111 protein-coding genes and 2 tRNA genes (1 of these 113 running past the window's edge) are annotated in these 103,645 nt (G+C 64.5%); 48 read left to right on the top strand and 65 right to left on the bottom strand.

Features of this window, described 5'->3' with window-relative positions; all coding sequences use genetic code 11:
* The 3 genes from leuD to DM806_RS16095 form a co-directional block, all read right to left on the bottom strand.
* Positions 1 to 357: 3-isopropylmalate dehydratase small subunit (gene leuD, locus DM806_RS16105; RefSeq protein ID WP_179044180.1), on the bottom strand; the 357-nt coding region annotated here is incomplete at its 3' end.
* Between the two features lie 109 nt (positions 358 to 466).
* Positions 467 to 1,918, bottom strand: coding sequence for a 3-isopropylmalate dehydratase large subunit (gene leuC / locus DM806_RS16100; protein WP_179044179.1), 1,452 nt, complete (start codon positions 1,916 to 1,918; stop codon positions 467 to 469).
* A 102-nt stretch (positions 1,919 to 2,020) separates the two neighbouring features.
* On the bottom strand, positions 2,021 to 2,707 hold the full coding sequence (locus DM806_RS16095) for a glutathione S-transferase family protein (RefSeq protein ID WP_179044178.1): 687 nt from the start codon (positions 2,705 to 2,707) through the stop codon (positions 2,021 to 2,023).
* A gap of 213 nt (positions 2,708 to 2,920) precedes the next feature.
* On the opposite strand from DM806_RS16095, the gene DM806_RS16090 reads away from it, so the two are divergent.
* The gene (locus DM806_RS16090) at positions 2,921 to 4,729 is read left to right on the top strand and encodes a DUF885 domain-containing protein (protein ID WP_179044177.1); all 1,809 of its coding nucleotides are present in this window, start codon (positions 2,921 to 2,923) and stop codon (positions 4,727 to 4,729) included.
* A gap of 210 nt (positions 4,730 to 4,939) precedes the next feature.
* Here DM806_RS16090 and DM806_RS16085 read toward each other — a convergent pair whose 3' ends face one another.
* A complete protein-coding gene (locus tag DM806_RS16085) occupies positions 4,940 to 6,532 on the bottom strand; it encodes an isocitrate lyase (protein WP_179044176.1) in 1,593 nt (530 codons plus the stop codon).
* Between the two features lie 140 nt (positions 6,533 to 6,672).
* Here DM806_RS16085 and DM806_RS16080 point away from each other — a divergent pair, with 140 nt between their 5' ends.
* From DM806_RS16080 to DM806_RS16070, 3 genes are all read left to right on the top strand, one after another.
* A complete protein-coding gene (locus DM806_RS16080) occupies positions 6,673 to 8,070 on the top strand; it encodes a helix-turn-helix domain-containing protein (RefSeq protein WP_179044175.1) in 1,398 nt (465 codons plus the stop codon).
* An 18-nt stretch (positions 8,071 to 8,088) separates the two neighbouring features.
* Positions 8,089 to 8,373, top strand: a complete 285-nt coding sequence (locus tag DM806_RS16075; RefSeq protein ID WP_179044174.1) for a hypothetical protein — start codon at positions 8,089 to 8,091, stop codon at positions 8,371 to 8,373.
* A gap of 104 nt (positions 8,374 to 8,477) precedes the next feature.
* On the top strand, positions 8,478 to 10,364 hold the full coding sequence (locus tag DM806_RS16070) for an acyltransferase family protein (RefSeq protein ID WP_179044173.1): 1,887 nt from the start codon (positions 8,478 to 8,480) through the stop codon (positions 10,362 to 10,364).
* A gap of 3 nt (positions 10,365 to 10,367) precedes the next feature.
* On the opposite strand, the gene DM806_RS16065 is transcribed toward DM806_RS16070, so the two are convergent.
* Positions 10,368 to 11,261, bottom strand: a complete 894-nt coding sequence (locus DM806_RS16065) for an N-formylglutamate amidohydrolase (protein WP_179044172.1) — start codon at positions 11,259 to 11,261, stop codon at positions 10,368 to 10,370.
* Positions 11,262 to 11,390: 129 nt separating this feature from the next.
* Here DM806_RS16065 and cpdR point away from each other — a divergent pair, with 129 nt between their 5' ends.
* The gene (cpdR, locus tag DM806_RS16060; RefSeq protein ID WP_179044171.1) at positions 11,391 to 11,771 is read left to right on the top strand and encodes a cell cycle two-component system response regulator CpdR; all 381 of its coding nucleotides are present in this window, start codon (positions 11,391 to 11,393) and stop codon (positions 11,769 to 11,771) included.
* A 6-nt stretch (positions 11,772 to 11,777) separates the two neighbouring features.
* Here cpdR and DM806_RS16055 read toward each other — a convergent pair whose 3' ends face one another.
* Positions 11,778 to 13,109, bottom strand: a complete 1,332-nt coding sequence (locus DM806_RS16055) for a dicarboxylate/amino acid:cation symporter (RefSeq protein WP_179044170.1) — start codon at positions 13,107 to 13,109, stop codon at positions 11,778 to 11,780.
* Between the two features lie 129 nt (positions 13,110 to 13,238).
* Here DM806_RS16055 and DM806_RS16050 point away from each other — a divergent pair.
* Positions 13,239 to 13,313: transfer RNA gene (locus DM806_RS16050), tRNA-Val, on the top strand.
* Between the two features lie 67 nt (positions 13,314 to 13,380).
* Here the strand turns inward: DM806_RS16050 and DM806_RS16045 are convergent.
* Entirely contained in the window at positions 13,381 to 13,539 is a 159-nt protein-coding gene (locus tag DM806_RS16045; protein ID WP_179044169.1) for a hypothetical protein, read from the bottom strand.
* A 101-nt stretch (positions 13,540 to 13,640) separates the two neighbouring features.
* On the opposite strand from DM806_RS16045, the gene DM806_RS16040 reads away from it, so the two are divergent.
* The gene (locus DM806_RS16040; protein WP_179044168.1) at positions 13,641 to 14,270 is read left to right on the top strand and encodes a 5'-methylthioadenosine/S-adenosylhomocysteine nucleosidase; all 630 of its coding nucleotides are present in this window, start codon (positions 13,641 to 13,643) and stop codon (positions 14,268 to 14,270) included.
* Between the two features lie 2 nt (positions 14,271 to 14,272).
* Here DM806_RS16040 and DM806_RS16035 read toward each other — a convergent pair whose 3' ends face one another.
* The 5 genes from DM806_RS16035 to petA form a co-directional block, all read right to left on the bottom strand.
* Positions 14,273 to 15,325, bottom strand: coding sequence for an endonuclease/exonuclease/phosphatase family protein (locus tag DM806_RS16035; RefSeq protein ID WP_179044167.1), 1,053 nt, complete (start codon positions 15,323 to 15,325; stop codon positions 14,273 to 14,275).
* Between the two features lie 57 nt (positions 15,326 to 15,382).
* Positions 15,383 to 15,919 carry an adenine phosphoribosyltransferase gene (locus tag DM806_RS16030; protein WP_179044166.1) on the bottom strand — a complete coding sequence of 179 codons (537 nt, stop codon included), beginning with the start codon at positions 15,917 to 15,919 and terminating at the stop codon, positions 15,383 to 15,385.
* A 77-nt stretch (positions 15,920 to 15,996) separates the two neighbouring features.
* Positions 15,997 to 16,848 carry a cytochrome c1 gene (locus tag DM806_RS16025; RefSeq protein WP_179044165.1) on the bottom strand — a complete coding sequence of 284 codons (852 nt, stop codon included), beginning with the start codon at positions 16,846 to 16,848 and terminating at the stop codon, positions 15,997 to 15,999.
* A gap of 15 nt (positions 16,849 to 16,863) precedes the next feature.
* Complete coding sequence (locus tag DM806_RS16020) at positions 16,864 to 18,156, bottom strand: cytochrome b (RefSeq protein WP_179044164.1); 1,293 nt, start codon at positions 18,154 to 18,156, stop codon at positions 16,864 to 16,866.
* Positions 18,157 to 18,169: 13 nt separating this feature from the next.
* Entirely contained in the window at positions 18,170 to 18,736 is a 567-nt protein-coding gene (gene petA / locus DM806_RS16015; protein ID WP_179044163.1) for a ubiquinol-cytochrome c reductase iron-sulfur subunit, read from the bottom strand.
* A 208-nt stretch (positions 18,737 to 18,944) separates the two neighbouring features.
* On the opposite strand from petA, the gene DM806_RS16010 reads away from it, so the two are divergent.
* From DM806_RS16010 to DM806_RS16000, 3 genes are read left to right on the top strand one after another with little or no spacing between them, the layout of a single operon-like run.
* Positions 18,945 to 19,403 carry a tRNA (cytidine(34)-2'-O)-methyltransferase gene (locus tag DM806_RS16010; RefSeq protein WP_179044162.1) on the top strand — a complete coding sequence of 153 codons (459 nt, stop codon included), beginning with the start codon at positions 18,945 to 18,947 and terminating at the stop codon, positions 19,401 to 19,403.
* Complete coding sequence (hemF, locus tag DM806_RS16005; protein ID WP_179044161.1) at positions 19,400 to 20,284, top strand: oxygen-dependent coproporphyrinogen oxidase; 885 nt, start codon at positions 19,400 to 19,402, stop codon at positions 20,282 to 20,284. The genes DM806_RS16010 and hemF overlap by 4 nt, the downstream gene beginning before the upstream one ends.
* Positions 20,285 to 20,289: 5 nt before the next feature.
* On the top strand, positions 20,290 to 20,889 hold the full coding sequence (locus DM806_RS16000) for a GNAT family N-acetyltransferase (RefSeq protein ID WP_179044160.1): 600 nt from the start codon (positions 20,290 to 20,292) through the stop codon (positions 20,887 to 20,889).
* On the opposite strand, the gene DM806_RS15995 is transcribed toward DM806_RS16000, so the two are convergent.
* On the bottom strand, positions 20,871 to 21,665 hold the full coding sequence (locus DM806_RS15995; protein WP_179044159.1) for a glycerophosphoryl diester phosphodiesterase membrane domain-containing protein: 795 nt from the start codon (positions 21,663 to 21,665) through the stop codon (positions 20,871 to 20,873). The two genes, DM806_RS16000 and DM806_RS15995, sit on opposite strands and share 19 nt — an antisense overlap.
* A 79-nt stretch (positions 21,666 to 21,744) precedes the next feature.
* Here DM806_RS15995 and lipB point away from each other — a divergent pair, with 79 nt between their 5' ends.
* The 3 genes from lipB (at position 21,745) to DM806_RS15980 (ending at position 23,701) form a co-directional block, all read left to right on the top strand.
* Positions 21,745 to 22,464 (top strand): lipoyl(octanoyl) transferase LipB, encoded by a 720-nt coding sequence (gene lipB, locus DM806_RS15990; RefSeq protein WP_179044158.1) that lies wholly within the window; start codon positions 21,745 to 21,747, stop codon positions 22,462 to 22,464.
* Between the two features lie 63 nt (positions 22,465 to 22,527).
* Entirely contained in the window at positions 22,528 to 22,809 is a 282-nt protein-coding gene (locus DM806_RS15985; RefSeq protein ID WP_179044157.1) for a hypothetical protein, read from the top strand.
* Positions 22,810 to 23,005: 196 nt separating this feature from the next.
* Positions 23,006 to 23,701: a hypothetical protein gene (locus DM806_RS15980; protein ID WP_179044156.1), complete on the top strand. Its 696-nt coding sequence runs from the start codon at positions 23,006 to 23,008 to the stop codon at positions 23,699 to 23,701.
* A 238-nt stretch (positions 23,702 to 23,939) separates the two neighbouring features.
* Here DM806_RS15980 and queE read toward each other — a convergent pair whose 3' ends face one another.
* From queE to DM806_RS15855, 25 genes are all read right to left on the bottom strand, one after another.
* Positions 23,940 to 24,587, bottom strand: a complete 648-nt coding sequence (gene queE, locus DM806_RS15975) for a 7-carboxy-7-deazaguanine synthase (RefSeq protein ID WP_179044155.1) — start codon at positions 24,585 to 24,587, stop codon at positions 23,940 to 23,942.
* A 3-nt stretch (positions 24,588 to 24,590) separates the two neighbouring features.
* Positions 24,591 to 25,292 carry a 7-cyano-7-deazaguanine synthase QueC gene (gene queC, locus DM806_RS15970; protein ID WP_179044154.1) on the bottom strand — a complete coding sequence of 234 codons (702 nt, stop codon included), beginning with the start codon at positions 25,290 to 25,292 and terminating at the stop codon, positions 24,591 to 24,593.
* A gap of 68 nt (positions 25,293 to 25,360) precedes the next feature.
* Positions 25,361 to 25,765 carry a DUF3617 domain-containing protein gene (locus DM806_RS15965; protein WP_179044153.1) on the bottom strand — a complete coding sequence of 135 codons (405 nt, stop codon included), beginning with the start codon at positions 25,763 to 25,765 and terminating at the stop codon, positions 25,361 to 25,363.
* A 151-nt stretch (positions 25,766 to 25,916) separates the two neighbouring features.
* Positions 25,917 to 26,789, bottom strand: coding sequence for an Hsp33 family molecular chaperone HslO (gene hslO / locus DM806_RS15960; RefSeq protein WP_179044211.1), 873 nt, complete (start codon positions 26,787 to 26,789; stop codon positions 25,917 to 25,919).
* Between the two features lie 220 nt (positions 26,790 to 27,009).
* Complete coding sequence (argF, locus tag DM806_RS15955; RefSeq protein WP_179044152.1) at positions 27,010 to 27,939, bottom strand: ornithine carbamoyltransferase; 930 nt, start codon at positions 27,937 to 27,939, stop codon at positions 27,010 to 27,012.
* Between the two features lie 143 nt (positions 27,940 to 28,082).
* On the bottom strand, positions 28,083 to 29,279 hold the full coding sequence (locus DM806_RS15950; RefSeq protein ID WP_179044151.1) for an aspartate aminotransferase family protein: 1,197 nt from the start codon (positions 29,277 to 29,279) through the stop codon (positions 28,083 to 28,085).
* 157 nt (positions 29,280 to 29,436) lie between these two features.
* The gene (locus tag DM806_RS15945) at positions 29,437 to 29,835 is read right to left on the bottom strand and encodes a flagellar export chaperone FliS (protein WP_179044150.1); all 399 of its coding nucleotides are present in this window, start codon (positions 29,833 to 29,835) and stop codon (positions 29,437 to 29,439) included.
* Between the two features lie 18 nt (positions 29,836 to 29,853).
* Positions 29,854 to 31,269: a flagellar filament capping protein FliD gene (fliD, locus tag DM806_RS15940; protein WP_179044149.1), complete on the bottom strand. Its 1,416-nt coding sequence runs from the start codon at positions 31,267 to 31,269 to the stop codon at positions 29,854 to 29,856.
* A gap of 81 nt (positions 31,270 to 31,350) precedes the next feature.
* Positions 31,351 to 31,806, bottom strand: a complete 456-nt coding sequence (locus DM806_RS15935) for a hypothetical protein (protein ID WP_179044148.1) — start codon at positions 31,804 to 31,806, stop codon at positions 31,351 to 31,353.
* Between the two features lie 253 nt (positions 31,807 to 32,059).
* On the bottom strand, positions 32,060 to 33,196 hold the full coding sequence (gene flhB / locus DM806_RS15930) for a flagellar type III secretion system protein FlhB (RefSeq protein WP_179044147.1): 1,137 nt from the start codon (positions 33,194 to 33,196) through the stop codon (positions 32,060 to 32,062).
* 1 nt (position 33,197) lies between these two features.
* Positions 33,198 to 33,980 carry a flagellar biosynthetic protein FliR gene (fliR, locus tag DM806_RS15925; RefSeq protein WP_179044146.1) on the bottom strand — a complete coding sequence of 261 codons (783 nt, stop codon included), beginning with the start codon at positions 33,978 to 33,980 and terminating at the stop codon, positions 33,198 to 33,200.
* Between the two features lie 13 nt (positions 33,981 to 33,993).
* Positions 33,994 to 34,266 (bottom strand): flagellar biosynthesis protein FliQ, encoded by a 273-nt coding sequence (fliQ, locus tag DM806_RS15920; protein WP_179044145.1) that lies wholly within the window; start codon positions 34,264 to 34,266, stop codon positions 33,994 to 33,996.
* Positions 34,267 to 34,370: 104 nt separating this feature from the next.
* Entirely contained in the window at positions 34,371 to 35,141 is a 771-nt protein-coding gene (gene fliP, locus DM806_RS15915; protein ID WP_372859580.1) for a flagellar type III secretion system pore protein FliP, read from the bottom strand.
* Position 35,142: 1 nt separating this feature from the next.
* Positions 35,143 to 35,406 (bottom strand): FliO/MopB family protein, encoded by a 264-nt coding sequence (locus DM806_RS15910; RefSeq protein ID WP_179044144.1) that lies wholly within the window; start codon positions 35,404 to 35,406, stop codon positions 35,143 to 35,145.
* A gap of 85 nt (positions 35,407 to 35,491) precedes the next feature.
* Positions 35,492 to 35,827, bottom strand: a complete 336-nt coding sequence (fliN, locus tag DM806_RS15905; RefSeq protein ID WP_179044143.1) for a flagellar motor switch protein FliN — start codon at positions 35,825 to 35,827, stop codon at positions 35,492 to 35,494.
* Positions 35,824 to 36,708 (bottom strand): flagellar motor switch protein FliM, encoded by an 885-nt coding sequence (locus DM806_RS15900; RefSeq protein WP_179044142.1) that lies wholly within the window; start codon positions 36,706 to 36,708, stop codon positions 35,824 to 35,826. Before DM806_RS15900 ends, fliN begins: the two co-directional genes overlap by 4 nt.
* 53 nt (positions 36,709 to 36,761) lie before the next feature.
* Positions 36,762 to 37,436, bottom strand: a complete 675-nt coding sequence (locus tag DM806_RS15895) for a flagellar basal body-associated FliL family protein (RefSeq protein ID WP_179044141.1) — start codon at positions 37,434 to 37,436, stop codon at positions 36,762 to 36,764.
* 28 nt (positions 37,437 to 37,464) lie between these two features.
* Complete coding sequence (locus DM806_RS15890) at positions 37,465 to 39,036, bottom strand: hypothetical protein (protein ID WP_179044140.1); 1,572 nt, start codon at positions 39,034 to 39,036, stop codon at positions 37,465 to 37,467.
* A 2-nt stretch (positions 39,037 to 39,038) separates the two neighbouring features.
* Complete coding sequence (locus tag DM806_RS15885) at positions 39,039 to 39,464, bottom strand: hypothetical protein (RefSeq protein ID WP_179044139.1); 426 nt, start codon at positions 39,462 to 39,464, stop codon at positions 39,039 to 39,041.
* Complete coding sequence (locus DM806_RS15880; protein WP_179044138.1) at positions 39,461 to 40,789, bottom strand: FliI/YscN family ATPase; 1,329 nt, start codon at positions 40,787 to 40,789, stop codon at positions 39,461 to 39,463. Before DM806_RS15880 ends, DM806_RS15885 begins: the two co-directional genes overlap by 4 nt.
* On the bottom strand, positions 40,786 to 41,424 hold the full coding sequence (locus DM806_RS15875; RefSeq protein WP_256869336.1) for a FliH/SctL family protein: 639 nt from the start codon (positions 41,422 to 41,424) through the stop codon (positions 40,786 to 40,788). The genes DM806_RS15880 and DM806_RS15875 overlap by 4 nt, the downstream gene beginning before the upstream one ends.
* The gene (fliG, locus tag DM806_RS15870; protein ID WP_179044137.1) at positions 41,417 to 42,433 is read right to left on the bottom strand and encodes a flagellar motor switch protein FliG; all 1,017 of its coding nucleotides are present in this window, start codon (positions 42,431 to 42,433) and stop codon (positions 41,417 to 41,419) included. Before fliG ends, DM806_RS15875 begins: the two co-directional genes overlap by 8 nt.
* Positions 42,426 to 44,195 carry a flagellar basal-body MS-ring/collar protein FliF gene (gene fliF / locus DM806_RS15865; RefSeq protein ID WP_179044136.1) on the bottom strand — a complete coding sequence of 590 codons (1,770 nt, stop codon included), beginning with the start codon at positions 44,193 to 44,195 and terminating at the stop codon, positions 42,426 to 42,428. The genes fliG and fliF overlap by 8 nt, the downstream gene beginning before the upstream one ends.
* 3 nt (positions 44,196 to 44,198) lie before the next feature.
* Positions 44,199 to 44,558: a flagellar hook-basal body complex protein FliE gene (fliE, locus tag DM806_RS15860; RefSeq protein ID WP_179044135.1), complete on the bottom strand. Its 360-nt coding sequence runs from the start codon at positions 44,556 to 44,558 to the stop codon at positions 44,199 to 44,201.
* 13 nt (positions 44,559 to 44,571) lie between these two features.
* The gene (locus DM806_RS15855) at positions 44,572 to 45,825 is read right to left on the bottom strand and encodes a sigma-54 interaction domain-containing protein (RefSeq protein WP_179044134.1); all 1,254 of its coding nucleotides are present in this window, start codon (positions 45,823 to 45,825) and stop codon (positions 44,572 to 44,574) included.
* A gap of 341 nt (positions 45,826 to 46,166) precedes the next feature.
* Here DM806_RS15855 and DM806_RS15850 point away from each other — a divergent pair, with 341 nt between their 5' ends.
* The 3 genes from DM806_RS15850 to mdoH all read left to right on the top strand — a co-directional run bounded on the left by DM806_RS15850 (position 46,167) and on the right by mdoH (position 50,674).
* Positions 46,167 to 47,015: a flagellin N-terminal helical domain-containing protein gene (locus DM806_RS15850; RefSeq protein WP_179044133.1), complete on the top strand. Its 849-nt coding sequence runs from the start codon at positions 46,167 to 46,169 to the stop codon at positions 47,013 to 47,015.
* A gap of 223 nt (positions 47,016 to 47,238) precedes the next feature.
* The gene (locus DM806_RS15845; protein ID WP_179044132.1) at positions 47,239 to 48,723 is read left to right on the top strand and encodes a glucan biosynthesis protein; all 1,485 of its coding nucleotides are present in this window, start codon (positions 47,239 to 47,241) and stop codon (positions 48,721 to 48,723) included.
* Between the two features lie 64 nt (positions 48,724 to 48,787).
* Complete coding sequence (gene mdoH / locus DM806_RS15840; protein WP_179044131.1) at positions 48,788 to 50,674, top strand: glucans biosynthesis glucosyltransferase MdoH; 1,887 nt, start codon at positions 48,788 to 48,790, stop codon at positions 50,672 to 50,674.
* Between the two features lie 49 nt (positions 50,675 to 50,723).
* Here the strand turns inward: mdoH and DM806_RS15835 are convergent, their stop codons facing one another.
* The 8 genes from DM806_RS15835 to DM806_RS15800 all read right to left on the bottom strand — a co-directional run bounded on the left by DM806_RS15835 (position 50,724) and on the right by DM806_RS15800 (position 57,022).
* Positions 50,724 to 51,455, bottom strand: coding sequence for a sigma-70 family RNA polymerase sigma factor (locus tag DM806_RS15835; RefSeq protein ID WP_179044130.1), 732 nt, complete (start codon positions 51,453 to 51,455; stop codon positions 50,724 to 50,726).
* A gap of 14 nt (positions 51,456 to 51,469) precedes the next feature.
* Positions 51,470 to 53,590 carry a flagellar biosynthesis protein FlhA gene (flhA, locus tag DM806_RS15830; protein WP_179044129.1) on the bottom strand — a complete coding sequence of 707 codons (2,121 nt, stop codon included), beginning with the start codon at positions 53,588 to 53,590 and terminating at the stop codon, positions 51,470 to 51,472.
* Between the two features lie 9 nt (positions 53,591 to 53,599).
* Complete coding sequence (locus tag DM806_RS15825; protein WP_179044128.1) at positions 53,600 to 54,418, bottom strand: lytic transglycosylase domain-containing protein; 819 nt, start codon at positions 54,416 to 54,418, stop codon at positions 53,600 to 53,602.
* Positions 54,419 to 54,562: 144 nt separating this feature from the next.
* Positions 54,563 to 54,871: a hypothetical protein gene (locus DM806_RS15820; protein WP_179044127.1), complete on the bottom strand. Its 309-nt coding sequence runs from the start codon at positions 54,869 to 54,871 to the stop codon at positions 54,563 to 54,565.
* A gap of 11 nt (positions 54,872 to 54,882) precedes the next feature.
* Positions 54,883 to 55,161: a flagellar biosynthesis anti-sigma factor FlgM gene (flgM, locus tag DM806_RS15815; protein WP_179044126.1), complete on the bottom strand. Its 279-nt coding sequence runs from the start codon at positions 55,159 to 55,161 to the stop codon at positions 54,883 to 54,885.
* Positions 55,162 to 55,207: 46 nt separating this feature from the next.
* Positions 55,208 to 55,777, bottom strand: a complete 570-nt coding sequence (locus DM806_RS15810) for a flagella basal body P-ring formation protein FlgA (protein WP_372859563.1) — start codon at positions 55,775 to 55,777, stop codon at positions 55,208 to 55,210.
* Positions 55,778 to 55,853: 76 nt separating this feature from the next.
* Positions 55,854 to 56,357 (bottom strand): flagellar motor protein MotB, encoded by a 504-nt coding sequence (locus DM806_RS15805; RefSeq protein ID WP_179044124.1) that lies wholly within the window; start codon positions 56,355 to 56,357, stop codon positions 55,854 to 55,856.
* The gene (locus DM806_RS15800; RefSeq protein WP_179044123.1) at positions 56,354 to 57,022 is read right to left on the bottom strand and encodes a MotA/TolQ/ExbB proton channel family protein; all 669 of its coding nucleotides are present in this window, start codon (positions 57,020 to 57,022) and stop codon (positions 56,354 to 56,356) included. The genes DM806_RS15805 and DM806_RS15800 overlap by 4 nt, the downstream gene beginning before the upstream one ends.
* Positions 57,023 to 57,273: 251 nt before the next feature.
* Between DM806_RS15800 and flgB the strand changes: the two genes are divergently transcribed.
* The 13 genes from flgB to DM806_RS15735 all read left to right on the top strand — a co-directional run bounded on the left by flgB (position 57,274) and on the right by DM806_RS15735 (position 67,634).
* Positions 57,274 to 57,642, top strand: coding sequence for a flagellar basal body rod protein FlgB (gene flgB, locus DM806_RS15795; protein ID WP_179044122.1), 369 nt, complete (start codon positions 57,274 to 57,276; stop codon positions 57,640 to 57,642).
* Between the two features lie 2 nt (positions 57,643 to 57,644).
* On the top strand, positions 57,645 to 58,055 hold the full coding sequence (gene flgC, locus DM806_RS15790; protein WP_179044121.1) for a flagellar basal body rod protein FlgC: 411 nt from the start codon (positions 57,645 to 57,647) through the stop codon (positions 58,053 to 58,055).
* Positions 58,052 to 58,711 (top strand): flagellar hook assembly protein FlgD, encoded by a 660-nt coding sequence (locus DM806_RS15785; protein WP_179044120.1) that lies wholly within the window; start codon positions 58,052 to 58,054, stop codon positions 58,709 to 58,711. Before flgC ends, DM806_RS15785 begins: the two co-directional genes overlap by 4 nt.
* A 42-nt stretch (positions 58,712 to 58,753) precedes the next feature.
* A complete protein-coding gene (locus DM806_RS15780; RefSeq protein WP_179044119.1) occupies positions 58,754 to 59,596 on the top strand; it encodes a flagellar hook-basal body complex protein in 843 nt (280 codons plus the stop codon).
* A 28-nt stretch (positions 59,597 to 59,624) separates the two neighbouring features.
* Positions 59,625 to 60,368 (top strand): flagellar basal body rod protein FlgF, encoded by a 744-nt coding sequence (locus DM806_RS15775; protein WP_179044118.1) that lies wholly within the window; start codon positions 59,625 to 59,627, stop codon positions 60,366 to 60,368.
* A gap of 93 nt (positions 60,369 to 60,461) precedes the next feature.
* Positions 60,462 to 61,250: a flagellar basal-body rod protein FlgG gene (flgG, locus tag DM806_RS15770; RefSeq protein WP_179044117.1), complete on the top strand. Its 789-nt coding sequence runs from the start codon at positions 60,462 to 60,464 to the stop codon at positions 61,248 to 61,250.
* Positions 61,251 to 61,258: 8 nt separating this feature from the next.
* A complete protein-coding gene (locus tag DM806_RS15765; protein ID WP_179044116.1) occupies positions 61,259 to 61,939 on the top strand; it encodes a flagellar basal body L-ring protein FlgH in 681 nt (226 codons plus the stop codon).
* Between the two features lie 26 nt (positions 61,940 to 61,965).
* A complete protein-coding gene (locus DM806_RS15760) occupies positions 61,966 to 63,069 on the top strand; it encodes a flagellar basal body P-ring protein FlgI (RefSeq protein ID WP_372859579.1) in 1,104 nt (367 codons plus the stop codon).
* Positions 63,069 to 63,395, top strand: coding sequence for a rod-binding protein (locus DM806_RS15755; protein ID WP_179044208.1), 327 nt, complete (start codon positions 63,069 to 63,071; stop codon positions 63,393 to 63,395). Before DM806_RS15760 ends, DM806_RS15755 begins: the two co-directional genes overlap by 1 nt.
* Positions 63,392 to 64,729, top strand: coding sequence for a flagellar hook-associated protein FlgK (flgK, locus tag DM806_RS15750; RefSeq protein ID WP_179044114.1), 1,338 nt, complete (start codon positions 63,392 to 63,394; stop codon positions 64,727 to 64,729). Before DM806_RS15755 ends, flgK begins: the two co-directional genes overlap by 4 nt.
* A 17-nt stretch (positions 64,730 to 64,746) precedes the next feature.
* On the top strand, positions 64,747 to 65,592 hold the full coding sequence (locus DM806_RS15745) for a flagellin (RefSeq protein WP_179044113.1): 846 nt from the start codon (positions 64,747 to 64,749) through the stop codon (positions 65,590 to 65,592).
* A gap of 119 nt (positions 65,593 to 65,711) precedes the next feature.
* Positions 65,712 to 66,575, top strand: a complete 864-nt coding sequence (gene motA / locus DM806_RS15740) for a flagellar motor stator protein MotA (RefSeq protein WP_179044112.1) — start codon at positions 65,712 to 65,714, stop codon at positions 66,573 to 66,575.
* Between the two features lie 3 nt (positions 66,576 to 66,578).
* Complete coding sequence (locus DM806_RS15735) at positions 66,579 to 67,634, top strand: flagellar motor protein MotB (RefSeq protein ID WP_179044111.1); 1,056 nt, start codon at positions 66,579 to 66,581, stop codon at positions 67,632 to 67,634.
* A 43-nt stretch (positions 67,635 to 67,677) separates the two neighbouring features.
* Here the strand turns inward: DM806_RS15735 and dapE are convergent, their stop codons facing one another.
* Positions 67,678 to 68,823, bottom strand: coding sequence for a succinyl-diaminopimelate desuccinylase (gene dapE, locus DM806_RS15730; RefSeq protein WP_179044110.1), 1,146 nt, complete (start codon positions 68,821 to 68,823; stop codon positions 67,678 to 67,680).
* Positions 68,824 to 68,875: 52 nt separating this feature from the next.
* On the opposite strand from dapE, the gene DM806_RS15725 reads away from it, so the two are divergent.
* Together DM806_RS15725 and DM806_RS15720 are read left to right on the top strand one after the other, a co-directional pair.
* Positions 68,876 to 69,319 (top strand): cupin domain-containing protein, encoded by a 444-nt coding sequence (locus DM806_RS15725; protein WP_179044109.1) that lies wholly within the window; start codon positions 68,876 to 68,878, stop codon positions 69,317 to 69,319.
* 35 nt (positions 69,320 to 69,354) lie between these two features.
* Positions 69,355 to 70,356 (top strand): S66 peptidase family protein, encoded by a 1,002-nt coding sequence (locus DM806_RS15720; protein WP_372859578.1) that lies wholly within the window; start codon positions 69,355 to 69,357, stop codon positions 70,354 to 70,356.
* Between the two features lie 3 nt (positions 70,357 to 70,359).
* On the opposite strand, the gene DM806_RS15715 is transcribed toward DM806_RS15720, so the two are convergent.
* From DM806_RS15715 to DM806_RS15700, 4 genes are all read right to left on the bottom strand, one after another.
* Entirely contained in the window at positions 70,360 to 70,944 is a 585-nt protein-coding gene (locus DM806_RS15715; RefSeq protein WP_179044108.1) for a histidine phosphatase family protein, read from the bottom strand.
* Between the two features lie 5 nt (positions 70,945 to 70,949).
* The gene (locus DM806_RS15710; protein ID WP_179044206.1) at positions 70,950 to 71,759 is read right to left on the bottom strand and encodes a 3-deoxy-manno-octulosonate cytidylyltransferase; all 810 of its coding nucleotides are present in this window, start codon (positions 71,757 to 71,759) and stop codon (positions 70,950 to 70,952) included.
* Entirely contained in the window at positions 71,756 to 72,760 is a 1,005-nt protein-coding gene (locus DM806_RS15705; RefSeq protein WP_372859577.1) for a KpsF/GutQ family sugar-phosphate isomerase, read from the bottom strand. The genes DM806_RS15710 and DM806_RS15705 overlap by 4 nt, the downstream gene beginning before the upstream one ends.
* A gap of 297 nt (positions 72,761 to 73,057) precedes the next feature.
* A complete protein-coding gene (locus DM806_RS15700) occupies positions 73,058 to 74,059 on the bottom strand; it encodes an NAD-dependent epimerase/dehydratase family protein (RefSeq protein ID WP_179044107.1) in 1,002 nt (333 codons plus the stop codon).
* A gap of 146 nt (positions 74,060 to 74,205) precedes the next feature.
* Here DM806_RS15700 and DM806_RS15695 point away from each other — a divergent pair, with 146 nt between their 5' ends.
* Positions 74,206 to 75,336, top strand: coding sequence for a GNAT family N-acetyltransferase (locus tag DM806_RS15695; RefSeq protein ID WP_179044106.1), 1,131 nt, complete (start codon positions 74,206 to 74,208; stop codon positions 75,334 to 75,336).
* Positions 75,333 to 76,202 carry a cupin-like domain-containing protein gene (locus tag DM806_RS15690; protein WP_179044105.1) on the top strand — a complete coding sequence of 290 codons (870 nt, stop codon included), beginning with the start codon at positions 75,333 to 75,335 and terminating at the stop codon, positions 76,200 to 76,202. The genes DM806_RS15695 and DM806_RS15690 overlap by 4 nt, the downstream gene beginning before the upstream one ends.
* On the opposite strand, the gene DM806_RS15685 is transcribed toward DM806_RS15690, so the two are convergent.
* Genes DM806_RS15685 through DM806_RS15675 form a run of 3 tightly spaced genes read right to left on the bottom strand, consistent with a single transcriptional unit; the run spans position 76,180 to position 78,771 of the window.
* Positions 76,180 to 77,259, bottom strand: a complete 1,080-nt coding sequence (locus tag DM806_RS15685) for a GNAT family N-acetyltransferase (RefSeq protein ID WP_179044104.1) — start codon at positions 77,257 to 77,259, stop codon at positions 76,180 to 76,182. The genes DM806_RS15690 and DM806_RS15685 overlap by 23 nt on opposite strands.
* Before the next feature lie 43 nt (positions 77,260 to 77,302).
* Positions 77,303 to 77,659, bottom strand: a complete 357-nt coding sequence (locus DM806_RS15680; protein ID WP_179044204.1) for a DUF962 domain-containing protein — start codon at positions 77,657 to 77,659, stop codon at positions 77,303 to 77,305.
* A gap of 53 nt (positions 77,660 to 77,712) precedes the next feature.
* The gene (locus DM806_RS15675; RefSeq protein ID WP_179044103.1) at positions 77,713 to 78,771 is read right to left on the bottom strand and encodes a serine hydrolase; all 1,059 of its coding nucleotides are present in this window, start codon (positions 78,769 to 78,771) and stop codon (positions 77,713 to 77,715) included.
* 122 nt (positions 78,772 to 78,893) lie between these two features.
* On the opposite strand from DM806_RS15675, the gene ung reads away from it, so the two are divergent.
* Both ung and DM806_RS15665 read left to right on the top strand, forming a co-directional pair.
* Positions 78,894 to 79,604, top strand: a complete 711-nt coding sequence (gene ung, locus DM806_RS15670) for a uracil-DNA glycosylase (RefSeq protein WP_179044102.1) — start codon at positions 78,894 to 78,896, stop codon at positions 79,602 to 79,604.
* 393 nt (positions 79,605 to 79,997) lie between these two features.
* The gene (locus DM806_RS15665) at positions 79,998 to 80,351 is read left to right on the top strand and encodes a glycine zipper 2TM domain-containing protein (RefSeq protein ID WP_179044101.1); all 354 of its coding nucleotides are present in this window, start codon (positions 79,998 to 80,000) and stop codon (positions 80,349 to 80,351) included.
* A 279-nt stretch (positions 80,352 to 80,630) separates the two neighbouring features.
* Here DM806_RS15665 and rpoZ read toward each other — a convergent pair whose 3' ends face one another.
* Positions 80,631 to 80,975 carry a DNA-directed RNA polymerase subunit omega gene (gene rpoZ / locus DM806_RS15660; protein WP_179044100.1) on the bottom strand — a complete coding sequence of 115 codons (345 nt, stop codon included), beginning with the start codon at positions 80,973 to 80,975 and terminating at the stop codon, positions 80,631 to 80,633.
* Between the two features lie 124 nt (positions 80,976 to 81,099).
* Between rpoZ and DM806_RS15655 the strand changes: the two genes are divergently transcribed.
* Positions 81,100 to 82,302 carry a phospholipase D-like domain-containing protein gene (locus tag DM806_RS15655; protein ID WP_218647503.1) on the top strand — a complete coding sequence of 401 codons (1,203 nt, stop codon included), beginning with the start codon at positions 81,100 to 81,102 and terminating at the stop codon, positions 82,300 to 82,302.
* Positions 82,303 to 82,345: 43 nt separating this feature from the next.
* Here DM806_RS15655 and DM806_RS15650 read toward each other — a convergent pair whose 3' ends face one another.
* The 6 genes from DM806_RS15650 to ald form a co-directional block, all read right to left on the bottom strand.
* Positions 82,346 to 82,714 carry a hypothetical protein gene (locus tag DM806_RS15650; protein WP_179044098.1) on the bottom strand — a complete coding sequence of 123 codons (369 nt, stop codon included), beginning with the start codon at positions 82,712 to 82,714 and terminating at the stop codon, positions 82,346 to 82,348.
* A gap of 172 nt (positions 82,715 to 82,886) precedes the next feature.
* Positions 82,887 to 83,447, bottom strand: a complete 561-nt coding sequence (locus tag DM806_RS15645; RefSeq protein WP_179044097.1) for a hypothetical protein — start codon at positions 83,445 to 83,447, stop codon at positions 82,887 to 82,889.
* Positions 83,444 to 84,793 (bottom strand): sensor histidine kinase, encoded by a 1,350-nt coding sequence (locus tag DM806_RS15640; protein ID WP_179044096.1) that lies wholly within the window; start codon positions 84,791 to 84,793, stop codon positions 83,444 to 83,446. Before DM806_RS15640 ends, DM806_RS15645 begins: the two co-directional genes overlap by 4 nt.
* Entirely contained in the window at positions 84,786 to 85,499 is a 714-nt protein-coding gene (locus DM806_RS15635; RefSeq protein WP_179044095.1) for a response regulator transcription factor, read from the bottom strand. The genes DM806_RS15640 and DM806_RS15635 overlap by 8 nt, the downstream gene beginning before the upstream one ends.
* 103 nt (positions 85,500 to 85,602) lie before the next feature.
* Entirely contained in the window at positions 85,603 to 86,433 is an 831-nt protein-coding gene (locus tag DM806_RS15630; RefSeq protein ID WP_179044094.1) for a sulfite exporter TauE/SafE family protein, read from the bottom strand.
* 366 nt (positions 86,434 to 86,799) lie between these two features.
* Positions 86,800 to 87,915, bottom strand: coding sequence for an alanine dehydrogenase (gene ald, locus DM806_RS15625; protein WP_179044093.1), 1,116 nt, complete (start codon positions 87,913 to 87,915; stop codon positions 86,800 to 86,802).
* Positions 87,916 to 88,080: 165 nt separating this feature from the next.
* On the opposite strand from ald, the gene DM806_RS15620 reads away from it, so the two are divergent.
* A complete protein-coding gene (locus DM806_RS15620) occupies positions 88,081 to 88,554 on the top strand; it encodes an Lrp/AsnC family transcriptional regulator (RefSeq protein WP_179044092.1) in 474 nt (157 codons plus the stop codon).
* Here DM806_RS15620 and DM806_RS15615 read toward each other — a convergent pair.
* Complete coding sequence (locus DM806_RS15615; RefSeq protein WP_179044091.1) at positions 88,538 to 89,467, bottom strand: peptidylprolyl isomerase; 930 nt, start codon at positions 89,465 to 89,467, stop codon at positions 88,538 to 88,540. The two genes, DM806_RS15620 and DM806_RS15615, sit on opposite strands and share 17 nt — an antisense overlap.
* Before the next feature lie 101 nt (positions 89,468 to 89,568).
* Here DM806_RS15615 and DM806_RS15610 point away from each other — a divergent pair.
* Positions 89,569 to 89,659 (top strand) — tRNA-Ser (locus DM806_RS15610).
* A gap of 144 nt (positions 89,660 to 89,803) precedes the next feature.
* Positions 89,804 to 90,583 (top strand): tyrosine-type recombinase/integrase, encoded by a 780-nt coding sequence (locus DM806_RS15605; protein ID WP_256869335.1) that lies wholly within the window; start codon positions 89,804 to 89,806, stop codon positions 90,581 to 90,583.
* A gap of 207 nt (positions 90,584 to 90,790) precedes the next feature.
* Here the strand turns inward: DM806_RS15605 and DM806_RS15600 are convergent, their stop codons facing one another.
* Together DM806_RS15600 and DM806_RS15595 are read right to left on the bottom strand one after the other, a co-directional pair.
* A complete protein-coding gene (locus DM806_RS15600; RefSeq protein WP_179044090.1) occupies positions 90,791 to 91,195 on the bottom strand; it encodes a DUF2513 domain-containing protein in 405 nt (134 codons plus the stop codon).
* A 450-nt stretch (positions 91,196 to 91,645) separates the two neighbouring features.
* Positions 91,646 to 91,855, bottom strand: coding sequence for a hypothetical protein (locus DM806_RS15595; protein ID WP_179044089.1), 210 nt, complete (start codon positions 91,853 to 91,855; stop codon positions 91,646 to 91,648).
* A gap of 57 nt (positions 91,856 to 91,912) precedes the next feature.
* Between DM806_RS15595 and DM806_RS15590 the strand changes: the two genes are divergently transcribed.
* From DM806_RS15590 to DM806_RS15560, 7 genes are all read left to right on the top strand, one after another.
* Complete coding sequence (locus tag DM806_RS15590; protein WP_256869334.1) at positions 91,913 to 92,161, top strand: helix-turn-helix domain-containing protein; 249 nt, start codon at positions 91,913 to 91,915, stop codon at positions 92,159 to 92,161.
* A gap of 436 nt (positions 92,162 to 92,597) precedes the next feature.
* A complete protein-coding gene (rlxS, locus tag DM806_RS15585) occupies positions 92,598 to 94,532 on the top strand; it encodes a relaxase/mobilization nuclease RlxS (protein ID WP_179044088.1) in 1,935 nt (644 codons plus the stop codon).
* Between the two features lie 79 nt (positions 94,533 to 94,611).
* Positions 94,612 to 95,028 carry a CopG family transcriptional regulator gene (locus DM806_RS15580; protein ID WP_179044087.1) on the top strand — a complete coding sequence of 139 codons (417 nt, stop codon included), beginning with the start codon at positions 94,612 to 94,614 and terminating at the stop codon, positions 95,026 to 95,028.
* Positions 95,025 to 95,219 (top strand): helix-turn-helix domain-containing protein, encoded by a 195-nt coding sequence (locus DM806_RS15575; RefSeq protein WP_179044086.1) that lies wholly within the window; start codon positions 95,025 to 95,027, stop codon positions 95,217 to 95,219. The genes DM806_RS15580 and DM806_RS15575 overlap by 4 nt, the downstream gene beginning before the upstream one ends.
* A gap of 235 nt (positions 95,220 to 95,454) precedes the next feature.
* The gene (locus tag DM806_RS15570) at positions 95,455 to 96,312 is read left to right on the top strand and encodes a sce7726 family protein (protein ID WP_179044085.1); all 858 of its coding nucleotides are present in this window, start codon (positions 95,455 to 95,457) and stop codon (positions 96,310 to 96,312) included.
* Between the two features lie 7 nt (positions 96,313 to 96,319).
* A complete protein-coding gene (locus DM806_RS15565) occupies positions 96,320 to 97,258 on the top strand; it encodes a sce7725 family protein (RefSeq protein WP_179044084.1) in 939 nt (312 codons plus the stop codon).
* A 4-nt stretch (positions 97,259 to 97,262) separates the two neighbouring features.
* A complete protein-coding gene (locus tag DM806_RS15560) occupies positions 97,263 to 98,285 on the top strand; it encodes an RES family NAD+ phosphorylase (protein ID WP_179044083.1) in 1,023 nt (340 codons plus the stop codon).
* A gap of 833 nt (positions 98,286 to 99,118) precedes the next feature.
* On the opposite strand, the gene DM806_RS15555 is transcribed toward DM806_RS15560, so the two are convergent.
* Positions 99,119 to 99,304, bottom strand: coding sequence for a hypothetical protein (locus tag DM806_RS15555; RefSeq protein WP_179044082.1), 186 nt, complete (start codon positions 99,302 to 99,304; stop codon positions 99,119 to 99,121).
* A gap of 375 nt (positions 99,305 to 99,679) precedes the next feature.
* Between DM806_RS15555 and DM806_RS15550 the strand changes: the two genes are divergently transcribed.
* Positions 99,680 to 102,259 (top strand): TonB-dependent receptor plug domain-containing protein, encoded by a 2,580-nt coding sequence (locus DM806_RS15550; RefSeq protein WP_179044081.1) that lies wholly within the window; start codon positions 99,680 to 99,682, stop codon positions 102,257 to 102,259.
* Positions 102,260 to 102,299: 40 nt separating this feature from the next.
* Positions 102,300 to 103,645, top strand: the 5' portion of a protein-coding gene (locus DM806_RS15545) for a flavin monoamine oxidase family protein (protein WP_179044080.1). It continues 121 nt past the right edge of the window; only the first 1,346 of its 1,467 coding nucleotides appear in the window; the start codon lies at positions 102,300 to 102,302; its stop codon lies off the right edge, out of view.

The raw sequence follows: 103,645 nt of genomic DNA, 5'->3' as shown, positions 1-103,645 counted from the left end.
CGCGTCCTGCGGCAGGACCACGGTCAGGATGCCGTTCTTGAACGCGTTGCCGGAAAAGATGTCGGAGAAGCTGGGCGCGATCACCACCTTGATGCCGAGGTCGCCAAGCGCCCAGGCGGCATGTTCGCGGCTGGAGCCGCAGCCGAAATTGTCACCCGCGATCAGGATCGGGCTGCCGGCATAGGCGGGATCGTCGAAGACGTTGCCCGGTTCCTTGCGCAGCACCTCGAACGCGCCCTTGCCAAGGCCGGAGCGCGAGATGGTCTTGAGCCAATGCGCCGGGATAACGATGTCCGTGTCGACATTCTTCATGCCGAACGGATAGGCCCGGCCGTCGACGACGTTCAGCTTTTCCATCAATGAACCTTCTTCGTCTCAGCCGCCGGCGTGTCTTCGGCGCGGCCCAGCGTCGCGGCCATCGCCGCGCTGGCGAGCGCACCCAGCGTCAGCAGCCAGAAAATCTTCTTCATGCGACCATCCCCTCTTTATCGTTCAACATCGCGCGAACGTCGGTCAGGCGGCCGGTGATGGCCGCCGCCGCCGCCATTTCGGGCGACACCAGATGGGTGCGCGATCCCGGTCCCTGACGGCCCATGAAATTGCGGTTGCTGGTCGAGGCGCAGCGTTCGCCCGCGGGCACCTTGTCCGGGTTCATGCCGAGGCAGGCCGAGCAGCCCGGCTCGCGCCATTCGAAACCGGCGTCGAGGAAGATGCGGTCGAGGCCTTCCTCCTCCGCCTGCCGCTTGACCAGACCGGAGCCGGGGACGACCATCGCATGCTTGATGCCCGAGGCGATATGGCGCCCCTTGAGCAGCGACGCGGCGGCGCGCAGATCCTCGATCCGGCTGTTGGTGCAGCTGCCGATGAAGACATGCTCGATCGCGACATCCTCCATCCGCTGCCCGGCGACGAGGCCCATATAGTCGAGCGACTTCTGGGCGGCGGCCTGCTTGGACGGGTCGGCGAAGCTCTGCGGATCGGGGACCACGCCGGTCACGGGCACGACATCCTCCGGGCTGGTGCCCCAGGTGACGTTGGGCACGATGTCGGCGGCGTCGATGACCACGGTCTTGTCGAAGACCGCGCCCTCGTCAGTGACGAGCGTCTTCCACCAGGCGACGGCTGCGTCGAAATCCGCCCCCTTGGGCGCCATAGGGCGGTCGCGCAGATAGGCGAACGTCTTTTCGTCGGGCGCGAACAGGCCCGAGCGCGCGCCCGCCTCGATCGACATATTGGCGACGGTCAGGCGCCCTTCGATCGACATGTCGCGGAAGACGGAGCCGCGATATTCCATGACATAGCCGGTGCCGCCCGCCGTGCCGATCGTGCCGCAGATCGCCAGCGCCACATCCTTGGGCGTGACGCCGGGCGCAAGTTCGCCATCGACGACGACCGCCATCGTCTTCGACTGTTTCAGCAGCAGCGTCTGGGTGGCGAGCACATGCTCGACCTCCGACGTGCCGATGCCGAAGGCCAGCGCGCCCAGCGCACCATGAGAGCTGGTGTGGCTGTCGCCGCAGACCAAAGTCGTGCCCGGCAGCGTGAAGCCCTGTTCCGGGCCGACGACATGGACGATGCCCTGTTCCGCATCAGCGTCGCCGATCAGGCGGACCCCGAATTCGGGCGCATTGCGTTCCAGCGCGGCCAGCTGCTGCGCGCTTTCGGGATCGGCGATGGGAATGCGATTGCCCTGCGCGTCGCGGCGCGGGGTCGTGGGCAGGTTATGATCGGGCACCGCGAGCGTAAGATCGGGCCGGCGCACCTTACGGCCGGCGAGGCGAAGCCCCTCGAACGCCTGCGGGCTCGTCACTTCATGGACGAGGTGACGATCGATATAGATAAGGCAGGTGCCATCGGGACGCCGTTCGACAACGTGCGCGTCCCAGATCTTCTCATAGAGGGTGCGAGGCTTAACCATAGTCCCCTCCCCCTAGACCCGTCAGGGCCATGGGGAAAGGGGGTGAACGACCGAAATCGGCAGTTTTTCCTATCAACCGGGCAAGAATGTTACACTGTCGAACTATGATGCCCGATAGTCTTCGATGATGCGCCCGGCTGCACCGATCTCCGCTTCATGGCTCTCCTCGCGCCAGGTTTCGGCCAGCGCCTCCTCCTCCCATTGCTGCATGGCGGGATGGGCGAGCATATGGTCGACCCAGACTTGCGCGATCGGCCCAACGTCGAGACTATAGGTGCGGACGCGGAAGGCGACGGGCGCGTAGAAGGCGTCGATCGCGGTGAAGACCTTGCCGGCGAGGAAAGGGCCGCCGAAATGATCCAGTCCCTGCTCCCACAATTCGCGAAGACGGGCGATATCCTTGTTGAGGGCGGGCGAATGCATGTGCGGCTCGACCCGGACGCCGACATTCATGGTGCAGTCGTTGCGCAAGGTGGTGAAGCCGCTGTGCATTTCGGCGGCGGCGCATTGGGCGAAGGCGCGCGCGGTTTCGTCCGCCGGCCAGACGCCGGGATGACGGTCGGCGAGATAGAGGGTGATGCCGAGCGAATCCCAGACAGTGCGCTCGCCGTCGATAAGCGCGGGCACCTGCCCCGTTGGCGAAAAGCTGCGGAAGGCGGCATAGTTGGCGGCGGCGGCGAAGGGTTCGATCCGGTCCTCGAACGGGATGTGCAGCGCCTTCATCAGCAGCCACGGACGCAGCGACCAGCTGCTGTAATTACGGTTGGCAGTGATGAGCGTGTAGGACATGCGTTCCCTCCCTGTGCAAGGTGCGCGCGAAATAGCCGATCGGGTAACGGCGTAACAGCGGCAACGATCCATGCGGCTGACAAGCTGAGCTTATGTGAATGCCGTGCTCCTGCACTCTAGCCAAGCTGTTTAACGCACGTCAAAAGAGCGCATCGCGGGCGGCGCCCCCATGCCGCCTTCCGCCGCCCGTCCCATAAATGGAGTTCCTTTCCCGTGAACCGACGCCAGTTTCTCGCCACCAGCGGCGCAACCGCCATCGCCGCCGCTACGCCCAGCGCCTTTGCCCAGCCGGGCGCTGCCGATGCGCGATTGCGGGCCATGCTGGATGGCTTCTTCTACGAACGGCTGGAGGATTCGCCGGAAAACGCGACACGGCTTGGCCTGGATACCGGCGCGCGCGCGGCGCTGCGCGGCAAGCTGACCGACACCAGCGCGGCCGGGGCGGCGCGCGATCTGGCGCGGACCAAGGCGCAGGTGAAGCAGTTGGCGAGCGTCGATCGCGCAAAGCTGAACGCGGCGAGCCAGCTCGACTATGATGTCGTCGCCTATCAGCTTGATCGTGCCGTCGGCGGCGAGCGGTTCGGCTATGGCGAAACGGCGGGCCGCTATGCGCCCTATATTCTCAGCCAGCTGACCGGCAGCTATCGTGAAGTCCCCGATTTCCTGGACTCGCAGCATCGGGTGAAAGATGCGGCGGATGCCGACGCCTATCTGGCGCGCCGCGAAGCCTTCCCGGCCGCGATGGACGGCGAACTCGACCGCCAGAAGGCGGATGCAGCCAAAGGCGTGTTCGCGCCCGACTATATTCTCGACACGACGATGAAGATGCAGGCAGCGCTGCGCGACCAGCCGGCAGCGCAGACGGTATTGGTGGCGTCGTTCGTGAAGAAGCTGGCGGCCGCCGGCCTGCCGCCAGAACGCGCCGCGCAGGCCGAAAAGATCGTTGCGGAAAAGATATTCCCGGCCGTCGATCGCCAGCGCGCGCTGGTGCAGCAATTGCGGGCGAAGGCGGTGCATGATGCGGGCTGCTGGCGCCTGCCCGATGGCGAGGCCTTCTACGCCGCCGCCGCCGAAGCGGCGACCACGACGAAGCTGACTGGGGACGAGATCCATCAGTTGGGCCTGGATCAGGTCGCCAATATCTCCAGCCGCATCGACGCGATCCTCAAGGGCGAGGGGATGAGCCAGGGCACGGTCGGCGACCGGCTGGTCGAGCTGAACAAGCGGCCCGACCAGCTGTATCCCAACACCGATCCGGGCCGCGAGGCGTTGCTGGCGCAGCTCAACAGCCAGATCGTCGCAATGCAGAAGCGGCTCGGCGAAGCGTTCAACACCGTGCCCAAGGCGCCGGTTGAAGTGCGCCGCGTGCCGGTGACGATCCAGGCAGGCGCGCCGGGCGGCTATTATCAGAATGCCTCGCTCGACGGATCGCGGCCCGCCATCTACTTCATCAATCTGCGCGACACGTTCGACCGGCCCAAGTTCGGCCTTGCGACGCTGACCCATCATGAGGCGGTGCCGGGGCACCATCTTCAGGTCACGGTGGCGCTGGAATCGGATTCCATCCCGATGATCCGCCGGCGCGGCTTTTACAGCGGCTATTCCGAAGGTTGGGCGCTCTATTCCGAGCAGCTGGCCGACGAGATGGGCATGTATGAAGGCGATCCGCTGGGACAGGTCGGCTATCTCCAGTCACTGCTGTTCCGCGCTACCCGGCTGGTGGTCGACAGCGGCATGCACGCCAAGCGATGGAGCCGCGAGAAGGCGACCGATTATCTGATCGCCACCACCGGCATCGCGCGCGGCCGCAGCCAGGGCGAGATCGACCGCTATACCGTTTGGCCGGGTCAGGCATGCAGCTACAAGATCGGCCATACGGTATGGAACGACCTGCGCGAGGAAGTGAAGAAGAAGCAGGGCGCGGCGTTCGACCTTAAGCAGTTCCACGAGGTGCTGACGCTGGGCGCGATGCCGCTGGATATTTTGAAGCAGACGGTGCGCCAGCGGGCGGGGATTGCCTGATCCCATTGCGGACAAAAAGAACGGCCCGGCGTGCGCCGCCGGGCCGTCCAGTTCCTTCCACCCAAGTCGCGGAAGAGCGTCGATGCCCCCGCGAGCTGGTTGTCTTCACGGCCCCGGCCGCGAAACTTCTGGAAAAGCCACCTCCCCGGCCAGCATCGGGTTCCCCGCCGGGGAGATGGAGTAGCTGCGGCCTGCACGCCGCAAAGCTGTTTAGGCCGCGAACTGGTTCATCGTATTGTGCGAGCCGCCCGCCTTCAGCGCGGCTTCGCCAGCGAAATATTCCTTATGGTCGTCACCGATGTCGGAGCCGGCCATGTTCTGGTGCTTGACGCAGGCGATGCCCTGACGGATTTCCTGCCGCTGCACGCCCTTGACGTAGCCCAGCATCCCCGCCTCGCCGAAATATTCGCGCGCGAGATTGTCGGTGCTGAGCGCCGCCGTGTGATAGGTCGGCAGGGTGATGAGGTGGTGGAAGATGCCCGCCTCACGCGCCGCGTCCCGCTGGAAGGTGCGGATACGCTCGTCCGCCTCGATGCCGAGGGCGGTGTCGTCATAGTCCGCGCTCATCAGCTTTGCGCGGTCATAGGCAGCGAGGTCGCGGCTTTCCTTCTCCCAGGCGTCGAACACCTGCTGGCGGAAGTTCAGCGTCCAGTTGAAGCTGGGCGAATTATTGTAGACCAGCTTGGCGTTGGGGATCACCTCGCGGATGCGGCTGACCATGCCGCCGATCTGGCCGATATGCGGCTTTTCCGTCTCGATCCACAGCAGGTCGGCGCCATTCTGGAGCGCGGTGATGCAATCAAGGACGCAGCGATCCTCGCCGGTGCCGGCGCGGAACTGGTAGAGATTGCTGGCCAGACGCTTGGGCTTCATCAACTGCCCGTCGCGGCTGATGAGAACGTCGCCATGGCCGATCGCACCCGCATCGACCGGATCGCAGTCGAGGAAGCCGTTATAGAGGTCGCCGATGTCGCCCGCTTCACGCGTATAGGCGATCTGCTTGGTCAGGCCCGCGCCCAGCGAGTCGGTGCGCGCGACGATCACGCCGTCATCGACGCCGAGTTCGAGGAAGGCGTAGCGGACCGCACGGATCTTCGCGAGGAAGTCCTCATGCGGGACCGTGACCTTGCCGTCTTGGTGGCCACACTGCTTTTCGTCCGAGACCTGGTTTTCGATCTGGATGCAGCAGGCGCCGGCCTCGATGAACTTCTTGGCGAGCAGATAGGTCGCCTCGGCATTGCCGAAACCCGCGTCGATGTCGGCGACGATCGGGACGATGTGCGTCTCATGATTGTCGATCTGCTGCTGGAGCTTGGCCGCCTTGACCTCGTCACCCTCTTCGCGCGCCTTGTCGAGGTCGCGGAACAGGCCGCCCAGTTCGCGGGCGTCGGCTTGGCGCAGGAAGGTGTAGAGTTCCTCGATCAGCGCGGGAACGCTGGTCTTTTCATGCATCGACTGGTCGGGTAGCGGACCGAATTCGCTGCGCAGCGCGGCGACCATCCAGCCCGACAGATAGAGATAGCGGCCCTTGGTGGTGCCGAAATGCTTCTTGATGCTGATCAGCTTCTGTTGGCCGATGAAGCCGTGCCAGCAGCCCAGCGACTGGGTGTAATTGCCCGGATCGACGTCATAGGCGGCCATGTCGGCGCGCATGATCTTCGCGGTGTAGCGCGCAATGTCGAGACCGGTATGGAAACGGTTCTGCACCCGCATCCGGGCGACGGATTCAGGCGCGATGCCGTCCCAGTGGGACTGGCCACCGATCAGGTCGCCGGCCTTCGCGATTTCACTTTGATAGGTCATCTGTCCATCCTTGGGTGAGCGGGAATAGACAGCGAACTAGACAGTCTCGAACGGCTTGCGCACCCATGCCAAAGTCCAGTTGTCGATCTTTACAAAAATCTGGTGTAAAGTTGTAAAGCTTGCACAGGAGGGATATTGTCATGGCCAAGGATCGGCCGGTTTATATGGGGCCGCGCCTGCGTCGGCTGCGGCGCGAACTGGGGCTGACGCAGGCGGACATGGCGGCGGACTTGGAGATTTCCCCCAGCTATGTCGCGCTGCTGGAGCGCAACCAGCGGCCTTTGACCGCCGACATGCTGCTGCGGCTTGCGCGCACCTACAAGCTGGACATGGCCGAGGTAGCGGGCGATGGCGGCGCGGAGCAGACGGCGCGGTTGCAGGCGGTGCTGAAGGATCCGATGTTCGCCGACATCGACTTGCCGCAACTCGCGACCGGCGACGTGGCGGTCAATTATCCCGGCATCACCGAAGCGCTGCTGCGGCTCTACACCAGCTATCGCGAGGAGCATCTGGCGCTTGCGGATCGCGGCGCGGAGCCGGCGCCGCAGGAGGATGTGACCGATCCGGTGGCGGAATCGCGCCGCTTCCTCGCCGCGCGGCGCAACAGCTTCCCCTTGCTGGACGATGCGGCGGAGAAGCTGGCGACAGAGGCGGAGGCCGAGGGCGGCCTGCCCGGCTGGCTGAAGGCGCGGCACAATCTGCGCGTGCGGCGGCTGCCGTCGGACGTGATGGCCGGGTCGATGCGGCGGCTGGACCGGCATCGCGACGCGGTGCTGTTGGACGATGCGCTGGACGGGGCGAGTTCATCCTTCCAACTGGCGCTCCAGATTGCCTATCTCGAAATGCGCAAGAATTTCGACGCGCTGCTGAAGGACGGACAGTTCAGTGGGGAAAGCGGACGACGACTGGCCCGTCGTGCGTTGGCCAGTTACGGCGCGGCGGCGATCCTGATGCCTTATACCGCCTTCGCGAAGGCGGTGGAGGCCAAACGCTATGATGTGGAGGCGCTGGCGCGCCAGTTCGGCGCGAGTTTCGAGCAGACAGCGCATCGCCTGACGACGCTCCAGAAACCGGGTCAGGAGCGTGTGCCCTTCTTCTTCCTACGGGTCGATCCGGCGGGCAATGTGTCGAAGCGGCTCGACGGCGCAGGCTTTCCCTTTGCGCGTCATGGCGGCTCCTGCCCGCTCTGGTCGGTGCATCGCGTGTTCGAGACGCCGCGCGAGGCGGTGACGCAATGGCTGGAACTGCCGGACGGCCAGCGCTTCTTCTCGATCGCGCGGACGGTGACGGCGGGCGGCGGCGGCTGGGGGGCGCCCAAAGTGGAACGCGCGATCGCGCTCGCCTGCGCGGCTGAACATGCGCAGCGGCTGATCTACACGCAGGATGCGCCGCCCGTGGAGCCGACGCCGATCGGCGTCACCTGCCGCCTGTGCCACCGCGCCCAGTGCATGGCGCGATCCGCGCCACCGATCGGACGCGAGATGTTGCCCGACGATTATCGCCGGACGCGCGCGCCCTTCGGCTTTGCCGATGGATGAGGCTGGACGGAAAAGAAAATGGGGGAGATCCCGAAGGCCGCGCTCATCCCCCAGCCATGTCGCGCCCTGCCGGTTTTGCCGGCAGCATCCTCTCCAAGAAACTATTATGAGCGCGGCATCAGCGCGCCTCTTGTAGCGCGGCGTCGAGACAAAAAAAAGGCCGGTCCGAAGACCAGCCTGAAAGTTTTTAGGAGAGGATGCCTGAAAGGCACACCCCCTTTGCCAATCAGCCGCAAGCTGCGCAAATGCGAAGAAAAAAAGAGCAGTTGCATGAAATGCAATCATGTGCGGAACGATCAATGATGACGTTACGGAAAGCAGGGCCATCCCGCAGCAGCGAGTTGCGGCAACAAAGCGATGCGAATCCTATAAAGAGATTGTCAGGGCTTTAGCGCTAACGCCGACTTATGCATGGCCCGGTATCGAATCAGGCAGGAAGCGGCGCAGCGATTCGCTATCGCCGTGACATCGATGGATTGCGCGCGCTCGCCATCCTGCCGGTGCTGCTGTTCCATGCCCATGTGCCGGGTTTTTCCGGCGGCTATGTCGGCGTCGACATATTCTTCGTCATTTCGGGCTTCCTGATTACCGGTATCATCGCGCGCGAAGTCGACGAAGGGCGTTTTTCGCTGATACGTTTCTATGAACGTCGCTTCCGGCGCATCCTGCCCGCGCTGACACTGATGATGGTCGCGGTGCTGGGGGCCGCGGCCTGGCTCTATCTGCCGGGCGATCTGGAGGGCGTGCCGAAATCGGCGCTGGCGGCGACCGTCTTCGCCTCCAACCTCTGGTTCTTTGCCGACACCGGCTATTTCGCGGGCGGCGCGGATGTGAAGCCCCTGCTCCACACATGGTCGCTGGCGGTCGAGGAGCAATATTATATCGGCTTTCCGGTCCTGCTGATGCTGCTGGCGCGCTTTGCCCCGCGCTGGCGGACGGCAGTAGTGGCGGTGGTCGCAGCGGGATCGCTGGCGCTGTGCGTTGCGATGCAGCGCGATACGACCGGTTTCGCCTTCTACCTGCTTCCCGCCCGCGCATGGGAATTGTTCGCCGGCGCGCTGCTGGCGCTGGGCGCCGTGCCGACGATGCGGATGCGCTGGCTGCGCGAGGCGATCGCCTGGACGGGGTTCGGCGCGATCGCGCTGGCGGTCGCCTGCTATGATCGCAACACGCTCTTCCCCGGCATAGCGGCGCTACTGCCGGTGGCGGGTGCGGCAGCCCTGCTCCATGGCGCGCCGGGGACCAGCATGGGGCGGTTGCTCGCCCTGCCGCCGCTGGTGGGCGTGGGCCTCCTCTCCTATTCGCTATATCTCTGGCACTGGCCGCTGATCGTCTTCACCGAATATGCGACCGACCTGCCGCTGGAGGGCTGGACACGCGTTGCGGTGATCGGCGCCGCCTTTGTGGCGGCCTTCCTGTCCTGGCGCTTCGTCGAGCGCCCCTTTCGCGACTCACGGCGCGTGCCGGCGCGCAGCATCTTCGCTTTCACCGGCGGAGCCATGGTCTTGCTCGGCACCCTGTCGCTGGCGCTGCTGGCCGCTGCCCCCTGGCCATCACGCTTCGTCCCGGCGGCGCTGGCGCAAATTGCCGGGCGCGGCGATGTCAGTCCGGCACGCGGACGCTGCCATGACAGTTTCGTCCGCGGGGTGCGGCCCTGCGTCCTGGGCGCGTCGACACCGCCGGATGCGCTGCTCTGGGGCGACAGCCACGGCGTGGAACTGGCCTATGCACTGGGCGAGCAGGCGCGCGCGGAGCGCCGGTCGCTGATCGAGCGCACCGCGTCCAGTTGCCCCCCGGTGCTGGACTATGCCGCCAAGGACACGCGCTGCGCCGCCGCCAACCGCGCGACCTTCGGAGCGATCCGCGCCGATCCGCGGATCCGCCACGTCTATCTGGCCGCCTTCTGGGGCAATGGCGATTTCGACGATCCGACCTTCGTCGCCAAGCTGGACCGCACCATCGCAGCGCTGCGGGCGGAAGGGCGACAGGTGACGATCATCGGGCCGGTGCCGCCCCAGCCCTTCGACGTGCCGCGTCGCCTCGCCCACCTTGCCCGCGCGGGAGAACCGGCCGGCGCGGCCGGGGTCGACCGCGCGACGATCGAAGCACATACGCGCCACCTGCGCGCACTGTTCGCGGCGTGGCGCGCGCGCGGGGTCGGCTATATCGATCCGATCGCGGCGCTATGTGGACCCGTTCATTGCGCGATCGAGCGAGATGGCAAGCCGCTCTATTTCGACACGCATCATCTGAGCGTCGCGGGCGCCCGGCTGGTGATCCGCGACGGGCGTTAACCGCTACTCGGCCGCCAGAGCATAATCCTCGCGCGGCAGTTCGCGGGCGAGCGCCTCGACCATGTCAGTCACCAGCGCGCGCATCCGTTCCACCCCCGGCCCCAGACGGTCGAGCGTCGCGTCGAGATAGAGGGCGCGGTCGATTTCCACCTGGACGGCGTGGTATCCCTGCCCCGGACGGCCGTGCCGCTCCAGCAGATGATCGCCGGCATAGGGATGGTTCTGCGCCGTCGCCACGCCATGCGCGTCGGCAATGTCGGCAATCAGGGCGATCAGGCGGCTCGACGCGCTGCGGCCGAAGCGGTCGCCCAGCACCATGCCCGGCGCACGCTGGCCGGCGGCCGGCGGCGGCAAGGGCGGCATGCTGTGCAGGTCGATCAGGATGGCATGGCCATGCGCCGCCTGCGCCGCCTGCATCAGCCGGGTGATCGTGGCATGATAGGGGCGATGCACCTGCTCGATCCGCTGCTGCACCTCCGCCCAGGCGAGCGGCCCGCGCCACAATTCATGGGCGCCCGGCATGCGCCGCGGCAGGAGGCCGAGGCCGCCGCGCAGCTTGGCGCTGCTCTGGAGCGCGACGCCATGCGGCAGGTCACGCAGCATGACGGGGTCGATTTCCCGTTCGTTGCGGTTGAGGTCGATCATCGCCCGCGGCGCCCGCGCCACCAGCACGGTGAAGCCGCGCGCGATCACTGTTTCAGCAAGCAAGTCGACCCAGCGATCCTCCAGCCGCCGCAACATTTCCGGCCGGACCCGCGCCTGCGCCAGCAGACCGGGCGGATAGTCGCGTCCGGCATGAGGCACCGACAGGATGACCGGCCGGTCGGGTGTCGCCGGGCCGTACAGGTCGAAGGGAGCATGTGTCGGAACAAGGGGTTGCGGCGCGCTGCTATCCAATAGGGTTCCTTTCGCCGGCGCGCCAAATTTGGTTATCCGGGTGGATAATATTTACACCTTATCGCATATAAGCGGGCCTCGCGCCATAGGGGTGGCTCGCGCGACCATGCGACAGGACGAAACGGGGCGATGATTCGCATATTGTTGGCTGAAGATGACGAAAGCATGCGGACCTATCTGGCCCGCGCGCTGGAAAAGTCCGGTTATGACGTGGTTCCGGTCGCCACCGGGCTGGAGGCGTTGCCCCATATCAACAGCGACCGGTTCGACCTGCTGCTGACCGACATCGTGATGCCGGAAATGGACGGGATCGAACTCGCTCAGCATGCCGCGCAGGTCGCGCCCGACATGCGGATCATGTTCATCACCGGCTTTGCCGCCGTGACGCTGAAAGCCGGCAAGGCGGTGCCGCAGGCGAAAGTGCTGTCCAAGCCCTTCCACCTGCGCGACCTGGTGCTTGAGGTCGAGCGGATGTTCGGCAGCGAAACGGTGTCGCCCGCCTCGAACTGAGGCTTCTCAGTCCGCCACCACTTCCTGCATGTCCGGCGTGGGGTCGAGCGGAAGGCCGGCCATGGCGGCGTTGAAGCGCTCGCGGTCCAGACCCTTTTCCCACGCCGACACCACCACCGTCGCCACGGCATTGCCGATGAAGTTGGTGAGGCTGCGGCACTCGCTCATGAAGCGATCGACGCCCAGGATCAGCGTCATGCCCGCCACCGGCACCGTCGGCACGATCGACAGCGTCGCCGCCAGCGTGATGAAACCCGCGCCGGTGACGCCCGCCGCGCCCTTGGACGAGATCATCGCGACCAGCAGCAGCAGAATTTGCTGCTCCAGGCTGATATGGACGTTGCAGGCCTGCGCGATGAACAGCGCCGCCAGCGTCATGTAGATATTGGTGCCGTCGAGGTTGAAGCTGTAGCCGGTCGGCACGACCAGCCCGACCACCGACTTGCGGCAACCGGCGCGCTCCATCTTCTCGATCAGGCTGGGCAGCGCCGCCTCCGAGGAGGAGGTGCCGAGCACCAGCAGCAACTCCGCCTTCAGATAGCGGATGAGGTGGAGGATGTTGAAGCCCACCAGCCAGCCGACCGCACCCAGCACCACCAGCACGAACAACAGGGACGTCAGGTAGAAGGTCGCGACCAGCCCGGCGAGATTGGCAAGCGTACCGACGCCATATTCGCCGATGGTGAAGGCCATGGCGCCGAACGCGCCGATCGGCGCGGCCTTCATCAGGATCGACACCAGCTTGAATACGGCATGGCTGGCCGATTCGAGCACGGTTATCAGCGGCTGGGCCTTCTCCCCGATCAGGGTGAGCGCGATGCCGAACAGGATCGCCACGAACAGCACCTGCAATATGTTACCGTCCGCCACCGCCGACACCATGGTCGAGGGGATGATGCTCATCAGGAAGCCGGTGAGCGTGCGCTCATGCGCCTGATTCGCATAGTCGGCGACCCTGCCCGCGTCGAGCGTGGCGGGATCGATGTTGAGGCCCGCACCCGGCTGCACGACATTGGCGACGATCAGACCGACAATGAGCGCCAGGGTCGAGAAGGTGAGGAAATAGGCGAAGGCCTTGGCCGCGACCCGGCCGATCGCGCCCAGTTCCTTCATCCCCGCAATCCCGGTGACGATGGTCAGGAAGATGACCGGCGCGATAACCATCTTCACCAGCTTGATGAAGGCTTCGCCAAGCGGCTTCAGCTGCTTCCCCGCGTCGGGCCAGACATGGCCGATCAACACGCCGAGCGCGATCGCGGCCAGCACCTGGACATAAAGCTGGCGGTAGAAAGGCAGGCGCGGCGCCGTCTGCAACGGCGAGGATGACGATGGCAGCATGGATGTTGGCGTCCCCCGATTTGCGTCGCAGCATATGTGGCACCCCACCCCTGTCCAGAAGAATGTTCAGAATATGCAATTTCCCGCTTGCGCGAGTCACCGACCCCCGTTATTGGCCCCCTCCACGGCGGGCGTGTAGCTCAGTGGTAGAGCACTGTGTTGACATCGCAGGGGTCGCAAGTTCAATCCTTGCCACGCCCACCATGACAAAGCCCGTCGCTTCTTTCGAAGCGGCGGGCTTTCTCTTTTTCATCCTTTGATCGATCCGCCCCTAGCGCAGCGCGCCATGGCGTGCACCCTGAGGGCGGCAGGCGTCGCGCCTGGACGACAGGGCGCGCTCGACCCTGGCCCAGGCCATTATGTCGGCGACGGTAATCCTCTCGTCATCATCGGCAGGAACAGGGAAGGGAAGCGGGACAGGCGTGCGCATGGTCGACTCACGGGACAAAGATGCTCTCGACTATAGCGCGCGCGGCTGTCACGGGGATGTCCTGACCATTACAGACAGGCAATGAGGGCGCACGGCCGGCCATGACGATAGCATGCGAAATGATCGGAGGACGGCGCCTGCTGTTCGTGATGGCGGTGGAAGCCGAATATGGTCCGCATCTGCGCGCACGGTTCAGCCCGCTGCTGACCGGCGTGGGACCGGTCGAGGCGGCGCTGGCGACGGGCATGGCGTTGCAGCAACTGGACCGGGTCCAGGCGCTGCCCGATCTGGTCGTCTGCCTCGGCTCGGCGGGATCGCGGCTTTGCCCGCTGGGCGAGATTTTCCAGATCGCCAGCGTATCGTGGCGCGACATGGATGCATCGCGGCTGGGCTTCACCAAGGGCGTGACGCCGTTGACCGATCATCCGGTCGACGTACCGCTCGTGACGCCCCTCGCCCTTCCCTCGGTTCGCCTGTCGACCGGGGCCAATGTGGTGGGCGGTGACGAATATGCCGGCATCGACGCCGACATGGTCGATATGGAGACGTTCGCGGTGGCGCGGGCCTGCGATCGGTTCGGCGTGCCGCTGATGGGGCTGCGCGGCGTGTCGGACGGACCGGGCGAATTGGACCATATCAATGGCTGGATGGAATTGCTGGGCCTGCTCGACGAGCGGCTGGCGCAGGCCGTGGACCTGCTGCCCGACGCCTTGGGCCGTGCGGCCGGCTGAGGTCAGCAACCGTCCGGCGCGGTGGCCGTAGGGCGCCAGGACAGCTGGTACGTCACCAGGAAGCCGTCATGGTCGGATAGTTCGGGGCCGGTCGGGCCGCCGTCGAACATTGCCTCGACCCGGATAGGGCGAACCGACACATGGTCGCCGGGCCAGAAGAATTGCAGATCCTGCGTGTCCATCCAGGGCTCATCGCCATCCCAGGACATGCGCACGTCGCAGCCGGACAGAGGATCGGCGCAAACGCGATGCACCAGATTGAGCGACTGGTAGCGGGAGAAATTTTCCCAGCGCAGGTCGGAATGGCGCATGTTGAAATCGCCGCCGAAGATCAACGGATAGGCATCGTCATGGCTGCGGTCGATAAAGGCCGAGGCTTCGAGCGACTGGCGTTCATGCGCGGCGAGATTGCGCAGGCCCGGCGCGCGCGAGGCCCCACGGCTGTTCATATGGGTGTCATATATGTCGATCGGCGTCGGCACGCCGGGAATGGCGATGCGCGCCAGCATGATCCCCTTGTTGGCGAGGCAGTCGATCCCCGCGCAGGAGCGGCGGCCATAGGCATGCATGGCGACATGGACGACCGGATAGCGGGAGGCGATGGCGAGGCCGCTGCCGGTGAGGTGCAGGCCGACTTCGCCCCGCTTGATATGGGAACGGCCAGGGAGCGATTCCTTCGTCACGCCGCGCGCACGCGTGGTGCGGCGGGGGCCAGTGACGATGGCCGGATAGCCGGTGGCCGCAACCGCCTGCTTGGCGGGACCGCTGAACATTTCCTGGAAGAGGATGATGTCGGGCGCCTTGCCCGCCGCGCGCAGGGTAGCAAGCCGCTCCCCGATGGCGCGCAGGGAGGGCGCACGGCCCGAGCGGGCGGGCCAGCCCAGTCCCTCGATATTATAGGTCAGTACCGACAGGGTGGTGACGTTTCGCCCATCCGGCGTCGGAGCGACCACCGGCGGCATAGCAGTTTCGCACGCCATGGAGCGCAACGGCAGGGGCGTCGCGCAGCCCGATGCCGTCAGGGCGAGTGCGAGGGCGGCAAAGCGGGCACGCATGATGCTTCCTTTCGCTGGTCGTTCATGCCCTGCCCCTCGGCAGCGCGCGGTGCCGTCTTATTCGCCCACGAACTTGATCAGGGCCTGCGCAGCGATGCCATCCGCCTCCAGCGCCGCCTTGCCGCCCAGATCGGGCAGGTCAACCGCGAACAGGGCCATCAGCACGCTCGCCCCCTGTTCGCGCAGCAGTTGCGCGGCGGCGAGCGCGGTGCCGCCCGTCGCGATCAGATCGTCGACCAGCACGACGCGCGCGCCCTGCGGCACCTGTCCTTCATGCAGTTCGAGGCGGTCGGCGCCATATTCCAGCACATAGTCGATACCGACCGTCTTGCCGGGCAGCTTGCCTTTCTTGCGCACCGGCACGAAGCCCTTGCCCAGCGCCACGGCGAGCGCCGCGCCCAGAATGAAGCCGCGCGCCTCGATCCCGACGATCAGGTCCGGGTCCAGCGGCCGGGCGACGGCGGCCAGCCGCTCCACCAACTCGGTGAGGCCGGGGCCATCGGCCAGCAGGGTCGTCACGTCGCGGAACATGATCCCCGGCTTGGGGAAATCGGGGATGGTGCGGATCAGGGCGGTCAGGCTGTCGATGCTCATGCCATGCTCCATAGAGAAAGGGCGCGGTCCCCTCAAGGAACCGCGCCCTGTCATTTTGTCCCGGGTGGGTCAGATCGTCAGGCGACGGCCTTTTTCTTGTCCGCCCAGATATTCTGATAGGACATGTAAGCCAGCGCCGTCGCGATCAGCAGGAAGACCACCGTGGCCAGCCCCGCGCGATGGCGATTTTCCAGCTTCGGCTCGGCGGTCCAGGCGAGGAAGGCCGATACGTCCTGCGCCATCTGGTCCACCGTCGGCTTGGTGCCGTCGCCATAAGTCACCTGCCCATCGGCCGTCAGCGGCGGCGCCATGGCGAGATTCAGGTTGGCGAAATAGGGGTTGTAGTGCAGCCCCTCCGGCGTCTTGGCGTCCGGGAACTCCTTGAGCAGTTCGGCCGGCTGTTGCTGGAAACCCGTCAGCAGCGAATAGACATAGGCGGGGCCATGATGGCGTGCCTTGGTCATCAGCGAGAGGTCTGGCGGGATCGCATTGTTGTTCGCCGCCGCCGCCGCGACATTGTTCGCGAAGGGCTTGGGGAAATGATCGGCCGGAACCGGATCGCGGGTCGATGCCTCGCCGGTGGCGGGATCGACGTCGGGCGTCTTGATCGCCCACTGCTTGGCGATCGCCTTTACTTCGGCTTCGTTATAGCCGAGCGCCGCAAGATCGCGGAAGGCGACGAACTTCAGGCTGTGGCAGGCCGAGCAGACTTCCTTGAATACCTGGAAGCCGCGCTGGAGCTGCTGCTGGTCATATTTGCCGAAAGGCCCGTCGAACGAGAAGGAGACGTGCTTGGGGGCCAGATGGAACTCATGCTCCACCGTCTTGGCTGGCGGTTCCGTCACATAGGCATAGGCGCCCACGAGGAAGGAGACCAGCAGCCAGCCGGCGAAGAAGAGGCCGACGAGAAATGCGCCGATGCGTACCATGACTGTCTACCCCCCTTATTCGGCCGGGACCGCGGCGGGTTCGCCGTCAGCCTTGGCATATTTGGCCAGCACCGCATCCGTGATCGAGTTGGGCAGTGGCAGCGGCTTTTCGAACCGCGCAATCAGCGGCAGAATGATCAGGAAATGCGCGAAATAATAGCCCGCGAAGACCTGGGAGATCATCACATAAGGCTCTTCCGCCGGCGCGCCGCCGCAATAGCCCAGGACCAGCACGTCGAGGATGAGTATCCAGAAGAATTTCCGGAAAGTCGGGCGATAGCTGCCCGACCGCACCGGTGACGTGTCGAGCCAGGGCAGGAAGAAGAGCAGCAGGATCGATGCGAACATGGCCAGCACGCCCAGCAGCTTGGCCGGCACGAAGAAGAAGTCGACGGTGAAGGCGCGCAGGATCGCGTAGAAGGGCCAGAAATACCATTCGGGCACGATGTGCGCGGGCGTCGAGAGCGGGTTCGCCTCGATATAATTGTCCGGGTGGCCCAGATAATTAGGCGCGAAGAACAGCATGATCGCGAAGAGGATCAGGAAGACGCCGACGCCGAAGCCGTCCTTCGCGGTGTAATAGGGGTGGAACGGGACAGTGTCCTGCGGCCCCTTCACTTCCACGCCGGTGGGGTTCGAGGACCCTGGAATATGCAGCGCCCAGATGTGCAGGATGATGACGCCCGCAATCACGAAGGGCAGCAGGAAGTGCAGCGAGAAGAAGCGGTTGAGCGAGGCATTGCCGGGAGCAAAGCCACCCAGCAGCCAGGTCTGGATCGGCTCGCCCACCACGGGGATGGCGCCGAACAGGCCGGTGATGACCTTCGCGCCCCAATAGGACATCTGGCCCCAGGGCAGCACATAGCCCATGAAGGCGGTCGCCATCATCAGCAGGAAGATGACGAGGCCCAGCAGCCACACCATTTCGCGCGGCGCCTTGTAGGAGCCGAAATAGAGACCGCGGAAGATGTGGAGATAGACGACGATGAAGAAGAAGCTGGCGCCGTTGGCGTGCGCATAGCGCATCAGCCAGCCCGCATTCACATCACGCATCGTCTGTTCGACGGTGCTGAAGGCGACCAGGTCATTGGCGCCATAGTGCATCGCCATGATGACCCCGGTGACGATCTGGATCACCAGCGCGAGGCCGGCCAGGACGCCGAAATTCCAGAAATAGTTGAGGTTGCGCGGCACCGGATAGCCCGCGCCGATCGCGTTGTAGACGAGGCGCGGCAGCGGCAGCTTCTCGTCGACCCACTGCATCACCGGATGCTTGGGGGTATAATGTTCGGCCCATGGAAAGCTCATGTTATTACCCCCCTTAACCCACGAGAATGGCAGTGTCGGAAGTGAAGCTGAACTTCGGCACTTCCAGATTCTTGGGGGCAGGCCCCTTACGGATGCGCGCGGCCGTGTCGTAGGACGAGCCGTGGCAGGGGCAGAAATAACCGCCGAATTCGCCGCGATTCTCCCCCTCGCCCGCGCCCAGCGGGACGCAGCCGAGATGGGTGCAGACGCCCATGGTGATGAGCCACTGCTTTTTGCCGTCGACGGTCCGCTCCTCCAGCGTCTGCGGGTCGCGCAGCGTGGACGGATCGACCTTGTCGGCTTCGGCGATTTCCTTGGGTGTCAATTGCCGCACGAACAGCGGCTGCGACCGGAAGGTGGTCTTGATCGCCTGGCCCGGCTGAATCGCCGAGAGGTCCACTTCCGTCGACGCGAGCGCCAGAACGTCGGCGCTGGGGTTCATCTGGTCGATCAGCGGCAGGACGACGGCGACAGCGCCGACTCCTGCGAAGCTCACCGCAGCGATGTTGATGAAATCGCGGCGGCGTACCCCTTCTCCGCCGGATAATCCTTGGCCGTCAGAATGCTCTACGCTCGCCATGCACCTCTACCCTTGCAAGACTTCCCTGCTCACACCGGGCGCCCTTTAGCGGCCCTGATTATCAAGGGATTTGGGTTATCAGCCGTGGCTGACCCCGCCTTCCCCCCGGCGTGTTCGCAGGGGGTGATAACCGGACTGCGCCCGCTTTGCCAGTCGCAATATTACCTAGTCTATTGCAAATGCTCCAGATGCATTATGGCGACGCCCCATGCGTATCGCCCTTTACCAACCCGAGATTGCGGGAAATGTCGGCGCCATCTTGCGGCTTGCCGCCTGCTTCTCTGTCCCCGTCGACATCATCATGCCGACCGGATTCGCCTTTTCCGACGCTCGCCTCAAGCGGGCGGCAATGGATTATGGCGAGGCGGCCGAGGTTGTGCGCCATGTGAATTTCGCCGCCTTCGATGCGGTTCGCCGTGCCGAGGGGCGTCGTTTGCTGCTGATGAGCGCCCATGCCTCGCAGCGCCTGCCCGAGGTCGAATTCCATGAAGACGATGTGCTGCTGATGGGATCGGAGAGCGCCGGCGTGCCCGACGAGGTACGCGATCTGGCCGATATCCGGGTCCGCATCCCGATGGCGCCGGGCTTCCGATCCTTGAACATCGCCGTTTCCACGGGCATCGCCGTTGCCGAAGCCCTCCGCCAGACCGGAAAGTTCCCCGCATGACCAACCCGATTCCCCATGTCCCATTTGCGCTCGACGTCCGGCAGCAGGCAGCGCGCGACTGGTTCGAATCGCTGCGCAACCGCATCTGCGCCGAGTTCGAGGCGATCGAGCGCGAGGCCGGCAGCGACGCCCGGTTCGACTATACCGCCTGGGACCGCGAGGCCGAGGGCCAGGCGCCCGGCGAAGGCGGGGGCGGCGTGCGCGGCGTGATGAAGGGCAAGGTCTTCGAGAAGGTCGGCGTCAACGTCTCGACCGTGGGCGGCGAGTTCGCGCCCGGATTCGCCCAGACCATCCACGGCGCGGGCGAAGACCCCGCCTTCTTCGCCACCGGCATCAGCCTGGTCGCGCACATGGCCAACCCGCATGTGCCCGCGGTGCACATGAACACCCGCTATCTGGTGACGACCAAGAGCTGGTTCGGCGGCGGCGCGGACCTCAATCCGCCCCTGCCGCGCGCGGCGGATACGGCGCAGTTCCATGACGTGCTGAAGACCGCCTGCGACGCGCACGACCCGGATCATTATCCGCGCTTCAAGAAATGGGCGGACGAGTATTTCTTCATCCCCCATCGCGGCGTGCATCGCGGAGTCGGCGGCATTTTTTACGACCATCTCGAATGCGCCGACAATGCCGCATTCGAGGCGAATTTCGCCTTCACCCGCGATGTCGGCGACGCCTTCCTCGCCGCCTTCCCGCCGATCGTGCGGCGGCGCATGGGGGAGGCATGGACGGAGGCCGACTATCGCACGATGCTGGAATGGCGCGGCCGCTATGCCGAGTTCAATCTGGTCCATGATCGCGGCACGCTGTTCGGCCTCAAGACCGGCGGCAATATCGATGCGATCCTGATGAGCCTGCCGCCTATGGCGACCTGGAGCTGACCCGCATGGCGCTGACGCCGGTGGAACCGGGCATGGTGGCGACGATCGTCACCCATCTGGAGATGCGCGAACGGCCCCGCCCCGCGCCGGTCCCGGCCGCGCCGTTGCGGCTGGCGCCGTGGAAGACGCCGGATCTGACCGCTTACCGAACGCTGTTCCGCCGCGTCGGCGCGCCCTGGCTCTGGTTCTCGCGGCTGGTGATGGCCGATCCGGAACTGACGGCGATCATCCATGACCCGGCGGTGGAGGTCTATGCCGTGACCGATCCGCGCGGCACCGAAGTCGGGTTGCTGGAATTGGATTTCCGGTCGCTGCCCGACTGCGAGCTGGGCTTTTTCGGGCTGGTGCCGGAACTCAACGGCAAGGGTCTGGGCCGTTGGCTGATGGCGCAGGCCAAGTCGCTCGCCTGGCGCAAGGGGGTGGAGCGTTTCTGGGTCCACACCTGCACGCTCGACAGCCCGGCGGCGCTGGGATTCTATATCAAGTCAGGTTTCCTGCCCTATGGCCGCGAGATCGAGACTTTCGCCGATCCGCGGCTGGCGGGCGTGCTGCCGCGCGACGCCGCGCCCCATGTGCCGCTATTGGATCAGACGGCAACCGCCTGACGATAGAGGCGGGCGAGCATCACCAGCATATAGACCTGGATGATGCTCGACACCGCCGCGCCGGCGATGCTGCCGGCGACACGCGCGCCTTCCGGTCCGGCGATGAGGCCGCCGATCAGGCCGACCACCAATTGCGCCACCGAGGCGACGATGGTGGACAGGATCATCACGATGATGAGAAAGCCGAACAGCCGCAGGAAATGCCCGCGCGTCAGCGCCCAGGCGCGGCGCAGCGAGTCCATGACGCCCGCCTGGCTGTCGATGACGACCGGATTGAGCAGCACCAGCCTGATGCTGGCATAAAAGACGAGGCCCACGGCGCCGGCCGCCAGCAACAGGCTGAGGCCCGATCCCAGCTGCTTCGACGCGAGCGAAAAGATCAGGCCCAGCAGCATGGCGACGGCAAAGATGCCGACGATGATGCCGACCACGACCAAGGCCGTGCCGATCAGCACCGGCAGGCGCGCGAAGCTGAGCCGCAGCGCCTCACCCACGCTGATGCCGGGCCGCAGCGCGAGAGCGAACAGCGCCAGCGACCCGAACCAGATGAGGATGATCGTAATCAGCATCGCCAAGCCGAAACCCGGCGGCATGGCAGGAATCGCGTCCGCTTTGGGCTGGGCGAACCAAGCCTGCAGTTCGGGTGGGGTCATCTCCTGAAGGATGAGGCCGGGCAACGCCACGAACAGCAGCGCGACGGGAAAGAGCAGTGACGCTTCCCGCGCGACGAAGGCGACCGCTTCTTCCCACGCCTTGCCGATCGACATCGTCGTCATATCTATATGCCTGCCTGTGTTCCGGAAATTACGGCGCGAGACTTGATCGCTCGCCCGCTCCAAGTCAAGGAAGCGCCCCATGTCCGATCCCGTTTCCCATCCTGCCCCAGAAGCCCTTCCCTTTCCCGCCAGCGTTGAATGGCGGGTCGAGGAGGCGCCGGTCGACTATCCGCCCGCACTGGCCGAGATGGAGACGCGGGCCGCCGCCATTTACGAAGGACAGGCGCGGGAACGGGTGTGGCTGCTGGAACATCCGCCGCTCTACACCGCCGGCACCAGCGCGGACCCCGCCGAACTGCTCGACCCGCGCTTTCCGGTGCATGATGCCGGGCGCGGCGGGCGCTACACCTATCATGGGCCGGGACAGCGGATCGGCTATCTCAACATCGACCTGCGCGAGCGCGGCAAGGATGTCCGCAATTTCGTCCACCATCTGGAAGGCTGGATGATCGCGGCGCTGGGCGACCTGGGCATCGCCGCCCGGCGCGCGGAGGGACGGATCGGCATCTGGACCGACGATCCACAGGGGCGCGAGGCGAAGATCGGCGCGCTCGGCATCCGGGTGCGGCGCTGGGTGACGCTGCACGGCTTTTCGATCAACGTCGATCCCGACCTGTCCCATTTTGGCGGCATCGTGCCGTGCGGGATCAGCGAGTATCCCGTTACCAGCATCGCCGCGCTGGGTGGAAATTCGTCGATGGCAGCGCTGGATAGCGCGCTCAGGGCGCATTTTCCCGCCTTTCTCAGCCGTTTGGCGCGCTGCGGCGCGGGGGTTGAGCAATGTGGGGCTGGCGGCTAGGGTCCGCGCTTTCGCCAGGCGGGGGGCTGCCGGGCATAGGATTGGACTTTCAAGGAGACCCGGATGCGCCTGACCGCAAGGACCATCTACATTGCCGCACTGCTTCCTCTTGCCGCCTGCGGGGGCGCCGACAAGAGCAGCAACAGCGTGCAGATGAAGGACATGGAAGTGGTGGACGGCACCGCCACCGACGCCATGACCGACCTGGATGGCGTGCAGAGCGAAGGCACGGCCGTCGCCCTGCCGAATGCCGGCGCATCGTCCAACAGCAGCGAAGCGGCGAAACCCGCCAAGCCCGCCGAAAAGGCGCCGGCGCAGGACGACGAAGTGCTTGCCGATCAATAAGAAACTCCGCTAGAGCGTTTTCACATTGAGTGAAAACGCTCTAGCCTTTTGATGCCGCATTTTCCGAGCCATTGACCGTTAACGGTCAACTTGAAAATGCTCTGGCGCCACCGGGCCGGTTCAGCGGCGATACAGTCGCCGCGATCAATGATATCGGATGCGCCCAACCGCACATCCTGCCTGAGGGGTTTTGTCGATGAAGGTCCGTTTGCCGTCGCGCCGCGCGCTGCTCAGCCTGGCGATCGCCGCCGTTGCGCCGATCGCAGCCCAGCCCGCCGCTGCCCAATTCTACTGGTCGCCGCCCGACATGAGCGCGCCACCGCTGACCGACGAGGCCGCCGCCACGGCGCTCGGCCTGCCCGGCGCGACCGCGGCGGAGGTCAAGGCGGGCCTCGCCTGGAACATGCGCGCCGCGCTCAACGTGGCAGCGCTGCAATGCCAGTTCGAGCCGACCCTTCTGAGCGCGAGCAACTATAACGCCATGATCGCCCATCATGACGCCGAACTGGACGCCGCGCAGGCGACCATCCTTGGCTATTTCCAGCGCACCGCGGGCAAGGGCAAGCCCGGCCAGGCGGCGTCGGACATGTATAACACCCGCATCTATTCCGGCTATTCGACGGTGCAGGCGCAGAAGGGCTTCTGCCAGGAGGCCGCGGAGGTCGGTCGGCAGGCGATCTTCGCCGATCGCGGCACGCTGAACGAGGTCGGACGCAAGGGCCTTGCCTCCATCAAGAAGTCGCTGGTGCTGGCGGGAGAGCAATTTTACGGCACGCCGGGTTATGACTATGTCGTCGCCCTGCCGTCCTTCGACCCCAAGTGCTGGAAGAAGGGCGTATTGCAGCCGGTTTGCCATCAGGCCTGGAACGACAAGAGCGGCGTGAAGCCCTGAAGTTTGGCGCGCTCGGTGGGGATTATCTCACGAGTGCGCGATGGCTAAAGTGGGGCGGACAGTATCGGGCTGACTGTTGACGACCAGGAGTCGCGGTTCCACATCCGTCACCCCAGCGGAGGCTGGCATCTCAGGCCATGTCGCGCGACATGGCCTGAGATGCCAGCCTCCGCTGGGGTGACGGTTAAGTGGAAAGGAAACGGCCCGCTCAACCCATCTCAGCCATCCGCCCCAGCGCCTAACGCAGGCCCAGATATTTATGCGCCTGCACGGTCAGGCGCCAGTTCGGGCGATCCATGACCAGGGCGATGGCGGCGCGGGCATTGTCGACCGCATGAGCGTCGTCGAGCGGCTGGACGAGATGATGGTCGAACGCCCAGTCCGACATGGCGTCGACATCGGCCAGACTATGCCCATCACCCGGCTGCGGCCAGACGAGCTTCAGTTCATGGCCTGAACGCTGCACCACATCGCTACCGGCTTTCGGGCTGATGCAGATCCAGTCGATGCCGGGATGGGCGGGCAGCGTGCCGTTGCTCTCGATCGCGATGGTGAAGCCGCGCGCATGGAGCGCATCGACCAGCGCATCGTCGATCTGGAGCATCGGCTCGCCACCTGTGAGCACGATATAGCGCCCCTCGCCGCCCTCGCCCCAGAAGCCGAGCGCCGCGTCGGCCAGCGCATCGGCATCGGCGAACTTGCCGCCGCCCAGCCCGTCCGTACCTACGAAATCGGTGTCGCAAAACTGGCAGACGGCGCTGGCCCGGTCCTGTTCGCGCCCGCTCCACAGGTTGCAGCCGGCGAAGCGCAGGAAAACGGCGCGACGCCCGGCCTGCACGCCTTCCCCCTGCAGGGTCAGGAACATTTCCTTGACCGCATAACTCATCGGTTATGCCTTGGGCGGCTGTACGGCATAGACGGTGGGATCGGGCAGACCCGCTTCCTCGAACCCCTTGGAGCGCAGGCGGCAGCTGTCGCACAAGCCGCAATGCTTGCTGTCGGGGGTCGGATCATAGCAGGACCAGCTGATCCCGGCGTCGAGACCGAGACGATGGGCTTCGCGCGCAATATCCGCCTTGCTCATATATTGGAGCGGGGTCTGGATGCGGATCGGATGCCCCTCCACACCCGCTTTGGTGGCGAGCGTCGCCATCTTCTGGAAGGCGTCGATAAATTCCGGCCGGCAATCGGGATAACCCGAATAGTCGAGCGCATTGACGCCGATGAAGATGTCACTGGCGCCGGCCACTTCGGCCAGGCCCAGCGTCAGCGAGAGGAAGATCGTGTTGCGCGCCGGGACATAGGTGATCGGAATGTCCTTGCCGACGCCGCCCTTGGGCACGGCGATGTCGGCTGTCAGCGCCGATCCGCCAAAGGCGGTGAGGTCGAGCGGCAGCACGATATGGCGGATCGCGCCCAGCGATTCGGCAACACGACGCGCCGCGTTCAGCTCCACGCGATGACGTTGATTATAGTCGATCGACAGCGCCAGCACATGATATCCGGCCTCACGCGCCAGACCGCCCGCGACCATCGAGTCCAGTCCGCCCGAAAGCAGGACGACGGCGAATTTTCCTTGATTGGCAACCATGGGTTCGCGCTACGCTTCGATGCGCCGCAACGCAAGGATCGGGGCAAGGATCGGGGCGAGAACCGGGATCATGGGCAGGCGCCGATGCGCCGCGCTTCCAAGGCAAAGGCAAACGGCGCGCCTTGCGACACGCCCTGGGAGCGGATCTGGAGCAGTCGCGAGGTTTCGATCCGCAGGTCTGTGCGGCCATTGCCTGCCGCCGCGCAGTCATAGGTGACGCTGGCGGCATGGGCGCTGTCGTTGACCACGAAGCTGCGGCAGACCGGGCCGGGATGCTGCGGCTGGAGCAGTTGGCGCAGGTCGGTGACGCACAGCTTGCGCGTCTCCGCCCCCTCACCCCGGCCGCGCAACTCCCATTCGCCCGCTTCCAGCCCGCGCAGGGCCGTCAGAGTCGGCATGGTCACTGCACCGGCCCAGCCCGCCATCATCAATGCCGCCGCGGCGACCAGCGCACGCAGTCCTGCCTTGCTCATGATATCTGTACGATCCCACCAAAAGGGTGCCCGCCGGTCCTGCCGCGAGCGATCCCATCATCTGTCGCGTATAAATGCGGCAATTTGATAGCGCGAACGAGCGGCCCTGCCCCAATTACAAATATCGTTAGCGTAACGATATACGGTTGGATCAGGCGAAACTGTCCGCCGCTAGTGGAAAGATGCGTGAACAGAAGGCACAGTCGACGCCGATAATGCCTTGATCGTCCGCCATTTCCGCCCGCTCCTCCGGGGGGAAGCGACCGATGACGCTGCGGATGTGGGCAAGGTCGCAGCGGCACCCCTTCACCAGCGGCGCGGCTTCGGTCACGCGCACTTCGTCCTCCTCATGGAAGAGGCGCCAGACGATGTCGGTCAACGGCAGCTCCGAATTGGTCAGTTCCTCATCCTTGAGCGTGACCGCCAGCGCCTGCACATGCTCCCATTCGGGGTGGTCGTGGCGGACGTGCAGACGTTCGCGCCCAACCTCACCCTCGGGCAGGTGCTGGAGCATCAGGCCGGCGGCGACGCAGCCCGCGCCCGCATCATGACGGGTGGTGATGCGGATGATGCTGGGAATCTGTTCCGACTGGAAGAAGTACAGCTCTGCCGCATGGGCGAGCGATTCACCCTCCAGCGGAACGATGCCCTGATAGCGTTCGCCCGTCACGGCCTGATCGAAGGTGATGGCGAGATAGCCCTTGCCGAACAGGCCGAACAGTGACGGGTTCGGTCCCAGTTCGGCCAGCCGGTCGGCGTCGAACTTGGCATAGCCGCGCAACTCGCCATTCTTATAGTCGGCGACGAGCAGGCTGATGACGCCATTTTCGGTCTGCGCCTGGAGTGTGAGCTGCCCATCGGCGAGCTTGAGTGTGCTACCCAGCAGCGCCGCCAGCACCAGCGCCGACGCCAGCACCCGCTCGATCGGCGGCGGATAGGCGTGGGCGGCGAGCACGTCGTCGAGCACCGGGCCAAGCCGTACCAGACGGCCGCGCGCATGGCGGCCGGGAATGGTGAAGCCCATGGCCTGATCGATGGAGGCGGCAAAAGTCACGGTACAGCTCCGGTCTGCCGGCGCGCATGGCGCGCCGGGAAAATATGCATCCAGCGATGCGGGCGAACTAAAATGAAGTCCGCCAAGCGGCGCATTTCATTTTAGCCATTTGTTGTCGCGTTTCCCGAGTCAGCCGGTGATGCCACCGGCCTCGAAAACGCTTAGCTAGATAGGAAGCCCGCCCGAAAACTCAACCGAGCCGGCCAAGCGCCCAGAGCAGCACGGATTTCTGGGCATGAATGCGGTTTTCCGCCTCGTCCCAGATCAGAGACTGCGGGCCGTCGATCACTTCGGCCACCACTTCCTCGCCGCGATGCGCGGGCAGACAGTGGAGGAACCGGGCGTCGGGCTTCGCCCCCGCTATCAGTTCCGGCGTCACCTGATAGGGCATCATCGCCGCCAGCTTTTCCTCGGCATGGGCCTGGCCCATGGAGATCCAGGTGTCGGTGACGACGACGTCCGCACCGCTGACGGCCTCGGCTGCATCGCGCGTGAGGGTGATGGTCGATCCGGCGGCGCGCGCCGCGTCGGCGAAGGACGGGTCGGGATCATAGCCGCCGGGAATGCCCATGCGCACGTCGAACTTCAGCAGGCCGGCGGCCTCGACGATCGAATGGAGGACATTGTTGCCGTCACCCAGCCAGGCCCACCGGCTGCCCGGCAGCGCAAGGCCATGTTCGACCACGGTCAGCAGGTCGGCGACGATCTGGCAGGGGTGCGACAGGTCGGTGAGGCCGTTGATGACCGGGACGGTGGCGTAATGCGCCATTTCCTCGATCTTGGCATGATCGTCGGTGCGGATCATGATCGCGTCGCACATGCGGCTGAGGACGCGGGCCGTGTCGGCCACCGTTTCGCCGCGGCCAAGCTGGCTGGTCGCGCCATCCAGGATCAGCGACGTGCCGCCCAGCTGGCGAATCGCCATGTCGAAGCTGACGCGGGTGCGCGTGCTGTTCTTTTCGAAGATCATCGCCAGCGTGTGACCGGCCAGCGGTGCGTCGGCGTCGACCATGCCCTTGGGCTTGCCCTGACGCGCGGCCTTCCGGTCGATGGCGTCGGCGATCATCGCGGCGATGGCGTCGCCGCCCGCGTCGGAGAGATTCAGGAAATGCTTGGTCATTGGAAGTTTTCCCCGCTTCCAACCACCGTTCGTCCTGAGTAGCCATTGAGCGAAGTCGAAATGGCGTATCGAAGGATTGATGCTTCCATACGGGTCTTCGACAAGCTCAGCCCCTACTCAGCACGAACGGGGCAACTATCAATTCAGGCCGCCTTGGCGTCCACGAAGCTCCGCGCGCCGGCGGAAATCTTCTCGATACATTCGGCGATATGGCTTTCGTCGATGACGAGCGGCGGCAGGATGCGCAGCACATTCTGCCCGGCCGATACGGCCAGCAACCCATGATGGTCGCGCAGATGGCCGACAAAGGCGCGCGCGTCATGGGCATCCTTCATCTTGACGCCCAGCATCAGCCCCATGCCGCGCACATCCTCGAACATGCCGTCATGATTGGGTATAAGCTGCTCCAGCGCCGAGCGCAGACGCGCGCCCATCGCCTTGACATGATCGAGGAAGCCATCGGCCAGAACTTCGTCCAGCACCGTCATACCCACCGCCATGGCGAGCGGATTGCCGCCATAGGTGGAGCCATGCGTGCCGAACACCATGCCCTTGGCGGCTTCTTCCGTGGCAAGGCAGGCGCCGAGCGGGAAGCCCGCGCCGATGCCCTTGGCCACCGCCATGATGTCCGGCGTCACGCCATATTGTTCATGCGCGAAGAAGGTGCCGGTGCGGGCATAGCCGCACTGGACCTCATCCAGGATCAGCAGCAGGCCATGTTCGTCGCAGGCCTTGCGCAAACCCTTGAGGAACGCCTGCGTCGCAGGCGTCACGCCGCCTTCGCCCTGCACCGGCTCCAGCAGGAAACCGGCCGTGTTGTCGTCGATCGCCGCCAGCGCCGCGTCGAGATCGTTGAAGGGCACAACCTGGAAACCAGGCAGCAGCGGTTCGAATCCGTCACGCATCTTGGGCTGGCTGGTCGCCGAAATGGTGCCCAACGTGCGGCCATGGAAGGCGTTGTCGAAGCTGATGACCTTGTGCCGGTGCGCTTCGCCATTGGCATAATGATAGCGGCGCGCGGTCTTGATCGCACACTCGACCGCCTCGGCGCCCGAATTGGTGAAGAAGACGGTATCGGCGAATGTATTGTCGACCAGCTTCTGCGCGAACCGGTCCCCCAGCGGCGAGCCGTAGAGGTTCGAGACATGCATCAATGTAGCCGCCTGATCGGCGATGGTCTTCACCAGCTTCGGATGGCCATGGCCCAGCAGGTTGACGGCGATGCCGCTGGCGAAGTCGAGATAACGCTCGCCGCGTTCCCCGATCAGATAGCAGCCCTCGCCTCGCACCGGACGCACATCGCACCGGGGGTAAACGGGCATGAGCGGCGTAATCGACATGGGCCTTCCCTTTCTGGAACGTGTATTCGTCAGGTGCGCGTCATTTGCGCGTAAACGCAAAAAGGCGACCCCCGCCGGGCCGCCCTTTGCGAGCACCGCCTATACAGGCGGGCTTTTGGTCGTGCAACCCCGCCTGCGGGCGGGGGCGTCGCGCCCCTTACCGGCCGATCTGGTTCCAGGCTTCGGCGATTTCCGCCACGATGGCGCGGGCCTGATCGACCGGATCGGCCGAGCGCTCCTTAGCGCCCACCAGCAGCAGGCGGCGCGCTTCGCGATAGATCTGCGCCAGGCCGACCGCGACGTCGCCGCCCTTGTCGAAGTCCAGGCTCGATTCGAGCGCGAACAGGATCGACATGGCGCGTGCCTGCTTGTCGGACACCTTCATCCGGTCGCCATTGCGTTCGGCGAGCGCCGCGGCGTCCATCGCCAGCAGCAGCTCATCGAACAATATCCTGACCAGCCCGTGCGGGGTGGCGCCTTCGGTCCGGCTGCCCGAATGGATCGCCGCATAACGCCGTGCCGCCGTGGTGCCAGCATAACCTTGATTGTAGAACATCGTCTTGCCCGTTCCCGATTAACTGTCGCTGTTGTTCCAAGCCTCGATCTGCTGTTCGAGGTAGCTTTGCGTCGCCTTGAGCGCGCTGAGGCGCGTCTCCATCGCCGCGTAGACCTTCGTCAGATGCTCTTGATAATTGGTCATCTGATCATCGAGATTTTCGAGCTGCTCGGTAAAATCCTCCGCCAGCGCGTCGTAGCGCTTCTGCGCGGTCTTGAGCGGACCATCGTCCTTCTCGATATTGTCGCGCACCGAGTCCATCAGAGCCGACAGGCCGGGATTGGCCGCGGTCGACGTCTTGGGGTTGACCATGTTCGCGACGCCTTCCGGGTCATTTTCCATGGCTGTGGCGAGCCGTGCCGTGTCGAGCGCCAGCGTGCCGTCGCGATTGGTGGTGATGCCGATGTCGGCCAGCGTCCGGTAGGTGCCGGTGGCGCTGAGCTGGGTCGAGGTGATCGCCGCCAGCTGCCGTTTCATGTCGCGCACACCTGCAACCCCGTTCAGCACGCCCGCGCTGGAGGAATCCGCGCCCGTGGCGGTCGCGGTGTTCAGCGCCTTCATCAGCGTGTTGTAGGCGTCGACAAATTCCTTCAGCAGGTCCGAAAGTCCCGATGTCGGCTGCGACATGGCCAGGGTCACGGTCGTGCCGGGCGACGCCTTGGCAAGGTCGATCCGCATATAGGGGATCGCCTCGTCGATGGTGTTGCTGGCAAATTCATAGGCGACGCCGTCAAGCGTGATCTTGGCGTTTTGCGGCGCGGAGCTGCTGGTCATGGTGCCGCTGTCGGTGCCGCTCCAGCTCAGGCCGGTGAGCACGCTGCTGCCGTCGTCGGCCGCGACGCTGATGCTGAAATCATTGTCCGCGCCGGTTTCGCCTTTGAAGACGAGGCGCGTGCCGCTCGCGTCGGTGACGACACGGGCGGTGACGCCCATGTCCGCCGCATTGATGGCGGACGCGAGACCCGCATAGCTGTTGTTGGTGGAGTCGATCGTGATCGTCTTCGTCTCGCCCGACGCGGTCGTCAGCGTGAAAGTGCCGGTGCCGATCGCGGTGCTGCCGGTCGCGCCACTGGTGGCGCCGGACGAGATCACACGTGCCGTGGCGAGCTGCTCGACGGTCAGCTGGGCAGGCAGGCCCGCGGGCGTCCCACCGCTCAGCAGGCTGACATTGGCAATGCTGGTGTCATTGGACGAAACCGTGCCGGTATATTCGGCGCCGGACAGAACCTCCGTCAGGGCGTCAGCGAAGGTGTCGAGCGAACTCAGCGCCGAAGCCAGCGCCGAAATGCGCGACGAATTGAGCGACTGACGGCTCGTGATCGCCGTTTCCTTGGGTTCGCGGGTCGCGCTGACCAGGCTGGACACCAGAGCAGAGGTATCGATGCCCGAACCAGCGTTAAGCGCCGAAATGATGCTGCTGCCTACCGAAGTCATGGGCCGTCCTTTCAAATGCTAGAACGGCGGTAGTGCCAAGACCTTTAGGAAAGATTTTCCGTCCTGGATTATCCCAGAAGCTCAGCCGTTCGAGGATGCGATCTGCTCGACCGTGCCACGCGCCAGATGCGCCTGCGCGACATGGGCGTAGGATGCGCGCTCGACGATGCGCTTGGCCAGCACAGCGGCATGCTCCACCGCTTCCTTGCTGGCAGGCGGCAGGGGCACGAGCACCATCGGCCTGGGAATCATCGTCTGAATCGCACCGGCGGCGCCGTCCACATCGGTCGCACCGGCGCTAAGGTCCGCCAATATTTCGGCGATGCGGGCATGGACCTCCACATATTCGGCGACGCTGGCCAGTTCCTGGCTGGTGTTCGACAGCGCGGGCTGAGCGACGGACGTCTTGCGATCCTGCGTCAGGGAGTCGTTGGCGCTGCTCGCCGCCACCGGCTGCACGACAGGCGCAGGCGATGGCGCGCGGACGACCGTCCGGTCGACCGGCGACAACTCAGTTCGAGATACATAGTCGTCCATGACGCACCACTTTCCTACGTCCCCACGGACAGATTACGGACAGGTGCGGCCAAACTTTAATTCATCACAGGCATTTTTTTCGTTCATCAGACGAACTTGCTGAAAAACCGATTTTATTTCTTCACCGTCACGATGTTCCGGCTGGAGCGGATACCGATCCGATTGAATCGGCTCGGCTGCTCCAGTTCTTTGTCTTACCGTGTTTTCCGAGCCAGCAGATGATTCCACCTGCTTCGAAAACGCTTCAGGATCGTCACAGCTTCTTCCCGTCCGCGTCGAAACGCAGGTCTTCGGGCACGGTGATGAAGGGCCGATCCATCTCGCCCGCCATGCGGCTTTCGACGCGGAAGACGAAGGCCAGCACGGTCGCCACCGCCATGTAGAGGCCTTCATTGACGATCTGGCCGGCGCGCGAGGTGAAGTAGATGGCGCGCGCCAGTTCGGGATATTGAAGGACGGTGACGCCGTTGGTGTCGGCCAGTTCGCGGATCGCCGCGGCGATGGCATCGCACCCCCTGGCCACCACGATCGGCGCGGCGTCCTGCCCCGGCTTGTAGCGCAGCGCGACGGCGAAATGGGTCGGGTTGGTGATGATGACGCTGGCTTCGGCCACGGCCTGCCGCGTGGAATTGTTCAGCACCTCGAACTGGCGGCGGCGTATCTGGCCCTTCAGTTCGGGTGAGCCTTCGCTTTCCTTATGCTCGTCCTTCACTTCCTGCTTGGTCATGCCGAGCCGCTTGGCGCGTTGCATGATCTGCGCCGGCACGTCGATGCCCGCGATCAGGAACAGGCCGCCCGCCATGACGAGGCAGGTGAAGATGAAGATATTGCCGACATCGGCGATGGCGGGCGCGATGCCCGCCTTGCCTAGGCCGGTGATCTCGGTCAGCCGGTCCCAGATCAGCCAGACGCCGATACTGCCGAGCAGGCCGACCTTGGCGATCGATTTGAGCAGTTCGATCAGCCCCTGCATGCCGAAGATGCGCTTGAGGCCGGACATGGGATTAAGCTTTTCGGGCTTGGGCGCGAAGGCGCCGGGCCGAAAGCCGAGCGATCCGAGCAGGGCAGGCGCGGCGATCGCGGCAAGGAAGGTCGCCAGCATGACCCCCGCGACCGGCAGGGCGATGCCTGCCAGCAGGCTGAGGCCGCGCTGCACCGGGGAGAAATCGGCAATATCCTCACGCCGGAAGCGCAGCGCCTCGACCAGCATGTCGCGCAGCGCCTCGATCAGCGCGGGACCGATGACGGCAAGGCAGCCGATGCCGGCCATGACCACCAGCGCCGTGCCCAGTTCGCGCGACTGGAGGATGTCGCCCTTCTTGGCGGCATCCTGCAATTTCTTCGGTGTCGGCTTTTCGGTCTTTTCGCCGCCCTCGCTGCCGCCAGCCATCTCAGCGGCCCTCCGAGATAGTGCGGGCTTCTTCGAGGCCCGACTTGAGCGCGGCGGTCATGCCTTCGGCCATGATCGGCGCAGCGACGGCGAGCAGGATCAGGCCGGCCATCATCGCCACCGGCATGCCGACCGCGAACAGGTTGAGCGAGGGCGCGGCGCGCGACAGCATGCCCATAACGATCTGCACCAGCACGAGCGCGAAGGCGACCGGCAGCGCGACGGTCACGCCCATGCCCATCAGCGATCCGCCGAACTCGATCAGGCGCCAGATGGTGTCGTTGGAGAGTATCCCCGCCCCCGGCGGGATCGCGGTGTAGCTTTGCACCACAAAGCTGGCGAGCAGCAGATGACCGTCCATGCCCAGCAGCAGGAAGGTGGCGAGGATGGACAGGAACTGGCCCAGCACCTGGGTCGACTGGCCCGAGGAGGGATCGACCATCGCCGCGAAATTGAGGCCCATGGCGTTGCCGATCGTCTCCCCCGCAACGAAGGCGGCGGCATAGCCGATCTGCACCGCGAACCCCATGGCGAGGCCCGCCAATATCTCGCCCATGACCAGCATCACGCCCTCGAAGCTGGCGACGCCGTCCTGCGGCAACTGGATCGTGACGCTGTTGAGCGCGGCAAGGCCGAGCGCAAGGGCGAGGATCAGGCGAAGCTGGAGCGGCACCGCGGGCGCGCCGAAGATGGGCGCGGCGATGAACGCCGCGCCGGGCCGGATCATGGCGATGAGCCAGATCCAGAGCTGCGTTTCCACGCCCGTGAAGCCCGGCGCTATCATGACAAACGCGCGATCATTGCAGCAGGTCCGGGATACGCTCGAAGATTTCGCGGGTGAAGTCGGCGATCAGCACCATGATTGATCCGCCGAACAAGGCCAGCATCCCGCCGACGACGATGATCTTGGGAATGAAGCTGAGCGTCTGTTCGTTGATCGAGGTCGCCGCCTGCACCATGCCGATGATGAGGCCGACGATCAGCGCCGGGATCAGCACGGGCGCAGCCGCGAGCGCCGTGATCCACAACGCCTGCTGGGCAAGGCCCATGAAGAAGTCGGCGTTTTCCATGGGGAGCTAAATCCCCTGCTCCGTTCGTTTCGAGCGAAGTCGAGAAACGGGTGCGCTCCCGTTTCTCGACACGCTCGAAACGAACGGATGTCTGCGTGTAGCCATCATGTCGCGAACGATCCCGCCAATGACCCCATAGTCAGCGCCCAGCCGTCGACCAGCACGAACAGCAACAGCTTGAACGGCATGGAGATGATGGTCGGCGACAGCATCATCATGCCCAACGCCATCAGCGTGGACGCGACGACAAGGTCGATGATCAGGAAGGGCAGGAAGATCATGAAGCCGATCTGGAACGCGGTCTTGAGTTCGCTCGTCACGAAGGCCGGCAGCAGGATCGAGAAGGGAATGTCTTCGGGCGTGCGGAAGGCGGGCGCCTCGGCGAGGTTGGCGAAGAGCTTGAGGTCGCTTTCGCGGGTCTGCTTGGTCATGAAGCCGTGCAGCACCTTGCCGGAGCGGCCCACCGCTTCCTCGATGCTGATCTGGCCCTTGCCATAGGGGTCGAAGGCCTGCGCGTTGATTGTGTCGATCGCCGGGCGCATCACGAAGAGCGACAGGAAGAGGGCGAGGCCCACCAGCACCTGGTTCGGCGGCGTCTGTTGCAGGCCCAGCGCCTGGCGCAACAGCGACAGAACGATGATGATGCGGGTGAAGCTGGTCATCATGAGCACGAGCGACGGCAGCACCGTCAGCAGGCTCATGAGGATCAGGATTTGCAGGGACAGCGACATCGAGCGACCGTCGCCCGAAATCTGCCCCATGGCGCGGCTCAGCGCACCACCATTGTCGACCGGCGCGGCGGGCGCGGCCTGGGCCAGTGCGGGTTCGACCAGAGCCAGGCCGGCAACGAGCAGGACGCCGCCGATCAGCAATATCCTACCGCGCACGATAGGGGTCGCCTTCCGCGATCTTCTCGATACGGCCGCGGGTGACGGCGACAAGGATCCTCTTGCCCTCGAACTCGATTACCGCAAGCTTGCCGAAGGCCCCCATGGGTAAGGCTTCGAGCAGTTTCAGCGATCGATCGCCCTGCCCCGCCATCATGCCGGGCTGATATTTGCGCCACAGCCACAGCGCGCCAAAGGCCATGCCGCCGACCAGCGGCAGGAGGATCAGCAGTTTGACGAAATACCAGAACATGAAAGCCGCCCGCAGCTATGGTTAATATCCGCCTGCGATCCGCAGTTTCAGTGACGAAGGCAAGCGCAAAATCAAGACCCTGCGATCAGCCGCGACGCTCGATGCCCGCCAGCCGGTTCTCGGTCGCGGCGATGTCGACGATGCGAATGCCATAGCGGCCGTTTACCGTCACCACTTCGCCCTTGGCGATCAGCGCGCCATTCACCATGATGTCGAGCAGATCGTCGGCCTGACGGTCGAGTTCAACGATGCTGCCTTCGGCCAGGTCCATGACTTCGGCGAGGCGCAGCGAGGTCGAGCCGACCTCCACCGACATGCGCACGGGGATGTCGGCCAGCAGTTTGAACTGACGGTTGTTGGTCATGCGGCTCACCGGATCCTCGGCGCGCTCCATGCGGGGTGCTTCGCTCATGTCGCTCATTGTTCGGGTTCCTGTGCAAGCTTTTCAATCTGGAAGGCGGCGCGGCCGTCCTGTTCGCCGATCGAGCCATGGGCAACGATGCGGTTTCCGACGATCAGGGGCAGCGAACGACCGATGGTGACGGGAATGACATCGCCAACCTTCAATTCCATGAGGTCGGCGAGCGAGAGATTGGGACGCGCCACGACGGTCCGCGCGGGCAGGCGAATTTCGCGCATGCGGCGGGCGATGCGGGCCTGCCAGACGGGATCGCGATGCTCCTCGTCGGCCGGTAGTTTGGTGCTGACCAGGCCCTCTACGGCGCGCAGGGCGGACAACGGGAACAGCAGGTCTACCGGCCATTCCTGCTCGCGCGTGAGCGAGATCATGAACCGCTGGAGCACCATCTGGTCGGTGGGCTGCGCCGCGGCGGCATAGCCGACCCCGCTTTCGCGCAGGATGAGGCCGGGTTCAAGCGGCAGGACATCGTCCCATGTCTCGACCAGCCGCGACAGCAGCGATTCGCACAGCCGCGCGATCAGCCGGTCTTCCGTAGGGGTGAATTCGGTGCGCGCAGGCAAGGGCCGGTTGCCGATGCCGCCATAAAAGCAATCGACGAAGGTCGAGATCATCGCCGCGTCCATGCGCAGCAGCATCTGCCCTTTCAGGGGCAGCAGGCGATAGACGGACAGGGAGCAGAAGGCGGGCACCTGCGCCGACCAGGCGCCGAAATCCAGCACCCTGGCCTCCTGCGCCTCGACATTGGGGCGCACGCCCGCGATCGGCTCGACGATGGCGCGGATACGCCGGCCGAGCTTCTCGCCCAGCCGGTCCAGCCCGGACAGCATCACGGGCGCCTGCGATTCCCCGCGCCCGAAGGCGTAGGATTGAACGTCGGTCATCTTGGTCCCCTGCCCGCATGGATCAGGGGACGTCCCAATCCTTTCAGGCAACCCTATTGAATAACGAAATTGGTAAAATAAACGTTATCAATGCCGCCATAGCCGGTTTTCTGCTTCAAAATATCGTTGATGACCGTTTTGATCTTGCCCTGCAGCGCCTGCTTGCCCTGGGGGGTGTCGAGCACCTCCTGCGGCTGCTCCGCCAGCATCATCAGCACCTGGCTGCGGATCGGCATTTCATGCTGCTTGACCGCCGCGATCACGCGATAGTCATAATAGGTCGACACGGCGACGCTGATCTGCGCAAAGGCATCGGTGTCCGCCATGTTGGAGGTGAACGGCGCCTGAAGCTGGAAATAGGTCGCCTGATAGGCCATCGGATTGACCGGAGTGGGCAGGTCGATACCCTTGCCCGGCGCATGGCCCGCAGACACGACATGGCTTTCGCCACTGCCGCCGCCATGGCCACCACCACCACCTTCGCCGCCACCGCCGCCCTCGCCGGCCCAGCCATGGGCGGTAGCGACAGCCTGCGCATCCTCACCCGCCAAAACCAGCACCGGCTTGTTGGGATCTTCCTTCGGACCTTCGGCCTTGGGGCTGAAGAATCCGGCGGCATAGAGACCGCCCGCCGCGCCCGCGCCGCCGACGACCACGCCCACGACCAGCAGCAGGATCATCTTCATGCTCCCGCCTTTTTTCTTCTTGGCCTTAGGCTCGTCGCTCATGCTTCATGTCCCCTGGAAAAGCAGCCGGTCACGCATAGCGCGCGCGCGGCATGTCGCCGGCGTCCCCGCCAGCCCGTTCATGGTTAAGAACGGCCGGATCGCTGCCTCCTTTATGGTTAAAAGCGATATTCTCGCGTTGCTGGCCACGGCCCTGCATCTGCGACTGGGCGGATGACTGGCCCATACCCTGCCCTTGCCAGCCGGCGGACTGACCCTGCGACGGGGATTGGGGTTGTGAACCAGACTGGTTACTCGCCGCATCCGATCGGGCCGTCTCGGCGACAGGAGAGGCCCGTTCCACCTTCACTTCGCTGATCCGCACTGCAGACAGGCTGGCGTCGAGCTTCAATCGATCGCTGTCCTGTCGCAGCGCCAGTTCAGCCTCCTCGGTCGTGACGGTCAGGCTGACGGCGGCGCCATCCTCGCCCTGGCGGATATCGACCTGGATCTGGCCGAGTTGATCGGCATTGATCTGGAAGCGGCCCTGCGCGCCATTGGCCGACAGCCCGGCAATGTCGCGGGCGAGGCCATCGATCCACTGGCCCGACACGCCCATGTCCACCACCTGCGCGCCGATGCTGGCGGACAGGTCGACGGTCGGAGCCGCCGCAACGGTGGTCGGCACGACGGCAGGCGACGACGGCGGGAGCGGCACGGCAGCGCCATCATGGGACGGCAGGGCCGTCATCGCGGCGATCCCATCCGGTGCCGTGTCTCGCGTGGCGCCTTGCTTGGCGGCTTGGTCTTCGCCCTGGCCGTGGGAAGGACGCGCCTTCATATGGTCGCGCACCAGTTGAAGCAGCGATACCGCTTCCGCCTTGACGGGGGTCGGCTGGTCGGGCGCGACATCAGCGGCGGCGGCATCGGGCGCCTGATCGGCAAGCATCGCCACCTGCGGATCGACGCCTTGCGTCTGAGCCAACGGAGCAGGCTGAGCGCCGTCCGGAACGGGACTTTGTGGCGGCACGCCCCCCCCTGGCACGACGGGCAAGGACGCGCCATCATTCGCGGCCGGGGCCGGTGCGATCTGGGCAGGAGGCAGGGCCATGAGGACGGGCGCGGCAATCGCCGGAGCGACGACCACCATTGTCTTGGGATCGACCGGCATCGCATCGCCGTCCGCGACGGATGCATCCTCGTTGTCCGAAACATCCTGTATATCATCGGCCATCGGCGCGCCGCTCCGATCAACGATGGCGACATCGGACGAGGCACGGGCTGCAGATCGGGGTGCCGCAGGCTTCACAGGTAGCGGCGACGCGGACGCGACATCCAGTTCATCGGATGGAGCGGCCACCACATCGCGCGGAACGGCGGGACTGGCCGACACCATGCCATTCACGGGCAGAGCCGCTGCATCGACCGTCGATGCAGGCATATCCGACGGAACCACCGGCTGGTCGCACTCCACCCGCTGTACCGCCGTCGTCGATGGCGCCGCGGGGTTCGCGTCCGCGCCTGACGGCAGACTTATTCTCGCTGCTTCCAGCATCTGCCCGAAACCGGATGCACCCGCGGCGGGCGCGGCGGCGTCGCTTTTTGTGCTTCCTGATGCCAGCGACGCGGACAGCAACGCCTTCAAACTGGTCAACATAGTCATCGTCAAACGTCCCCCGACCTTTGCATACGACGATAGCGCGGCAGAGCCGCCAGCTTGTTTTCGCGCCATTCCTCCAGATCCGCACGGGCGCGATCCTTCAGGCGGCTGGCGATTTCCTTCTCGCGATTGGCCGCGACGGTCAGGCCTTCCTTGGCCTCGACATTGCGCTGCGCATCGTAAAGCGCGCCGTCGAGCTGGCGGCTGGCCTGCTCCAGACGGGTCGCCAGTTCCTGCATCGCGGCGAAGGAGGCGCCGGTCGCCATCCCTTCCCCGCCGAACAATTCGCCGCGCACCTTGCGCAGCCGCTCGAGATTATGGGCAATGCCGTTCGCCTCGTCGCGGGCGCGCGCGGTTTCGGCCACCGCCATCGAATGCTGGACGGCACGCACGCGCAGCACGCGCTGGCGGCGGTTGACCAGCCCCTTCACGCGCCGAACCCGGCGATGAGCGCATTGGCGCTGGTGTCGAGGTCGATGCGGCTTTTCTGATCCTGACGGATGAAGTCGAGGATTTCCTGACGGCGGCGGACCGCTTCGTCGATGACGGGGTCGTTGCCGGGGCGATAGGCGCCCATCAGGATAAGATCGCGATTTTCCTCATAGGCGGCCCAAAGGCGGCGATAGCCGGCGGCGGCGATGCGATGTTCGTCATCCACCACGTCGGCCATCACGCGCGAAAGGGACTTGCCGATATCGATGGCGGGAAAGATCGCCTGTTCGGACAGATGGCGCGACAGGACGAAATGGCCGTCCACGATGGCGCGGGCGGCGTCGACGATCGGATCGTCGGTGTCGTCGCCATCGGCCAGCACGGTGTAGAGCGCGGTGATCGAGCCGCCGGTGCGGGCGTCGACGCCGGCCCGTTCCACCAGACGCGGGATGAGGGCGAGGGCGGAAGGCGGATAGCCCTTCATCGCGGGCGGCTCGCCCAGCGCCAGGCCGATTTCGCGCTGGGCATGGGCGCAGCGGGTCAGGCTGTCGATGAGGAGCAGCACCTTTTTGCCGCGGGCGCGGAAATATTCGGCGATGGCGGTGGCGCGGGCGGCGGCGCGCAGGCGCAGCACCGGCGGATGGTCGGCGGGCACGGCGACGACGACGCTCTTGTTCATCGTGTGCTTGAGCTTGGTTTCGAGGAAGTCGCTGACTTCGCGGCCGCGTTCGCCGATCAGGCCGACGACGACGACATCAGCTTCGGCGCCGGCGATCATCTGACCCATCAGCACCGACTTGCCGACGCCCGACCCGGCGATGATGGCGATGCGCTGGCCGCGCCCGGCCGTCAGCAGCGCATTGACGGCGCGGACGCCAAGGTCGAACGCTTCGGTCACGCGGCCGCGATCGAGCACATTGCCCTTCACGCCGTTGAGCGGCCAGGTGCCACCGGCGATGATCGGTCCCTTGCGATCGAGCGGCTGGCCCATGGCGTCGATGACGCGGCCGATCAGGCCGTCGCCCACCTGCACCATGTTCGCCTGGCTGTCCGGTTCGACGCGGATGCCGTTTTCCAGCGGCGCGTCGGCATCGAGCGGCACCAACAGGGTACGATCGCCACGAAAGCCCACCACTTCGGCCCGGCAGACCGAGCCGTCGCTCGCCATCACGCGCGCACCCGACCCGATCGGACGGCGGAAGCCGCTGACTTCGAGCATCCCGGCATCATGGCTGACCAGCCGGCCGACATGGCGCGGCTGGCGGTTCTGCACCTGGAGATGATCGAAGAGGGTTTCGGCCTGCGCGAGCGCGGCGCGGATCATGCCTTACCCTCCATGTCGTCCATGAGCGCGCGCAGGCGCGACAGGCGGACGTCCGGGCCGTCCTCAACCCAGCCGTCGGCGGTTTCGAGGCGCACACAGCCGCGGTGCATGGTCCGGTCGGCGACGAGCGGCACGCCGATCGATTCATTCTTGAGCAGTTCGGCATCGTCCGGGTGAACGTGGAGCGCGTTCTTGTCCTGATTGCTTTCGATGAAGGCGGCGACGCTGTCGCAGCGCTGGACAAGGCGATCCATGTCGATCTCGACCTCGCCGACAATCTGTTCGACGAGGCGGACGACCGTGGCGGAGAGCATGGTCGAGAGCATCCCGCTCGGCGCAGGAGCCAGCAGTTCGAGCGCTTCGATCAGCCGTTCGCGCGCATCGCTTTCCGCTGCATGCGATTCGGCGGTGACGCGGCAGCCTTCGTCGAAGCCGAGGGTGAAGGCCTCCATCCGGGCCTCCTCGACCAGATCGATTTCCGGTTCCACATCGGCCATGGCGGCGCGGATGGTCGCGGTCTGTTGCGCAGGCTGGGCGGTGTAGAGGCTGCGAAAACCGCCTTCGACCGGACGGAAACCCGCCACGGCGACCGGCGCCGCATCCTGAATCGCTTCGGAACCCCAGAATCTAGACAAAGTCGTTGCCCTTTCCGCCGAGCATGATGGTGCCCGCATCGGCCATGCGGCGGGCGGTGGCGATAATCAGCTTCTGCGCGTCGATCACTTCAGCCAGGCGGATGGGTCCGCGTTCCTCGATCTCGTCGGCAATGGCCTGGGCGGCGCGGGCCGACATCGAGCTGAAGATCTTCGCCTTCAGCATGTCGTTTGCGCCCTTGAGCGCAACCACCAGAACGGTGCTGTCGATCGTGCGCATCAGCGTGCCCAGATTCTTGTCATCCATGTCGATGAGGTTATCGAAGACAAACATCTCCTCCTCGATCGTCTGGGCGATCATCTTGTCGCGCTTGGCGACGGCCTTCATGATCCGCTGTTCATTGTCCTTGCGGACATTGTTCATGATCGCGGCCGCCTCGACCGTGCCGCCGCGCTGCGACGCCGCGCCCTGCTTGCTGGCCGGGCCGCGCAGCAGCAGTTGCTCCAGATCCTCCAGCGCCTCGTTCGACACCGGGCCGAGCGTGGCGATGCGATAGACAATCTCTTCCTGATATTCGACCGGCAGCAATTGCAGCACGTCGGCGGCGACAGGCGCCTCCAGATGGGCGAGCACGATCGCCATGATCTGCGGATGCTCTGCCTCGATCAGGGCGGCGATTTCCTTCGCGTCCATCCATTTCAGCATTTCCAGCTGGGTGGAGCGGGTCGGCGGCGTGATACGCGCCAGGATGGTTTCCGCGCGTTCCTCGCCCAGAGCCTTGGTCATCGCGCCGCGGATATGGCGGGTCGCGCCATAGCCGATGGTGGTGCGCTTCTTGGCCTTGGTGACGAAATGATCGAGCGCCTCGTTCACTTCCTCGGGATCGACATCCTGCACATCATACATGGCATAGCCGAGCTGGCGCACTTCTTCAGGCTCCAGGCGCGACAGGATTTGTGCGGCTTCATCCTCGTTGAAGAGCATCAGGAGGACGGCGGCGGCGGCGCTGCCTTTCAGCGCCTCGGGACGGCCGGGGACGATCTCAGGCATTTTCCTTCTTCCCCTCCTTCAGCAGATCGCGGACGACCAGGGCTGCGCGATCAGGATCCTGCTTCACGAAGTTGCGGATCAGGTCGGCGCGCTGGGCATAGTCGTAGGTGGATGAGATCATATCGAGCGTAACCTTCGGTTCCGCGCCGTCGGGCGTCGCGGCGGCAGCCTGCTTGGTCAGCTCGCTCGAAATCTCGCGACCGATGCGCTGGCCGGTTTCGCCGGTTGCGTCGGCCAGGGCGGCCGGCGCCTGGGCGGCGGCGCGACGCTTGAGCAACGGGCGACCGATGCCCAAGACCAGCAGCAGTACGACCAGCAGGGCCGAGACATTGCGTACCAGCGGCGAAACCCAGTCGGCCTCATACCACGGCGTGGTCGGATCGGCGGCCTTGAGGAAGCTGCGCGAGGAGAGCGCGACCACGTCGCCGCGCGCCTGGTCAAAGCCGACCGCGCCCTTCACCAGCGCTTCGAGCGCGGCGATTTCCTGGGGCGTGCGTGCCTTGCCGTCCGGGGCGGTGTCGAGCGCGACCGCGACCGACAGGCGCTTGACGGTGCCGATGGCGTCCTTGGTAACGGACACTTCGCGACCCAACTCGAAATTGCGGTTGAATGTTTCCTCGGTCTTCATCAGCGGGTTGGGCGGGGTGCCCGGCTGGCCTGCCTGCGCGCCCTGGGCCGCCTGGCCCTGCGCCACGGCCTGACCGTTGGGATTGGTCTGGGTGACGGTGGGGTTGACCGGCGCCTGGTTGCTGAGCGCGCCGGGGATGCCCGAGGCTTCGCCGGTGCCCTGACCGCGCGGGTCGGACGCCCAGGTGCCCTGCTCGCTACGAAGGCGCGCCTCATCCTGCGGATAGGTTTCGCGGGTCGCCTGCCGCTCGGCGAAGTTCAGTTCGGCATGAACCTCGGTCGAGAAATTGCCCTGCCCCAGGATCGGGGTCAGCAGCGCGACCACCGACTGGCGATAGCGATCCTCGATCTTGCCCTGAATGGCGAGCTGGCGGTCGTCGGCGGCATCGCCGTCATTATTGCTGAGCAAGCGGCCATTCTGGTCGACCAACGAGATATCGTCCGGATTGAGTTCCGGGATCGACGATGCAACGAGATGAACGATCGCGCTGACCTGCTGGTCGGTGAGCGTCCGGCCGTTGGCGAGGCGCAGCATCACCGAAGCGGACGGCTTGGCGCGGTCGCGCAGGAAGACGCTGGGCGGCTCGACCGCCAAATGAACCTTCGCGCTTTCGACGCTGTCGATAGCCTCGATCGTGCGGGCCAGATCCATTTCTCGGGCCGAACGCAGCTTTTCGCCCTCGACGGCGCGGCTCGCGCCCATTGGCAGGCTGTCGATCATGCTGTTGCCGTCGGGCGCGCTCTTGGGCAGCCCTTGGGCGGCGAGCATCATCTTCGCCTTGAAATAATCATCCTCGGAAACGGTCATCGCACCCGACTTGTCAAAGCCGTAGTGCATCCCATTCTGGTCGAGCACCTGCGCGACCGCCGACTTGTCGGCATCGGGCAGGCCACGGAACAGGTCGCGCTGCGGCGGTTCGCGCAGCGCCATCCAGGCAAGGCCGGCGACCGCCACGGTGCCGAGCAGGCCGAGCAGCGGCAGGCTCTTCGCCACGGCCGGCTGCTTCATGAAGCCGGTGAAGCGCGCCTTGAGCGCGTCGAACCCCTTGGCCCCGCCGCCAAAGGAGGAAGCGGCCGAGGCCGGCAAGGCAGGCGCAGCGGCGCCGACGGTGGTGGAGAGGGCGTTCTCGCTCATGGGTTAGACCGGCATGCTCATGATGTCCTTGTAAGCGGACAGAAGTTTGTTGCGGACCTGCAGCGTCGCCTCGAAGCTGACCGATGCCTGCTGCTTGGCCAGCATGACGCCGGCGATATCCGTCGTTTCGCCGCGCTCGAAGGAGGCGGCGGCTTCGCCGGCCTTGTTCTGGAGGCCATTGACCTGTTGCAGCGCGCTGTTGAGCGCATCGGTGAAGCCGCCGGGCGCGGTGCCCTGCGTGCCGCTGGCGCCGTTCGCGCTGCCGACATTGCCGGCCTGGCTGACGTCGCGCAGCGCCGCGTTCTTTTGCAGGATGGCGTTGCGGATCGCCATCACGCTGTCGGTGGGAGAAATGCCGGTCATGCGTCAGCTCCCTTTAAGCGGCAAGTTCGCGCATTTCGGCGAGCCGATAGCGCAACGTACGTTCGGAAATGCCCAGCTTGCGCGCAGCGGCGGCGCGATGGCCGTCGGTTTCCCGCAGAGCGAGGCGAACCGCTTCCAGCTTGGAATTGCGGGTCACGTCGCGCAGCAGGATCGGTTCAGCCGACGCCAGCACCGGAGCCACGACGCGCAGCTGCGGCGCACCGGAGATATGCAGGTCGCTCGCATCGATGCGGGCACCGTCGCGCAGCACCAGCGCACGCTGGAGCACATTACCCAGTTCGCGGGCATTCCCCGGCCAGGCATGGGCAGCGAGCTTGTCGAGCGCGGCAGCGGTCGGCCACACGAACTTGTCCTTCACGAGATCCTGCTGGCGGAGCAGCATCGCGGCGGCGATCGCGCTGATGTCGCCCCGGCGCTCGGCCAGCGGACGCAGTTCCAGCGGCATGACGTTGAGGCGCCAGTAGAGATCTTCGCGAAAACGGCCGGCGGCGACTTCCTCCGCCAGATTGCGGTTGCAGGCGGCGACGATGCGCACATTGACCGGCACCGGGTGGGTGGCGCCGACCGGCAGCACTTCGCCTTCCTGAAGGGCACGAAGCAGCTTGGCCTGGAGCGCCAGCGGCAACTCCGCGATTTCGTCAAGGAACAGGGTGCCGCCATCGGCCGCCAGGAACAGACCATCGGAGGATTGAGCCGCGCCGGTGAAGCTGCCCTTCTTGTGGCCGAACAGCATCGCTTCCATCATGGTTTCGGGCAGCGCCGCGCAGTTGACGGCGATGAAGTCGTGAGTCGAACGGCCGGACTGGGCATGGAGGAAACGGGCCATGCCCTCCTTACCCGTGCCCGTGTCGCCCTGGATCAGAACGGTGGCGTCGCTGCGGGCGACGCGGGCGGCGAGACGCATCAGATGCGCGCTGGTGGCGTCACCCACAGCCGGAACCGAAGCGGGGCGGGCGAGTTCGGCAATGAGGGCGAAGGCAAAGCCCATATCCTCCAGGCCGAAGGCGACACGCGCCGGCAGGCCGTTGGCGGCCGCGACCAGCGAGGGCGCGCCGTCGATCACGTTGATCAGGATGTCGCGATGCGTGGCATGACCGATTTCGGTCGCCAGCAGCACCCGGCGGCTATCCTTGTCGCGCGGGCTGGCGGCATCAATGATCCGCACCATGTAGCAGGCATTTTCGAGCCAGTGCTGCAGCCCGGGAACGAGCGCGCAGACCCCACGGCTCACGTCAAGTGATGACATGAACAAAACCCCACATTTTGGCTGGCTTGTACCCCCGTACGCCCCAGGCCCCTTCGATGGTTAATTTTTACCGCCTGCGTGGTTATCAGATGGTTAACATGGCCTTCCACTTGCCGCAGGCCGGCAATTTTTTTCCGGTGGCCGGCAAGTTTTTCCGCCCACTCTCCCAACATCCCTATACGTGCGCGCGTAGATGTACGCGTTAAACCACTGATTTCAGGAATTTTTGGAAAAAAATGCAGGCCGGATTAAAGCCCTGCGGCCGCCCGCCGTTATCAGCTTTCGAGGCCGCAAGCGCCCTGATGGCAGCGACCTGATGGTTGAATTTGGAAGGGAATATCATGACTGTTATCGCAACCAACACCGCGGCGCTGCGCTCGGCCAACGCCTCCACTGCCGCCAGCAAGGCGCTGGGCACCGCCATGGAACGCCTGTCGACCGGCAAACGAATCAACAGCGCCAAGGATGACGCCGCTGGCCTCGCCATCGCCTCGTCGATGACGTCGCAGATCAAGGGCATGACCCAGGGCATCCGCAACGCCAATGACGGCATCTCGATGGCGCAGACGGCTGAAGGCGCGCTGGGCGAAGTCAGCAATATGCTGCAGCGTATGCGTGAACTGACCGTTCAGGCGGCCAACGGCATTAACGACGACAACGCCAAAGCGAACATCCAGACGGAAATCACCGCCCTCTCCGCCCAGATCACCGACACGCTGACCAACACCGAATTCAATGGTCAGAAGCTGTTCGACGGCACGGCAGGCACCGCTGGCGTCGTGACCATTCAGGCCGGCGCCAACGCCAGCGACACGATCGACCTCAGCTTCGGCAATCAGTCGACCGCTCTGGCGACGATCCTCGCCTTCGACGTGACGACGGCCACTGCGGCCGACTTCACGACTGCCCTGAGCGGCAGCGCCACGGCTGGCAGCTTCGATGAAGCGATCCAGTCGATCTCCACCGCCCGCGCCGATCTGGGCGCCTCGCAGAACCAGCTGGAATCGGCGGTCAACAACCTGACCAACAACGTCACCAACCTGAGTGACGCCCGCAGCCGCATCGAAGACGCCGACTTCTCGGCCGAAACGACCGCGCTGGCCAAGCAGCAGATCCTGAGCCAGGCCTCGACCGCGATGCTGGCCCAGGCCAACCAGAGCCAGCAGGGCGTGCTGAAGCTGATCGGCTAAGCCGCAACAAGATTGGCGGGCTGAGGTCATGGTCACCGATAGTCCGCCAAGTGGTCCCCGGCGCATCAACAGTCCCCACCGCGCCGGGGACTAACCTTCGATCGAACGACCAGAAGTTAGAAGCCTCCGTCCCCCCGGGCGGAGGCTTCATTCCGTCGTCATCGACGGGTCGTCATGGATACAAGGCTTGGCTTGGTCGTTTCCGCCAGCCATGACTATACCCATGACCCAGATAGACCGGCGCGCGATGATCGCCGCCACCGGCGCCGCCCTCCTCCTCCCCGCCTCGCTCCGCGCGCAGACGAGACCCGATCCTTTTTCCTGGGAAAGGCTGGTTGCGCAGGCGCAGAAGCTGGCGCGCTCACCGTATAAGGAGACGCCCGCCTATCCCGGCGCAGCCAAGGTCGACTATGATGCCCTGCACGCCGCGCGCTTTCGCGACGACCGCACCCTTTGGGGCGACCTGCCCGGCGACACCGGCATCCGCTTCTTCCCCTTGTCCAACACCGCCCCGCAGCCTGTGCAGATTGCGATCGTGGAAAAAGGGCAGACGACCCCGCTTCGCTATGACCCGACCATGTTCGACGCGCCGGCCGGCAATCCCGTCGCCGCGCTGGGACCGGATGCGGGCTTTGCCGGTTTTCGCATCATGAACGCCAAGCGCGATGGCGACTGGCTGTCCTTCTTGGGCGCCAGCTATTTTCGCGCGCCCAGCCCGCAGAAGCAGTTCGGCCTGTCCGCCCGCGCGATCGCGATCAACACAAGTCTGGGCAAGGAGGAGTTTCCCCGCTTCACCCATTTCTGGCTGGAGCGGACCGGCAACAGCAGCGTCACCATCTACGCCCTGCTCGACGGCATATCGATCGCTGGGGCCTATCGCTTCGTCAGCCGCCTTGGGGCAGACGGCGTGCAGCAGGACGTGACCGCCGCCCTCTTTCCGCGCAAGCCGATCGAGGAGCTGGGGCTGATGCCGATGACCAGCATGTTCTGGTACGATCAGGCCAATCGCACGCAGGGCACCGACTGGCGGCCGGAAATTCATGACAGCGACCTGTTGTCGATCGCCAGTGCGGATGGCACCGCCCATGCCCGCCCGCTGGTCAATCCGTCCGCCCCACTGGTAAGCGCCTTTGCCGAACGCGACCCCAGGGGCTTCGGGCTGCTCCAGCGTGACCGGGATTTCGACCATTATCAGGATGACGGCGTCTATTATGACCGGCGCCCTTCGCTCTGGGCGACATCTACCAAGGCGCTGGGTCAGGGCGAGGTGCGGCTCTACGCTTTCCCGACCGACAGCGAATATACCGACAATGTCGCCGCCTACTGGACCCCGGCTGCTAGGGTGACACCCGGCAAGCGGATCGACGCGAGCTACCGCCTCGACTGGAGCGCGGCCAAGGCTCCGGCGTCCAGGGGGCTGGCGATCGTCGAGAATGTCTGGCGCGGACGTGGCGGCGAGGAAGGCAGCGACCGTTTGGTGGTCGATTTTTCCGGCGTGGCCGACGGCAGCAAGCCCGACATATGGACCGACATAAAGGGCGGCACGATGCTCAAGACCGCCGGCTATCCCGTGCTTGGCAAGTCCGGTCTGTATCGCACCGTGCTCGACCTGCGGCGCAATGGGGCCGGTTCGGCGGATATTCGGCTGCAATTACGCACTGGCAATCGCGCATTCAGTGAATATGTGCATTACCCTATCGGCGCATGACGGGAACCGTGGCCGTAACGAACGGTTCTGACGCCTGGGTCAACAGCAAGCGGGTCTGAACAATATGGGGAATGGAGACGCTCGATCGGCGGGGCCGACCGGCGAGGACAAGCCATTGGCGCGGGCCTTTGAACAGGTTCCGGCAGAAAGTCCGCTCGCCATGCCGGAGCAGGATTTCTATGCCGCCCCTCCCCTGATCGCGCGTCGCCGGTTTAATATCGACCTGTGGGCGCGACGATTGCTGGTCGTGTTGCTGGCGCTGATCCCCGCCGCCATGGCCGCGCATGAGATGCGGCGCTCGATCGGCCTGGACGGCATCAATGCGGTCGAGGGCGTCTATCTTGCCCTCTTCATCTCCCTATTCGCCTGGATTTCCTTCGGCTTTGCGACCGCGACCATCGGCTTCCTGCTTCAGACGGTCGGCGGTGGCCGCAGCGTCGCGCCCCGGCCGCTGCGTGCGTCCGAACCGCTCCGCGGCAAGACCGCGATCCTGCTGCCGGTCTGCAATGAGGATTTTCTCGGCGTGCTGGGCCGCCTGTCGATCATGGAACGGTCGCTGGCGCAGGTATTGGGCGGCGAACGCTTCGAATTCTTCATCCTGTCCGATTCCAACGCCGAAAGCGGCGAGACCGAACGGCACGCCTATCAGGAAATGCGCGGTTCCTTCTCGCGGCCCGTCCATTATCGCCGCCGTGCGCTCAATATCGGGCGCAAGCCCGGCAATATCGCCGAATGGGTGCAGCGCTTCGGCGGCGGCTACGACTATATGGTCGTGCTGGATGCCGACAGCGTGATGAGCGGCCAGACCATGGCGCGGCTCGCTGCCGACATGGAGCGGCATCCGCATGTCGGCCTGATCCAGACCGTTCCCACCGTGATGGGCGCATCGACCCTGTTCGCGCGCTGGCAACAGTTCGCCAGCCGCCTGTTCGGACCGATCTCGGCCGCCGGCATGATCTGGTGGGCGGGGTCCGAAGGCATGTTTTGGGGCCATAACGCCATTGTGCGCGTGCGCGCTTTTGCCGAAAGCTGCGGCCTACCCGAACTTCCCGGCCGAGCGCCCTTCGGCGGCCATATCTTGAGCCATGACATGCTGGAAGCCGCCCTGCTCCGTCGTCGCGGCTGGGATGTGCACATGGTCACGGCAGAGGACAGTTTCGAGGAATTTCCGCCCTCCATGCCCGACCTCTTCACCCGCGACCGTCGCTGGTGTCAGGGCAATATCCAGCATGTGCCGCTACTGGTGAAGATCGCCGGGCTGCATCCGGTCAGCCGGTTCCAACTGCTGGTGGGGGCAAGCGCCTATTGCACGTCGCCCATGTGGCTGGCGCTGATCCTGGTGGTGCTGGGTGGTGCGGCGAGCGGGATGTGGCCGCCAGCCGCGATCCTGCCGTCGGGCGGGCTGCTGGCGGTGACGGCGGTGTTGCTGTTCGGGCCGAAGATCTTCTCGATCATCTGGGCCATGGCCGATCCGGCGCGGCGCATCGGCTTTGGCGGCGCGGCGCGGATGACGCGCGGCGTGATCGCCGACATCCTGTTGTCGATCCTGATGGCGCCCGTGGCGATGCTGACCCAGACGATCAACCTGTTCGGCATATTGATGGGCAAGAAGGCAAGCTGGAACGGCCAGACCCGCGACCGCGACGGCATGGCGATCACCAGCGCAATCTGGCTGTTCAAATGGCATCTGTTGCTGGGCGTTGGCCTGACGGTGCTGGCGGTGAAGGCAGGTGGGCTTGGCTGGACCATCCCGGTGGTCGCCGGCCTGTTTGCCGCGCCGCTGCTTGCGGCGATCACCGCGCGCAAGGATCTGGGGCGCAAGGCGGAGGAAAGCGGCCTGTTTCAGGTGGCCGATCCGTGGTGGCGGACGCAAAGCTATCGCCCGCTCCGCTTCCGCTGGCCGACCAGCGACGGGCGGCGCGTGGAACCGGTGGCGGCGAACGACGAATAACGTTGCTATCCGTCATTGCGAGCGCAGCGAAGCAATGACGGATAAGGCCTCAATCGTTCCAGTCGCTCAACTTCTCGCGTAGCTTGTCGAGCGCGGCCTTCTTGATCTGGCAGACGCGCGCGGCGCCGATGTCCAGCGTCTGGCCGATTTCCTCCAGATTGAGTTCCTCGACGAAATAGAGTTGCAGCACCATCGCCTCGCGCTGGGGCAGTTCGCTGATGCAGGCAGCCATCGCCTTTTTCAGCGATTCGCGTTCCATGATGTCGTCGGCACGATCCTCCACATCGGCGAACCACATGGACTGGTCGGAATAAACCTCGTCCATGCTGGTATGCTGGACCATCTCGACGCTGTCGGCGACCTCGCGATAGGCGGCGGGTTCCAGTCCCATTTCCATCGACATTTCCGCCTCGGTCGGCAGCCGGCCGAGCTTCTGCTCCAGCCCATTGCGGACCTTGCCCAGTTCCTTGCGCTTCGCCATGGCGGACCGGCAAAGCGTCGCCTGCCGTCGCAAATGGTCGATCATCGCGCCGCGCACGCGCAACTGCGCATAGGCGCCGAAGCCAAGGCCGCGATCCTCGAAACTGTTGGCGGCCTCGACCAGCGCGACCATCCCGATCTGGAGCAGATCCTCCACCTCGATAGCGGTCGAGACGCGACCATGGACGTGCCAGGCGATCTTGCGCACCAGCGGCATATATTGGCGGGCCAGCCGTTCCGGGCTGTTCTCGCCAGGCTTGCCGTAGGTGTGGGCGCCGGCCTGAATCTTGTTCATATACATGGCTCAGCCTTTCCTCAGGCGACTCGTTCGCGCTGCGGCAACGGATCGTGTCGCGGCGCCGGACGGGAGTCGTTTCCTACCACCGCAACTACTTCCACTCCCTTACCGTCGGGAATTTCCAGGAAGGACAGCACCGGCGTTTCGGGCAGATGCGGCTTGAACAGGCGAGCGAGCGCGCGCCGCGCCACCGGCGAGGTGACGATTGCAAAGGGACGCGCCTGCCCCAGCATCGGGCGTGCTGCATGGACAACCGATTCGACGATACGGTTGGCGAGGCTGGGTTCGATCGGATGCTTGGCATCGCCGGCGACGCGCATCGCCTGCGCCAGCATCGCTTCGAGGTCGCCGTCCAGCGTGATGACCGGCAGCGGCATCTTCACCGGGACAAGCCCCTGGATGATGAGCGCGCCGATGCGCTGACGCACCGCTTCGACCAGCTGTTCGTGGTTCATGTCGGGGCGGGCGCCATCGACCATCGCCTCGCAGATGCGGCGAAAATCCTTGAGCGCAATGCCTTCGGACAGAAGCGCGCGACACAGCGCGCTGATCTGGGTCAGGTTCAGCATGCCCGGCGTCAGGCCATCGACCAGCTGCGGCGCGATGTCCTTGAGGTTGTCGAGCAGCTTGCGCGCCTCGTCCAGGCCGAACATTTCCGATGCGTTCATGGCGATCAGCTGGTTGAGGTGCGTGGCGACGACCGTTGGCGGATCGACCACGGTATAGCCCGCGACCACTGCTTCGCTGCGCTTGGCCTGCGAAATCCAGACGGCGTCGAGGCCGAAGGTTGGGTCTTTCGCCGCGCGACCCTGCACCGTGCCCTCCAGTGCGCCGCTGTCGAGCGCCAGCAGATCGTCGGGCCAGATTTCGTCTTCGCCTACGATCACACCAGCGATGGTGATGCGATACTGATTAGGTTCCAGCGCCAGATTGTCCTTCACGCGGACCATCGGCACGACGAAGCCCAGTTCCTTCGACAGCTGGCGGCGGATGCCGGTGATGCGGGCCATGAGCGGCGCGCCCTTGCGCTCGTCGACCAGGCTGATGAGGCCATAACCGATCTCCAGCCCCAGGATCGCGCCGTCCGACACATCGTCCCATTCGATCAGCGCGGGATTGGGCGCGGGCGGCAGCGGTGCGGGTTCGGCGGCCTTTTTCTGGCTGGCCTTGCGCAACTGCCAGGCGATGCCGCCGGCGACCGCCGCGGCGGGCAGAATGATCATGTGCGGCATGCCGGGGAGCACGCCCAGGAAGCCAAGGATGGCGGCGACCGGCACCCAGGCCTTACCCGAACCGAACTGACCGGCCACCTGACCCGACAGATCCTGCTCGCTCTTGACGCGGGTGACGATGGAGGCCGCCGCGATCGAGAGCAGCAGCGCCGGGATCTGCGCGACCAGCGCGTCGCCGATCGCCAGGATGATATAGGTCTGGGCCGCTTCGCCGATGGCGAGGCCATGGCTGACGACGCCCAGGATGATGCCGCCGACGATGTTGATGACCAGGATCAGGATGCCCGCGACCGCGTCACCCTTCACGAACTTGCTGGCACCGTCCATCGAACCGTAAAAGTCGGCCTCGGTAGCGACTTCCTGACGACGGATCTTGGCTTCTTCGGGCGTCAGCAGGCCTGCGTTGAGGTCCGCGTCGATCGCCATCTGCTTGCCCGGCAAGGCATCCAGCGTGAAGCGCGCCGACACTTCGGACACGCGGCCCGCGCCCTTGGTGATGACGACCAGGTTGATGATCATCAGGATGGCGAAGACGAAGATGCCGACGACATAGTCGCCGCCGATCAGGAAGTGGCCGAAGGCCTCGATCACCTGACCCGCCGCGTCCGATCCTTCATGTCCCTGCACCAGCACGACGCGGGTGGAAGCGACGTTGAGCGCCAGGCGCAGCAGGGTCGCGAACAGCAGCACCGTCGGGAAGCTGGAAAAGTCGAGCGGCTTGGCGGCGTTGAGCGCCACCATCAGCACGGCCAGCGAGATCATGATGTTGGTGATGAAGCCGATGTCCAGCATGATCGCGGGCACCGGGACCATCATGAACAGCACGACCATCAGCGTCGCGAAGGGAAGCACGGCTCCCTTGACGGCGCTCATCCAGATCTTCGCTTTGACTTGGGCAGGAGACATGATCGGCCGTTACCTTCCGAGGGTGGCAAGCATGAGATAGGCGAGGCGCGCCGTCTGCGGCTGCGGCTTGACCATGATGTCAGGCTGCTGCGCGAGGCGCTGGGTTTCGATCCGCACATAGTCGGCGGGCTGGACGGTCTTGGCACCGGTCGGCAACGACGCGTCCGCATATTGGGTGGGGCCGCCAAGACTGTCGGAGCTTTTCTGAAGCTTGGCGGCGAAGCGATCGCGAATTTCGGCGAAGCTGCGGGCATTGCCGGAGCGATCGTAGAAGATGGAGCGGTTGGCGCGCGCCGCTGACGGGAACATCGACGCGGCGGTCGCATCGGGCGCGCGGTCATGCACCGAAAGGAATTTGGACGCGCCGCCCACGCCCAGGAAATGGGCCAGGTAAAGGTCGACCGGCTCGGCCTCGCGGCCCAGCTTCGATTCCAGATAGGCCTTGTTGTCGGCGGCATGTTCGGCCGCCATGACGGACGCCGTTTCGGGATGCTTGCGCAGGTCCAGTATCTGCTGGCGCAATTCGGGGTCGGCGACATAATAGCGGCCATTGCTGCCCCGGCCGATCGCGTCCGACGCCCAGCCAAGGCCATATTCGCTGCCATGCTTGTCGACGACGGCGAGCCAGCTCTGGTCGATGAACTGATAGAGGCCGGTGGCGGACGAAGTTGCCGCGCGCGCGGTGGGATTGAGGCTGGATTCGATCTTCGCCTGCCCCAGCAGATAACCGAAGTCGACACCGGTGCGACGGCTCGCCATCGCAATCGCGTTGGTGACGCGATTGCCGGTCGATCCCGACGTTGCCGAAATGTCTGCGAATGCCGACACGAAATCAAAATCCTCACTTTGCTAGCGAGGACATTAGAGCAAGGCTTGTGCCAAGATTTGGTTAACGCGAGCGCAAGAAAATGCGCCGGGCACGACGAAAAACGGCGCCCGAAGGCGCCGTTTCAGGATAAACGAGGAATAATTTTACCGCCGGTAGGTCAACGGCGCGGCTTGCGCGCCATGCGCGGCCAGGATGGACAGGCGCTGGCTGGCATGATCGGCGAGCAGATTGACGCGCACGCGGGCACTTTCCAGCACCGGCAGCATCGCCTTCAGCCGATCGGCCACAACAGGGTCCGACCGCCATGCGCCGATCGCACGCACCGCCGCAGCGGCGTGGCTGACACGGGCGCTGGCCGATTCGATGGCGACGGGGTCATTGCTGCCCAGCACGCCCCGCAATTCCTCGAAGGCATTGGCCAGATCATCGAGCGCGGCGAGACTGAGCGGCATGAGGCCCGTCCTTAACCCGCTGCCGGCAGGTCGAGCGCGATCATGCGCTCGGCAATGGCATCGGCGTCGACCGGGTAGTTGCCTGAAGCGATCGCAGCCTTGATGGCGGCGATCTTGTCCATGTCGACCGGTGCGCCTTCGGACGCCATGCGTGCAGCAGGGCTGGCCGATGCCAGCGATGCGGACGCAGCGGCGGCCGTCGTGGTGCCGGCAGCGCGCGCCTTGCCGCTTTCGCGCAGGCTGTTGGCGCCGATCGCGCTGGTGATGCTCTGACCCACAGAGTTGATCATTGGGTAAAATCCTTCACTCGTCCCTCAAACCCTATAACGGACAAGTTCAAAAACTATTAAATCCGGGAATGCGCACAACCCCCATTTCCACGATCTGCGCGAAAATCGGCGCGCTTTTCTTGTCTTCGCGCACCCGGATCGTCTCGCCGACGGCGCCATCCTCGTCCGCGACCATCATGCGCGAGACGCTGAAAGCGGCATTGCCTGCCATCAGCTGGACGGGATCGCCCTTGCGCACGACATTTTCCTTGGTCGCCACTGGCGCGGCGGCGCGCGTGAAGCGGCTTGCAGCGGCATTGCCCGGCAGCGGGCCGGAAGCGGCAGCCGCAGCGCCCGCGACAAGCGGCACGCGGATGCGCCAGCCCAGCGCCTCGCACTTCACCATCGCTGCGCCGAAGATCGGCCCCTCGACGGTCGGCATGTTCGGACAGGCGGCAAGACGCAGGCGGCGATCCACCGGCGCTGCGGGGCCGCCCGGTTCGCCCAGGCTGGCGCCCACGGTCATGGCGACCAAGCTGTCGATGCGGTCGAGATTTTCGAATTTCTGCTGCGCCAGCGCAGGCTGAACCACGGTCAGCGCGCCGATGGCGAGAAGGATGGACGAAAATCGAAACACGGCATGTCTCCTGACAAGGCGGACAATGGGGCGGACAATCATGCAGCGATTTCAGCAATTTTCGTGCCAGTTGACGTCAGTTGGCTGTAAGCGGCCCCGGCGCGATCCGGATCATCTGCCCCTGCCCCAACTTGCCCTCCGCCTGATCGAGGCCACGGATCAGCAGGCGATCCTGCGCGATTCCATCGGCCTGAAGCGCGCGAGCGATCGCGCCCAGGCGAGCCGCGGCAAGATCCCACTGGTCGAAGCGCTGGCGCGCCGGATCGGAACCGCGACTGCGAATTTCCACCGCGCCCGGCCCTTTCGCATAGTCTCGCGCGACGACTGCAAGCCGTGATCTTCCGGCGGCGCTGAGCAATGCCTCGCCCGGCTCGAACAGGTCGGCGGCGCGCAATTCCACGCCCCGCGCCATGGCGCGCCCGCCAAATTGCTGACTGACCTGCGCCAACATCGCATCGCGGCGCGATCCGCTGGCCTGAAGCAGCACGAAGAAGGCGAGCAGCAGCAGAAGCAGGTCGGCAAAACTCACCGCCCAGCGATTTCGCCGGGCGGTCGCAGAGGAGGAAGCAGGGGCGGTCATGCGACTTCGCGGATCGAGGCGCGCCGCAACGGCGCATTTTCGCGCCGGGCAATGGCCAGCATCCGGTCCGCCGCCTCGCGCTGCCAGGCCAGTTCACGTTCGGACAGGTCGGCGAGACGCGCGGCGATGGGCGCCGCGATGATGTTGGCGATGACGACGCCATAGAAAGTAGTGAGCAGCGCCAGCGCCATGGACGGCCCGAGCGATGCGGGATCCTCCATCGCGGCGAACATGCCGACCAAGCCGATGATCGTGCCGGCCATGCCCAGTGCAGGCGCGGCGTCCGCGATCGACAGCCAAACCTTGTGCACCGCGCCGTGGCGCTGCGCCCGGTCGGTTAATTCCTGCACCGTCCAGATCTCGAAGGCTTCGGTGGTGTCGCAATTGGCCAGCTTGCGCGCGGCATCGGTCAGGAAGGGGCTGGCGGTCTTCACCCGGTCGGTGCAGGCGAGACCACGCAATTGCGCCACCTGATCAATCTTCAGCATCGCTGCACGAGCAGCATCGCGGTCGCGTGACGGGTCGGCGGAAAAGAGGGGGTCCAGCGCCACCAGGGCGCGGCCCAACGGTCCCATCCCATTCTGGAAAGCCGCCACCAGAGCGATCCCGCCCAGCATCGCCAGCAGGGTCAGCGGATCGAACAAATGGCTGAAAATCGCGACCATGAACGCCAGTCCTTCATCATCTCATCGCCATGCGGCAACGCCCTGCCGCCGGCCGGCAAAAAGTTGCCGCCCTTGCCGCCCCTCCACGCTCGGCCTTCATTTTCCGGGATTTCCTGCCCTGCCGATGCGTCACCCACGCAAATTGGCACGGCTCTTGCTGATCACAGACTGGATCACCCGCTGGAGAGGCCATCAGGCTTCATAACGGCAGGCGATGTGAAACTTTTAGAGCCTTTTGAGAGCGAATAGGCATGTCGGTCGAAGATAATTTGTTCGGGATACATGGAAAGGCGCTGGCGCTTCGCTCGCAGCGCCTGTCCCTGCTCGCGTCCAATATCGCCAACGCCTCGACGCCGGGGTACAAGGCGCGCGACATCGATTTCGAAGCCGCGCTCAAGGAAGCCACGACCCAGGCCGGCAATTCAGCCACCGACGTGTCCAAGGCCGTCGATGACTCGATGGGCTATCGCGTACCGCTGCAACCCAGCCTCGACGGCAATACCGTCGAACTGAGCACCGAGCAGACGCTCTTTGCCGAAAATGCGGTCAAATATCGCACTACCCTCTCCTTCCTGGAGGGGCGCATCAACACCATCAATCGCGCGCTGAAGGGAGAATGAGCATGAGCGGCTCAAACCCTATGAACGTCTTCGACATCGCTGGCCGCGCCATGAGCGCGCAGCTGGTGCGGCTCAACACCACCGCGTCCAACATGGCCAATGCCGGCAACGTCACGGGCAGCGCGGGCGAAGCCTATCGGGCGATCAAGCCGGTGTTCGAATCCGTCACCGACGCGCCGGGCGTATCGACCGTGAAGGTCAAGAATGTCGTCACCACCAATGCGGAGCCGACCAAGCGCCACGACCCCAACCACCCGCTGGCCGACGCCAATGGCGATGTCTGGGAAGCGGCCGTGGATAGCAATGCCGAGCTGGTCGACATGATCGAGACCGCCCGCATGTACCAGAATAACGTTCAGGTCTTGAACACAGCCAAGTCCCTGATGCTCGAAACCATAAGGATCGGCAAATGACGACGACCTCCACCGTCACCGACAGCGCGGGCCTTTCGGTCTATAATCCGAACGCCACGGTCGGCACGGGCAGCGCCACCATGGACCAGTCGAGCTTCCTGACGCTGCTGACCGCGCAGATGCAGTATCAGGATCCGTTCGAGCCGGTCGATAACGCCCAGATGGTGTCGCAGATGGCGACCATCACCAATTCGTCCGGCATCGCGGAAATGAACCAGACTCTGAAGAATATGGCCAGCGAGCTGACCGGCACGCGCCTGGGCGACGCCGCCAGCTGGATCGGCAAGTCGATGCTGGTCCAGAGCAATATCGCCGCGCCCGATGCCAGCGGCACCTATGCGGGGCAGATCACCCTGTCCGCCGCCACCGAAGGCGCCACCATCGACCTGGTCGATTCCGCCGGCAATGTGGTCAAGTCGATCGATACGGGCGCACAGCCGGCCGGCGACCTCACCTTCTACTGGGACGGCAAGAATGACGCGGGCGAAACGATCTCGACCTCCGCCCTGCAGGTGAAGGTCAGCGGCGCCAGCACCAGCAAGGTCGCGACCTGGGCCACCATCGCCGCCGTTCAGTCTCCCGCCGACGGCTCCTCGTCCAAGCTCATCACCGCGCTCGGCAGCTACAGCCCGTCCGACGCGATCAGCCTGATGTAATCTCCCTCACCCACAGATCCTTTTCACCCAAGGAGCAACGCCATGTCCTTCTACATCTCCCTCTCGGGCCTGAAAGCCGCCCAGATCGACCTCGCCACCACCTCCAACAACGTCGCCAACGTCAGCTCGACCGCCTTCAAGAAGAGCAAGGCGCAGTTCGGCGACATCTTCGCCGCCGCGCCGATGCAGACCACCAATCAGGTCGCTGGTCAGGGCGTGCGCGTGCAGGACGTCGCCCAGCAGTTCACGCAGGGCACGATCGAGGGCACCGACAAGACGATGGACCTCGCGATCACGGGCGAAGGCTTCTTCACCGTGAAGGGTGAGGACGGCACCGTCAGCTATACTCGCAACGGCGCCATTGCCGTCGATGAAGACCGTTATGCCGTCGATACGACCGGATCGCGCCTCCAGGTTTTCCCGGTCGATCCCCAGACCGGCGACCTGACCGGCGCCACCACCGGCGCCACCCCAGCCGACCTGACCGACCTGCAAATCCCGACCACGCTGAACGGCGATGCGAACGGCGCGCAGCTGAACAGCGTCGGCGTATCGAAGGAAGGGCTGGTTTCGGCGGTCTATGCCGATGGAACCACCGTCTATCTGGGTCAGGTCGCCATGGCGTCCTTCAACAGCCAGGAAGGCCTGCGCCAGGAAGGCGACGCCCACTGGACCTCCACCGTCGCCAGCGGCCAGCCCACGCTCGGCACCGCCAATCAGGGTCTGTTCGGCGCCGTCAACTCGGGCTTCCTGGAGCGCTCGAACGTCGACATCACCGATGAACTGGTGAACCTGATCGCCGCGCAGCGCAATTTCCAGGCGAACAGCAAGGCGATCGAGGCGGCGAACACGCTGACCACCACCATCGTCAACCTGCGCACCTAAGCTTCGGACGGGATAGAAGGATCAGCCCATGGACCGGCTCGTCAACACGGCACTTACGGCAATGCGCGGCGCGATGGCGCGGCAGGCGTCGGTCGCGAACAATCTCGCGAACGTCAACACTGTCGGCTTTCGCGCCGAGATCGCCAATGCCGAGACGCGCTGGATCCAGGGCGAAACCTTCGACACCCGTGCCCAGGCTTCGGAACAGGTGATCGCCGCCGACATGGCGCAAGGCGCGGTCACATCTACCGGCAATCCGCTGGACGTGGCGATGAACGGCGATGCCCTGCTCGCCGTTCAGGGCGCCGACGGCAGCGAAGCCTATACGCGCCGCGGAGACCTGCGCGTCACCGACAGCGGCCTGCTGACCACCGGCGACGGCCTTGCCGTGTTGGGCGAAGGCGGCCCGATCACCTTGCCGCAGATGGACAGCATCTCCATCGCCAAGGACGGCAGCATCTGGGGCGTGCCGCAGGGCGGCGATCCCGCCAACCCAGCGCAGGTCGACAAGCTGAAGCTGGTCAATGCCGTAGGCTCCAGTATCGCCAAAGGTACGGACGGGCTGTTCCGAGAAGTGAACGGCGGCGCGCTGCCGTCCGATCCCCTGGCAAGCGTCACGTCGGGATCGCTGGAAGGATCGAACGTCAATTCGACCCAGGCGCTGATCCAGATGATCGAGGCGAGCCGCGCCTGGGAAACCCAGGTCAAGATGATCGATACCGCCAAGCAGCTGGACGACGGCGGCGCGTCGCTGATGCGCCTCGACAGCTAAAGGCCTTGGTTAATTTTGGGGTTAATTCTGGCACGCATCTTGCTGTGATGAGCGCATGAGCCTCCCCTTGGGAAGCCGCACGGAGATTGAACGATGAGCAACGCCGCCCTTCATGTCGCCCGCACCGGCCTTGACGCGCAGAACACGAAGATGCGCGTGATCGCCAACAATCTGGCGAACGTCAACACCACCGGTTTCAAGAAGGACCGCGCCGATTTCGAGACGCTGGCCTATCAGCAGATCATTCAGGCAGGCGCCAATTCGGACAGCGAGAACAAGTTCGCCAACGGCCTAAACTTGGGTTCGGGCGTTGCGCTCCAGGGCACCAGCAAGATCAACACCCAAGGCACGCTCAATCAGACCAACAATGCGCTGGACATGGCGATCGAGGGATCGGGCTATTTCCAGGTGCAACAGCCCGACGGCTCCATCGCCTATACCCGCGCCGGCAATTTCAGCGTCACCGCGGAGGGCACCGTCGTAACCAGCGACGGCCTGCCGCTGATCCCGCAGATCACCGTGCCGCAGGGTGCGACATCCGTCACCGTCGGCAATGACGGCACCGTTTCCGCGACCTTGCAGGGCGAAAGCGAACCCAGCCAGCTGGGCCAGATCGAACTGGCGAGCTTCATGAACCCGGCAGGCCTGACCTCCATCGGCGGCAATCTGCTGACCGAAAGCGCCGCCAGCGGCACGCCGCAGGTCGGCGTCGCGGGGCTGGAAGGCCGAGGCCTCATCCGGTCGGGCTATCTGGAAACGTCGAACGTCAACATCGTCGAGGAACTGGTCGACATGATCGAGACCCAGCGCGCCTATGAGGTCAATTCGAAGATGATCAAGGCGACTGACGAAATGCTCCAGTACGTCAACCAGAATATCTGAGCCGAATGATGCGCCCGTCCCACGCCGCCTTCGTCGCCATCTCGCTGATCGCACTGGCTGCCTCCCCTCTGGAGGCCGGCAAGAAGAACAAGCGCGATGTCGAGCGCGACTATTATACGCCGACGATCGCGCCGCCCGCCGCGCCGCCCGCCAACGGCTCCATCTTCCAGTCGGCAATCGGCTATACCCCGCTGACCAGCGGCGCGCGCGCTACGGCGGTGGGCGACATCATCACCATCGTACTGGTCGAGCGCACCCAGGCGAGCAAGAGCACGAGCGCAGACACCGCCCGCAGCGGATCGGTCGGGCTGACGCCGCCGACCACCGGCATATTGTCCAAGCTCTTCTCGCCCAGCGACGTGGCAGCCAGCGGCCAGAACACGTTCACCGGCAAGGGCGCCGCGAGCCAGTCCAACGCGCTCACCGGCGAAATCACCGTGACAGTCGCGCAGGTCTATCCCAACGGCACGATGCTGGTGAAGGGCGAGAAGGCATTGACCCTCAACCGCGGCGACGAATTCATCCAGATCAGCGGCCTCGTCCGCCAAGCCGATATCGCGCCCGACAACCGCATCGCATCGACCCGCGTGGCCGATGCCAGGATCATCTACAAGGGCAAGGGCGAGATCGCCAATGCCAGCCGCCAAGGCTGGTTGCAGCGCTTCTTCTCGGCCATCAGCCCCTTCTGACGGAGACGGAAAAGACCATGAACCGCCTGTTCCGCCTTCTCCTGCCGATTCTGGCGTCCATCGGAGCGCTGGCTACCGCGCCGGCCGCCCGTGCCGAACGCATCAAGGATCTCGGCACTTTCCAGGGCGTGCGTCCCAACCAGCTGACCGGATACGGCATCGTCGTGGGTCTGGCCGGTACCGGCGACGACAGCATCCAATATGCGACCGAAGGCATGAAGGGCGTCGTATCGCGCTTCGGCCTCACTTTGCCGCAGGGCGTCAATCCGGCGCTGAAGAATGCCGCCGCGGTTCTGGTGACAGCGGACCTACCCGCCTTCGCCAAGCCAGGGCAACGCCTCGACGTGACCGTGTCGGCGCTGGGCAAGGCCAAGTCGCTGCGCGGCGGCACGCTGATCATGACGCCACTGCGCGGTGCGGACAACGAGATTTACGGCATGGCGCAGGGCAATCTGGCCGTCGGCGGCCTCGGCGTATCCGGCGCGGATGGCAGCCAGGTGTCGGTCAATATTCCTTCGGCCGGCCGCATTCCGGGCGGCGCCACGGTGGAACGCGCCGTCGCGACCGGCTTCGACACCGCACCGACGCTGACCTTCAACCTCGCCGAAGCCGACCTGACCACCGCTCTGCGCGTGGCGGACGGGATTAACAAGACTTTCGGCGATCGCCGCGCCCGCGCGACCGATGCCGTCTCCGTCGCGATCGACGCCACGCCGGGCGCCGAGGACCGCATCCTGATGATGGGCATGATCGAGAATATCGAGGTCGCCCCCGCTGACGCACCGGCCAAGGTGATCGTCAACGCCCGCACCGGAACCGTCGTCATCAACGGTGCGGTAAAGATCCATCCGGCCGCCGTGGCGCACGGAAAACTGACCGTCAGCGTCAATGAAAGCCCCCGCATCGTGCAGCCCGCACCCTTCAGCCAGGGCCAGACCGCGCTGGAGCCGTCGAGCAACATCAGCATCGACGAACAGAAAAAACCGATGATCAATTTTAAAGGTGGGGCGTCGCTGGCCGATATAGTGAAGGCGGTCAACGCCATCGGGGCTTCCCCGGCGGACATGGTCGCGATCCTCGAAGCGCTCAAGCAGGCGGGCGCGATGAAGGCGGAGCTGGTGGTATTGTGATGCAGGTCAATGGAACAAACGCCGCCGGCACGACCGCAGCCGGCACCGGCACCTCGCAAAAAGCCGCGCTCGGCAAGGTCGCGCAGCAGTTCGAGGCTGTATTCCTGCGCCAGATGATCGGCGCGATGCGATCGGCAAGCCTCGCCGAAGGCATCGGCGATTCGAGCGCCACCCAGCAATTTCGCGACATGGCCGACGCCCGCACCGCCGACGCAATGGCGAGCAAGGGCGCGATGGGCATTGCAGAGTTGCTGCTGAAGCAGTTCGGCGATCGCGTGTCGGACACCCCGGCCACTAACGCCGCAACTGGGGCGACCGGCGCATGAGCGACCTCTTCATCATCGGCGCCTCGGGCACCAAGGCCTATCGCACCGCGATGGCCGCCATTTCCGAGAATATCGCCAATGCCAGCACTGCCGGCTACGCACGCCGGTCGATAACGACCGTCGAATCCGGCGCGTCGACCGCCACCATGTCGCTCTACGTCGCGCGCGCCAATTTCGGCGGCACGCAGGTTTCGGGCGTCAATCGCGCGAGCGATCCCTATCTCGACGCTACCGTCCGCCAGACCGGCATGACGCTGGGTAGCGCGACCTCGCGCCTGCGCTGGCTGAGCGATGCCGAAACCGCGATGAACGACAGCAGCACCGGCATCGGCCAACTGATGACCGGCATGTTCCAGAATATGGAGAAGCTGGCGGCCAGCCCGTCCGACAACTCGCTGCGCGTCACCACGCTCGACAGCATCAGCCGCGTGTCGCAGGCCTTCAACGACACCGCTGCCGATCTCAAAACCGTGTCGGAAGGCATCGCCACCGAAGCGCAGGCGTCGGTCAACACGATCAACCAGTCGCTCTCCGCCCTCGCCGACATCAACAACAGCCTGCTGCGCGCGCAGCCGGGCACATCGGCCTATGCGCAGCTGCTCGACAGCCGGGATTCAGCCTTGCAGGATCTGTCGGCGAACCTGAACATCTCGATCAGCTTCGGCGCGCATGACAGCGCGGAAATCAGCTTCAACGGCCAGACGCTGGTGAGCGGCAACACCGCCACCAGCCTGTCGGTCGCCGCCAATGCCGACGGGACGCTGGGGCTGAGCCTGGCCGACGGCACCGCACTGACCGCACCTTCCAGCGGCACGCTGGGCGGCCTTTTCTCCGCCGCCGACACGGTAGCCGACCGCCGCGAGAGCCTCGACACGCTGGCCGAACAGTTCGTGACCGACGTCAACGCCTGGCATGCGCAGGGCGTGACCGACAGCGGCGCAGCGGGCGGGGCGCTCCTGTCCTGGACGGGCAGCGCGGCGACGATGACCGCGCTTGACGTCGATCCCGCCGATCTGGCGCTCAAATCCGCCGATGGCACCGCGAATGGCAATCTGCTGAATGTCAGCACGGCGCTGCGCGGCAGTGGCAGCGTCGAGCAGAACTGGACGTCGCTGGTCGCAAGCCATGCCAACCTGCTGTCGGCGACGAAGGCGGAATATGACACCGCCAACAGCCGCAACGACCAGGCCGTCGCCGCGCGCGAAGCGGTGAGCGGCGTCGATCTCGACATGGAAGCCGCCGATCTCCTGCGCATCCAGCAGGCCTATTCGGCGTCCGCCAAGATCCTGCAGGTGGCCAAGGAAACCATCGACTCCATCCTGAATATCATGTGATCGGAAAGGACTGACCCATGGTAGGCATCACGAACAAGATCATGCTCGCCGAGATCCGTCGGCAGCAGAAATTGTCGCAGGACATCATCGACGGTCAGACCGCCATCTCGACCGGCATCACGCTGAACAAGCCGTCCGACAACGCACTCGCCTGGGTGCAGGTGTCGGATGTCGGTCGCGCGCAGGCGCAGCAAGCGGCCTGGCAGGCCAATGTCAGCTATGGCACGACCCGCGCTGGCAATGCCGAAGCCAATCTCAAGGAAATCGACAACCTCCTGACCCGTGCGCAGGAACTGGTGACGGCGGCCCGCAACGGGTCGCTGAACGACAGCAGCCGCGCCGCCTATGTCGAGGAGATGACGACGATCCGCACGACGATCAACGAACTGCTGAACCAGAAGGATTATCAGGGCGTCTCGGTCTTCGACGATGAGCAGAGCGTGCTCGTGCCCGTCAGCCGTGGCCTGAATCTGGCCGTGGTCGGCACGAAGCAGGACGTGTCGGAAGGCATCGACGTCAACGGCACGCCCATGTCGATCAACGACATTCTGACGCAGAGCATCAGCGCGCTGCAAACCGGCGACGACGCGGCGATCGCCACATCGCTGGAAGGGGTGAAGGCGGCGCAGACGCACATCACGGTCGAACAGACCAAGCAGGGCGTCCGGAGCGACCGGCTGGAAACGATCGGCGAGCGTCTCACCAATGTCGACCTCAACCTGACCGAGCGTCGCACCGACCTGGAATCGACCGATCTCCAGGAAGTGATCGCCAATGTGAAGGCGCAGCTGCTCCAGCTCGAAGCCGCCCAGTCGGCCTTCGCACGCATCAACCAGCAGACCCTCTTCGACCTGATCAAATAAGGGAAAAGCCGGCCCCGGTCCTAAAGCGGATGCTAACCAATCCGTATTAACCAGAAAGCGACCGGCGCCTGGAGGCGCTGACGGAGCCACCGCCTCCGGGCAAATTTTCGGGGACCATCATGTTTGCAATCATCGGCCTTGTCGTGCTTCTGGGCATGGTGTTCGGCGGCTTCATCTTCACCGGCGGCGACATCGGCCCGGTACTTCATGCGCTCCCCCACGAAATGCTCATCATCGGTGGCGCGGCCGTGGGCGCGCTCATCATCGGCAATTCGGGCGCCGACCTGAAAGCGCTGGGCGGCGGCCTGGGCAAGGTCTTCAAGGGACCGCAGTATAAGAAGCAGGACTTTCTGGACTGCATGTTCCTGGTCAGCAAGCTGATGAAGACGCTGCGCGTCGAAGGCCCGGTGGCGTTGGAACCCCATATCGAGGATCCGGCCAGCTCGACCATCTTTTCCGAATATCCCAAGCTGATGAAGGACAAGACGCTCATCCATCTGATGAGCGACACGCTGCGCCTGGTCGTCATTTCATCCGGTACGCTTGATCCGCATGCGGTCGAGGAAGTGATGGATAATGCGCTCAAGACCCATCATCATGAGGCGCTGAAGCCCGCCGACAATCTTCAGGGACTGGCCGACGCCTTGCCTGCCCTCGGCATCGTCGCGGCGGTGCTGGGCGTGGTAAAGACCATGGGTTCGATCGACCAGCCGCCGTCTGTGCTGGGCGCCATGATCGGCTCGGCGCTGGTCGGCACCTTCCTCGGCGTGCTGCTCGCCTATGGCATGGTCAATCCCTTCGCCAATCGCTGCCGTGCGGTGATCGAGGCCGACGGCGCCATGTATCATGTCGTCAAGCAGATCATCATCGCGTCGCTGCACGGCCACCCGCAGCCGCTGGTGATCGAGGCCGCCCGCTCCAGCCTGACCCATGCGAACCAGCCGGCCTTCGCCGAAGTGTTCGACGGCATGCGGGGCAAATAAGCCATGGCGGAGAAGAAGCGCGGCGGGAACGAGCCGGAACCACGGCCGATCATCGTCAAGAAAATCATCGTCGAAGGACATGGCGGCCATCACGGTGGCGCCTGGAAGGTTGCCTATGCCGACTTCGTGACGGCGATGATGGCCTTCTTCCTGCTGATGTGGCTGCTGGGCGCGACCACGGAGAAGCAGCGCAAGGGGCTGGCCGACTATTTCACCCCGACGCTGGTCGAACTGAAGATGAACTCGGCCGGGTCGACCGGCATGTTCGGCGGCGACAGCATGATGAGCAAGGACAATTATCCGACCACCGGCGGTCAGGGCAATCTGGCCATCACCATCCCGCGCGACGCCACCGGCACCAAGGATCAGGGCGGCAAGGCGATGCGCGCCGCCGATCGGCAGAAATTCGAGTCGATCAAGAAGAATCTGGAAGAGCGCATGATGCGCAAGGGCATGGCGAAGCTGCGCAAGAATGTGCGCTTTACCGAAACGCGCGAAGGGCTGCGCATCGACCTGATCGACGAAGCCGATTTCGCGATGTTCGCCATGGGCACCGACCAGCTGGTGCCGCAGGCTCGCGCGCTGATCGGGGAAGTCGCCAAGGTCGTCGATGCCATGCCCAATCCGCTGATCGTGCGGGGCCATACCGATGCCCTGCCCTATGCATCGGGACGATCGATGAACAATTGGCGCCTGTCCTCCGGTCGGGCGGAAGCGACCCGGCAGGTTCTGGCGGAAAATGGCATCGGCAACGAACGCTTCGCCCGGATCGAGGGAATCGCCGACCGCGAACCCTTCATCAAGGGGGACGCCTATGACCCGCGCAACCGGCGCATGTCGATCATCCTGGGCTGGAGCCGTGGCGGCGGTCGCGATGCTGCGGACGATGCCGACATGGACGAGGAAACCAAGGCGGCGATCGCCAAGCGCGACGATCCGCAGACGGTCGCCCGGGAGCAGGCGCGCAAGATCGACATGGGCGGCACCGGCCTTCCCCAAGGCGCGCAACTGGTCAACCCGACCGCACCAGGCACGTCGAGCAAGCCGGGCAAACATTGAAGGACACGACGCCCGCCCCATCCCTGACCGGAAGGGGCGGGCGTCAGCCCTTCGCCAGCGCCCGCCCGACCACCAGCGCGTAGATGCGTTGCAGGTCGCGCAGATCCTGCACCGCGACCGCCTCATCCAGCTTGTGCATGGTCGCGTTGTTGAGGCCGAATTCGACCACCGGGCAGATGCGCGAGAGGAACCGCGCATCGGACGTGCCGCCGGTGGTAGACAATTCCGTTTCCACCCCGGTCACGTCGCGGATCGCACCGCTGACCAGATCGGACAGCGCGCCTGGCTGGGTCAGGAAGGATTCGCCGCTGATCCGTGCTTCCACCGTAGCGCCTTCGGTCGCTGCGATGGCCTTGATCCGATCTATCAGCGACGCCCCGCTATGCTGGTCGTTGAAGCGGATCGAGATGCGCGCGATGGCCTTGCCGGGAATGACATTATGCGCCGGGTTGCCGACTTCCAGGTCGGTGATCTCGATGTTGCTGGGCTGGAACCAGTCGGTGCCCTCATCCAGCACCTGCGCTTCAATCGCCGTCAGGATGCGCACCAGCTTGGGGATCGGATTGTCCGCCAGATGCGGATAGGCGACATGGCCCTGGCTGCCCGCGACGCTGATCCACATATTGACCGACCCGCGCCGGCCGATCTTCACTACATCGCCCAGCCGCTGGGAGGATGTCGGTTCGCCGACCAGACAGAAGTCGGGCCGCAGGTCGCGCGCCGCCATCCGGTCCATCAGCGCCAGCGTGCCATAGGTCGCCGGACCTTCTTCATCACCGGTAATGATCAGGCTTATCGTACCGGGCGGATCATCGGGCAGGTCGGAAAGCGCCGCGACGAAGGCCGCGATCGATCCCTTCATGTCCACCGCACCCCGGCCGTAGAGCAGGTCGCCACGGATTTCCGGCGCGAAGGGGTCGCTGGCCCAGCCCGGCCCCGGCGGCACCACGTCCAGATGCCCGGCAAAGGCGAAATGCGGCCCCGCACCGGTGGTGCGCCAGGCGAGCAGATTTTCGACCGGGCCATCGGGCGCCTCGCCCGTGACGAAGCGGTCGACGGTAAAGCCCAGCGGCAGCAGCATCGCCTCCAGCGCCTCAAAAACCTCGCCAGTGGCCGGCGTTACGGACGGGCAGGCCAGCAGGCGCTGGGCCAGGGCCACGACATCATCATTGGGGCTGGTCATGCTCATAGGGTGGCGTTAGCGAAAGCATGGCCCCTTGGCCAGCCGCAGGAGACGGGTCATGCCCAGGATCGACCTTGAACGCATCGAACAGACGAACCGTACCGGCTATCCCGCCGAACATGCGGCCATGGTCGCGGAGCGATGGTATCGGCGGCTGGGTCCGGCCACGGGATTGTCGGACTTTGGCGTCAGCCATGTGGTGCTGAAGCCGGGCGGCGCATCCTCCCACCGGCATTGGCATGAGGATGAGGACGAATTCCTCGTCATGCTGGCAGGTCAGGCGGTGCTGGTCGAAGATGGCGCGCGCACGCTGCTGCATCCCGGCGACATGGCTGCCTTTCCCAAGGGTGAGCCGAACGGCCATCACCTGCTGAATGAAAGCGGGGAGGATTGCGTATTCGTCGCCTTCGGTCGTCCTCCCTCGGGCGATTGTCATTATTCGGATATCGATCTTCTATGGTCGGGCGGAGCCTACCGCCACAAGGATGGGAGCAGCTATTGACGATGCAGATGGACCGCCGCAGCTGGATAGCGGGCATGGGCGCGATGCTGGCGGCCGCGCAAATGCCGGTCGGAGCGGCGACGCCGGGACTCATCCGCCCGCCCCGGCTGCGACAGGGCGATACGGTCGGGCTGATCGAGCCGGCCGGCTTCACCGACGACGCCTTCGATCTGGATCTGGTCAGGGACACGATCCGCGCCATGGGGCTGATCCCGAAGGACGCGCCGCATCTGGCCGAACGCTATGGCTATCTGGCGGGCAAGGATGAGGATCGCGCCGCCGACGTGAACGCGATGTTCGCCGATCCGGAGGTCAGGGCGGTGTTTGCGGTGCGGGGCGGCTGGGGCTGCGCGCGCATCCTGCCGCTGCTGGATTTCGCGACCATCCGAAAAAATCCCAAGCTGCTGATCGGCTATTCCGATATCACTGCGCTGCACATGGCCTTCGCTGCCAAGGCGGGCTTCACCACCATCCACGGCCCCGTCGCGTCGAGCAAATGGGGCCAATATAGCTGGGACGCCTTCCGCGCCGTCGCCTTCGACGCAGGTACGCCGACCTTCACCAATCCGGAAGGGCATGAGGATCGTCTGGCACAGCGGGTCGGGCGTATCCGTACCTTCCGACCCGGCGTGGCGCGCGGGCGGCTGCTGGGCGGGAACCTGACCGTGCTGGCGGCCCTGATGGGAACGCCTTGGCTGCCCGACTTCAGCGGCGCGATCCTCTTCATCGAGGATATCGGCGAACAGCCCTACCGGATCGACCGGATGCTGACCCAGATGAAGCTGGCGGGCGTGCTGGGCAAGCTCAAGGGCGTGGCCTTCGGCCAGTGCACCGACTGCGGTCCGGGCGGCCCCAGCTTCGGCGGCTTCACCTTGTCCGAAGTGCTGCAACAGCATCTGGAGCCGCTCGGCATCCCCGCCTTTCAGGGTGGCCAGTTCGGCCATGTCGCCGATCAATATAGTCTGCCGGTCGGCGTGCAGGCGGAAATGGATGCAATCACGGGCACGATCCGGCTGCTGGAATCGGCGGTGGCGTGACGGCTAGGGACGCGCGTCCCAGCGGACCAGACTGACGGAGCCGTCCGTTGCCACGGCCAATTCGCCGAACGCCCCCGTCCGCAGCTTGCGCGGGGGCAGGCCAAGCGCCAGCAGCGCGAAACGGGCCGCGCCGTTGCTGGTGACGAGCAGGTCCACACCCTCCCCCCGCTCGGCGAAGAAAGCACGCCAGGCGGCCAGGCGCATGTCGGCATCGACGATCCAGCCGTCGGGCGCGACACCCTGCTCTTCCCATAGCGCCAGCGCAGCCGGGCCGATCCGCGCCAGCACATCGGTTTCGGACAGCCCTTCGTCGGGGCCATGGTCGATCTCGCCCAGCCAGTCGCGTGTCCCGTCCAGTTCATGACCAGTGGCGGCGGCAATCGCGCCTGCCGTTTCGTGCGCGCGCAGCAGCGGGCTGGACAGGAGGCGACTGACGATAACGCCCTGACCAGAGAACCAGTCGCCCAGCGCTGCGGCCTGCACGCGGCCGCTCTCGACCAGCGGGATGTCAGTGCGGGCGCCGATCCGGCGCGGTTCCTCGCCGCTAGCGAAGGTGTTGCCGTGGCGGATGACGAAGATGCGGCGCATGCCCGTCAGAGCGCCGGCGTCGGATCGCCATGTTCGGCGATCAGCCGTTCGACGCGGACTATGTCGGCTTCGGTGTCGATCCCCGAACTGTCGAAGACGGGCGGATCCACGGCGACCGTCATGACGGGGATGCCGAGTTCCAACAGACGCAACTGCTCCAGTCCCTCCAGCGTTTCCAGCGCCGTCGGCGGGCACGCCTCGAACCGGCGCAGCGCGTCCAGCGCATAGCCATAAAGGCCGACATGGCGCCAGACCGGCGAACGCGGTTCGCTGGCGCGCAGCCTCTCCTCGTTGCGGATCGCCGGGATGATCGTCTTGGAGAACCAGAGCGCCCGGCCGTCCGGCGCGCGCGCGCAGGTCGTGCCGCTGAAGGGCGACCGCAACTTATGCTCCCGCAGCCCGTCGAGCGCGGACCAGTCGAGCGCGATCACCGGCGTCGCGACTTCGGCGCCCTGCTCCAGCGCGGCGATGACGGCACCGAGCGCGCCTTGGGGCTGGAAGGGCGAATCGCCCTGAAGATTGACGACGAAGCGCGGCGCGTCCGGTATGGCCAGCGCGGCGGCGAGCGCACGGCCCGATCCGGTGGCGATCGCGCTGTCGGTCATTACCGCCTGGCAACCCACGGCCTGAGCATGATCCGCAATGTCCCCGTCGTCGGTGGCCACGACAAAGACGGTGTCAGCACGGTCGGCGATGGCCGATCGCGCCATGGCGATGGTGCGATGCAGCAGCGTGCGTCCGGCGATCAGACGCAGCGGCTTGCGCGGCAGCCGGGTCGATCCGGCGCGCGCGGGAATGACGACGAGATGCTTCAGGCAACCCCGGCGTGCAGCAGGTCATGCATGTGGAGCGCGCCCTTCAGCCGGTCATTCTCGCATACGAACAGCAGCATGATATTGCGCTCGTGCATAAGATGTAGCGCTTCGGACGCCAGTTCGTCCGGGCCGACCGATTGCGGCGTCGTGGTCATGAAGCGACCGACCGAGTCGGTCAGATTCTGCTTGCCCGTAACCGTCCGGCGCAAATCCCCGTCGGTGAAGGCCCCGATCAGACGGCCGCCACGATCGACGATCGCCGTGCCACCCAAACGGCCACGCGTCATTTCGATGGTGGCGTCCAACAGCGAGGCATCCTCCCGCACCGTGGGCACATTATCCCCCGTCGCCATCAATTCACGCACCTTGAGCAGTTGCGCGCCGAGTCGGCCATTGGGGTGGAATTTGTGGAAATCGTCGGCCGAAAAGCCGCGCATCTCCATCAGCGATACCGCCAGCGCGTCGCCAAAGGCCATCTGCACCGTGGTCGAGGTGGTGGGCGCCAGCGCATTGGGGCAGGCTTCCGGCACATTCGGCATCAGGATGCAGATGTCGGCCGCCAGTGCAGCCGTGCTTTGCGCGCGCGCGGTCATCGCCAGCAGCGGGATGGCAAAGCGTTTGCAATATTGGATGATGGGCCCAAGTTCGGTCGATTCCCCGGAATGGGACAGCATCAATACGACATCGTCCGGCGTCACCATGCCCAGATCGCCATGGCCCGCATCCGCGGGATGCAGGAAGATGGCGGGCGTCCCGGTCGATGTCAGCGTCGCGGTCATCTTGCGCGCGACGATGCCGCTCTTGCCGATCCCGGTCACGATCACGCGGCCGCGAACATTCATCAGTATGCCGACGAGACGAAGGAAATTGGCCGCGAATTCACGCTCGCTGAAACGCGCTTCGAGCGCATGCAACCCGCTGGCCGCTATCGAAAGGCTCCGACACGCGGTTTCAACGATACGTCCGCCTGAACCGAAAGGCACGATCTTGGATGCTGATATCGACACGCGCTTGCCCTTTTTTCCGCTTGTGCCGCAAGCCTGGAGCTACAGACACAAACGGCGACGAACCGCCGAATTCGGCGTGCCGCCTTTCCCTCACCATCGCGACCTCTGCCGGCGCGAGGCCAGAACAGACCGACGGTCTACGCCGTATCAGTCAGTTATGGCAAACCATTTCGCAGGTGCGAAGGAAAAACTTTCACGAAATGTCGATCGGAACGGAAACGAAACACGGCCGAACGAACATATCATGCGACAAGCAGCGCATCCTTTTTGCCGCTCATGCGTGCGCCGCCTTCAACTGGAGGCATGATAGGCGCGATACCAGTCTACGAAACGCGGAACCCCCGACTCGATCGTCGTGCTGGGCGCGAAACCGATATCCTGAACTATGGCACTCACGTCGGCAAAGGTCGCATGGACATCGCCCGGCTGCATCGGCTGGAAATCGATCTTCGCCTTCCTGCCGATCGCATCCTCCAGCACCGAGATGAGGTGCATAAGCTCTTCTGGCCGGTTGTTGCCGATATTGTACAGCCGGTGCGGCGCGCGACTGCCACCCGCCTTGACCGCGCCGTCATCAGCCGGCGGATGATCGAGACACCCCAATATGCCGCTGACAATATCGTCGATATAGGTGAAGTCGCGCTGCATCCGGCCATGGTTGAAGACCGGGATCGGCTCGCCCGCCAGGATCTTCGACGTGAATATCCACATCGCCATGTCAGGCCGGCCCCACGGACCGTAAACGGTGAAGAAGCGCAGGCCGGTCATCGGAATGCGGAAAAGATGGGCATAGGTCTCGCTCATCAATTCGTCGGCGCGCTTGGTCGCGGCATAAAGCGAGACAGGATGATCGGTCCGGTCTTCGACCCGGAAGGGGAGGCTGTCATTGCCGCCATAGACCGAGGAGGACGAAGCATAGACGAGATGCCGCACACGACGCTCCCGCGCCAGTTCCAGCATGTTCACATGCCCCGCGAGATTGGAACGCACATAGGCGTGCGGATTGATCAGCGAATAACGCACCCCTGCCTGGGCGCCCAGATGAACGATCGATTCGATCACCTGGTCATGAAGCGCCGCCTGGACGGCGCCCATGTCGGCGAAATCCAGCTCGTGGAAGGTGAAAAGCTTGCCATGGGCCTGATGCAGCGCATCGAGCCGGGCACGCTTGAGCGACACGGGATAATAGTCGTTGAGATTGTCGATGCCGACCACGGCATGGCCCTGCGCCATCAGTTGATCGGCAACATGCATGCCGATGAAGCCCGCTGCGCCGGTGACGAGAATCGTCATGCCTATTTCTCCTCAGGAAGCTGTGCCCCGTCTCTGCCGAAGCGACAGCCGATGTAAACCCCCCAGCAAGCCTATCGCCCGAATGCACCGCTCCCGGCGGCTTCCTGCTTAGGCTTTCCCTAATCTTTCCTGCCTAAGGGGGGCAAATGGACATGGCTTTCCATCCGTCGCCTCTTGCGTGCGATACAGCAGCGCCGACGCCGCGGGCGCGCTGGACGGCACTGGCGCTGGACGCGGCCGAAGCCAATGCCTTCTACGCGCCTGACATGCTGGGCGCGGCGCTCGACCATCTGGCGACCGGCATGACGGTCCGGCTGATCCAGGCACGGACCGGAGAGGGTCTGATCGGCCTGCTGCCGGTCGTCATGCAGAACAGACATGGTCGCCTGCCCATCGGCTGCGTTGCAAACTGGATGCACGATCATTGCTTCTTCGGCGCGCCGATCATTCGGCGTGGACAGGAACTGACAGCCTGGCGCGATTTCATGGCGCAGCTGGACGCGGCCCCCTGGGCGCGCGGCTTCCTGCATCTGGAGGGAATCGACGCTGCGGGCGCCAATGCCGCCGCGATCGAGACGCTGTGCGTCGAGCAGCGGCGCGGCTGGCGCGAAATTCATCGCTATGACCGGGCGATGCTGCGGTCAGACCTGGATGCCGACACCTATTGGGAAGCCCATGTCCGCTCCAAGAAACGCAAGGAATTGCGGCGCTTGCAAAAACGGCTGGCCGAACTGGGCACGGTCGAGCAGCGGCTGCTGACCGATCCGGCTGACCTCGCCGACTGGTGCAGCGACTTCCTGGCGCTCGAAGCATCGGGGTGGAAGGGCAAGGAAGGTACGGCGCTGGCCTGCAAGCCCGAGCATATCGCCTTCTTCCGCGCCGCCTGCACGGCTGCCAGCGACGCAGGCCGGCTGCACATGCTGCGCATCGACCTCGACGGGCGGCCGATCGCCATGCTGGTCAATTTTCGCCATGGCGAAGGAGCCTTCTCCTTCAAGATCGCCATTGACGAGACGCTAGGCCGCTTCTCTCCGGGCGTGCTGATCGAGATCGCCAACCTCCACGCAGTGCAGGATGATACCGATATCGGCTGGATGGACAGCTGCGCCGCGGCCGACCATCCGATGATCGACAGCCTCTGGGCCGAACGGCGCACCATCGCGAAATATCGCATTGCCCTGCGCGGCAAGGGCGTCGCGCGGATCCAGCGCGTCGCCGCCTTCGCTCTTGCCAACGGCACGGAAACCTTGGCTCGCTTTCTGAAAGGACAGGGATGACCGCCCATCGTTCCATCATGGCCGACGCGACGGTCACATTCCCCGACAGCGCGCGGGATATTTTTGCCGCAGCCTATCCCGACCAGCCGGTCAAGCTGGCCCATGGCCTCGTCGGCCACGAACTGCTGAACCTCCACGCTCTGGCGGAACTGGCCGAACGGATGCCCGCGGCCTCGGTCGAATATAATCTGGGCAAGTTGCCGCTGGGCGTGCGGCCGGAGGATACGCCAGCCAATGGGCTGACGCTGGGGGAGACGATCCGCACGATCGAGAGCAATGGCAGCTGGGCCGTGCTCAAGAATGTCGAGCGTGATCCCGTCTACGCCGCCTTGCTCGATACGGCGCTTGCCGAACTGGAGCCGATCGTCAACGCCCAGACCGGGCCGATGCTGCACCGGGAGGCGTTCATCTTCCTATCGTCCCCCGGCAGCGTCACGCCGTTCCACATGGACCCGGAACATAATATCCTGCTCCAGATCATGGGGACCAAGATCATGACGGTCTTCCCCGCGCGTGACGAGGAACTGGTGCCGGCGCAGAAGAGCGAAGAATTCCATAATGGCGGCCATCGCAACCTGCTCTGGCAGGACGGCTTCAAGGCACGCGGCAGCGCCTTCCCGCTGGCGCCGGGCGAGGCGATCCATGTGCCGGTGAAGGCGCCCCATTTCGTGGAGAATGGTCCGGCCGTCTCCATCAGCCTGTCAGTGACATGGCGATCCGAACGGTCCGTGGCGGAAAGCGAGTTGCACAGCCTCAATGCGCTGCTGCGCAAGCGCGGCCTGCCCGTCGGCACGGTCAGCCCGAAACCCGAGCGGCAGGGGATGCGCCGCTTCTTCTACCGCATCATGCGGAAACTGGGCGCCTGAGCAGCCGACGCAGCAGCGCCTCGGCCTCCAGCCGGGGCGTAAACCGCTCGATCACCCACCATTCCAGCCGTTCCTCGCAGGTGGAGAGGCTCTGCTTGTAGCGGTCCTTGCCGGCGAGGAAGCTGTAGCGCGCCAGATCGCGCCCGGCATACTCGCCGACCGCCGCGGCGTGACAGAGCAGGCCGGGCTTGTCCTTGGCCCCGTTCGGTTCGGCGAAGGCGGACTGATAATTCATCGCCACGCCGCGATGCACGAAATTGACGAGCAGGCCGACCACTCCCCCCCGATCGGTGAAGCGTAGCAGTTCGACCTGCCCCGTCGGCAAACCCCGCGCAGCGACCGTCGCGACGAAGCCCCGGAAACCGGCATCGTCCCACGCATTGTCGGCGTGCCGCCCCCGGTTGAACGCCGCCATTTCCTCGATCCAGAGTTCGATGTCCGCCAGCGTGCCGGTCGTGACATCGGGTAACGCTCCACCCCGGTCCTTAATCGCGCGGCGGATCTGGCTGCGCGTATTCGCGCTGAGCAGCGAGAGATAGTCGCCCCCGGCCGTGCGCACGGCGTCGAGATCGACCTGATAGACCGGAGACGCATCGATGCAGTTTCGGCGGCGCGCGGGCAGGTCCAGCCATGGCGCGTCCGGCGTGACGCCGCTCAGGCGGAGCGCCCGCCAGTCGCGGCGGCGGGCCAGCGCGTCGATGACGGCGCCGGACGCTTCCACGTCCCGGCCGGTTTCCGCGAGCAGGCCATTATATTCGACATAGGGACGATCGGCCACGGGATCGCCCGACTGGTTGAGGCTGAGCGTCGCGACGGGGCCAAGCAGGCGGCGCTGCATCGCATGGCCGACCAGCGTCAGTGCAACGTCCCGCCCTTCCCCATCGGTGACGGCCAGCAATTCAGGCTGGATCGCATAGCTGTCGAGCCAGGCGCCGACCCAGGTCCAGCCGAGGAAGAAGGAGGCGTCGGATCTCGCCTCCAAATCCTGCCAGCGCCGGGCGAGAGCGGCCCGATCGGGCCGGGAAAAAGTCGCGGTCAGAGGCGCTGCGAGAGACATGGCCCCCTTGTGGCAGAGCACGGGACGGGGTCAAGCGATCGGTTTAAACGGTAATCCGCCGGGCCGGATCGACGGTGCCGTCCGGCAGCACCCCGGCCCTGGCCAGATCATACTTCATATGGCCAGTCAGGAAACGCAGCCACATGAAGAAGTCGGCGCGCAGCGACCAGAGCGGGTAGCGGAAAGTCGCCGGGCGGTTCCGCTCGATCAGGCCATGCGACACCCAGGCGAAGCCATAGCCTGCCAGCGGCAGCGCGGCCGCCATCCACCAATATCCGGTCAGCGGCATCGCCGCGGCCAGCGCGATGACGAGGCTGGTCCCTACATAATGGAGTGCGCGCGTCCCGGCGCGCGCATGTTCCTGCAGATAATAGGGCCAGAAATCGCGGAAACGGTTCATGCTGGTCACGGCCATCCTCTCTGCCGCCAGCGTAATGACCCACATCGCCTCTGTTAAGACTTATGCGTCAGGCCGTGGGCTCTTTCGGGAGCGTAGAGGAAATAATCATAGGCGGCGCGCGCGCCTTCGGCGATCACGCGATCGCGCGCGACATGGCCCTTGTTGTCCTTCATGACGAAGGCGACGACGGCGAAACGGCGACCATCGGGCAGGCGGACGATGCCGACGTCATTGCCGGTGCCGTTAAGCGAGCCGGTCTTGTGCGCGACGGCGGTGCCGGGCGGCAACATGCCCACGATCCGGGCCTTGCCCGTCTCGCAATGCGCCATAATCGTGAAGAGGCGCTGAGTGCTGGCGGCCGACAGGGCGCGGCCCGATTCATAAGCGGTGATGAGGTCGAGCATCGCCTTGGGCGTGGACGTGTCCTCCGGCTCCATCGCGAAGTCGATATTGGGCAGGTCGCGAATGTCGCGGGTGACGAGCAGCGGATTGGCGCGGCGCGCGGCATCGGCATTCTGGCGGAAACTGCCAGACATGGGGTGGATGCCCATGGCGCGGTAGAGAAGATGCGCGGTGTCGCTGTCGACGCGCAGGCCGGTGACACCCAGCCTGGTCACGAACGCGGTGATCGCCTGCGGCCCGCCCGCCCGCGCGACCAGCACGTCGGTCGCATTATTATCGCTCCTCTGGAGCATCAGTTCGAGCAGCCGGTCGACCGAAAGGCTGGCGCCGGGACGCGAGAACATCCAGGCGATACCGCCCTCGCTCGCCAGCGCCGGGTCGAGCGCCAACTGGTCGTCCAGTCGCAATTCGCCCGCATCGACTAGCGCAAAGATGCGCCCCGCCACCGCGACCTTGTAGGCGCTGGCCATCGGGAACAGCGTGTCGCCGTTGAGGCTTTGCGTCTCGCCGGTCTGGAGGTCGCGCACCGCGATCCCGACCGTGCCGTCCGAGAGCGTGGCGAAGCGCTCGAACTCGGCCAGCAATTTCGCTTCCGCCGTCTGTTGCACCAGCGGCTTGGGCGGCGGGCCGAAGGCGTCGGCGCTGGGGAGCGGGGTGAAGAACAGGCCAAGCGCGGCCAGCCAGGCAGAGGAACGGGACAATTGCGGCATGGCGATCTCCCTCGCGCAATGCGGCGGCCATGGCAAGCCTCCATGGTTGACGTGATGGTCCGGCCGGACCATCAGTTCCTCCATGGTTGACGTGATGGTCCGGCCGGACCATCACCGGCACCATGAGCGACACGATCAAGCTGCACGAAAGCTGGCGCCTTCCGCTGGCCGACCAATTCGCCGCCCCGCACATGCAGGCGCTCAAGGGTTTTTTGCAGGACGAAAAGGCGGCTGGGAAACGCATCTTTCCCAAGGGCAGCGAATATTTTCGCGCACTGGACCTGACCCCACTGGATGAGGTCAAGGCGGTGATCCTGGGACAAGACCCCTATCATGGCGAGGGGCAGGCGCATGGTCTGTGCTTCTCGGTGCAGCCGGGCGTGCGCACGCCGCCGTCGCTGGTCAATATCTACAAGGAAATGCAGGCGGACCTGGGCATCGCGCCGGCGCGCCATGGCTTTCTGGAGCATTGGGCCAAGCAGGGCGTGCTCCTGCTGAACAGCGTGCTGACGGTCGAGATGGGCCGCGCCGCGTCGCATCAGGGCAAGGGCTGGGAGACCTTTACCGATTCGATCGTGCGGCTGGTCGCGCAAAAGGAAGAGCCGGTCGTGTTCCTGCTCTGGGGCGCCTATGCCCAGCGCAAGGGTGGATTCATCGACCAGAGCCGGCATCTGGTGATCAAGTCGGCGCACCCTTCCCCGCTGTCCGCGCATAACGGGTTCCTGGGGTCGCGCCCCTTTTCCAAGGCCAATGATTTTCTGGAAGCCAAGGGCCGCGGGCCGATCGACTGGGCCTTGCCAGCGATCGGCGCAGACCAGAAGGCGATGCTGTAGAAAAGCGCGCCTTCCACGCAACAGGCCAAAGTTCACAGTGTCGTGGGGCGGTTTGGGCCGATTGCGCCAGCAATGCACCATAAACGCGGCAGGGGCGCGACGTCCGCGCGCCTGTCGCGCTCCACGAGGGTCACGGCGACGCGATACGCAGGCGGCGGCCACGCGACAGAGCTTGGTGTCGGCGCCGTGCCATGCGGATAAGGTGGCGTGATGCTTCATCCGACAGGGTGGATCAGAAAAATCCTAAATTGACAGCGCCTTGGGACAAGCCGGAAACGATGCCGCCCTTCTCAAGCTGAACGGCAGATAACAGTTCGGTTCAGGATCGAAACAAGGAAGCCCTGCCATATCTCCGCCTGTAATCAGATAATTCGGGTCTGGAGGAGATAAATGATGAACATCCGCAAAGCCATCTTGGCCACCGCCGTCGCCGCCGCCACGCTGACCGCCATCGTGCCGTCGGCATCTTATGCGCATGGAGAGCGCCGCTGGAACCGCGAGCGCCACTATCGCGGCGATCATGGTCGCCGTGACGATTATTATGCCGACCGTCGCGGCTATCGGGACGATCGCGGCTATCGCTGCCGCAAGTCGGGCGGCACCACCGGCCTGCTGCTGGGCGGCGTTGCCGGCGCCCTGCTGGGCCGCGCCGTCGACACCCGGGGCGACCGTGCGCCGGGCACCATCATCGGCGCAGGCGCCGGTGCGTTGGCCGGCCGGGCGATCGACCGCAATTCGAAGTGCTGATCTATCGAGCGCTGGACGGCTTTTGATGGGGCCGCCCGCTTATCAATGAAAGCGCTGCTTTGAACGAAAATTACCTCTAACCTCCGTTCGGGCTGAGCCTGTCGAAGCCCTTTACTTCCCTTCAAGAAGAAAGAGCGGCCCTTCGACAAGCTCAGGGCGAACGGGGTTGAATTCTTGAAAACCAACTCCCGTTTTCCGGCCCCCTTAGCCAGAAAAGGTCGAGGCCCGGTCCCGCTTGCGCGGGCCGGGCCTCATTCCCTCTCCAAACCTGTCGGGCGATCAGCCGTCGTAGTCGCCGCCGATATTCTGGTTGCGCGGCGGCGCAGCAGCGGTCAGGCGCAGGGCCTCCGCCGACTGAGCGATCGAGCCGATCTCGTCCGGCGTATCGTCATCGTCGATCTGCACCTTCTGCAGCGACGCGACGAGCGAATCGTGGAGGTCGTCGGGCATGACCGTTTCTTCCGCGATCTCGCGCAGGGCGACGACCGGATTTTTGTCCCGGTCGCGATCGAGCGTCAGCTCGGCGCCGCCGGAAATCTCCCGCGCGCGCTGGGCGGCGAGCAGGACGAGGTCAAAACGGTTGGTAACCTTGTCGACGCAATCTTCGACGGTAACGCGGGCCAAATAGGGCCTCCTGAAACAACGAATGGAAGTCGTGAACCCCGCGCCTAGCAGCGGCATTTGCCAGAGTCAATGAAAAGGCCATAAAGCCGTGGCGCGGCGCGGCCAAAAGAGGCATGAAGCAGATATGGCGACCGTCAAGCCCGCCCCATCCCCTGCCGATGCCGGGGAAATTCGCGTCACATTGGGCAGCAACAAGCTGCGCCTCATTACCGAGGGCGCGGCGCTGCGCGACGCATTGGTCGCCCTGATCGACCATGCCCGGCACAGCCTCAAACTCTATTATTATATCTTCGCGGCGGACGGCAGCGGCACGGCGGTGCGAGACGCGCTGATCGCGGCGCGCATGCGCGGCGTAGCGGTGACGCTGATGGTCGACGGCTTCGGGTCGAGCCATACGCCGGACAGCTTCTTCGCGCCGCTGGTGGCGGCCGGGGCGCATTTCGGGCGGTTCGGCACAAGGCGATCGACCCGCTATCTGATCCGCAACCATCAGAAGATGGCGATCGCCGACGAAGCGCGCCTGCTGATGGGCGGCTTCAACGTCGAGGACGGCTATTTCGGCATTCCCGCGGAGGATTGCTGGCGCGATCTGGGCCTGATGATCGAGGGCGATCAGGTCGAGGCGATGACCCGCTGGTATGGGCAGCTCTGGCGCTGGGTATCGACGAAGAAGCAGCGGTTCCGCACGCTGCGGCGCATGGTGCGCAGCTGGCATCCGGCGCTGCATCATGATGCGGCCGATCCCTTTCGCTGGCTGATCGGCGGCCCGACGCGGCGGCTCAGCCCCTGGGCTCAGGTGGTGAAGCATGATCTGGAGCAGGCCCGGCGGGTCGACATGATCGAGGCCTATTTCTCGCCGGGACGCGGCATGCTGAAGCGCATCGCCCGCGCGGCCGGGCGGCAGGGCGCGCGGATCATCCTGCCGGCCAAATCCGACAATGGGGCCACGGTCGCCGCGGCGCGGCTACTTTACGGCCCGCTGCTGCGGCGCGAGGCCGAGATTTACGAATATCAGCCCTGCAAGCTGCACATGAAGCTGCTGGTCATCGACGATGCCGTCTTCATCGGCTCGGCCAATTTCGACATGCGCAGCCTGTTCCTCAATCTGGAAGTAATGCTGCGGATCGAGGATGCCGACTTCGCCAGGGCGGTGCGCGCCTTTGTGGCAAGCGAGGTGGCCAATAGTCGGGCGATCACGCTGGAACAGCATCGCGCCAGCCGGACCTTCCTCACCCTGCTAAAACAGGGGATCAGCTATCTGCTGGTCGGCGTATTGGACTATACGGTGACGCGGCGGCTGAACTTCCGCGATCCCGACGCGGATTAAAAGAGAGGATTGAAAAAGGGGGCCGAAGCCCCCTCCTCGCCTGTCAGCGCCCGGCGCCCGGCAGCACGCGGACCTCGCCGACCGGATAGCCCTTTTCGGCCATTTCCTTGGCATAGTCGCCACGGGCATCGGCCAGTTCGGAACGATATTCCTCCCAGGCGTCGCGATTATCCTCGGCATCCGAGGAATGCCGCAGATCCTTGGTCAATTCCTTGCGCGCCTCGGCAAGGTCAGTCTGATAGTTGAACCAATAGTCATTCTCCACGCCCGCGATCGGCGCCTGATAGACGAGCTGGCTTTCGACCTGCGCCAGCTGTTCCTCATAGCTGACAGGGCCTTCGGGGCTTTGCGCCAGCGCTGCGGCGGGAACCAGGCCAAGCAGGGCGGCGGCAAAAAGCTTCGAACGGTACATGGGTTCTTCTCCTCTTTGCTGATCTGAACCATGACCTGCACAACGCGCCGACCCGCCCCTTTTGCGCCTGAACAACTGTGCAGAATGGACGAAGCGAGCAGGTGCGGCGGCCAGTCGAGTGCGGAAATCCGCGTCAACTGGCGATTTTGTCAGGAGATTTTAAGACCTTGCTTTAGCGAACCACGAGATAGAAGCTGGCCGGGGCCGAACCGCCATTTTCGATCACGATATTGTAGCGATCGGTGAAGATCGGCATCCAGGCGCAGTCGATCTGCGGCCCGCCGACCGGCTTTTTGCACAGCGCCACGCCATCGGCTCCCTCGACTCGGAGCGAGAGGTTCGCGCTGCCGCCCGACGGCGCGACCAATATCTGCGCACGCTGCCCGCCCAGGAACAACTGGCGCACGCTGAAGCTGCCACCCGCCACCACCGACGCACGGCGATAGGCCGGTCCCAGCGCCCGCCCCCGGAAACCGAGGCTGGACGGGGTCGCGCCCTTGTCGCTGGCCTCCTTCGTCCAGAGCGCAGCCAGATCCTCCTGCCCTTCAGCCGGCGTGGCGCCCAGCGCCCGAAGGGATTCGGCGGTGTCGAGCAGCGCGTCATGGTCTTCGCCGGTTCGCGCGGCTTCGCCCTGCATCAGGGTGCGCAACACGGGATCGGCGGGCAACAGGTCCGCCGCAGGGACGCCGGGGGCGGCGGTGAAGAGCAATCCGGGCAGCAGCAGCCTGATCATGAGCCTTCCTCCGGCTGGACGACGAAGCGCGCGCCAGGCGCGGCATCCTCCACATGAAGGGAAAGCTCATGCCGCTCGGCAATCGCCAAGGCAAGCGAAAGGCCAAGACCATGGCCACCGTCGGGGGCGCCGTCGAGCCGCACATAGCGCTCGAAAATACGGCGGCGATCGGCGAGCGGGATGCCGGGACCGTCATCCTGCACGACGATGCGCGGACCCGCCGTCAGTTCCAGCGACACATTCCCGCCGCTCGGCACATATTTGAAGCCATTGTCGAGCAGGTTGGACAGGAGCCGCATCATCTGCATCGGATCGGCGCGGAACAGGATGCCAGGCGCGATCCGGGCATGGAAGCCGATGCCCAGTTCCTCCGCGCTTGCGCCATAAAGGTCTGACAGATTTTCGGCGATGTCGCTGAGGTTGATTTCGGCAAGGCCCCGCAGGTCGCCGCGCATCGCCTGCGTGCCCGCAATGTCGAGCAGCGAATCGAGCAGCCGGACGACGCCCCTTATCTCCGCCCGCGACTGTTCGAGCGTGCGCAGCAGCACCTCATCCTGCGTCACCTCCATCGCCTTGAGGATGCGGGTGTCGAGATGCATCAGGGGCGTGCGGATCTCATGCGCCGTCTGGTCCGATACGGCGCGCTGCGCCTGGATCAGCCGCTCGACCTGATCCAGCATCGCGTTGGTGTTGACGGCGAGTTCGGTCAGTTCGTCGCTGTCTCCGACCGCCAGCGCGCGCGCCTCGATATGGCCGGCGCGGACCGCGGCGAAGGTCGCGTTGACCGCCTCCACCCGCTCACGCAGGCGGCGGGCCGCAAAATGCCCGGCGAGCAGGCTGAACATGGCGATCAGCGCGCCGGCGGTGGCGAAGGCCATGGCCAGACGCGCCTGCAAGGCGCGGCCGCGATGGTCGCTATGCCCCACCACCAGCCGCGCGTCGGGGCCAAGCCGCGTCGCCCGTGCGAACATCCGCTCCCCGCCGGGCAAGGCGACGAAGCGCGCCTCCGACACTTCGGGCGCGATGGCGGGCCAGCGGTCGAGATTCCCCGCCATCCGGCGGCCATTGGCGTCGGCCAGCAGATACCAGACCTGCTCACCATCCTGGCGATGGACGGCGAAGCGATCCGCCATGCGCGCCTGCAATTCCGCATGCCCGCCACTGACGAAGATGTCAGCGAGCCCGGCAAGGTCGGTGTCGACCCCCCGCGCGAGCATAGCCCGGCCGTCATTGTCGACGATCTGCCGCACGACGAGATAGAGCGCGAGCGTCGACAGGAGGCTGACGAGGAGCGCAGAGAGCGTGACCCGGCCGAAAACCGACCGGAACAGGCCGGGCTTAGGCACTCGCCGGCTCGGTCCGGGCGATCAGGCGATAGCCGGTGCCCCAGACGGTTTCAAGGACGGGGCTGTCAAACCCCTCCTCCAGCTTGCGGCGCAGGCGGCCGACATTGACATCGACGACATTGGTCTGGGGATCGAAGCTCAGTTTCCAGACATGGCGCAGCAGCATCTCGCGCGTCACCACCTCGCCCGCATGATCCATGAGGTAGCGGAACAGCTCGAATTCCTTGGGCGAGAGCGGCAGATGCCGCCCCTGCCGAAAGGCGGTGCGCGCCTTCACATGGCATTCCAGATCGCCGAACAGCAGCACCGGGTCATGGCTGCCCCGCTGGCTGGCACGTCGCCAGAGCGCGCGGACGCGAGCGACCAGTTCGTCCGGCTCGAACGGCTTGGCGAGATAATCGTCGACGCCGCTTTCCAGCCCCTCGACCCGATGCTCACTGCGGCCCAGGGCGGAGAGCATCAGCACCGGCGCACCCACGCCGGCGACGCGCATGCGGGTGACGACGTCGATGCCCGACAGATAGGGCAGCATGCGATCGAGAATGATGACATCATGTCCGCCGCTACCCGCACGATGCAGGCCGGTCGGGCCATCCTCAGCCTGTTCGACGCGCATGCCCGCGCTACTCAATATGGCGGCGATATTGGCGCGCGCGCCAGCATCATCCTCTACCAGCAAAACGGAAATCGGATCGGACTGCGCCATAACTTTCCCGACTTAGCCATAAAGGCAATCACCGCCAGTGACAAAGGCTGTTAGCCCGTCGCTGGCGGTGATTGCGGGAAAAGTCGAGCGGGATAGCCGGTGTTCAGGCCTTGATGGCGTTTCGGAACATGATGACGGCGATGACGATCAGATAGACGCCGAAAATCTTCTTGAGCGGCCCGGCCGGCAGGCTGTGCGCTGCGGCAACCCCCAGCGGCGCGGTCAGCATCGACATGGAGGCGATCGCCAGCGTCGCGGGCACGTTGATATAGCCGAGCGATCCCCAGGGCAGTCCCGTTTCGCCGAAACCGATGATCGCGAAACCGATCGTGGTGGGGATGGCGATCAGCGTGCCGATGCCGGATGCCGTCGCGATCGCGCGGTGGATCGTGCGGCCGCACAGCGTCATCACCATGATCGCGATGACGCCACCGCCGATGCCGAGCAGCGAGGAAAAGGTGCCCAGGCCCCCGGCAATGCCCATGCGAACGATACCCGACGGCATGGTGTCGCTGACGACCTTGCCACTGACGCTGGGCAGCAGGAAGTTGAGCGACATGAGCGCAACGCCGGTCGCGAAGATCATCTTCAGCGTGTTGCCGTTGACATGGCCGGCAAGCAGCACGCCTGCGCCGCAGCCCAGGACGATCCAGGGCGCCCACGCCTTGAGCACCTCAAATTCGACCGCACCGCGCTTGGCATGGGCCAGCAGAGAGCGGATCGAGGTCACGATGATGGTCGCGGCCGACGTGCCGATGGCGACATGGGCGATGGCGTCATGCGTGCCGCCGAGCAGCGGCAGCACGACAAGCAGCGCGGGCACGACGACGAAGCCGCCGCCGATTCCGAAGATGCCCGCGGCAAAGCCGGCGAGCAGGCCGGCGCCGAGCATGGCGACGAGCGGAACCAGCCAGGTCATGATATCGCCGTGCATCAGCGCGCCCCTTCCTGCCCAGTGCGGCCAGCGCGCATGTTGCTGCGTTCGCCTTTGCGGATCAAGGCGGCGAATGTGGGTAAATCGACCATGACGTTAGACCATGCCTCTCTTCGGCGGAATCAAGCTGCATGGGGGGCATGTGGTCATGTCCCCCTGCCCGATTAGACGAACGAAAGGCGGGAACCCGCACCGTCCTTATGCCAAAGTTGGATGCAATCGGGAAACAATGGCGGAGAATCGGGCGGTGGCTCTTGGCTGGAGCAGGCAGGGCGCTGGAAAAATAAAGGGCGCCAGCCCCAAGGGAGGGCTGGCGCCGCTTTTGGCCGGCGCTCATCGGCGCGCCGGGAAACCGAGACGTGCCAATCAGGCGATCGCGTCTTCCGCCGGGGTGTAGGGCAGGCCCAGATCTTCGGCGACGGCCTGATAAGTGACCTTGCCGTCCCAGACGTTGAGGCCTTCGCGCAGATGCGGATCGCGGCGCAGCGCTTCCTTCCAGCCCAGTTCGGCGATGCGCAGCGCGTGGGGCAGCGTCACGTTATTGAGCGCATAGGTGCTGGTGCGCGCGACCGCGCCCGGCATGTTGGCGACGCAATAATGGACGACGCCGTCGATGACATAGGTCGGTTCGGCATGGGTGGTGGCGTGGCTGGTTTCGAAGCAGCCGCCCTGATCGATCGCGACGTCGACCAGCACTGCGCCCTTCTTCATGGTCTTGAGCATTTCCGCGCTGACCAGCTTGGGCGCGGCCGCGCCGGGGATCAGCACCGCGCCGACGACCAGGTCCGCCTCGGCCACGCATTCGGCAAGGTTCGCGCGGTTGGAGAAACGGGTCTTGGCCCGCGCTTCGAAATACATGCCCAGCTTTTCCAGCACTTCGGGGCTGCGGTCGAGGATGGTGACGTCGGCGCCGAGGCCAGCCGCCATCTGCGCCGCGTTGAAGCCGACGACGCCGCCGCCGATCACCACGACCTTGGCAGGCAGCACGCCCGGCACGCCGCCCAGCAGCACGCCGCGACCGCCATGCGCCTTTTCCAGCGCGGTCGCGCCCGCCTGGATCGCCATGCGGCCGGCAACCTGGCTCATGGGCTTCAGCAGCGGCAGGCCGCCCGACGCGTCGGTCACGGTTTCATAGGCGATGCAGGTCGCGCCGCTGGCGATCAGGTCGCGGGTCTGCTCGGGATCGGGCGCGAGATGGAGATAGGTGTAGAGGATCTGGCCGGGGCGCAGCATGGCGCGCTCCTGCGGCTGCGGTTCCTTGACCTTCACGATCATCTCGGCGGCGCCGAAAATATCGGCGGCGCTGGCGACGATTTCGGCGCCGGCCTTTTCATACAGCGCATCGCTTGCGCCGATGCCTTCGCCTGCGCCGGTTTCCACCAGTACGCGATGGCCATGGGCAGTCAGCTCATGCACGCTCTCGGGCGCCAGGCCGACGCGATATTCGTGATTCTTGATCTCTTTGACGGTGCCGACGATCATCATGACTCTCCAGAAGCTGGCCAGAAGCTTGGCGTGAACAGGATCACGCTGCCATGTCCCGATGATAGCGCGGGTCGGGCAGCGAATGTTCCCTGATTTTGGATCTTTGACAGCCGCGCACGGGATGTTATCCCGAACTTAGTCCAATCAGCGGGATTTCATTGCATGGATCGGTTCGACGTCGCGATCATGGAAGCGCTTCAGGCCGATTCGCAGCGGTCTATGCAGGAATTGAGCGAGTTGATCGGCCTGTCCGCCTCCGCCTGTCACCGCCGGGTCAAGGCGCTGGAGGATTCAGGCGTGATCTCCGGCTATGCCGCCCGGCTAGATCCGGTCGTGCTGGGCCTCGACCTGCACGCCTTCGTCGAAATCTCGCTGACCAGCCAGAGCCATGAGGCGATGGACCGCTTCGAAGCGGCCGTTGCCGATTTCCCCGAGATATTGGAATGTCATCTGATGGCGGGTCAGGCCGACTATCTGCTCCGCGTCGCCGCCGCCGACCTCAAGGGATTCGACGATGTCCATCGCGATTGCCTGGCCCGCCTGCCCGGCGTGTCGGCGATCCGCACCAGCTTCGCCATCCGCCGCATCCGCGACTGGCGCGGCTATCGGCTCCGCGGCCTCAGGGCACAGCCCTGACCGGCACAGCTCTGACGGGGACTGGGGCATTGCATATATCGACCCCGCCAGCTGGACGGTCGTAGAAATCATCCTTCCGGTTTGCGCGCAGCCGCAGATAGTCGGCGAAGCTAGGCGAAGCGACGTCCATCTGCTGGAAATGCGGCTGTTCGGCCTCGGGCAGTTCGCTCGCCAGACGCAATGACAGGATCGGCACCTGATGCTCCTTGGGCGTGTAGAAGCCGAGTTCGCCCGACCCGCGCGGCAGGCTGGACAGATGGGCCATGCCCTCGACCACGCGTCCCACGACGGCGATATTACGGTCGAGCTGGCGCGGCGCCTGACCGATCACCGCATAAAGTTCCGCGCCCGTCCCCGCATCGGGCGAGACGTTGCGGCCTACGCCGACATAGCCATAGCAATGCGGCACCCAGGCCGAAGAGCCGTCCATCGCTACCGGCCAGCCCCCCACGAAACCGGTCGAGGGCGCATAGGCATCGGGATAGGGCAAGGGCGTGACGGCCAGGCGCCGGTTCGCGATCGGCAGCGCATAGTCGTCCGCGCTGGTGACGGACAGGCCGGGCGGCATCGGCTTCTTTTCGGTCGCATCGCCCCATTGCGCGACATAATTGTCCTGCACCCGGTTGATGCTGGTGCCGTCCCACCAATGCGCCTTCGCCAGCGCCTGAATATTGGCGACATGGCGCGGCGAGAAGGCCGGCGCGAGCTGGATGACAACCCGCCTGCCGCCCTCGATGGTCATCACCAGCAGTTCGTCATCGGCAATCGCCTGCCAGGTGGCGGCGGGCGCCTGCGCGACGACCGCAGCCGGCGTGACAGGAGGCTGGGTGGGTGGATCGGCGGGCGGATCGGCGGCAAGGGCCGGGGTAGCGATCAGGGCGGCGAGCAGTCCGGCGCGGAGGCGATAGGTCATGGCACGATCAAACAGGGCGCCCCGGATAAAGTAAAGTCCTCTATTCAATGCCCCTTGCCTAGCCGCCCGACGCACGATAGGGAGCCGCCTCCAGTGCATGCGGAGCGGTGGCCGAGTGGTCGAAGGCGCTCGCCTGGAAAGTGAGTATACGTCAAAAGCGTATCGAGGGTTCGAATCCCTCCCGCTCCGCCACCACCCTGTCCTTTCACATCCGTCCCGAATCACTAAAGCCCAGCTTTTCTGCGGCTTTTAGCGTGATTCGCATTCACGTTCATCCCTGCCAGTCCACCGGTGACCGATTGGAAATGTGGGAAAGAATGTGGGAGATTTGGTGGCATGGGAAAGCTCTCCGCTACCGCTGTGAAGGCAGCAACACGCCCCGGGCGGCTCGGCGATGGCGACGGCCTGTTTCTTGTGATTCAGCCTGGCGGCGGCAAGAGCTGGATGTGCCGGGTGCAGAAGAATGGCAACCGGCGCGACTTTGGCCTGGGCAGCGCGTCCAAAGTTTCGCTGGCGACGGCCCGAGAGCGGGCACGAGAAATTCGCACCTGGGTCGAACTCGGGCTGGATCCGATATTCGAGCGGCGCAAGGCGCAGGGCATTCCCACATTCCGGCAGGCGGCGGCCAGGGTGATCGCTGCGCACAGCAAGACATGGCGGAATGAGAAGCACGAGAAGCAGTGGCTCCAGACGCTCGAGACTTATGTGTTCCCGCAGATCGGCCATGTGCAGGTTCATGAGATTACAGGGCCCATGATCCGGAACGTCCTGTCGGATATCTGGCTCGCCAAGCCCGAGACGGCGCGACGGGTTCGGCAGCGGATCGGCACCGTTCTCGATTGGGCTTATGCTTCGGGCTATCGCGAGACTGAAGCGCCGATGCGAGCGATCACCAAGGGGCTTCCGCGACAGCCCAAGAAGGAGGGGCATTTCGCAGCCATGGCCTATGCGAAGGTGCCCGCTTTCATGGTGAGGCTCACGGAGCGGGAATCCTTCAGCCGGCTTGCGCTATTCGTCAAGTCCGCCGAGGTGTCGGTCGCACTCAGCGCAGAGTATCGTCTTGTCGAATGTACCCAGTTGATGGCGCGCTCGTCGCGCGCCATCGCTCGATACTAACAGATTATGGCCACCGTCACGGTGCAGGGTCCGCGCAAATCCAGCCGGAATGATATGGGCCTTGATCAGCGCGTTTGAGGTGCAGCTTGGGCCATTGCAACGGTGTCCGCCCTGGGGCGGACTTATGCTTTTGCCGGCCCGCTTCTCCATGATGGAAACCTCCATTTCATCACGGTCTGATTCCGACGCATAAGTTTGATGGATAGCCTACAGGTCGATTTTTACGCCGGTGAATTTCTCTAGCTGTGTCTTTAAAAGCCCCTTGGCGAGCTCCGTCAGCAGTTCGACGCTGAAGCCCCCAGCTTTTGTGGCGGCCTCCTTGGTTGCATGCCAGATTTTTGGATCTCGAACGCTGTCGATGAAATCATGACCTGACCAGTTAATGCCTGATATCTGCCAATAGCCTCCCGACATGCGCCTTACAGTGATGAAGCCGGCGTCCGCAAGGAGATCGAGATGCAGAGCAAGCTTGTCGGCCTCTTCCCCCGTCATCGGTTCTTCAGGCTCGATCCCGAGGGCCTCAGCCGATGCAGGATCAAGTATCTGAAAGACGGTCTTGCCTTGCTCGATCTTGAGGAGAAGATCACGAACCATATCCATGTCGCGCTTCAAGGATTTTACCACTCTGGCCTCTTCGTTTTGCTGTTTACATGCTTAAAGGTATTGCTGGGCGGTAACCCATATATCCGCACATTGCTGGCGACACCATTTCCGGCTGAGACGGGAGGGATGTCGCAACTCGCCTCCCCTCGTGTGTGATCGAGAGGCGTTTTAAGACCACCATAGGCCAGCCGAACTGGTCGCCGGAAATGTCTATGGTGAGGTCGTTCCATGCGAGACAGACGTTTATGGTCTCGCAAGAACATCGCAAGTCCAGTCATCATACGGCTATATTCAAGTAGGTGGCAGTGCGCGCATTACTGTCATGAGTCGCGCCTTGCGAACGTCTGGATTCTGGAATTCTGCGCTCCAAAGCAGACGGAGCAAAATGTCCCAGCCGTGACAGAGATCAACGTAATTTTCGCCACGGTGGGCGCGTATCGCGGGCTGATCCGGCCGTTACTACGGAGCGAGGATGTCAGCCCAGAGGGCGATGTCTTCGTACATGCTCATGCTCTCAGGATCTTCCCAACCGTCACGTTCGGAATCCCAGCGGCCTATGACAGGCAGATCCTCATCCCAAAGCAGCATACGGCGACCGTCCTTGCGATCGGTAGGCAGTTCGGAGATGTGGCGCCAGCCGGTGCTGCTTTCCGTTACAACATTGCCCATGACATGCCTTCGTTTTCTCGTGATGAGTATTATAATACGTAGCACGGAAGTACGCCTTTGTCTTCTACCCTGCGGATGGACATTCGCAGACTGGTAGGAGCCAATGTCCGTCGTTACCGCACGGAACGAGGGCTGAGTCAGGAAGAGATTGGCGCGCGTATGGGCGTTGATCGGGCCCATGTCGGCTTGATCGAACGTGGCGAGCAAAATGCCACGCTATTAACGATCTGGAGCCTCAGCCAAGCGCTCGAAGTTAGCCCTCAAGCGCTATTCGACGAGACGGTCTTCGAGAATAATCTGCAGTAGATTTTGGGCATTTAGCCGACGCAATGGGTCAGCATTTGTCACTGTAAGGTTGCTTTTTTTGAAGCGAGATACGCTAGAAATCTATTCGACTACGGCAGTTTAATCGGCCCCATTCGGCGGCCAAAATGCAGCGTTCGCATCGCCGATTTTTGACAAGGTTCCGCTCCTTTTCAGGTGCGATCCTGCCAATTGGTTACTGGGTTCTCAACAGGGAAAGCTTAGAATTTCATAAACATAAGGGACGGCAAGATTAAAGCCCTGCCTCCTGAGGCGGCCGGGAATGGCGCCTGCACAGGGTTTCTGATGGAGGCATGCCGAAGCCGGTGCCTCCATATCGCTCGAGAACGCCGCGTTTCCTGCCCTCCCGATGGAGGCCCTTGAAGCCTGGGCAGGCGGCTTCCCATCCTTTCCTGCTTTCTGCGGGAAGGATCACGACATGGCCGGCAGCGATGATTTTGACCTCTGGCTCGGCCGCATCGGCAGCGACACACCAACGGTCGGAAAGACCCTCGCACGCGCCCGCCGTGCGGGCGGTCATGGTGCCGGATCAGGGCGCCGCTTCACCGGCGCGCGCCTCGGTCGCGGCAACGGCGTCGGCCGGGTCCTCGGCCGAGGTTCGTCAGGCGCCGGCGCCCGCCGCGTGGTGGTGAAGAGCCGGATTGTAAAGCTGGGCAAAGGCATGACTGCCGCCACCCATCTTCGCTATCTCCAGCGCGACGGCACGACCCGTGATAGCGAGCGCGGATCACTCTATGGCCGCGACGATGACCGCGTCGATGGCAATCCCTTCCTCGAACGCTCAGCCGGCGACCGCCACCAGTTCCGCTTCATCGTCGCGCCGGAGGACGGCGCGCAATATGATGACCTGAAACCCGTAGTCCGCCGCCTGATGGACCAGGCCGAGAAAGACCTGGGCACGAAACTCGACTGGGTGGCCGTCGATCATTTCAACACCGGCCACCCCCACAGCCATGTCATCGTGCGCGGCAAGGACGAGACCGGCAAGGACCTGGTCATCGCCCGGGACTATATGACCCAGGGCCTTCGCACCCGGGCGACCGAGATCGTCTCCCTCGACCTTGGCCCTCGCACTAGCCAAGAGATCGCTGCCAGCGTGGCAAGGGAAGTCGAGCAGGAGCGCTTCACCAGCATCGATCGGGCATTGATGCGAGAGGCGAATGAAGAAGGTGTCATCATCGTCACCAAGGCCGATCCGGGCCAACATGCTTCGCTCATTGGGCGGCTACGCACGCTGTCCCGGCTCGGCCTTGCCGAGGAAGGCAGAAACGGGCGCTGGACGCTTGATCGCGAACTGGAGCCCAGGCTGCGGCGCATGGGCGAGCGGGGCGACATCATCAGGACGCTGAACCGGGAGCTTCGGGAGGCCGGCATTCACCGCCCACCCCAGAACCATGCCCTGTTCGATCCGGCGCAGGGCAAAGCGATTATCGGCAGGGTCGTCGCCGCTGGTCTTTCCGACGAGCATCGCGACCGGCGCTATCTCGTCATCGACGGCATTGATGGCCACAGCCACTATGTCGATATCGGGGAAGACCAGCAGGCTATCCCAACCGGCAGCATCGTTCGCCTGTCGCCCGCGCCGATTGACGTGCGCGATGTCGATCGCGCCGTGGCTCAGGTCGCTGCCCATCACCAGGGCCGCTACAGTATCGATCTCCACATGAAACAAGACCCGCTAATGACCCAGGGCCGAGCAGAGATGCATGTCCGTCGTCTCGAGGCGATGCGGCGGCTGATCGGCGCACCCGATCGACAGCCCGATGGCAGTTGGGTGATCGGCCAGGATCACCTGGCAGATGCCGAACGCTACGAACGGGAGAAAAGCCGACGCTTGCCGGTCCGCATCGAGACGCTCTCCGTCCGGCCCCTCGAACAGCTCCCGCACCATGACGGCGCGACATGGCTGGATCGCGAGATAGCCAGCGATCAGCCGCAGCAGCTGGCAGGTGAGTTTGGGGCGGACGTCAGGAAAGGCCTTGCCCAGCGTCAGGCATGGCTCGTCGAGCAAAGGCTGGCAGATCAGGAGGGGCAGGCTGCCCGCCTCCGCCGCGACTTGCTTGTGGTTCTCCAGCAGCGCGAACTCAGCCGGACCAGTCAGCAGATCGAGCAGGAGACGGGCTTGCAGCATGTCACGCATCGGCGCGGCGAAATGATCGAGGGCGTCTATCGGCGGGCTGTCATGGTCGGAGACCAGCGCTATGCCGTGATCGAGAAGGCGCATGAGTTCAGCCTTGTACCCTGGCGGCCGGTTCTCGAGCGGGCCATCGGCAAGCCAGTATCGGGCCTCATGCGCGACGGTCCGATCAACTGGACCATTGGTAGCAGGAATAGGGGGCTGGGCATCAGCTGACCGGCTGCCCTCCGACAGGCACCCGGCGGCACCATGGAGGCACTGTCGTCCAAGGCCAGCATGGCCGATCCTGCGGGTCATGAAAACCTTCAAGACCCGCCATCAATTCTACCTGCCCGACGACCTATCGGCGAAGCTGGATGCGCTGACCGCGAGCCCGGGCACGTCGAAGACGCAAATCCTGACCGACGCGCTCAATGCCTGGCTCGACCGCAAGGGGGCTAAGGAACTGGACCAGCGCTTTGGACCCCGACTTGACCGGCAGAACCGCACAGCCGAGCGGCTTGAGCGCAAGGTTGACGTGCTGACCGAGATGCTGGGCGTCTTCATCCTTCACCAACTGACGCTCGTGGCCCATCAGCCCGCGTTCGACAGCGATACCGCCCGGCTTGGAAAGACCCGCTATCTCAGATTCATGGAACTGGTCGAGCGGCGGTTGATGCGTGCCGACAGCGGCGCGGCGACAGCCCTTGTGAAACAGGAGGAACAGCCATGAGCCTCGATCCATCGCCGGCGCCCATCACGGTCCGGATCAAGGATGCCTGCCGCATGACTGGAATTGGGCGGTCCAAGCTCTACCTGCTTATCGCCGAGGGCGCGATCGAGACCGTCAAGGTCGGCAGCATGACGCTCATACCGGTCGCCTCACTTGAAGCGTTTCTCCAGGATCGTCGAAATGGCAGTTAGACGTCATGGCCGGTCGTTTCGCAGCTGCGAGCGACTCAAGGCGATCCCACCACCGAGCTTTCAGAAGCCCGTGAGATTCCAACTCGAGCATCTGGATGAGCCTTTGCAAAGCAGGGGCTCTTTTACTTGATTCCCTCGACCGATATAATCCGCTAGAGCGTGCGACGGCGTCATTGGGAATATTCTCCAGCGTCGCGAGGGGATTGTGGTACTAAGTTCAACTCAGCTGTCCGCGATGACGCGTCTGTTCTCGTCGGCTGTCTTTCGCGAAATGGCGCGCAAGGGCCGGTCGCCGCTCTTCGCACGTCTGTTCGATTTGACTGAAATCGGCGAGGGCTGTGCCGGGGACGCAACTGTCGGACAGGCTTTTGACGCGGCGTTTAACGTGCTGAAGACCGCTGGGCGGCGCGATGAGTATGTCTATCGCTCGGCGCTTACCCATAATGTGCTGATGGGGACGCACTCGCTCAACACCGCCTGTATGCTCACCGAGTTTCGCGCGGGCGCGTGCAAGGCTGACCTCGCGATCTTGAACGGCACCGCAACCGTATATGAAATCAAGTCCGAGCGGGACTCGCTCGCGCGGCTTGCCAACCAAGTCGCGAATTACAAGCAGGTTTTTGCCAAGGTCTATGTGATCGCGAGCGAAGGCCATGTCGCAAGCGTGCTTGAGACTGTGCCAGTTGATGTTGGCGTGATGATGCTCGCGCCACGCTATCGCATCACTACAGTGCGTGAGGCTGAGGACCGGCCAGACCGCATCTGCCCTGCAATCGTGTTCGATTCGTTGCGTTCGGTCGAAGCTGCAGCGATCCTCAAGAGCCTTGGAATTGAGGTGCCTGACGTGCCCAATACGCAACGCCATTCGACGATGCGCGCTTTGTTCGAGGATCTCGATCCCATGTCCGTCCATCGAGCGATGGTGACAACGCTGAAGCGCACTCGCGACCTTGCGCCGCTTCGTGAGCTCGTCGATCATCTGCCGCGCTCGCTCCACGCCGCGGCGCTCTCGATTCAGATCCGTCGCGCAGATCATGACCGGCTCGTCGAGGCGGTCTCCACCCCGCTCGGCGCAGCGATCGCCTGGGCCTGACCACCGCATGTATCACCCTTATTTCCGCGGCAAGCAATTCGAGCTGATCACGATCCGTGAGACGGCGGCGCTAATGGCGAAGGCGAACTTCGTGCCGATCATCGAGCCCGTGCGCGAAGCGCTTAAAGGCCTCGAGCGCGCACTGACTGAAATTTGCAAGGTCGACGGCAAGGCGATTGTCATCGTCAACCCGTTTCACGGCGACCATGCAGAGGACGGCGTCAGCATTTCGGCGCTGCTTGAAAAAGGCTTTCTCGACAAAGGCGGCATCACCGCCGGCATCTTGCTCCAGAACGACATGGACACTGTCGACGCGCTCGCCTGCTACGAAAAACACAAGGCGCACAACCCGACGTTCATCCATGCCGGCTTCACCGAGGCGAAGGGGCTCGCGGAAAAACTCGGCGGCGGGCTAGCTAACACAAGCCATGTCTTTTTCGAGAAGCATTGCCACAAGCTTTATCGCAAGCATTTCAAAGGTGCGGCGAAGCGCGTCCTGCTGCGTGATGGGTTTGAACGTCGCCGCAACGCAGACCACCCGGCGGTTGAACTCTTTTCAGACCTCCACGTCACATATGACGAAGAGGATATGGACGGGTTCGGTGACTTCCTAATCGTTGGGGATGATTATATCGAGGGCGGCGGCCCAGCTTACGCGGTCGCAATCCACCTGACCTTCATTGATCCCGAAAAGGACGAGGTCATGTATATCTATCATTTCGTCTCCACGACGAAAGACACCCCGACCGACCCCGCCGGGAAATTCGCGCAAGCCCTCGAGAAGCTCATCAAGAAGTTCAACAGCGGGTCTTCCAATCTTTTCGAGAGCAATGCGATCAAGGAATTTCGTGATCTTCATACCAAGGGCCATTTCCCAGGTCTGGGCTATGTAAAGAAGCTGTCGATGAACCACCATATCGAGACGCTGGCGGATTTCCTGGTATAAGTCGATGGCCAAGCTCTGCTGCCATGCCTGCTTCGGGGACCGCGGTCTGCGTCGCGACATCATTCCCTCGCTTAGCTCCGGCGGTGGCGATTGCGGCTATTGCGGGACGGCAGGCGTGCCGCTGGTCGAGCCGTTAGCGCTGCGCGATGTCTTCGAGCTCCTGATCAGCATTTATGAGCCGGACGCTGCTGGCCAGACGTTGGTCGATTGGCTCAAAGGCGACTGGGACCTGTTTAGCCACGAGGCGATGGATGTCGCTCACGCCAAGGAATTGCTTGGCGACATCCTCGACGATGGCGATATTGTACGGAAGACGTTCTCGCCCTCGGCAGCTTATCATAGCGCGGCACTTGCGCGCTGGGAGACGCTGCGCGACGAGCTAATGTGGAAGAACCGCTATTTCCTCGACGAGGTGCTCGACACCGATCGTCTCCGCGAGTTGCTTGGCCATCTGCCAGCCGACGACATGCCGACGATCTGGTATCGCGCACGCATCCTAGATCGCGATGATCCGTTCCCGATCGGCGAAATGGGAGCGCCGCCGGCGCGCAAAGCGACCCACGGCCGAGCCAATCCCGCCGGCATCCCCTATCTCTACCTTGGATCGCTGCCAGCCACCGCGGCCGCGGAGATCCGACCACACACCGGTGAGGTCGCGTGCGTCGCCGACTTCACAGTGGCACCCCCGTTAAACGCGGTTGATCTTCGCAACCCGCGAGGGCTGGTCTCGCCTTTCCTCCTTGCCGATGCCCGCGCAATCGGGCAGCTGCGCGCCGACATCGCCTTTCTCGAGCGACTCGGTGACGAGCTTACCCGACCTGTCCTGCCGAGCGGAGCCGCGATCGACTATATTCCAAGCCAATATCTCTGCGAGTTCATCAAGAAGGTCGGTTATGACGGCGTGGTTTATCGCAGCTCGGTGAGCGAAGGGATCAATCTTGCTTTGTTTGACGCAACCAAGGCCGCGCCTGGTGCGGTCTCGCTCTACAACATTACCCGAGTGAGCGTAGAGGTCGGCGCGGCTTGAGCCGCTCAGATAAAGCGGTGGGGCACAATCGCAGTGTGAACACCCCATGATAAACTAAGCGATGTTACTACGCCGTATGGCTTGAATGTTGATGCCTCCCGCGGAAATAGAAGCTCCTCAAAACGGCGAAATAGGTGATCCAACATTCGCGTCTGGACATGTCCAGAATCGTCCGCCATCATGTTATTAAGCTGGTGATTTTATGACCAGCAGAGACGTCCGTGGGAACGGGTGTGGGAAAGCTTCAGTTAACGTGAACGGAAAGCTTGGATTTCTGCCGTTTTAGTGACGGTTATTAATTCCTCCCGCTCCGCCACCATTCTTCATAAACTGTTTATTTTAAACGATTTCATGAAGGGTTGATTCCAGACCCACATAACGCCCCACATTGTTGATAGGAACGGTTGGGAGCGATTGCGGTTACAGGACCGCCAAGGAATCAGAACCAGATGTCGAAAGCGCGCTAGCCTTGCGCCGTAGCGTTTGTGGCTGGCCTACATTCATCAGGAATGATCAATCTAGGCGCATCAGAAGACCCGGATCGCCTATTTGCTGGCAAAGCAATGGCAAGCGCCCGCGACGTGATCAAAGACCCCACATCGGTAAAGTTCAAGGACATCACCGCCAGCGCCAAGGCATCCTGCCTACATGGTCAAATTCTCGCTAATCGGCGCTTTCGGCAACCGGATAGGTGCGGTCATTGGGCCGCATGCACAGGCTTCCGGCGAGGCCCTGCTAGAGCCGGGAACGATTAGATTGAATCGTTCCCGGCTCTCTTTGTCTTTTGATTACCGCATTCTGAAGTCGGCCGTTCCAGCCGACTTCAGAATGCTCTAAGCCCGCGCCAGCATCCGCTCGATGGCTGCGACATGGGCAAGCACCGGTCGCGCCTGGAAGAAATCCCGCAGGTCGATATAGCCCAGCTCGCGAATATGGGCGGCTATGGCATAGCGGCTATCATCGTTCAGGATCGCGCCGATCCGCCGCTTGAGCGCGTGCAGTCTGGTTTCGATGGTCATGAACTGGCCTCCATGATGATCGGTTGTAGGGCGTGAACTGTCGCCGCTTCGCCCTGGCCTGCCAAGCGCTGGGGCGGCGGGACCGGATGGGATGCCCTGAATTCCCGACCGGTCAAATCCATTGGACGACGAGAGATGCACATATCTTCGAATGTCCCAATCCTGCGCGACCCGAGCCTCTCATCGCTTCCCCGCCCCTTCTTTTTACAGGGCGCGGGCCGAATATCGGCACAGTTTCACCGACGGATCGGCAACTCTGGCCTGCTATGAGTAAAACTCGATTGCGCCACTAGTCTACCATATTAGTAGATAAATTACCGCAGGGGAAGACCTCTTTTCCCGCGGACAGAAGGTTGCAATAGTCAGGGGGACTTCATGACATCGGTAAAGATTTTGGCCAGGGCCGGCGCGGCTCTGGCGGCGGTGGCGTTTGCCCAGGGCGCGCAGGCACAGGCGCCGGCCGCCCAGCAGCCGGCCGCAGGACAGGCAGGGCGTGACACGATCATCGTCACCGGCACGCGCAGGACAGATCGCACCGTCAGCGAATCCGCCGTCCCGATCGATGTCTTTTCCGCCGACGAACTCGCGTCGCAGGCCAGCAGCGATATCAAGACGGCGATCAAGAATCTCGTTCCTTCCTTCAACCTTCAGCGCAATGCGCTGTTCGACGGATCGGCCTTCGTCCGTCCGCCGACGCTGCGCGGCCTGCCGCCAGACGAGACGCTGGTGCTCATCAATGGCAAGCGCGTGCATCGATCGGCACTGGTGCAGGTGAGCGGCGGATCGCTCGCCGCCGGATCGCAGGGCGCGGACCTGTCCCAGATTCCCGGCGCCGCGATCGAACGGGTGGAGGTGCTGCGCGACGCCGCCGCCGCCCAATATGGGTCGGATGCGATCGCGGGCGTCCTCAACTTCGCGCTCAAGCGCAATGCCGAAGGGCTGGAACTGAATGCCCGCTATGGCGAATATTACAGGGGCGATGGCCGCGATATCCAGCTTTCGGGCAATCTGGGCCTGAAACTGGGGCAGGACGGCGGTTTCCTGAACCTGACCGGCGAATATATCAACGCCAACGACACCAATCGCGCCGTGCAGCGCCCCGACGCGCTGGTGTTGGAATCGCAGGGCTATGACGTCAGGCAACCGGTCACGAAATTCGGCAGCCCCGATACCGAGGCCTATCGCTTCTTCGTCAATGCCGAACTGCCGCTCGGAGATGACAGCCTCTATTTCTTCGGCAATTACGGGCATAGCGATCAGGTAATCGACTTCAACTATCGTCGCCCGGTGGCGGTGACGACGACCGGCCCGACCGGCACGCCCTTCACCTTCGGCAAGTCGATCAACCTCTATTATCTCGACAAAAATGCAGACGGCACATGGAATGCCGACGGGCGGACATGGAATGACGCCACCCTCTTTCCCAACGGCTTCACGCCACGCTTCCGCAGCACCAATACGGACGTGTCGGCGGTCGGCGGCTACAAGGGCGAAACCGGTTTCGGCCTGACCTACGACGCCAGCCTCGCCTACGGCCAGAACCGCATCAAATATTATATATCCGACACCTTCAACCCGTCGCTGGGCCCGGATTCCCCGACCAGCTTCTATGCCGGATCGCTGGAACAGCGCGAACTCAATGCCAATCTGGACCTCAGCTATCCTCTGGACATCGGCCTTGCCAGTCCGCTCAACATCGCTGGCGGCCTCGAATATCGGCGCGAAAGCTTCCTGATCGGCGCGGGCGACGCGGCTTCCTATACCCAGGGCCAATATGCGTCGCAGACGGTGAAGCGCGCCGACGGCACGACCTTCCTCATTACCCATCCGGTCGGATCAAACGGCTTTCCCGGCTATGGCCCGACCTCGATCGTCGATCGGTCGCGCGCCAGCTATGCTGCCTATCTCGACCTGGAAGTCGATGTGACGCCACGCTTCACCCTGGGTGGCGCGGTGCGCTACGAGCATTTCGAGGATTTCGGCGGAACCACCAATGTGAAGGCGACCGCGCGCTATGCCGTCAGCGACGCCATCGCCCTGCGCGGCGCCGCCAGCACCGGCTTTCGCGCGCCGACGCCGGGCCAGCTCTATCTGCGCAACCTGCAGACGAGCTTCATCGGCACCAATCCCGTGCCGGTGCAGGTGGCGACGCTCTCCGCCGGCGATGCGGCCGCCCGATATTACGGCGCCACGCCGCTGGAGCCGGAGGAGTCCGTCAACTTCAGCGGCGGCGTGGTGCTGACCCCCGCCCCGGCCTTCACCGTGACGGCGGATTATTATAATATCAAGGTCACGAACCGGATCGGCCTGACCAGCCGTTTCAGCGTGACCGATGCCGACCGGGTGCAACTCGCGGCGCTGGGCGTGGTCGATCCCAACTCGCTCGGCGTCGTCCAATATTTCACCAACGGCTTCGCCACCCGGACCCAGGGGGTGGACGTCGTCGCGAGCTATCGGGCCAATCCCGGCTGGGGCAAGCTCGGATCGTCGCTGGCGATCAACTATAACCGGACGACATTGCTGTCGCGCCGGACCATCACCCTGGCGGACGGCCGCAGCGGCCAGTTGATCGACGATGTGCGCAAGCGGGATATCGAAAGCCTGCTGCCGCGCTGGCGCGGCGTCTTCACCCAGACCGCCGAAGCAGGCCCGGTCGATGTCATCGCCCGCGCCAATTATTTCGGGAAATTCACCAACAACCAGCTGGCGGCCAATGGCGGCGACAAGACGTTCGGCGCCGAAATCTCCTTCGACCTGGAGGTGGGGGTGAAGGTCGCCAACACGTTCCGCATCGCCGTCGGTGCGGAGAATATCTTCGACAATTACCCCGATCGCGAAAGCCGTCTGCTTTACCCGTCGACCAATGCGCCGGCGAGCGGCTTCATCTATCCCGACGCCTCTCCCCTCGGCGTCCTCGGCGGCTTCTGGTATCTCCGTGTCTCGGCCAGTCTCTAAACCCGGCCCCGCCCTCGACCGCCGTGCCCTTTTGCGGTCGATGGGCGGCGCGAGCCTGGCGGCGGCGCTCCCCTCCCATCTTTTCGGTGCGCCCCGGAACGAGCGGGTGGGGAGCGTCGTCATCCTCGGCGCGGGCATGGCCGGCCTCACCGCCGCGCGCGAACTGGAGGCGCGCGGCATCGACGTCACCGTGCTGGAGGCACGGGATCGGGTCGGCGGGCGCGTGTGGACCGTGCGCGGCGGCGACCGTTTCACCGATCTGGACGGGCATGCCCAGTCGGTCGACTTCGACCCGGGCCTGTATCTCAACGCCGGCGCGGCGCGTATTCCCAGTCATCATGACGGGATATTGGGCCTGTGCCGCGACCTGCATGTGCCGCTGGAGGTCCTGGTCAATTCCAGCCGCAGCGCCTTCATCGCGGACTCGTCCGGCCCATTGCGCCTGCGGCAGGCGGCCAACGACCTGCGTGGGCATCTGTCCGAACTGCTGGAAGCGGCGCTGCGGTCGGGCAGCCTCGACCAGACGCTCGACCTGCCGACGCGCAAGGCGCTGGCGACCTTCCTCACCGGCTATGGCGACCTGGCCACCGATGGCCATTATGGCGGCAGCGCCCGGTCCGGCCTTGCCCGGCCGCCGGGCGCCTTCGACCAGGCGCAGCAGGCGGTCGCCCCCCGCAGTCTCGACCAGTTGCTCGCCAATCCCAACCTCGCCGGCCTGCTGTTCGAGGAGAATATCCTGATGCAGGCGACGATGCTGGCGCCGGTCGGCGGGATGGACGCCATTCCACGCGCCATCGCCGCCGCGCTGCGCCGCCCGGTCATTACTGGGGCGCAGGTCGCCGAAATCCGCCGGGCCGGCCGGGGCGTCCATATCCGCTATCGTGACCGGACGGGTCGGGCGCAGACGGTGACGGCGGATCGCGCGATCATCACCGTGCCGTTGCCCGTGCTCGCCGGCATCTCCGCCGACTTCAGCGCGCCGGTGCGCCGGGCCATCGCGACGTCGCGCTACGAGGATTCGGTCAAGGTCGCGTTCCAGAGCCGGCCCTTCTGGGAGGAGCAGCAAATCTATGGCGGCCTCTCCTTCGTCGGCGGGGAAACATCGATCATCTGGTATCCATCCGACCGCTTCCAGCAGCCCCAGGCCGTGCTGCTGGCCGCCTATATGGCGCAGGACGCCGCGCGCAGCTTCGCCCGGCGCGCCCTGACCGAGCAGGTGGCGCTGGCCCGGTCGGCGGTGGAGCGCATCCATCCCGGCCATGGCGGCGACCTGAACCGGCCCGTCGTCATCAACTGGGCCAAAATTCCCCATAGCCAGGGGCCATGGCTCGAATGGGAGAAAGACGACAACGAACTGGACAGTTTCCGCCTGCTCAACCAGCCGGA

Origin of the sequence: Sphingobium lactosutens (genome assembly GCF_013393185.1) — a bacterium.
GTDB classification, from domain to species: Bacteria; Pseudomonadota; Alphaproteobacteria; order Sphingomonadales; family Sphingomonadaceae; genus Sphingobium; species Sphingobium lactosutens_A.
Note: the sequence above shows the minus strand (reverse complement) of the source record. Positions and strands in the feature narration are given on the sequence as shown.

Coding starts and splice junctions, on each gene's coding strand:
- DM806_RS16010 (WP_179044162.1), top strand. CDS start 18,945: ATGCGTATCGCCCTTTACCAACCCGAGATTGCGGGAAATGTCGGCGCC.
- DM806_RS15690 (WP_179044105.1), top strand. CDS start 75,333: ATGACCGCCCATCGTTCCATCATGGCCGACGCGACGGTCACATTCCCC.
- DM806_RS15880 (WP_179044138.1), bottom strand. CDS start 40,789: ATGATCCGCGCCGCGCTCGCGCAGGCCGAAACCCTCTTCGATCATCTC.
- mdoH (WP_179044131.1), top strand. CDS start 48,788: ATGGGGAATGGAGACGCTCGATCGGCGGGGCCGACCGGCGAGGACAAG.
- DM806_RS15765 (WP_179044116.1), top strand. CDS start 61,259: ATGCGCCCGTCCCACGCCGCCTTCGTCGCCATCTCGCTGATCGCACTG.
- DM806_RS16045 (WP_179044169.1), bottom strand. CDS start 13,539: ATGCGCACGCCTGTCCCGCTTCCCTTCCCTGTTCCTGCCGATGATGAC.
- DM806_RS15565 (WP_179044084.1), top strand. CDS start 96,320: ATGTATCACCCTTATTTCCGCGGCAAGCAATTCGAGCTGATCACGATC.
- DM806_RS16075 (WP_179044174.1), top strand. CDS start 8,089: ATGGGGGAGATCCCGAAGGCCGCGCTCATCCCCCAGCCATGTCGCGCC.
- DM806_RS16085 (WP_179044176.1), bottom strand. CDS start 6,532: ATGACCTATCAAAGTGAAATCGCGAAGGCCGGCGACCTGATCGGTGGC.
- DM806_RS15725 (WP_179044109.1), top strand. CDS start 68,876: ATGCCCAGGATCGACCTTGAACGCATCGAACAGACGAACCGTACCGGC.
- DM806_RS15665 (WP_179044101.1), top strand. CDS start 79,998: ATGAACATCCGCAAAGCCATCTTGGCCACCGCCGTCGCCGCCGCCACG.
- DM806_RS15605 (WP_256869335.1), top strand. CDS start 89,804: ATGGGAAAGCTCTCCGCTACCGCTGTGAAGGCAGCAACACGCCCCGGG.
- hemF (WP_179044161.1), top strand. CDS start 19,400: ATGACCAACCCGATTCCCCATGTCCCATTTGCGCTCGACGTCCGGCAG.
- DM806_RS15630 (WP_179044094.1), bottom strand. CDS start 86,433: ATGCACGGCGATATCATGACCTGGCTGGTTCCGCTCGTCGCCATGCTC.
- DM806_RS16095 (WP_179044178.1), bottom strand. CDS start 2,707: ATGTCCTACACGCTCATCACTGCCAACCGTAATTACAGCAGCTGGTCG.
- petA (WP_179044163.1), bottom strand. CDS start 18,736: ATGGCGAGCGTAGAGCATTCTGACGGCCAAGGATTATCCGGCGGAGAA.
- flgC (WP_179044121.1), top strand. CDS start 57,645: ATGAGCGGCTCAAACCCTATGAACGTCTTCGACATCGCTGGCCGCGCC.
- flgM (WP_179044126.1), bottom strand. CDS start 55,161: ATGATCAACTCTGTGGGTCAGAGCATCACCAGCGCGATCGGCGCCAAC.
- DM806_RS16080 (WP_179044175.1), top strand. CDS start 6,673: ATGGCCAAGGATCGGCCGGTTTATATGGGGCCGCGCCTGCGTCGGCTG.
- fliG (WP_179044137.1), bottom strand. CDS start 42,433: ATGCCTGAGATCGTCCCCGGCCGTCCCGAGGCGCTGAAAGGCAGCGCC.
- dapE (WP_179044110.1), bottom strand. CDS start 68,823: ATGAGCATGACCAGCCCCAATGATGATGTCGTGGCCCTGGCCCAGCGC.
- DM806_RS15695 (WP_179044106.1), top strand. CDS start 74,206: ATGGACATGGCTTTCCATCCGTCGCCTCTTGCGTGCGATACAGCAGCG.
- DM806_RS15900 (WP_179044142.1), bottom strand. CDS start 36,708: ATGACCGACGTTCAATCCTACGCCTTCGGGCGCGGGGAATCGCAGGCG.
- DM806_RS15785 (WP_179044120.1), top strand. CDS start 58,052: ATGACGACGACCTCCACCGTCACCGACAGCGCGGGCCTTTCGGTCTAT.
- leuC (WP_179044179.1), bottom strand. CDS start 1,918: ATGGTTAAGCCTCGCACCCTCTATGAGAAGATCTGGGACGCGCACGTT.
- DM806_RS15635 (WP_179044095.1), bottom strand. CDS start 85,499: ATGGCGCAGTCCGATCCGATTTCCGTTTTGCTGGTAGAGGATGATGCT.
- flgG (WP_179044117.1), top strand. CDS start 60,462: ATGAGCAACGCCGCCCTTCATGTCGCCCGCACCGGCCTTGACGCGCAG.
- DM806_RS15895 (WP_179044141.1), bottom strand. CDS start 37,436: ATGAGCGACGAGCCTAAGGCCAAGAAGAAAAAAGGCGGGAGCATGAAG.
- DM806_RS15685 (WP_179044104.1), bottom strand. CDS start 77,259: ATGTCTCTCGCAGCGCCTCTGACCGCGACTTTTTCCCGGCCCGATCGG.
- DM806_RS15655 (WP_218647503.1), top strand. CDS start 81,100: ATGGCGACCGTCAAGCCCGCCCCATCCCCTGCCGATGCCGGGGAAATT.
- rlxS (WP_179044088.1), top strand. CDS start 92,598: ATGGCCGGCAGCGATGATTTTGACCTCTGGCTCGGCCGCATCGGCAGC.
- flgK (WP_179044114.1), top strand. CDS start 63,392: ATGAGCGACCTCTTCATCATCGGCGCCTCGGGCACCAAGGCCTATCGC.
- DM806_RS16025 (WP_179044165.1), bottom strand. CDS start 16,848: ATGGTACGCATCGGCGCATTTCTCGTCGGCCTCTTCTTCGCCGGCTGG.
- cpdR (WP_179044171.1), top strand. CDS start 11,391: ATGATTCGCATATTGTTGGCTGAAGATGACGAAAGCATGCGGACCTAT.
- DM806_RS15910 (WP_179044144.1), bottom strand. CDS start 35,406: ATGTTCTGGTATTTCGTCAAACTGCTGATCCTCCTGCCGCTGGTCGGC.
- queC (WP_179044154.1), bottom strand. CDS start 25,292: ATGGTTGCCAATCAAGGAAAATTCGCCGTCGTCCTGCTTTCGGGCGGA.
- fliE (WP_179044135.1), bottom strand. CDS start 44,558: ATGACCGGCATTTCTCCCACCGACAGCGTGATGGCGATCCGCAACGCC.
- DM806_RS15845 (WP_179044132.1), top strand. CDS start 47,239: ATGACCCAGATAGACCGGCGCGCGATGATCGCCGCCACCGGCGCCGCC.
- hslO (WP_179044211.1), bottom strand. CDS start 26,789: ATGGGCTTCACCATTCCCGGCCGCCATGCGCGCGGCCGTCTGGTACGG.
- DM806_RS16030 (WP_179044166.1), bottom strand. CDS start 15,919: ATGAGCATCGACAGCCTGACCGCCCTGATCCGCACCATCCCCGATTTC.
- DM806_RS15715 (WP_179044108.1), bottom strand. CDS start 70,944: ATGCGCCGCATCTTCGTCATCCGCCACGGCAACACCTTCGCTAGCGGC.
- DM806_RS15680 (WP_179044204.1), bottom strand. CDS start 77,659: ATGAACCGTTTCCGCGATTTCTGGCCCTATTATCTGCAGGAACATGCG.
- ald (WP_179044093.1), bottom strand. CDS start 87,915: ATGATCGTCGGCACCGTCAAAGAGATCAAGAATCACGAATATCGCGTC.
- DM806_RS16040 (WP_179044168.1), top strand. CDS start 13,641: ATGACGATAGCATGCGAAATGATCGGAGGACGGCGCCTGCTGTTCGTG.
- DM806_RS16055 (WP_179044170.1), bottom strand. CDS start 13,109: ATGCTGCCATCGTCATCCTCGCCGTTGCAGACGGCGCCGCGCCTGCCT.
- DM806_RS15850 (WP_179044133.1), top strand. CDS start 46,167: ATGACTGTTATCGCAACCAACACCGCGGCGCTGCGCTCGGCCAACGCC.
- fliD (WP_179044149.1), bottom strand. CDS start 31,269: ATGACTTCGGTAGGCAGCAGCATCATTTCGGCGCTTAACGCTGGTTCG.
- DM806_RS15950 (WP_179044151.1), bottom strand. CDS start 29,279: ATGTCGATTACGCCGCTCATGCCCGTTTACCCCCGGTGCGATGTGCGT.
- DM806_RS15835 (WP_179044130.1), bottom strand. CDS start 51,455: ATGTATATGAACAAGATTCAGGCCGGCGCCCACACCTACGGCAAGCCT.
- DM806_RS15735 (WP_179044111.1), top strand. CDS start 66,579: ATGGCGGAGAAGAAGCGCGGCGGGAACGAGCCGGAACCACGGCCGATC.
- fliF (WP_179044136.1), bottom strand. CDS start 44,195: ATGAGCGAGAACGCCCTCTCCACCACCGTCGGCGCCGCTGCGCCTGCC.
- fliN (WP_179044143.1), bottom strand. CDS start 35,827: ATGAGCGACATGAGCGAAGCACCCCGCATGGAGCGCGCCGAGGATCCG.
- DM806_RS15555 (WP_179044082.1), bottom strand. CDS start 99,304: ATGACCATCGAAACCAGACTGCACGCGCTCAAGCGGCGGATCGGCGCG.
- DM806_RS15985 (WP_179044157.1), top strand. CDS start 22,528: ATGCGCCTGACCGCAAGGACCATCTACATTGCCGCACTGCTTCCTCTT.
- lipB (WP_179044158.1), top strand. CDS start 21,745: ATGTCCGATCCCGTTTCCCATCCTGCCCCAGAAGCCCTTCCCTTTCCC.
- DM806_RS15550 (WP_179044081.1), top strand. CDS start 99,680: ATGACATCGGTAAAGATTTTGGCCAGGGCCGGCGCGGCTCTGGCGGCG.
- DM806_RS15700 (WP_179044107.1), bottom strand. CDS start 74,059: ATGACGATTCTCGTCACCGGCGCAGCGGGCTTCATCGGCATGCATGTT.
- flgB (WP_179044122.1), top strand. CDS start 57,274: ATGTCGGTCGAAGATAATTTGTTCGGGATACATGGAAAGGCGCTGGCG.
- DM806_RS15580 (WP_179044087.1), top strand. CDS start 94,612: ATGAAAACCTTCAAGACCCGCCATCAATTCTACCTGCCCGACGACCTA.
- DM806_RS15620 (WP_179044092.1), top strand. CDS start 88,081: ATGGATCGGTTCGACGTCGCGATCATGGAAGCGCTTCAGGCCGATTCG.
- fliQ (WP_179044145.1), bottom strand. CDS start 34,266: ATGGAAAACGCCGACTTCTTCATGGGCCTTGCCCAGCAGGCGTTGTGG.
- DM806_RS15775 (WP_179044118.1), top strand. CDS start 59,625: ATGGACCGGCTCGTCAACACGGCACTTACGGCAATGCGCGGCGCGATG.
- DM806_RS15615 (WP_179044091.1), bottom strand. CDS start 89,467: ATGACCTATCGCCTCCGCGCCGGACTGCTCGCCGCCCTGATCGCTACC.
- DM806_RS16020 (WP_179044164.1), bottom strand. CDS start 18,156: ATGAGCTTTCCATGGGCCGAACATTATACCCCCAAGCATCCGGTGATG.
- queE (WP_179044155.1), bottom strand. CDS start 24,587: ATGAGTTATGCGGTCAAGGAAATGTTCCTGACCCTGCAGGGGGAAGGC.
- DM806_RS15800 (WP_179044123.1), bottom strand. CDS start 57,022: ATGGTCGCGATTTTCAGCCATTTGTTCGATCCGCTGACCCTGCTGGCG.
- DM806_RS15980 (WP_179044156.1), top strand. CDS start 23,006: ATGAAGGTCCGTTTGCCGTCGCGCCGCGCGCTGCTCAGCCTGGCGATC.
- DM806_RS15995 (WP_179044159.1), bottom strand. CDS start 21,665: ATGACGACGATGTCGATCGGCAAGGCGTGGGAAGAAGCGGTCGCCTTC.
- DM806_RS15560 (WP_179044083.1), top strand. CDS start 97,263: ATGGCCAAGCTCTGCTGCCATGCCTGCTTCGGGGACCGCGGTCTGCGT.
- DM806_RS16035 (WP_179044167.1), bottom strand. CDS start 15,325: ATGCGTGCCCGCTTTGCCGCCCTCGCACTCGCCCTGACGGCATCGGGC.
- DM806_RS15890 (WP_179044140.1), bottom strand. CDS start 39,036: ATGACTATGTTGACCAGTTTGAAGGCGTTGCTGTCCGCGTCGCTGGCA.
- DM806_RS15945 (WP_179044150.1), bottom strand. CDS start 29,835: ATGTTCTACAATCAAGGTTATGCTGGCACCACGGCGGCACGGCGTTAT.
- motA (WP_179044112.1), top strand. CDS start 65,712: ATGTTTGCAATCATCGGCCTTGTCGTGCTTCTGGGCATGGTGTTCGGC.
- DM806_RS15855 (WP_179044134.1), bottom strand. CDS start 45,825: ATGTCATCACTTGACGTGAGCCGTGGGGTCTGCGCGCTCGTTCCCGGG.
- flhB (WP_179044147.1), bottom strand. CDS start 33,196: ATGGCTGGCGGCAGCGAGGGCGGCGAAAAGACCGAAAAGCCGACACCG.
- DM806_RS15575 (WP_179044086.1), top strand. CDS start 95,025: ATGAGCCTCGATCCATCGCCGGCGCCCATCACGGTCCGGATCAAGGAT.
- DM806_RS16000 (WP_179044160.1), top strand. CDS start 20,290: ATGGCGCTGACGCCGGTGGAACCGGGCATGGTGGCGACGATCGTCACC.
- DM806_RS15650 (WP_179044098.1), bottom strand. CDS start 82,714: ATGTACCGTTCGAAGCTTTTTGCCGCCGCCCTGCTTGGCCTGGTTCCC.
- DM806_RS15755 (WP_179044208.1), top strand. CDS start 63,069: ATGCAGGTCAATGGAACAAACGCCGCCGGCACGACCGCAGCCGGCACC.
- DM806_RS15935 (WP_179044148.1), bottom strand. CDS start 31,806: ATGGACGACTATGTATCTCGAACTGAGTTGTCGCCGGTCGACCGGACG.
- DM806_RS15965 (WP_179044153.1), bottom strand. CDS start 25,765: ATGAGCAAGGCAGGACTGCGTGCGCTGGTCGCCGCGGCGGCATTGATG.
- fliR (WP_179044146.1), bottom strand. CDS start 33,980: ATGATAGCGCCGGGCTTCACGGGCGTGGAAACGCAGCTCTGGATCTGG.
- ung (WP_179044102.1), top strand. CDS start 78,894: ATGAGCGACACGATCAAGCTGCACGAAAGCTGGCGCCTTCCGCTGGCC.
- DM806_RS15645 (WP_179044097.1), bottom strand. CDS start 83,447: ATGATCAGGCTGCTGCTGCCCGGATTGCTCTTCACCGCCGCCCCCGGC.
- DM806_RS15595 (WP_179044089.1), bottom strand. CDS start 91,855: ATGGGCAATGTTGTAACGGAAAGCAGCACCGGCTGGCGCCACATCTCC.
- DM806_RS15675 (WP_179044103.1), bottom strand. CDS start 78,771: ATGCCGCAATTGTCCCGTTCCTCTGCCTGGCTGGCCGCGCTTGGCCTG.
- DM806_RS15805 (WP_179044124.1), bottom strand. CDS start 56,357: ATGACCGCCCCTGCTTCCTCCTCTGCGACCGCCCGGCGAAATCGCTGG.
- DM806_RS16070 (WP_179044173.1), top strand. CDS start 8,478: ATGCATGGCCCGGTATCGAATCAGGCAGGAAGCGGCGCAGCGATTCGC.
- argF (WP_179044152.1), bottom strand. CDS start 27,939: ATGACCAAGCATTTCCTGAATCTCTCCGACGCGGGCGGCGACGCCATC.
- DM806_RS15720 (WP_372859578.1), top strand. CDS start 69,355: ATGGGCGCGATGCTGGCGGCCGCGCAAATGCCGGTCGGAGCGGCGACG.
- DM806_RS15570 (WP_179044085.1), top strand. CDS start 95,455: ATGACGCGTCTGTTCTCGTCGGCTGTCTTTCGCGAAATGGCGCGCAAG.
- DM806_RS15745 (WP_179044113.1), top strand. CDS start 64,747: ATGGTAGGCATCACGAACAAGATCATGCTCGCCGAGATCCGTCGGCAG.
- flhA (WP_179044129.1), bottom strand. CDS start 53,590: ATGTCTCCTGCCCAAGTCAAAGCGAAGATCTGGATGAGCGCCGTCAAG.
- DM806_RS15780 (WP_179044119.1), top strand. CDS start 58,754: ATGTCCTTCTACATCTCCCTCTCGGGCCTGAAAGCCGCCCAGATCGAC.
- DM806_RS15820 (WP_179044127.1), bottom strand. CDS start 54,871: ATGCCGCTCAGTCTCGCCGCGCTCGATGATCTGGCCAATGCCTTCGAG.